Genomic DNA, 109170 nt, shown 5'->3' on the forward strand with positions numbered 1-109170 from the left:
GTCAAACGTGTGATCGACTACAACGTGAAGGTTCGCGTGAAGGCGGACGGGTCCGGTGTCGATCTGGCGAACGTGAAGATGTCGATGAACCCCTTCGACGAGATCGCCGTCGAGGAAGCTATCCGCTTGAAAGAAAAGGGGATTGCGACGGAAGTGATCGTCGTCTCCATCGGCGTGAAGCAGTCTCAGGAAACGCTGCGCACCGCCCTGGCGATGGGGGCCGACCGCGCCATCCTGATCGAGGCGACCGCTGACGTCCAAACCGACATCGAGCCCTTGGCCGTTGCCAAACTGCTGGCCGCAGTTGTGGCTGCCGAAGGCCCGGGTCTGGTGCTGTGCGGCAAGCAAGCCATTGATAACGATATGAATGCCACCGGCCAGATGCTCTCGGCCCTTCTGGGTTGGGCGCAAGGCACCTTCATTTCTGAACTGGCGATTGCCGATGGCAAGGCCACGGTGACGCGCGAAGTGGATGGCGGCCTGCAAACCCTTGCCGTCAGCCTGCCGGCGGTTCTGACCGTCGACCTGCGCCTGAACGAGCCGCGCTACGCCTCGCTGCCCAACATCATGAAAGCAAAGGCAAAACCACTGGCCGCCAAGACCCCGGCGGACTACGGCGTTGACGTCTCCCCGCGCCTGACCGTGCTGAAAACGGTGGAGCCGGTTGGTCGCAAGGCCGGTGTCAAGGTCGGCTCGGTGGCCGAACTGATCACCAAACTCAAAGACGAAGCGGGGGTTCTGTGATGGCCGTTCTTCTGATTGCTGACGTGAACGAAGGCCATCTGGCCACCGATCAGGTCGCCAAGGCGCTGGCCGCCGTGGCAGGCCTGGGCGAGGTGCATGTGCTGGTGGCCGGTCAAGGCGGTGACACCGCTGCGGCAGAGGCCGCCACGCTTGCGGGCGTCTCCAAGGTCCTCTTCGCCGATGACCACGCCTATTGCCACGGCCTGGCCGAAGCCACCGCAGCGCTGGTGGTTGGGCTTGCGGGCGGCTACAGCCATATCTGTGGTGCCGCCACCGCGGCCAACAAGAACATCCTGCCCCGCGTCGCCGCCCTGCTGGACGTGATGGTGCTCTCCGACGTCACCGCCGTGATCGACGCCGAGACCTTCGAACGCCCGATCTACGCCGGCAACGCCGTGCAGACCGTCAAGTCCTCGGACGGCAAAAAGGTCTTCTCGATCCGCACCGCAGGCTTCACCGCCGTGGGCACCGGCAACGCCGCGTCGGTTGAGAAAATCGGCGGCCCCGGCGCCAACGCGCTGTCGGCTTGGGTCGAAGACCGCGTCGCCACCTCTGACCGCCCCGAACTGACCTCGGCCGGGATCGTCGTCTCCGGCGGTCGTGGCGTCGGCTCCAAGGAAAGCTTTGACCTGATCGAAAAGCTGGCCGACAAGCTGAACGGTGCCGTCGGCGCCAGCCGTGCCGCCGTTGACAGCGGCTACGCCCCGAACGACTGGCAAGTCGGCCAGACAGGCAAGGTCGTGGCCCCGAACCTCTATGTCGCTGTGGGGATTTCTGGCGCAATTCAACACCTTGCCGGCATGAAGGACTCCAAGGTCATCGTCGCCATCAACAAGGACGAAGAGGCCCCGATCTTCCAGGTCGCCGATTACGGCCTTGTCGCGGACCTGTTCTCCGCTGTCCCCGAGCTGATCGAAAAGCTGTAAGACAGGCAATCTGTCGATCTTCAAAGGGCGGCCCACACGGGCCGCCCTTTTCATTTGCCCCCTTCCCTCAGGTTTGGCATAAGCCCCCAAACCGAAGGAGAGCCTGATGACCTTCCGCGCCCGCCACCTGCTTGGGATCGAGCAGCTTTCTCCGCAGGAAATTGTCGAAGTCCTTGATCTGGCTGACCGTTATGTCGACCTGAACCGCCGGACCGTGAAGTCGGCGGATGTGTTGGGGGGCATGACGCAGATCAACATGTTCTTTGAAAACTCCACCCGCACCCAAGCCAGCTTCGAACTGGCAGGCAAGCGGCTGGGGGCGGATGTGATGAACATGTCGGTCGCGCAATCCTCGGTCAAGAAGGGTGAGACGCTGATCGACACCGCCTTGACCCTGAACGCCATGCGCCCCGACCTGCTGGTGGTGCGGCATCCCTCTTCCGGGGCGGTCAATCTGCTGGCTTCCAAGGTCAACTGCGCCGTCCTGAACGCAGGCGACGGGCGGCACGAACACCCGACACAGGCCCTGCTGGATGCCCTGACGATCCGCCGCGCCAAGGGCCGCATCCAGCGCCTGACCGTGGCGATCTGCGGCGACATCGCCCATTCGCGCGTCGCCCGCAGCAACCTGATTCTGCTGGGTAAAATGGAAAACCGCCTGCGCCTGATCGCCCCGCCGACCCTGATGCCCCCCGGCGTGCAGGACTTCGGGTGTGAGCTTTATGACGACATGAAGAAGGGCCTCGAAGGCGCCGATGTGGTGATGATGCTGCGCCTGCAAAAGGAACGGATGGACGGCGGCTTCATCCCCTCGGAACGCGAATACTACCACCGCTACGGTCTGGACGCCGAGAAGCTGTCCTACGCCAAACCCGACGCCATCGTGATGCACCCCGGCCCGATGAACCGCGGGGTCGAGATCGACGGCGAGATCGCCGACGACATCAACCGCTCGGTCATTCAAGAGCAAGTCGAGATGGGCGTCGCCGTCCGCATGGCCTGCATGGACCTTCTGGCGCGGAACCTGCGGGCAGAGCGGGGACGCGCAGCGGTCGGGGTGATGGTGTGAAAAAGCCGATGTCTGACGCGAGGATCGGTGGCATGGTCGCGACCGTGGCTTTGCTGGTGATCTTCGTGATCACCGGGCTGTTTGTGTGGTGGGGGAGTTGAGAAAATGACTTCGTTGAAGCAACTCCACCAGGATTATGGGCAAGCCTATCATGCGTTTCAGAAGAATTTGGACCCGAGCCTTCGGTTGCCAAACCTCTCAAACAGCTACCTAATCTTTCCGATCGGCGTTTCGGGAACCCATTTTGCAGCGGGCCTTCTCGTGAAAGATCAGAGGCTTCAGTTCTATCTTCTGTTGCAAGGCAAGCACTGTGAAACCTGGTTTAAGGCGCTCCTAAACGACAAGACGGAGATAGAAAGTGTGCTCGAGGAAAAACCGGTTTGGTCGCCTCGCAAGAAGTCAATTCGCACAAGAGTCACTATGTATTTGACGGTGAATGATTTCGACGACCGCAACGATTGGCAGCGGCAGCACAACTGGATCTTCCAACAATCGACTCGCTTTAAAGAGGCCTTCTGCCAGCGATTGCACGATCTGAAAGGCACCCTATGACCCTCCACCTCACCAATGCCCGCCTGATCGACCCTGAGGCGGGGACGGACTCCATAGGCTCCCTGACCGTGCAGGATGGGGTGATCGTGGGGCGTGGGCCTGCGCCGAAGGGGGCGGAGGTGCTTGATTGCGCGGGCATGTGTCTGGCCCCCGGCATCGTCGATTGGGGAGTCAAGATTGGCGAACCCGGCGAGCGGCACAAGGAGTCGTTCCGCTCGGCTGGCCTTGCGGCGGCGGCGGGCGGTGTGACGACGATCATCGCCCGGCCCGACACCCAGCCCGCGATTGATACGCCCGAGACGCTGGAGTTTGTGACCCGCCGGGCGGCGGAATCGGTGGTGCGGATCCGGCACATGGCGGCCCTGACCAAGCACCGCGACGGCGCTGAGATGACCGAGATCGGCTTCCTTCTGGATGCCGGGGCGGTTGCCTTTACCGATGTGTTCAAAGTCTCCACCAATACCAAGGCCTTGGCGCGGGCCTTCACCTATGCCCGCAGTCTGGGCGCTTTGGTTGTGGGCCATCCGCAGGAGCCGGAGTTGTCGGCGGGGGCGGCGGCGACGAACTCGAAGTTCGCCTCCCTGCGCGGCCTGCCCGGCGTGCATCCGATGGCAGAGCGGCTGGGGCTGGACCGTGACCTTGGCCTGATTGAGATGACCGGGGTGCGTTATCACGCCGACCAGATCACCACGGCGGGGGCTTTGCCCTCGGTCGTCCGCGCCAAAGAGCGGGGCCTGGATGTGACAGCGGGGGTGTCGATCCACCACCTGACGCTGAATGACTTTGACGTGGGCGACTACCGGACCTTCTTCAAGCTGACGCCGCCGTTGCGCAGTGAAGATGACCGCGTTGCCATGGTGCAGGCTGTGGCCGAGGGGATCATTGACGTGGTCGCCTCTTTCCACACCCCGGCGGATGAGGAATCCAAGCGGCTGCCCTTCGAAGAGGCGGCCAGCGGTGCGGTGGGCTTGCAAACGCTGCTGCCGGCCGCCATGCGTCTGGTGCATTCGGGCGACATGGATTTGCCCACGCTGTGGCGCGCCATTTCGCTGAACCCGGCCAACCGTCTGGGCCTGCCGCAGGGACGGCTGTCTGATGGTGCGCCGGCCGATCTGGTCCTGTTCGACCCCGATGCGCCCTTCCTGCTCGATCGGTCCAAGCTTCTGTCCAAGTCGAAGAACACGCCCTTTGACCTGATGCGGATGGAGGGTAAAGTGCTGGCCACCTGGGTGGCGGGCGTTCAGGTGTTCAAGGTCTGATCCATGCCGAATATTGAAACGTCTCCGATGCTTCTGGTGCTGGTTGCAGTGGCAGCCTACCTTTTGGGCTCGGTTCCCTTCGGCATCGTGATCACGCAGGCCCTGGGTCTGGGCGATCTGCGCAAGATCGGCTCTGGCAACATCGGCGCGACCAATGTTCTGCGGACCGGCAACAAGGGGGCGGCCCTGGCGACCTTGCTTCTGGACGCGGGCAAGGGCGGCATCGCGGTGGTGCTGGCACGGCTGGTCGCCGGAGAGGACGCGGCGCAACTGGCGGCTTTGTGCAGCTTCATGGGCCATCTGTTCCCGGTCTGGCTGGGCTTCAAGGGCGGCAAGGGGGTCGCGACCTTTCTGGGCACGATGCTGGTGCTGGACTGGCGCGTGGGGGCTGCGGCCTGCGCCACCTGGGCGGTCACGGCAGCACTGTCGCGGATTTCGTCGCTGTCGGCCCTTGTGGCGGCGGCACTGTCCACCCTGTGGCTGCTGGTCTTCCACGATGGCCAGCTTCTGCTGCTGACCGTGGCGCTGACGATCCTGATCTACTGGAAACACTGGCCCAACCTGGAGCGGATCAAGGCCGGGACGGAACCGAAGATCGGGCAGAAGAAAGCGTAATCTGCCCGACCCGGCGCGACAGGACTACTTGTTGGCCAACTTTTCGACCATCTCGGCGGTCTTCTTGGTGTTCTGGTAGACGCCAAGCCCAAGGAACATCGCGCCGCCGATCAAAACCAGATACAGCGACCCGCCCACCAGAATGGCGATGAACTGCAGGAATGCGCCCTGAAACAGCGCAACAATACTGGCACCCAACACGGCCACCCCAGCGACCACGATGATCACCGAAATCAACCGTTCAAACCACATTATGAAGAAATCGCGCATTTGCCTTATTCCCTTCCACCTTGTTGCGGCGGGCTCAAACGGAGAGGTTCCGGTCAAATGATCCGCCGGACCGCGAGTCTGCGGCAGAACCCTGATTTCGTCAAGAAATCGCGGCCTAAAGGCTCGCCGCTTCGTAGATCGGGGTAAGCGTCTTGCCCCAAACGCCGTTGTAAAGATCAAGCCAGCGGTCGGCTTGCGTCTTTTCGGTGTTCAGGCTGTGGACAAGCGGGGCAAGCAGACGCTGTTCGTCAAGCCCCCGGGCCGCAAGACCGGCATGCGACAGGCCAAGGGCTGCGCGGGCAAGGTCCAGCAGCTTGACGCCATTCGCCTCGCCCTGCAGGGCCGAGACCGAGGCGGCAACCCGCAGACCCTCGCGGGTTTCGGCGTCAAAGCCCTTCACAAGATCCCATGCGGCATCAAGGGCCGCGTCGTCATACATCAACCCGACCCAGAAGGCGGGCAGGGCATTGACATGGGCCTGATCGCCACAATCGGCGCCCCGCATCTCGATGAATTTCTTGACGCGCGCTTCGGGGAAGACCGTCGTCATATGGTCGGCCCAATCCGAAAGCGTCGGCTTTTCGCCCGGCAAGGCAGGCAGCTGGCCCTTCAGGAAATCGCGGAAGGATTGGCCCAAGGCGTTGATATACTTGCCGTTGCGGTAGACAAAATACATCGGCACATCCAGAACCCAATCGACATAGGCCTGAAACCCGAAATCCCCTTCGAAGGCAAAGGGCAGCATGCCGGTGCGGGAATTGTCCAGGCCGCGCCAGATGCGCGAACGCCACGACTTGTGACCGTTCAGCGTGCCGTCAAAGAAGGGCGAGGAGGCGAACAGGGCGGTGGCCACCGGTTGCAACGCCAACGCCACGCGCAGTTTCTTCACCATGTCCGCCTCTGACGCGTAGTCGAGGTTCACCTGCACGGTGCAGGTGCGGTACATCATCTGTGTGCCATGGGTGCCGACGCGGCCCATGTAATCGGTCATCAGGCGATAGCGGCCCTTCGGCATGACCGGCATGTCGGGCCCGCTCCACTCCGGGGCGGCACCGATGCCCATGAAACCGATGCCAAGCGGGTCGGCGATGGAACGAACCTCATCCAGATGGTTCTGCAACTCCGCCGCGGTTTCGTGCAGGGTACTGACCATGCCGCCCGAGAGTTCGAACTGCCCACCCGGTTCCAGCGAGATATTGGCCCCATCGCGGGTCAGACCGATGACATTCTCGCCCTCGCGCAGCGGGGTCCAGCCGTAGCGCGCCTCCAGCCCAGCAAACAGCGCGGAAATCGAGCGCTCTCCGGCATAGGGCAAGGGGGCGTGGCTGTCCTTCAGGAAACCGAACTTTTCATGCTCGGTCCCGATGCGCCATTCGGATTTGGGCTTGTTGCCAGACGCCATGAGTTCGGCCAGCTGGTCGAAGCTTTCGATGGTCCCGCCACCGGATTGAGGAATCGACATGAGAGCAGGACCTTTCGCGTCAGGCACATTCAGCAGGCCAAGAGGTGTCGCGGCCAGCGGGGCAAGTCAAGGGTGTGGGGGGCAGGATCGGCATCGCATCAAGAAACGTCATGGAATGACATGTCATGGTCGGGCCAGTCTGGAACCACTTTGTTTCCGCCATATGACACGGGTTTCGGCGGCAAGCGAGAGGTTGCCTTCCGTGGCAGGGGATGGTTGCAAGGCGGCCACAAGATTGGCGGTATCCATCCCGGGCAGGTTGGCGAAGGCGTCAAACAACCGCTCCGCCCCCGAGGCATCGACCGGGATCAGCAGCGCCTGCCCGTCGGCCTGCTTCAGCCGCCACATCCGCTTGCCGCGCAGAACCAGCAGACGGATCTCGACCAATTCGTCCAGCGACAGAAAACCGCCGATTTCGGGGGCAAGATAGCCCACCTGCGCCTCGTCCAGTTCGACAAGGCCCGGGGCCGCGACGTTTTGCACGAAGCGGGCCTTGCGCAGGGCGGTGATCGTCAGGGCAAGCCCGACAGCCCCGATGCAAGCGCCAAGCGGAACCAGGACAAAACCCCCCAGCACCACCAGCCACGCGCCCACCAGCACAATGACCCCAGCCGCCAGCGCCTCGCGGTAGCGGTGCAGCAGGGCCCGCACCTCGGGGCGGATCGCCCAGCGGTCGGGTGGGCTGGTCACAGCCAATCCCCCAGCGTGGTTTGCCAGATCGTCAGGGCCGCCACCGCCGCCGTGTCGGCCCGCAGGATGCGCGGGCCAAGGCTGATCGGGGTCACGAAGGGCAGGGCCCGCAGCTTGGTGCGCTCTTCGGGCGAAAAGCCACCCTCGGGGCCGATCAGGATCGCCCATGGTCCCGGTTGCACGCCCCCGGGGGCGGCCTGCATCAGCGCGGCACGGCCCTGAAGCCCTTCATCCGCCCACAGGATGCGGCGGTCCGGGCGCCAGCCCGCCAGCAGCTTGTCGAAGGTGATCAGATCCTCGACCGGGGGCACATAGGTGGCCTCGCACTGCTCCGCCGCCTCGATAGCATGGGCGCGCAGCTTGTCCTCGCGCAGCTTTTCGTTGGTAAAGCGGGTCTGCACCGGCAGAATGCGTGCGGCCCCCAGTTCCACCGCCTTTTCCACGATGAAATCGGTGCGGGCCTTCTTGATCGGCGCAAACAGCAGCCACAGGTCGGGCGGGGCGATCAGCGGGGCCGATGGCGCGGTGCAGCGCAGGATGCCGGCCCGCTTGCCCGCATGCTCCACCACCGCCAGCCACTCGCCATCCACGCCATTGAACAGCTTGACGCGGGCCCCCACCACAAGGCGCATGACGTTGAACAGGTAATTTGCCTGTCCCTCGCCCAAGGCCACGGGTTGCCCCGCCGCCAGCGCCTGATCTACATAGAGCCTGATCTTTGCCTCTGTCATGAGCGTGAACCTATGTCCGAGACGTCCAGATTGCCAGAGGGGCAAACCGTTGCCGATGCACCCAAAGGCAATTGGGTGGATCTTTATGCCCCCACCGCAACGCGCCCCTATCTGCGCCTGTCCCGGGCTGACCGGCCGATCGGCACCTGGCTTTTGCTGATCCCGTGCTTTTGGGGCATCGCGCTGGCCGCGGCGGAAACCGGGTTCCGCCCTTGGGATATCTGGTTGGCGCTGTCCTGCGGCATCGGCGCTTTCCTGATGCGCGGGGCAGGATGCACTTGGAATGACATCACCGACCGAAAGATCGACGCGGCGGTGGCACGAACCAGAAGCCGGCCGCTGCCCTCGGGCGCGGTGACGGTGAAAGGGGCGCTGGTCTGGATGGTGGTGCAGGCATTGCTCGCCGCCGTCATCCTGTTCACCTACAACTGGCTGACCGTGGCACTGGGCGTCGCCTCGCTGGCGCTGGTCGCGATCTATCCCTTTGCCAAGCGGTTCACCTGGTGGCCGCAGGTGTTTTTGGGGCTGGCCTTCAACTGGGGGGCCATTCTGGCCTTTGCGGCACATGGTGGGACGGTCGATGTCGCCTCGGTCGCGCTTTATGCGGCGGGGATCGTCTGGACCCTGTACTACGACACGATCTATGCCCATCAGGACAAAGAGGACGACGCCCTGATCGGCGTCAAATCCACCGCCCGCCTTTTTGGCACCCACAGCCGGACCTGGCTTTGGGGCTTCATCGCTGCAACCGTGGTTCTGCTGACCGTCGCGGTCGGGCTGGCCTTGCAGGGCGGGGCGAATCTGCCCGCGCTTGGCCTGTCGCTTCTGGGCATCTGGGCCTTCGGTTGGCACATGACCCTGCAGATGCGCCGCCTGCAGATCGACGATCCGGCCTCATGCCTGCGGGCGTTTCGCGCCAACCGGGACGCGGGGCTGTTGGTTGCGCTGTTTCTTGCCGTGGCGGCGGCTGTTTGATTGAAGGGCGACGCTCAAGTGTCTAAGCATCGCGCCTTGAGATAGGAGCCTGCCTTTGGTTGACTTGCCTGCCCCAGAAGAGTCTCCACCCCCCCCGGTTCCGGCGAAGCCACCGATGTCGGCGGGGCTTCTGGCAGCAGTGGCATTCGTCGCGGCGACCGGGTTGGCCTTGCTGTCGGGGTGGGGTCTGGCGCAACTGGTGGAAAGCCGCACGGCAGAGGTCATCAAGACCATGATGCTGACCTCGGGCTACGACTGGGCGCATGTCGACACCGATGGCCTGATTGTCGCCCTGTCGGGCACCGCCCCCACCGAAGCGCAGCGCTTTGCCGCCGTCAACGTGGCCAGCAGCGTGGTGGACCCCTCGCGCCTGCGCGACAATTTCGAGGTCCTGCCGTCCACCGTCGTCGCCCCGCCGCATTTCTCGGTCGAGATGTTGCGCAACGATGACGGGGTGCAGCTGATCGGCCTTCTGCCGGAGGGCGATGACCGGGGTGCCCTGACCGATGCGGCCGTGGCGCTCAAGGCCGCAGCCGCCCCGATGGATATGCTGGAGACGGCGAATTATCAGGCGCCGGAAGGCTGGAAAGATGCACTGGCCTTTGGCGTCACGGCGCTGAAACTTCTGCCGCGCTCCAAGATCTCGGTCGCGGCAGAGGGCGTCACCATCATTGCCATTGCCAGCTCTGATGTCGAAAAGCGCCAGTTCGAGGCGGCTTTGACGCAAGCGGCCCCGAAGGGACTGAAGGTTTCGGTCACCATCTCGGCGCCACGGCCCGTGCTGACCCCCTTCACCCTGCGCTTTGTGATCGACGCCCGCGGGGCCCGGTTTGATGCCTGCTCGGCCGACACCGAACAGGCACGCAGCGCCATTCTGGCCGCCGCGCAGGCCGCTGGCGCCAAGGGGGACCTGTCTTGCACCATCGGCATGGGTGTCCCCAGCCCCCACTGGGCCGAGGCGACGATTGACGCGATCAAGGCGCTCAAGGACCTTGGCGCGGGCACCGTCACCTTCTCGGACGCCGACATTACCCTTCTGGCCGGCGACAGCGTGGCGCAGGCCACGTTCGACCGCAGCGTGGGTGAGTTGCGCGCAGCCCTGCCCGATGTCTTTTCGCTGGATGCGAAGATGCCGGACAAGGCGCTGGTGGCAGCAGGCCCGGTAGAATTCACCGCAGCGCTGGACGCCAAGACCCACCGGGCCGAGTTGCGCGGGCGGCTGGGCGATGACCGCATGCAGGCCGCTGTTGCCAGCTTCGCCAAGGCGCGCTTCGGCGTGGACAAGGTCTATGTCGCCACCCTTCTGGACCCCACCGTGCCGGATGGCTGGACCGAGCGGGTTCTGGCGGGCCTGCAGGCCTTGGCGTCACTGGACAGTGGCAAGGTTCTGGTGCGGCCCGATACGGTGGAAGTCTCTGGTGTCTCTGGCCTGAAGACCGCCTCGGACACGATCTCGCAGGTGCTGTCCGAACGGCTGGGACAGGGCAAGACCTTCAAGGTGGATGTCACATATGACAAGGCGCTGGACCCGATGGCAGGCCTGCCCACGCCGCAGGAATGCCTGGAGCGGGTGCAAGCCGTGCAAACCGCGCAAAAGCTGACCTTCGACCCCGGCTCTGCCGAACTTGACGCGGCCTCGGGCGCCGTGATGGACAAGCTGGCGGTAGCCTTGAAGAACTGCGGGGCCATCAAGCTGGAAATCGGCGGCCACACCGATGCGCAAGGCTCTGCGCAAGGCAACCTCGCCCTCAGCCAGGCCCGGGCCGAAGCGGTGATGGTGGCGTTGCAGGGGCGTCAGATTGACGTGTCCGGCATGCGCGCCAAAGGCTATGGTGAGGGCGTGCCGATTGCCGACAATGGCACCGATACAGGGCGGGAACAAAACCGCCGGATCGTCTTCAGCCTGATCGACCAGCCCGCGGGCGAGGCCGGTGCACAGGGCCTTGCCGCCCTGCTGCCACCGATCAACACAGACCCTGCGGCGACCCAGGCCCCGGCCCCGCAATCGGGCCTGCCGCTGAGCTTTCCCCCCACCTCCGAAACCGCCGCCGACGGCACGCCCCTGGCCCCTGACAAGCCAACCGTGCGGCCAAAGGGTCGCCCGGCGAACTGAAGTCTTGCTGCCCCCCGTGATACGATCATACAGGCTGACGCCATGAACCGCTTGCAACTAACCATCGCCACCGCCGTGATCCTGCTTCTGGCTTTCGCCCTGGGCTGGTTCGCCCATTGGCTCTTGCACCGCTTCACCCGCGTCGCAGGCGGCGACGTCGCCGAGATGGACCGGCTCGCCCAGGCCCTGCACGAGGCCGAAGAAGCGCGCGATCAGGCGATCCTGTATCTGGAACAGCGCGAGGCGGAACTGATGGGCCAGATCGCCCAGTCCGAGGCTGAACTGAAAGCCACGATGGAAGGCCTGCGCGACGCCCGCACCGAGACCGAGGACATGCGCAGCTATATCGAACGGATGCACGCCAAAAGCTGACGGGCTTGATTGGGCCTGCGCGCGCGGCTAGGTTGGCCACATCGCATTTATCCGGAGATTGCCATGACCTGTCGCCTTGCGCTGTGCTCGCTTGCTGTCATTTCCCTCTGTGCCACACCACTCTTCGCGGACGCCGTATCAGATGCGCTTCAGGCTGCGCTGACGGCGTACAACGCCGGGGATCTGGCCAAGACCTCTGAACAGATGACACTGGCGAACCAAAGCCTTGGCGCACAGCAAAGTGCCTTGCTGACCGCCCTGCTGCCAGCCGCCCCGAACGGCTACACCCGCGAAGACACTGCCGATTTCACCAAAAGCTTCGGGATCGTCGGCGGCGGCTCGGGGGCAGAGGCAACCTATACTTCGGCCGATGGCAGCGTCAGCTTCAAATTGTCCTTCGTGGCCGACAACCCCATGGTCGCCTCGATGGGGGCGATGCTTGGGAATGCGCAGATGATGGCGATGATGGGCAAGGTGGTGAAGGTAGGCGATCAGGCGCTGCTCAGCCAGGACAACGCAATCTCTACGCTGGTCAACGCACGGGTGCTGTTTCAGGCGCAGGGTGCCACCGAGGACCTGATGCTGCCGCTGGTGCAGACGATCGACTTTGCCAAGGTCGGTGTGTTCGACAAGAAATAGCGCAAACGACGGGTCGCACGGCGGGGGATTTCACCCCGCCGCTTCGCGCTTCGGGCAGATGACTCGCATCTGTGGGATATTCGAGCCTGATTGACGCGGTCAGTCGTGCTGGCCCAGCTTGGGTGCCGTGTGGTCAAGTGCCAAGGTGGCCGCCGAGAAGGTCATCGGGCTGCGCACGCCGGGAATGCCCTGCGGGGCGATCTGCAGACCGCGCGCGATGACCTGCGGGTCAGCAAAGACCTCATCCAGGCTGTTGATCGGGCCCGCCGGAACGCCTTCGACCTCGCAGGCGGCCAGCAGGTCGGCCTTGCGAAAACGCAAGGTGGCTTCGGTCAGGCGGCGGGTCATCTCAACCCGGTTGGCGATGCGTTGGGCGTTGGTGGCATAGTCTGCCGCCTCGGCCATGTCAGGCAGACCAAGGAGCACGCAAAGCCGCCGATATTGCGCATCGTTGCCGGTGGCGAGGATGATCCAGCCATCGGCACAGTCAAACACGGCATAGGGGGCGAGGTTGGGGTGGGCATTGCCCATCTTGCCCGGCGCCACTCCGGTGGCCAGATAGTTCATCGCCTGATTGGCCATGACCGATGTGGCAACGTCCAGCAGCGCCATGTCGATGTGCTGACCCTCGCCGGTGCGGCCGCGCTGCACCAAAGCGGCAAGGATCGCCGTGGCCGAATAGACCCCGGTGAAGATATCCGTCACCGCGACGCCCACCTTTTGCGGTTGGCCATCGGGTTCGCCGGTGACCGACATCAGCCCGGCCATGCCTTGGATGATGAAGTCGTAACCGGCGCGGTGCGCATAGGGCCCGGTCTGGCCGAAACCGGTGATGGAACAGTAGATCAGCTTGGGGTTCACCTTGCGCAGGCTTTCATAATCCAGCCCGTATTTCGCAAGACCCCCGACCTTGAAATTCTCGATCAGCACATCGGCATCTGCCACCAGCTTGCGAACCATCTCTTGCCCTTCCGGCGTGCGGAAGTCGCAGGTGACCGAGCGCTTGCCCCGATTGGTCGCGTAGAAATAGGCCGCCGAGGTATCTTCGCCCTGCGTGATGAAGGGCGGCCCCCAGCGGCGGGTGTCATCACCTTCCGGAGCCTCGACCTTCACGACATCTGCACCCAGATCGGCAAGGGTCTGGCCAGCCCAGGGGCCGGCCAGAATCCGTGCCAGCTCGACAACCTTCACACCGTGCAGAGGCGTCATTTACTTGGCAAGCTCGGCGTCGATGATCTTCTTCATGTCTTCGTAGGCCATATTGGAATACTTGGCCCCGTTGATGATGAAAGACGGCGTGCCCTGGAAGCTGTCGTTCGGGTAGTCGGTGGCGATGTTGGACTGGTAATGCGCCACCAGCGCCTCGGCCATCGGCTGGTCGTGCAGGCAGGCGTCGACCGTCGCGTCATCCATGCCGGCGGTACGGGCGATCTTCTTCAGCGCATCCACCACGCCGGTGACATCGGCGGCGGCCGCCCAATCTCGCTGCTTGTCATAGAGCATGTCGGTGATGCCGAAATAGCGCATCTCGCCGCCACAGCGGGCGACCATGGCGCCGAACAGGCCGTACTGGTCGAAATAGACCTCGTGGTAAGTGATGTTGACCTTGCCGGTGTCGATGTAATCGGCCTTCAGCTTGGGGAAGACCTCGGCATGGAAGTGTTCGCAATGCGGGCAGGTGAAGGACAGGTATTCCACAATCTTCACCTTGGCATTCGGATCGCCCAAGGTGAAATCGGTGATCACCGGGGCGGGGCCTGCGGTCGTGGCGGCCGCCGGCGGGGTGGTGGCGGCGGGCGCGGGGGTCGTATCTGCCCAAACGCCGCTTGCAGCCATGGCGGCGAAGCTGGAGGTCAGGGTCAGCAGGCTGCGGCGGGTCAGGGTCATGTCTTGAAGCCTTCCGTGGATGTGCGACGAGTTAAAATGTTCTGCCCCAACTGTTCAAGGGCATGGCGCAGGGTTTCATCGTGAATGGGTTCGGCAAGAGTGGCGGCTTTGGCGGTCAGGGCCGGGTCGGCAGTCTTGACCTTGGGCGCGGCGCTGAAGGGCGTCTGCCCCTCGGCAAAACCGGTCGTGGCGGTCTGGGTCAGGGTGATGCGGGTGATGGCGGCATAGCCATAGGCGGCGTTCACCCTGTCGATCAGCTTGGGCAGATCCATCTGCACCATCGGCGCATGCGAGGACGAGACCAGCAGGGTCAGCGTGGCCCCAAGACCCTCGCGCCCATAGTTGACCTTGACCGGCCTTGTGATCTTGGCCGTCTCGACCCCGGCAATCTCATCCCAATGGGTCAGCAGGCGGGCGATGGCGAAGCCCCGACTTTCGCCCGCCGCCCGAATCCGCTGGGTCAACAGTTGCGCAGCCGGTTCAAACCCGCGCATCCGGCGGGTTGGGGTTGCCTCGGGCTCTGGCTTGGGCGTACGGGCCATCTGGTCCTGCTTTACTTCTGCACTAATGTAAGCGGTGGTGCGGGGTGGCTGCCAGCACATTGCGAAGGCCAAGGGGATAAAGATTGCGTGACGCCCAAGTGAATGCCCAAACCCTGCTGGACTGGTACGATGCCCATGGCCGAGATCTGCCGTGGCGGGTGCGGCCGCAGGCGCGGGCGGCCGGCGTCACGGCCGACCCCTACCGTGTCTGGCTGTCCGAGGTGATGCTGCAGCAAACCACGGTGGCCGCCGTCAAAGCCTATTACGCCCGTTTCACCAGCCTGTGGCCCGATGTGCGCGCCCTTGCCGCCGCCGAGGATGGCGCGGTGATGGCCGAATGGGCGGGCCTTGGCTATTATGCCCGCGCTCGGAACCTGCTGGCCTGCGCCCGGGCCGTGGTGGCGCGGCATGGTGGGGTCTTTCCGGCAGATCTGACCAGCTTGCGCGCCCTGCCCGGCATCGGCCCCTACACGGCGGGTGCGGTGGCGGCGATTGCCTATGACCTGCCCGAGGTCGTGGTGGACGGCAATGTCGAGCGTGTCATGTCCCGCGTCTTCGCCATCCAGGAGCCGCTGCCGGATGCCAAGCCTCTGCTGGTGGCTGCAGCATCCGGCATGACCCCAAAGGCGCGCGCGGGCGACTATGCGCAGGCGGTGATGGACCTTGGCGCCACGATCTGCACCCCGCGCGCTCCGGCCTGCGGCATCTGTCCGTGGATGGCGGGTTGCCTTGCCCGCGCCCAAGGCATCGCCGCCGATCTGCCCCGCAAACGCGCCAAAGCCGAGAAGCCCACCCGGCGGGGCGTGGTCTGGGTCGGCCTGCGCGTGGACGGCGCCATCCTGCTGGAGCGACGCGAGGGCCGGGGTCTGCTGGGCGGTACGCTGGGCTTTCCCGGGACAGGTTGGGATGGCACCGATGCGCCGGCTCCTGTGCAGGCGGATTGGGCCCCAAGGGGCGTGGTGCGTCACACCTTCACCCACTTCCACCTTGACCTCACGGTGCTGCACGCCACGCTGCCGCATGACATCGCCCCGCTGCGCGGCGAATTTCACGGCGCCAACGCATTTTCGCCGCAAGACCTGCCTACCCTGATGCGCAAGGCCCATGATGTCGCCCTGCTGCGGCATCAGGACAATTGAGCAGAAACTGCAAGGCGCTAGACTGGGCACAACCGAGGTTGCAATGACTTTGATCCCGCCGTCCCAAGTTCGCAAAGCGCAAAGCGCCTTGCCGTTCTGGCTGTCTTTGGGCACCGTGCCGGTGGCGCTGATCGGCATGGCACAGGGCGGGTGGACGGTCTTTCTGATGCCGCTCTACACATGGGGCCTTTACGCGCTGCTTGACGCCGTCCTTGGCCACAACAAGGACAACTCAGACCCCGAAACGCCAGAGGATGACCTGATCTGGTATCGCCTGATCACGCTGATCTGGTTCCCGGTGCAGTTCACAATGCTGGTGGTGATGCTGTGGTACGTGCCGCAGGCGGGCAACCTGAACTGGGCCGAAAAGCTGATGCTGTTTGCCGGTCAAGGCATCATGTCGGGCACCATCGGCATCGTCTACGCCCACGAACTGCTTCACCAGTCCGACCGGGTGGAGCGTTGGCTGGGCGACCTTTTATTGGCAAGCGTGCTTTACAGCCACTTCCGCTCGGAACACCTGCGCATTCACCACATCTATGTCGGCACGCCGCGCGACCCGGTCACGGCCCGCTATGGCGAAGGGTTTCACCGCTATTTCTTCCGCGTCCTGCGCGAATGCCCGGTGTCGGCGTGGAAGGCCGAAAAGGCCATGCTGGCCCGCAAAAGCCTTGGCCCCTTCACCCCGCAGAACCCGTTCTTCCGTTATGCCGTCCTGCAAGGCCTGATGCTGCTGCTGGCGCTTTGGCTTGGCGGCTGGCAGGGGCTGTTCCTGTTCTGCTGGCAGGCGTTTGTCGCAGTCTGGCAGCTGGAGCTGACCAACTATGTCGAACACTACGGCCTGACCCGCCGCCATCTGGGCGAGGGCAAGTACGAACATGTCCTGCCGCGCCATTCGTGGAACGCCGACCACAAGGCCTCCAACTGGCTGCTCATCAACCTGCAGCGCCATTCCGACCATCACTACAAGCCCGACCGCCGCTTCCCCCTGCTGCAAAATCACGCCGAACAAGACGCCCCGCAACTGCCCTATGGCTATCCGGTGATGGCCGCCGTGGCGCTGGTGCCAAAGCTCTGGCGCAAGATGATGAACCCGCGCGTCAAGGCATGGCGCAAGCAGTTCTATCCCGATATCGAAGACTGGCTGCCCTACAACAAGGGCAAGAATCCCATGCCCAAAGGCGCCCCGTGATATGAGCCACCTGCTGTCGTCCACCCAGATCCGCGACCTGACTTTGCGGAACCGTCTTGTCGTGTCCCCCATGTGCCAATACTCCGCCATTCACGGCGTGGCGAATGACTGGCACTTCGCCCACCTGTCGCGTTTCGCGCTCGGCGGTTTTGGCACCGTGATGGTGGAAGCCACCGGAGTGACCCGCGAAGGCCGCATCACCTATGGCTGCCTTGGCCTGTGGGAGGATGCCCAGATCGCCCCCTTGGCCCACATCGCCCGCTTCCTGAAATCGCAAGGTGCCGCTGCCGCGATCCAGATCGGCCATGCCGGGCGCAAAGCCTCCACCCCGCTCTGGTGGCGCGGCGCCTTCAATGAGACCGAGGCGGAAAAGCCCCTTGTCGGCTTTGAACACTGGCAACCCGTGGCGCCCTCGGCCCTGGCCCACATGGACCACCCCGACTACCAGACCCCCCGCGAACTGACCCTGGCCGAGGTGCAGGCCCTGCCCACCAAGTTTGCCGAGGCGCTGACCCGCGCCGACCGCGCCGGGTTCGACATCGTCGAGATTCACGGCGCGCATGGCTACCTGATCAACCAGTTCCTGTCGCCGGTGTCGAACCACCGCACTGATGCCTATGGCGGCAGCCGCGCCAACCGGATGCGCCTGTTATTGGAGATCATCGAGGCCTCGCGCGCCGTCTGGCCCGCCGGCAAGCCGCTGTTCCTGCGCTTGTCGGTGCAAGATGCCCTGCCCGGCGGGTGGAGCGTGGACGACACCAAAGTGCTTGTTGCCGAAGCAACCGCGCGTGGGGTGGATCTGATCGACTGTTCGTCCGGCGGCTTTGCCGGCGCTGCGATCAAGCCTGCCCCGGGTTATCAGGTGCCCTTGGCCAAGGCGGTCCGCGACACCGGCGCTGCCACGATGGCCGTCGGCCTGATCACGACGGCAGAACAGGCCGAGGCCGTGCTGACCAGCGGCGCGGCCGATCTGGTGGCCTTGGGGCGGACGGCGCTGGATGACCCGAACTTCCCGGTTCATGCCGCCAAGGCCTTGGGCGATGCGACCGATTTCTGGCCCCGGCAGGCTGGTTTCGCCGTCCGCCTGCGCGATGCGGCGCTGGCCAAGGCAGCGCAGGCCTAGATCATCCGGCGAATCGTGGTGCGGTCCTTCACCGCGCCGGCTATGTGCAGCACAATCAGCAGGGTCAGCGTCAAGGCGGTGGCCCCATGCCAGAAATGCCCGGTGATGGTCGACATATCCGCCGGCAGCGGCGCACCGTTGCGCGCAAAGACAATGTCGTTGAGCCGGGCCGAGAACTCCATGGTGAAGCCCGACACCGGCATCAGCACGACGCACAGATCCAGCGCCCGGTGCACCCACAGGGCCAGCCCGTTCACCTCGGGATGCGCCAGACCCAAGCGCAGGCCAAATCGGATCACCGTCAGCGCCACCAGAAAGACGCCAATCGCCATGTGGTACATCAAGGCGTCCAGCTTGACCGGATCGGTGCTGGCCATCGGCCGCAGCCAGAACCACCCCCCGCCAGCATCGGCACGAACATGATCGCCATGAACCAGTGGATCATGCGCATCACAGCCGGGTAACGCATGTCATCTCTCCCCCTCAACAGCGTCAGGGTGCCATCCACCCCGGCCCGATCCATCCTGTCAAACGAAAAGGCCCCGCCAGCACAGGGCTTGGCGGGGAAGTGGCCCTGCAGGCGGTCCGCAGGGCAGGCGTCCGTAGGATAGGCCATCGGCCCATCATGCTTTAGTGTTTGCGGCCGTCGTCCGCTTCCATCTCGGCGCGGATCTGCTGGCGCAGGATGTCGATCGGGATCATCTTGCCGTCGCGCTTGAAGTGCCAATAGGTCCAGCCGTTGCAGCTTGGCGCGCCTTCCAGATGCGCGCCGACCTGGTGGATCGAGCCCTTCACATCCAGCCCGACCAGCGTGCCATCCGGGCGCACCTTGGCAATGTGCCGCGACCCGACCGAGTACAACTCTTCCCCGGGCCGCAGCATCCCGCGTTCCACCACCTGCCCGAACGGCACCCGCGGCTCCGCCCGCTTCGATCCGGTCGTCTCCAAAGCCGAGGCATCCAGCCGCCGCACCCGGTCAATCCGGTCCTGCGCGGCCTTGCGATAGGGCTCTTCCCGCTCCAGCCCGATGTAGTCACGGCCCAGCATCTTGGCCACCGCGCCCGTCGTGCCCGTGCCGAAGAACGGGTCCAGAATCACATCCCCGGGATTGGTCGTCGCAATGATGATCCGGTGCAGCAGGCTTTCCGGCTTCTGCGTCGGATGGGCCTTGTCGCCGTTTTCGTCCTTCAGCCGCTCGTGCCCGGTGCAGATCGGCAGCACCCAGTCCGACCGCATCTGCACGCCGTCATTCAGGGCCTTCAGCGCTTCATAATTGAAGGTGTACTTGCTGGCCTCATCCCGGCCCGCCCAGATCAGCGTCTCATGCGCGTTGGTCAGGCGCTTGCCGCGGAAGTTCGGCATCGGGTTCGACTTGCGCCACACCACGTCGTTCAAAAGCCAGAACCCCTGGTTCTGCAGCTCTGCCCCGACCCGGAAGATGTTGTGATAGCTGCCGATCACCCAGATCGCCCCGTTCGGCTTCAGCAACCGCCGCGCGGCTGCCAGCCAGTCCTTGGTGAAGCTGTCATAGCTGGCAAAGCTGCTGAACTGGTCCCAGTGGTCATCCACCGCATCCACCAGGCTGTTGTCGGGCCGATGCAGATCGCCCTTCAACTGCAGGTTATACGGAGGATCCGCGAAGATCAGGTCAACCGACCCAGCCGGAAGCGACCGCATCAGCTCGATGCAGTCCCCGGCCAAAATTTGGTTGCGCGGAAGCGTCACCGCCTCCGGTGGTTTTGTTTTCACAGCCATATCTGCCCTCAATTCCTGTGGTGTTGTTCACCACTTGTTGACGACAGTGTGATTCATAGGTGATTCGCCGTCAAACCCTTTTTGAATCAATGGGTTAGAGAAATATCTTGATACAACCTATTGTGGACGGGCTTGAACGAACGCCTATGCCAAGGGGTGACCCCCAAATCTAGAAGCGCCTGCAAATGGGCCTGGGAAGGGTAACCCGCGTTCTTTTCCCACCCGTAGCCGGGAAATTGTTGCGCCAAATCCAGCATGATGCGATCGCGCGCCACTTTCGCCACGATCGAGGCCGCTGCAATCGACAAACAGCGCGCATCGCCCTTCACGATCGCCTCTGCCCTGCCGTGCAGACCCTTGGGGATCTTGTTGCCGTCAATCAGGCAAAAGCCCGGAGCGCGCCGCAGCCCCGCCACCGCCCGCTCCATCGCCAGCAGGCTGGCCTGCAGGATGTTGATCGCGTCGATCTCTTCAACCGTGGCATGGGCGACACAGACCTCCGCCACCTCTGCCAACTCCAGGGCCAGCGCCTCGCGCCGGGCCGCTGTCAGGACCTTGCTGTCGCGCAGACCCTGCGGAATGCGCAGCGGGTCCAGCACCACGGCGGCGGCGGTCACCGGACCGGCGAGGGGGCCACGCCCCACCTCGTCAATGCCGGCGATGTGGGTCAGGCCCCGGGCAAGGGCGGCGGATTCGAAGGTGTAATCGGGCACAATCATGCCGCAAGCAAAGCCGATAACCCAAGGCAGCGAAAGGGGTCAGATGGCGGCCGGCGCCAAGGGCTGCACCAGAATGCAAGACCCCTCGGCCGGGATCAGCCTTGGGTCGCAGGGTGCCGGCAGCGCCGCCCCCGGTGCCGCTGCGCCGTGGTCGGACGCACCTTGGGTCAGCAATGCGCCATGCTGACAAATCAACAGAACCACCAGCAGCAGCATCACCACGTCCAGAATGGTCTGGCCGATCGCCTCCAGATGCAACAGGACCTCCTCCACCAGATCCGCCAGCCCCGACCGCGCCGCCTCATCCTGCACCCAGTGTGCCATCGTCTTCTCCTGCCGTTCTTCGGGATATCCCCATCAGGCGCCCCAAACCTTACCAATCGGTTCCCATACGGAGGCGACACATGCGGCAAACCCTGCCGAAACGCGGGTGGAGAAGCCATGTCACGTGGCTGATATTGAATAGCAGCGCCATTCCCCGCAGGATGGTCGAAAGAAGCGGAGAACGCCTATGAGCAGAATCTACCCTCGTCATCTCCTGTTTGGGGGCCTTCTGGCCCTCGGCCTTGCCCTGCCCGCGCAGGCCGAATGTTACGTCGATTACAAGGCCAAGCAGGACAATCCCCTGCGTCTGGCCTATGGTGTCAGTCAGGTCAGCGACGGCGCCTGTGGCAACAAAGGCGCCGAACGGGCTGAACTGGAACCGCGTCTGGCGTCCGATGGCTGGACTTTGCTGAAAATACTCTCCAATTTTGGCCCGGAAGGCCTGAATGAAAGGAAAGCGAGTGCCGGAGACTTCTTCCTCCGTTACTGACAGCCTGCGCGCGGGCAACCGCGTGGTGGCCTTCGGAATTGCGGCAATCGTGATCATCCTTCTGGCGGCGGCAGTGTTTCTGTTCGCCAATCTGCCGGATGCAGATGCGTTCAACCAATCGGTCACCCGGCTGTTCGTGGACAACAACGACTTGACCTCCGGCGCCGAGATCAAACTGCTGGAGATTCTGGCCCAGTCCGGCACCTCTTTCGCCAATGTCCTCAGCAGTTACCGTTTCGTGATCTTCGTCCTTCTGGCGTTTTCCACCGCCCTCCTGATCGCCACGCTGGTCTTCTTGGTCACCATCATCACCCTGAACCGCCGCATCTCGGCCATTCAGAAATCCGGCATCCAGGTCGCCCGCATGGTGATTTCCCGTGAGGCGCGGGCCGTCTATATCAACGATCTCGAATTCCAGCTGACCGAGGCCGCACTTGAAACCATCGCCGTCCTCGCCGAAGCCCGCCTTGACGACGAAGTCCTGACCGGCGCGCAAATCGAGGCCGTCATCTCGGGCCGCAACGAGGCCGATTGTGATGAGGCCGCCGGCGCCACCCGCATCAAGCGCCTGCGCGACACCCTGGGCAACCAGTTGGTCAGCGAGCTGCTGGTCAAAACCGTGGCGCGGCGCGGCTATATGCTGGCCGTGGGAAAAGACGTGATCAAGATGGTATGAGGCGTGCTTGCGCCCGCGTCACCCGATCGCAGGCAACGGATCGCCCGACCGCACGACCTTGCTCTGCGTTTCGGGATAGGTGCAGCCCGAACAGGGCGCCCCATCCCGGCGCGTCTTCATCTCGGCGCGAAAGCGCTTGTGCTCGGGCGCGTTGTACAGCTCCAGCACGCTGCGATCCTTGACATTGCCCAGATCGACAACGCCCTTGGCATCCATGCAGCACAGCGCCAGCTTGCCGGTAGCCATGATCGATACGCCGAACCAGTGTATGCAGCCCAGCGGCATCACCATATCCCGCGTCCGGCTGGCCACATCGCCGATCCAGTTTCCCGCGCCCTTGATCACGACCCCGAATTTCGGGAAATTCTGCCGGGCCCAGGCCATGAAGGCGGCATCCTCCTGCGGCGTGCTGCTGACCCGACCGACAGAGACCGGCTGGGTAAATTCGCCCCGCTCGGCCAGATCGTGCAGGACGCGGACATTGGCCACGGTGCGCGCGAAATCAAGCCCCATGACCTGCTTGTAGGTGTCCGGGTCATATTCGTTGATCGAGATCGAAATCGGCACCGGCCGCTTTGCCACCGCTTCCAGCTTTCTGGCATTCTTCTCAGTCAGCGCCGAACCGTTGGTGGCCAGCACGATGCTGACATTCGGCATCCGCCCCTGCGCCTCTTCGATGATGGCTGGCAGGCGCTTTTCAAGGAAAGGGTCACTGATCTTGAACGGGTTCAGCACGAATTGCACATGCGGCGGAATTTCCGTCAGATCAGTCAGGACTTTCTGGATCAGCTCATCCGGCATTCTTGTGCCGATGCGGTCAAGATCGACATAGGGGCAGAAGGTGCAGGTCGCGTTGCAGATCGTGATGGTCTCAAGATGGACCACCCTTGGATAGTCCGCGTAATGAGACCGCCGCATCAACTCGATCGCCGATTGCTGCGAAATGAAATAGGCGCGTTCGGCTTCCGGCATGTCCTTGATCTTCTGAAGCGATTCCAGCCCTTTCAGGATCTCTGAATCCCCGCGTGACCCTTCGAACCGGCCAAGACGTGCATCAACCGTTGAAAGCAGTGTCAGGGCATCAGTGTTCTGCGGGTCTTCCGCCAGAACGGCCTCGTAAAGGGCCTGTGCCTTGGCGATTTGACCCTTGCGATGCAGAACGATCGCCTCTTTCAGAACGGGATTCTCCAGCATGTCCATGAATAGATCCCCTGCAAATAGCGCCCATCCCGGACCGCCGCACAATAACACCAAGATCATGCCTTTAGGTCCTCAGATCAAGCGTCGTCCGTCCAGAAGTCCTGCTTTCCTGTTCCGTCCTCGCCCCGCCTCGCCTACACTTCCCCCAAACTCAGCCAACATGGACGCGGCAATGACCCCTGAACTGATGGCCCATCACATGGGCCTCGACATCCCCGATTTCGACAATATCGGCTATTATGGCGCCGACTACGGCACGATGAAACCCTACCACAAGGTGGGAAACCTGCTGTTCCTTTCTGGCCACGTCGCCCAGATCGGGACCGAGATCACCCACAAGGGCCGCCTTGGCCAGAACCTGACCACGGAACAAGGCTACGCCGCTGCCCGCCAGACCGGCCTCAATGTGCTGGGCGGCATCAAGCAGGCAGTCGGTTCTCTGGACCGCGTCAAGTCCATCGTGCGCACCCTGAATTTCGTCGTCTGCACGCCCGACTACGAAGACGTCCACAAGGTGTCCTCCGGCCTCTCTGACCTGTTCGTCGAGGTCTTCGGCCGTGACATGGGCCTTGGCGGTCGCGCCACCATCGGCATCATGGCCCTTGCCGGTGGTGTCTGCTTCGAGACCTGGGCGACGGTGGAACTGAAGGACTGATCGCATCCGTCCAGCCAAGATCGCAACCTTCCTCACGCCAGAAAGAACCCGTCCTCTTTCTTCCAATAGGCCATCAGATCGGCGCACAGCCGGCACGGCAGCCCCATCTCCTGCATGATGTGCAAATCCACCCCGACCAGCGCCGACGTCCGCCAGGTGTCCAGCGCAATCGCCTCCGATTCCTGGCCGGAAAACACAGACTCCAACCCGGACGCGGCCGAGGCGAGGATGAACACCAGTTCCAGCGCCGGAAGGTTGGGCTTCTGCTCGGCCACGCGCGCGGCAAGTCGCCGGGCGTCCCCCTGCCCCGACAACAGGAAGTTCAGCGAAAACTCGCACAGGCCGTCAATATCACTGATACCACGCAACATCCGCCAAGCTTGGCAGAGAGCTTCCCCCACGTCACGCCCGTTTTTCCCAACGGGCCGCGCTCCGCCGATGCCCGCCCTCAGGCCTTGTCCCGCACCTTCAGGGCCGAGCCGACCGGAAACACCTCGAACCGCCCGATCTTCCGCAACAGATCCGACAGCCGCGCCGAGCCATAGGTCCGCGGGTCAAAGTCGGGATGCAACTGCGTGATCACCTGCCCCAGATGGCCCAGACTGTAGTCGTCCTGATCCGGATCGATCTTCTTCATCGCATCCAGAATGAACGGGATCGCCTTGACCGGCGCCTCCTTGACCACCTGCGGCTCGGGTGCTGGTTCCGCGCGGCCCGGCTTGGGCGCAGCCACCGCCTCTCCGCCGACGATATTCTCGATCAAGACAAACCGGTTGCAGACCTTGCGCAGGCTCTCCGGCGTCTTGGCCTCGCCGATTCCGATCACTTGCAACCCATCTTCGCGGATGCGCGAGGCCAGCCGGGTAAAGTCGCTGTCCGATGACACCAGCACAAAGCCATCCACCTTGCCCGCGTGCAGAATGTCCATCGCGTCAATCACCAACCCGATGTCTGACGCATTCTTGCCCTTGGTGTTGGCCGATTGCTGATGCATCACCAGCCCCAGATCGCGCGCCTGTTCCTTCCACTGGCCCAAGGCCTGGCTGGACCAGTCCCCATAAACCCGGCGCAACGACGGCTCGCCAAAACTGGCGATCTCATCCAGAATGGCAGAGGCATGCCGCGCCGGGATATTGTCGGCATCGATCAGCACGGCCAGAAACGGGGCACTGCGGGGGGAAAGCATGGCGACCTCCTGTCGGTTGCACCAGCCTTACTGGCAGGGGGTCGTCACCTCAACCGTATAAGTGGTCTTGCCCACCCCGACCGGGGGATGCCCCACAACCCGCACCACCAGATCACACGCCTGCACCATCACCGTCCACAGATCCGCGCCATCCTTGTCCGTCCCCGTATTGCTGACCGACCCGATCGGCGCCTGATGCACCGCGTCTGCCACCGCATCGCTGTGCAGGATCGCCGCAATCTTCTCGGCGCTGTCATAAAACCCCGACAACGCCGCCGCAGCAGGCGAGGCCACCAGCGCCAACACCAAACCCCATTTCATGCCACCACCCCCACAGCCTTCGCCCCCAACACCCGCAAAGCCTCGCCCGGAGCAATCCCCAACAACAGCCCCCGCTGCCCCGCATTGATCCAGACCCGCTCCGCCCCGCAGACACGCGCCTCAATCACGGTGGGCACCATCTTCTTCTGCCCAAACGGAGAAATCCCCCCCACCTTATACCCCGTGACCTTCTCCGCCTTGGCCGGAGGCATCATGGCAGCCGCCTTCCCCCCAAACGCCGCCGCCACCTTCTTCATCGACAAAGTCCGGTCCGAGGGAATGACACAACACGCCGCCTTCCCATCCACCTCCACCATCAAGGTCTTGAGCGTCACCCCCGCCTCCAACCCCAAAGCCCGCGCCGCCGCCATCCCCACCGCATCGGCATTGGGATCATAGTCATAAGGATGCAGCGAGACCAAAACCCCCGCCGCCTCCAGCATTTTCAACCCTTGAGTTGACCCCATGCTTGCCTCCGTAGGTCGGGGTCCACCCCGACTCTCCCAAACCCTGCCCCGCCGAACGCGCCCAAGCAACCCCGTAGGTCGCGGTGCACCCCGATTCCGCGACGACGGCAAAGGTTCGCGAAATCACGCACGCTGCGCATTCTAGCTCTGAACGCATTTTGCCAAAACGTGAGCCGCCAAGAAATCTGAACCCAATATAGCAATAGAAATTGCCACATATCGAGGATGTCCTTTCCAAAGCTTATTTCCAAACGGGTCTTGCCAAGTCATGTAATCGAATAAGTCACGCCTGAACTGCGCTCGCCTCATTTCGAAAAGGAAATATAGGAAATATAGCGCCAGAAAGAAGATATCTGCGTGCCATGGCCTGATTTTGCACAACTGATCCACTCGTGTTCATTCCCGCAAGTGTTGCCTTGAACGCCTTTATGCTCATAGTTACATCTAACAGCCAGCGTAGGGTGCGTGCTCGCACGCACCACCTCTGTAGGGCGGGGTTAACCCCGCCGCCCCCACCGCCCGGCCCGCGAAAGCTTTCGCGGGCGTTCGCCCCTCAAAACGGTCCACTGGACCGTTTTGCCCCCCGGCAAGCCGGGGGTCGGGGCTCACCCCACAACCATCCCCGAACAATCCCGCGTCTTCAACACCTCCGCCAGCCGTTCCGCCTTGGCCTTGCCATCCCCCTGAATGGCAAAGACCCCGTCCAGCACCGGAGCCCACAGCGTCGGGCGGCTGACGATCTGGCCGCAGACCTTCAGCACCACCTCTTCCTTCACATGCGCCATCGTGAAACTGGCCAGCGGCGTGATGCGGTTTTCCTTCAGCGTCACAACAACACGGGGCCGGTTGTAATCCATCTCGACCGAGACGCCCAGAATGTCCCCCGGCGCAATCTCCACCACATCGCCGCCCTGTTCCACGGTGACAATCGCCACCTCCCCGGCGCGGGCGGCGGCCCCGGTCAGGATCAGAAGCGCCAAAGCCAGCCCAACCCGCATCCCGTGCAATCCCCAGTTAACAGACCCCTAACAAAATTCGCAAATCACAACCAAAACAAAGCCTTACCCCACATTGCACGCGTGCAATACCCCCATTTCATCTGTTCCCAAATATCCACGGGGATTTCTCAAAGGGGGGCGTGCCCCCCTTTGAGGCGGGGGTGCGGGGGCGGCAGCCCCCGCCGCCTCCCCTCAATACACCACCACCGCCCGGATCGACTTGCCCGCATGCATCAGATCGAACCCTTCATTGATCCGCTCTAAAGGCAGCACATGGGTGATCATCGGGTCGATCTCGATCTTGCCATCCATGTACCAGTCGACAATCTTCGGCACATCCGTCCGGCCACGCGCGCCACCAAACGCCGTCCCCTTCCAGACCCGCCCCGTCACCAGCTGGAACGGCCGCGTCTCGATCACCGCCCCGGCCGGAGCCACGCCGATGATGATCGACTGCCCCCAGCCCCGGTGGGTGCACTCCAAAGCGTCCCGCATGACCTTCACGTTGCCCGTGCAGTCAAACGAGTAATCCGCCCCGCCGATCTTGTCGAACGGGGTCTTGGTCAGGTCAACGATCGCCTGCACGACCGAGCCGGTCAGCTTCTTGGGGTTCACGAAATGGGTCATCCCGAACCGCCGCCCCCACTCCTCCTTGTCGTCATTCAGATCGACGCCGATGATCATGTCGGCCCCGGCCATCTTCAGGCCTTGAATGACATTCAGCCCGATCCCGCCAAGCCCGAAGACCACCGCCTTGGCCCCCGCCTCGACATTGGCCGTGTTCAGCACCGCGCCAATCCCGGTGGTCACGCCGCAGCCAATGTAGCAGATCTTGTCGAACGGCGCGTCATCCCGCACCTTGGCCAGCGCGATTTCCGGCACCACCGTGTGGTTCGCGAAGGTTGAACACCCCATGTAGTGATAGATCGGCGTGCCATCCAGCATCGAGAACCGCGTGGTCCCGTCCGGCATCAGCCCCTGCCCCTGCGTCGCGCGGATCGCGGTGCACAGGTTGGTCTTGCGGGAAAGGCACGACGGGCACTCCCGGCACTCCGGCGTGTACAGCGGGATGACGTGGTCGCCCGGTTTCAGCGTCTTCACCCCCGGCCCCACAGCAATCACCACGCCCGCGCCCTCATGGCCCAGAATGGCCGGAAACAGGCCTTCCGGGTCAGCGCCCGACAGGGTGAATTCGTCGGTGTGGCAGATGCCGGTGGCCTTGATCTCGACCAGAACCTCGCCCTCTTTCGGGTCCGCCAGGTTCACTTCCATCACTTGCAGGGGTTGGCCAGCGGCCAAGGCTACGGCGGCGCGCGTACGCATCAGGGTTCTCCCAGAATTATTCAGGTTCATGACTTTGGCGCGCAGGCTGGGGCAGCGAGGCGCAAATTGCAACGTCGTTTTGCGGCATCGCCCGCCGGTTTTTCGACCATCCTATCCGGGTTTATGGACGCCTGCGGCACCGCTTGCCAAACTGCCCCGGATATGACCTGCACCGATTGGAGACTGTCATGCACCCCCGGATCATGCTGCCGTTGCTGTGTTTGTCGCTGTCCGCCTGTATCCCGCCTGAAACCGGTCCGGCCCCGGCCCCGATGCCGGATCTGGCCCAATGCGGCGGCGATGCCCTCTACGCCCTGATCGGCCAACCGGCCACAGCCCTGCCGGACAAGGGCGGCTGGGCGGCCCTGCGCATCATCAAACCCGGGATGATGGTGACGATGGATTACGCGGCCACCCGTCTCAACGTCCATGTCGATGGGTCGGACCGCATCCTCGCGCTGGCCTGTGGCTAAGCAAAAGGCCCCGGAGCGATCCGGGGCCTTCGATTTCAACCAGACGTCTGGCTTACGAGGCCTTGTACGCGGTGTGGCAGGCGCCGCAGGCCCCGCCGACATCCTTCAGACCGGCCTTGACCGTATCAAGGCTGGTGGTGTCCAAAGCAGTGGCGGCTTTGCCAAGATCGCCGGCCTTGGCGGTAAAATCGTCCCACGCGCTCCAGATAGCCGGCTTGGCATGCGAGGCGGGGTCGGTGGTCTGGTTCTTGAACTTGACCAGAATGTCGGCGGCATTTGCAACCAGCGTGGCCTTGGCGGCAGCGGCGGCGGTGGCGTCAAACGCCGCCTTGCCTGCGGCCATGTCACCCAAAACCTTCATGGCGCCGCCGTTCGCGTCCATCAGATCTTGCCGCGCCTTGGCGTCCGGATCGGTCGCAGAGCCGGCATAGGCAAGGCCCCCAACCAGAATAAGGCCGAGGATAAGGGTCTTTGTGGTCAATTTCATGTTTCCGGGCTCCCTGCAGGACATGTCAGGCGACTATAGGTGGGGCTTCGTGAACAAGAATACGGACTTTAGTCTGAAAGACTGAAGCTCACGCGATTGTCATTGGGAAAATCAGGGGGTTGCTTGCCCAAGCGGCGCTCTTTTCAGCGCTCCGCTGCGGCAGGCGGCTTGGAATGGCAGGAACAATATGAGAACATATCGCCATGTCCTACCGCCGAATCCTCTCGCTTTGGTTTCCCCGCCTCGCGGCTGAACGCGCCCTGCGGCTGCGGCGCGATGTGCTGCCGATGCCCTTCGCCATCGTGGCTGACCGGAACGGCGCACAGGTCCTGACCTCGCTGAATATCGAGGCCGAGGCGGCGGGTCTGCGGCTGGACCAACCCCTGCGCGACGCCTCCGCCATGTGCCCGAACCTCTTGACCCAGGCGGCAGACCCACTGGCCGAGGCCGCCTTCCTGACCATCCTGCGCCGCTGGGCCGGCAAGTTCAGCCCCTGGGTGGCCGAGGAGCCCCCCGCCGCCTTGGTCATCGACCTGACCGGCTGCGCGCATCTGTTCGGCGGCGAAGCGGCCCTGCTCGCCCAGCTGGAGGAAGACTGCGCCGACCTTGGCCTGACGCTCCGCGCCGGGGTGGCCGACACCCGTGGCGCCGCCTGGGCTCTCGCCCGCTATGCCGGGCGGCAGGCGCAACCCACCCGCAACGGCGACGCGATTGACCAGGAGGCGCGGGCCACCCGCTCCCGCGCCGTCAAGCGACCCGGCTGGGAAAGGGGCGGCATGGCCCCTGTCGTCGGCGCCGCCCCCCTGCCGCAGGGCATGATCGCCACCCCCGGCCACATGCGGCAGGCTTTGGGTGACCTGCCCCTGCCCGCCCTGCGCCTGTCTGTTGAGGCGATCGAGGGCCTCAACCGCCTCGGCCTGCGTCGGGTGCGTGACATCATGGACCTGCCGCGCGCGGCCCTCGCCCGCCGCTTCGGCGCCGACACCCTGCGCCGTCTGGATCAGGCCCTGGGGCTGGAGCCTGAACCCGTGGCCCCCGCCCGCGTGCCCCTGCACTTCGCCACCCGCCTGACCTTCCCCGACCCGATCGGCCTGACCGAAGACATCACCGCCGGCCTCGACCGCATCCTTGCGCCTTTGTGTGACAAACTCCGCGCCGCCGCCCGGGGTGCGCGCCGCATCCGGCTGGAGGCCTACCGCACCGACAACAAGGTCGAGCGCCTCGACATCGGCCTCGCCCGCCCCGCCGACCGGCCCGACACGATCCGCCCCCTGATCCTGCTGAAGCTTGACAGCATCGACCCCGGCTTCGGCATCGACTGCCTCCGGCTGGAGGCGCTGGAGACCGAACCCCTGCATGCCGTCCAGCACAGCGGCCATGGCGAGGCGTCGGCCGCCGCCGCCGCCCGCCAGACCTCCGATCACGCGCTGGCCGACCTGATCAGCAAACTGGGCACACGCCTGGGCACCGAAAACGTCACCCGCCTGCACCCCGGCGAAAGCCATATCCCGGAGAAGGCCGCCCAAACCCTCGCCGCCGCCTGGTCGGCCCCGCACCCCGCGCCTTGGCCCGCGCCCCGCGCGCCGCGTCCCCTGACCCTGTTCCGCCCGGAATCCGTCACCGCCCCCGAAGACCCCACCCCGCCCGCCCGCTTTCGCTGGCGCCGCCGCGACCTTGTCACCCGCGTCGCCTCGGGGCCTGAACGCATCAGCCCGGAATGGTGGCTCGACGATCCCGACTGGCGCTCCGGCCCGCGCGACTACTGGCGGGTGGAGGTGGAAGGCGGCGAGCGCCTCTGGCTGTTCTACGCCCATGGCGGAGAGATGTCGGGCGGCTGGTTCTGTCAGGGCCTTTTCGCCTGACACCAGCGCAGGCGGCACCGGCAGAGCCTCCGGCGGGGATATTTGGACAAGTATGAAAGAGCAAGCGCGGCTCTTTCCCCTTTCATACTTGTGAAAATATCCCCGGGTGGGTCCGGGAGGGCAGGCGGCCCTCCCGGCGCTGATGGAGCAGACACAAGCCTCAAGGCAGGCGGTTCAGCAGATCCAAAGACGCATATCCATCCGGCACCACCCCGATCGAGCCTTGAAACGCCCGGATCGCACTTTGCGTCAAAGGCCCGATCCGGCCATCCGCCCCGCCCGCGTTGAACCCGGCCAGCGTCAGGCGGTGTTGCAAGGCGATGCGCTCCTCCAACGTCAGGGCGCGCAGATCGCGGGGCCACGCGGCCTGAATCGGCCCGCCACCCAGAATGCGGTCGCCCAGATGCCCGACGGCGATGACATAGGCGTCGGCGGGGTTGTAATGCTCGATGACATGGAAGTTGGGGCAGATCAGAAACGCCGCCCCCCGCGCCCCGCCCGGCAGCAGAACCGAGGACGGCCCGCAATCCGGCAAGTCGCCACCACCCGCCCGCACCACGCCCATCGCCTGCCATTCGGCCGCCGTATGGTGCACCTTCTCCCCCGACAGCCGGTAATCGAAGCCCGCGGGCAGCGTGATCTCTACCCCCCAAGGCTCGCCTTTCCGCCAGCCATACCGCGCCAGAAACGCGGCGGTAGAGGCCAGCGCGTCGCCCGGGTCCTCGCCCCAGATATCCCGCCGTCCGTCGCCGTCAAAATCCACCGCCAGCGCCAGATAGCTTGACGGCATGAACTGCGTATGTCCCATCGCCCCGGCCCAGCTGCCCCGCATCGCCGAAGGCGCAACATCGCCCTCTTGCAGGATGCGCAAAGCCGCCAGCACCTCGCGTTCGAAATAAGCCCCGCGCCGCGTGGACGAGGCCAGCGTCACCAAAGCCGCCACCGTCGGAATATCGCCCCGCACCACCCCGTAGCTGCTTTCCAGCCCCCAGATCGCCAGCAGCACCTGCCGGTCAACGCCATACCGCGCCTCGATCCGGTCCAGAAGATGATCGCGCGTCTTCAGCGCCGCCTGCCCCGCCGCAATCCGGTCTGCCGACACGGCCTTGTCAAGGTAATCCCAGATCGTGCGGGTGAATTCGGTCTGGTTGCGGTCTTTCTCGACCACATCCGGGCGCAGCATCACGCCCGCCAGCGCCGCATCCAGCGTCGCAGCCCCAATCCCCGCCGCCGTGGCCCTTGGCCGAAAGGCCGCGATCCAAGCCCCCACATCCCCTGTCGTCACCGAAATCTCCTGCCCCGCCCGCAGCGCCTGCCGGGTCGGCGGCTCGGCCAGCGCCTGACGTCCCCCGCACAGAAGGACACCCAGCAGCAAACCTGACCCGATTGCACGACCCATGCGCCTTTCTCGCAAAGGCACGCCGCCGCCACAAGCCAGACATAAGCGAGCCACAACTCGAAGTTAACGAATCCTTCCAAGGGGCCAAGTCCGCTTCCGATGGCGCAAGCCAGCCAAGAAAACATCGCCGCCTGAGAGCAGTCCAGGCCAAGGCGTCAGATTTGAGATGGGGTAGAAGATGAGCAGTTATGTGGTCAAAGGCATAAAGCAGACCCTCGCGGGACAGACGATCACCGACACGCAGGCCGCCTCCCTGACACTTGAGAGCACGGGCGCCAGCGGCGGCTTCAGCTTCACCTACAAATCCGGCGGCCCCTCGGACACCCAGATGGCGGCTGTCACGCTCAACCCGCTCGACACGACCTTCACCTTGAACGGCAAGGATGTCGCCACCTCGTTCGACGTCCTGATGGGGGCGGCAAACTGGCACGGCACCCGCGTGCAGATGATGGAGATCGTCGATCCCACCAACGGGGTCCGGTATTTCTTTCAGCTTCAAGGCTCCGCCGACGCCGTCCTGACCACGACAAACTGGAAGAACCTGTTTGCCAACACCAACGTCTTCCACCCCAGCCTGTATCAAGAGGGCAGCCTCGTCACGCTCAACAAGTTTTCCAATGAAACGCAATCCGGCTCGGGGGGCGGTTCGGGCGGCGGTTCGGGCGGCGGCGGCGGCACGGGGGGCGGCGGTGGCAGCGGCGGCGGCACCGGGCCCACCGGCGCCGACATCCTGCACGGCACCGACGGCAATGACACCCTGACCTCGGCCACCGGGCATGACAAGATCTACGCGGGCGCCGGGGATGACACCATCATCCTCGACACGTCGGACCCTTTGACCGCCAAGGCCTTTCTGGACGGCAGCGCAATCTCTGGCGGCGCCGGAACCGATACGCTGTCCTTCGATCTGTCGCCCATCACCTCGCATGTCCTGATCAACATCGACCTGAAACTGGGAACCGCCGGGCTGGCTGGCACCGGCCACACGCCCACTACCCTGCAATCGGTCGAGAATATCCGGATTTCCGGTGCCGGCGCCCTGCATGACATTGCCATCATCGGCAGCGACGGCGGCAATCTGATCGACCTGACCGGCAGCCATTTCGGCACGGTCAAGATTGACGGCGGTGGCGGCGCCGACACCCTGCGGGGCATCAGCGGCATCACCAAGATCGACGCCGGGGCAGGCAATGACGTGGTCGAGGTCACCGACGGCTCGCACCATATCCTCGGCAACACCGGCAACGATTTCATCACCAATTTCGGCGCGGGGGACATGTATGCCGACGGCGGCGCCGGCAATGACATTCTTCAGGGCGGCAGCGGCAGCGACAAGCTGTTCGGCTTTACCGGCGCAGACATCCTGCTGGGCGGCGGCGGCCAAGACAGCCTGTACGGCGGCCTTGGCGATGACAAGGTCTTCGGCGGCACCGGGGATGACATGCTCTTCGGCTCCGACGGCAACGACACGCTGGACGGCGTGTCGGGCCAGGACACCATCTCGGGCGGGATCGGCAACGACGTGATCTATGGCGGCACCGGCAACATGGTGGCGATCTATGGCGGCGACGGCAATGACGCCATCACCTCGGGTGGCCTGTCCGGCCCCTCCGGCGCGGGCGGCGTTCAAAGCGAGGCGCTGCATGGCGACAAGGGCAATGACACCCTGACCGGAGACTGGGGCCAGAACATCTTCGACGGCGGCGCCGACTACGATCTGATGCAGGGCTTCGTGTTCGACGGCACCAACAAGGTCGGCGATGGCGCGCAGGACACCTTCATCCTCAGCGGCCCGTCCAGCCATGGCGCCGTCGGGATCTCTGACGTGGTCACCTATTTCGAGGTCGGGATCGACAAGCTGGATCTGTCAGAGCTGGGCATTGCCATGCACCTGACCACCGGCCCCTTCCTCCACAACAAGCTGGCGCAACTGCACTATGACGCCGCCACCGGCCTGCTGGAGGCCGATCTTGACGGCAAGGGCAAGGTCAGCTGGATGGCCGAGGTGTTTACCATCGGCCATGCCGATCTGACCAACGCCGATTTCATCTTCTGACCCCCCCGCGCTGCCATCTGCCACGCGGGGGCATCACGTCAGGCGACCCGGCGCAGGTCGGGCCGGTCCTGCAGCAGGCGCAGGATTTCGGCATTCTGCCGCTCCAGCCGGTGCAGGTGGTCCTGCAGTTCGGCAATCGTGCGGTTGCCGGTGTTTTGCAGCAGGAAGACCATCAGGAAGGTGCTGATCGTGGTTCCGGTGTTGATCACCAGTTGCCAGGTGTCGGAATAGCCGAACACCGGCCCGCTGACGGCCCACAGCAGCACAATGGCCACCGCTGCCAGAAACGCCGAAGGCCGGCCAAGCGCCGCAGAAATCCACTCCGCCAGCACTTCAAAGCGGCTTTTGATGAAAGCTTTCATAGTCATCTCCTTGCGACCGGCCATCTTGGGCGGCGCGGCAAGGAGGAACCCTCGTTAGCGCTGCCCTGACGGCACGGTCAATCGACTGAGGGTTGGCATTTGGATCAGGTCCATGGTGAAGTGGAATCACGTTCCACAGGGGCCGGATACACCACGCCGCTCAACCGGGCAAGTCACGAAGTCCTGATGGGTCAGCGTGGCTTGCGGGTGACCTTGCGCTTGATCGCATCCCGCTTGGCCTTGAAGCCCGCCGGTTTGCGCGCCGCATAACGCCCACCTTTCGACGATGGCGCCCGCAGTGCCCCCCCCTCGATCGACAGCAGTTCCAGCGTCAGCCCCCCCGTCACCGGCGTCGCCTCCACCAGCCGCACCAGCACCCTTTGCCCCAGCCCGATCACCACCCCAGTATCCGACCCGGTCAAGGTCTGGCTTTGCTCGTCATAATGATAGAACTCGCGCCCGATAGACCGGATCGGCACCAGCCCATCCGCCTGCGTCTCGTCCAGCTTCACGAACAGCCCGAACTTCTGCACGCCCGAAATCCGCCCCGGAAACTCCGCGCCAACCCGGTCCGACAGGTAAGCCGCCAGATACCGGTCGGTGGTATCCCGCTCCGCCGCCATCGACCTGCGCTCGGTGTCCGAGATCAGCTTCCCCGTCTCGGCCAGATTCTCGACATCCCACGGAGAAAGCCCATCCTTGCCCCAGCCATGCGCCGAAATCAGCGCCCGGTGCACAATCAGGTCCGAATACCGGCGAATGGGCGAGGTAAAATGCGCATAGTTCCGCAAAGCCAACCCGAAATGCCCAAAGTTATCCGGGCTATAGTAAGCCTGCGTCATCGACCGCAAAGTCGAGATGTTCAGCAACTCATCAAACTCGGTATCCTGCGCCTGTGACAGCAACCGGTTCAAATGCGCCGTCTTCAACACCTGCCCCTTGGCCAGCGTGAAGCCCGAAGCCTCCGCCACTTCCCGCAAGCTGTCCAATTTCTGCGGCGAAGGCTCCTCATGTACCCGGAACAGCAACGGCCGCTTCAGCCGAATGAGTTCCTCCGCCGCCGCCACATTGGCCAGCACCATGAACTCTTCGATCAGCTTGTGCGCGTCATACCGTTCCGCAAAAGAAACCGAGGACACCTTGCCATCCTCCCCCAGCACAATCTTGCGCTCCGGCAGTTCCAGCTCCAACGGCTGCCGCGCCTCGCGCGCCCGCTTCAACGCCTCATAAGCCCCATAAAGCGGATTGATGAAGTCCAGCAGCGGCTCCGTCACCGCATCCGCAAACCCCTCCCGCGCCGCCTGCACCTGCGCGTAAGACAAGGCCCCCTTCGACCGCATCAGCCCCCGGCTGAACGCATGCCGCAGCTTCTGCCCCTGCGCATCAATCACCATGCGAACGGCCAGACAGGCCCGGTCCACATGCTGGTGCAGGGAACACAGGTCGCCAGACAGAATATCCGGCAACATCGGCACAACACGGTCGGGGAAGTAGCTGGAATTCCCCCGCCGCCGCGCCTCGCGGTCCAGCGCAGAATTCGGCGTCACATAATGCGCCACATCCGCAATCGCGACCCACAGCACAAACCCGCCCGGATTCGCCGGATCGCTATCCACCTCCGCACAGACCGCATCATCCCGATCCCGTGCATCCGGCGGGTCAATGGTCAGGAGATTAAGGTCCCGCAAATCCTCGCGCTGCCCCATCGGTGCTGCCACACACGCGTCAGCTTCCGCAATCACCGCATCCGGAAACGCATCCGGTATCCCATGCTGATGAATGGCAATCAGCGACACGGCGCGAGGCCCATTCGGGTCCCCCAACCGCGCCACCACCCGCGCCTGCGGCAAGCCCATAGACCGCTTGCCCACCAACTCCGCCTCAACCAGTTCCCCATCCCGGGCGTCAAAGGTCGCATCCCTTGCGACACGCCATTCCTTGTCAGCGCCCTTGTCGATCGGAACAATCCGCCCGCCTTCCGCGCCAGACCGGAAGATCCCCAGCACCTTCAAAGGATTGCCGCCCAAAGCCCGGATCAGCCGCGCTTCATAGCCATGATCATCCGCCTCGACCTTGGTCAACCGCGCCAGAATCTTGTTCCCCGCCCCCAGCGCCGGATCGCCCTTCTGCGGGACAATCAGAATTCTGGGCCCATCCGTCGGCACCCCCGCCTCCAGCGGCCTTGCAAACAGATCGCCATTCGAATCCGGCGCCAGCACCTCCAGCACCGCAACCGGCGGCAAGGCATCCGCCTCGATATACCGCCGCGCCACCCGCGTGACGGCACCCTCCGCCTCCAGCTCCTTCAGCATGCGCTTCAGGTCAATGCGGGCATCCCCCTTGATCCCGAAAGCCTTGGCGATATCGCGCTTGGCCAACAGGGTGGGGTTGTCAAGGATCCACTGCCGGATCTGGTCTTTTGTGGGAAGAGTATTCATCCCCCGCCCCTAGCACGACAGCCCCCGCCCGAAAAGCCAGAACCCGAAGGCCCGTGCCAAAGCCGAGGCCCCCGGCGGCGGTATTTGACCAAAGTGCAAACCCGAGAGCCCCTTTCCCTTGCTCTTTGCCCAAATACTCTCCGGGGGCCCGGGGGTGGAAAACCCCCGGCGCGGGGCGAAGCGCGGCATTCTCTGCAGAATCGCAACCCTTCCTTAACCATTCCCCATCAATCTCCCACCATGTCCAACTACATCCGCCCCCACATCCCCGGCGCCACGATCTTCTTCACGGTCGCCCTCGCCCAGCCCGGCTCCGACCTCCTGATCCAGGAGATCGAGCCCCTCCGCCAAGCCGTCCGCCTGACGCGCCTGGACCGCCCATTCGAGATCAACGCCTGGGTCGTGCTGCCCGACCACATGCACTGCATCTGGACCCTGCCGCCCGATGACGCCGACTTCTCCACCCGCATGGGCGCCATAAAGTCCCGCTTCTCGCGCGCTGTTTCCAGTAGGGTGGGGTTAAACCCCACCCTACGCAGCGCCTCCATGATCAAGAAGGGCGAGTCCGGCATCTGGCAACGCCGCTTCTGGGATCACCACATCCGCGATGCCGCCGATTTCACGGCCCACTTGCACGCCTGCTGGAACGACCCCGTCCGCCATGGCCTCGTCACACGTCCGCAGGATTGGCCCTTCTCCTCCTGGCACCGCGACCACGCGCTGGCGCAGGCGGCGTAGGGTGGGGTTATAACCCCACCCTACCTCCTCCCCGCGGCCCGCGTAGGGTGGGGATATATCCCCACCTTCCTGCCTGACAGACCAAGCGACTCACTGGCCACCTCACCCCCGCCACGCTACAGTGTTCCCCTAATGTTCACGGTATCCCACCAACCCCATGCCCTTCACCGAACTCAGCGCCACCTCCAACTTCACCTTCCTCACCGGGGCCTCCCACCCTGAGGAGTACATCCTGCGTGCCGCTGAACTCTCCCAATCCGCCATCGCCATAGCCGACCTCAACTCCGTCGCAGGCATCGTGCGCGCCCACACCAAGGCCCGCGAACTCGCCCGTGACGGCGGGCCCCAACTCCGCCTGATCCCCGCCGCCCGCCTCCAGCTGCAATCCGGCTTCACCCTGACCGCGCTGCCCCAACACCGCGCCGGCTGGGGCAACCTCTGCCGCCTCCTCACCAAAGGCCGCACCTGCGCCCCAAAGGGCGAATGCCACCTCACCCCGCATGACCTGCTGGAGTGGGGAGAGGGTCTGGCCCTGCTGATCCATCCGAAAAGCATGGCGCAGGCGCACCCCTCCCCGAATGACCCGCCAAGGTCGCAGACCGAACCCTCAGGCCAGCCGGACGGCTGGACGCATGTGGTGCAGCGCCTGACCCACCGCTTTCCCGGCCAGTGCCACCTGATGCTGTCGCCCGGCTATGACGGTCAGGACAGCGCGCGCTTTGCCCGCCTGTCCGCCTTGGCCCAGCGCCTCAATCTCCCCACCGTGGCCTCGGCCCAGCCGATGATGCACCACGGACAGCGCCGCAAACTGGCCGATGTGCTGACGGCCATCCGTCTTGGCTGCCGGATCGAGGATCTGGGGCAAAACGCCGCCCGCCATGCCGAACAACGCCTGCGGTCCGAAACTGAAATGCTCCGCCTCTTCAAAGGCTTCGAACCCGCCGTCCACCGCGCGGGCGCCCTCGCGGACTCTCTCAAATTCTCCCTCGATGAACTCCGCTACGAATATCCCTCCGAGGTGACGGGGGGCGAAACCGCCGCTGGCCGTCTGGCCCGTCTGGCGCAAGAGGGCCTCAAATGGCGCTACCCCGCCGGCATCCCCGACAAGGCGCAGGCCCAGATGGCGCACGAACTCACCCTCATCGGAAAACTCAAATACGAGCCCTATTTCCTCACCGTCCACGACATCGTCAAATTCGCCCGCGAACGCGGCATCCTCTGCCAAGGCCGTGGCTCCGCCGCCAATTCCATCACCTGCTACGCCTTGGGCGTCACCTCCGTGAGCCCGGAAATCGGCACCATGGTCTTCGAACGCTTCGTCTCCGAAGCCCGCAACGAACCGCCCGACATCGACGTCGACTTCGAACACGAACGCCGCGAAGAGGTCATCCAGCACATCTACCAACGCTACGGCCGCCACCGCGCCGGCCTCTGCGCCACCGTCATCCACTACCGCGGCAAACGCGCCGTCCGCGAGGTCGGCCGCGCCATGGGCCTGACCGAGGATACCCTCTCGGCCATGTCCTCACAAATCTGGGGTTTCGGCTCCTCCAAAACCATGAACGAACAACGCCTGACCGAAATCGGCCTAGACCCCACCGACCGCCGCCTCCAACTCACCCTCCAACTCATCGAAGAAATCCAAGGCTTCCCCCGTCACCTCTCCCAACACGTCGGCGGCTTCATCATCACCGAAGGGAGGCTCGACGAACTCGTCCCCATCGAAAACGCCACGATGGAGGACCGCACCGTCATCTGCTGGGACAAAGACGATATCGACACCCTCGGCATCCTGAAAGTCGACATCCTCGCCCTCGGCATGCTGAGTTGCATCCGCAAAGCCTTCGACCTGCTGCAAAAACACCACCACACGGCCTACTCGCTCGCCACCCTCCCCCCCGAAGACCCGCAAGTCTACGAAATGCTCTGCCAGGCGGACTCCCTCGGCGTCTTCCAGGTCGAAAGCCGCGCCCAGATGAACTTCCTGCCGCGCATGCGCCCCCGCAACTTCTACGACCTCGTCATCCAGGTCGCCATCATCCGCCCCGGCCCGATTCAAGGCGACATGGTCCACCCCTACCTGCGCCGCCGCAACGGCCAGGAAATCGTCACCTTCCCCTCCGACGCCCTCGGTCGCGTCCTCGGCAAAACCCTCGGCGTCCCGCTGTTCCAGGAACAAGCCATGCAAATCGCCATCATCGGCGCCGGCTTCACCCCGACCGAGGCCGACCGGCTGAGACGCTCCCTCGCCACCTTCAAGAAACACGGCAGCGTTTCAGAATTCCACGACCGCTTCCTGACCGGCATGGCCGCCAACGGCTACGACGCCGACTTCGCCGCCCGCTGCTTTGCCCAGATCGAAGGCTTCGGCTCCTACGGCTTCCCCGAAAGCCACGCCGCCAGCTTCGCCCTGCTGGTCTACGCCAGCGCCTGGATCAAACACCATCACCCCGGCATCTTCGCCTGCGCGCTGCTGAATTCCCAACCCATGGGCTTCTACGCCCCCGCCCAGATCGTCCGTGACGCCCGCGAGCACGGCGTGGTGGTCCTGCCCCCCTCGATCAACGCCAGCCAATGGGACAACGTGATGGAGGATACCGACGAAGGCTTGGCCCTCCGCTTGGGCTTCCGCCAGATCAACGGCATGTCGGAAGACGAATCCCTCTGGATCACCGCCGCCCGCCGCAACGGCTATACCGCCGTCGAAGACGTCTGGCGCCGCGCCGGCGTCTCCCCCGCCACAGTGACCCGCCTCGCCGAAGCCGACTGCTTCGCCCCCCTGGGCCTGTCACGCCGAGACGCCCTCTGGGCCGCCCGCGCCCTGTCCGGTGACAAACCCCTCCCCCTTTTCGCCAACGACATCGACGGCGAAGGCATCGTGGAACCCGCCGTCCACTTCCGCACGATGACCGAAGGCGAGGCGGTGGTCGAAGACTACATCGCCATGCGCCTCACATTGCGCCAGCACCCCATGGCCCTCCTCCGCCCCTTCTTCACCCCGCAACAAGCCGGCCTCGGGGCCATCGAGGCCCCTCGCCCGGCGCTGTCGCGGAGAGCGGACACGTCAGCACACCCCTCCACCCGCAGCGCCCGTGACAAGGTCGGCATGGATATTTGACCCTGGATGAAACGGCAAAAGCCACGCCCTTGCCCTTGCTCCTGGCCAAATACTCCCGCCGGAGGCTCTTGACCCGAGCCGGTTGGCCGCAGGCCAGAGGCGAGATAAAGGCAATGCGCGGCACGCGCTCCTTCACATGACGCCTGCGACAGGCTCAGCCCTCGTCCTTCAGCAGCAACCCCAGCGCCACCAGGATCAGCACCACCCCCACCAGAACGGTCACCGGCGGTGCGCCATGGCCCAGCGCCAGTTCCCACAGGATGACCCAGACCGGCACCAGATAGGTATAGGCCATCACCTTGGCCGAGGGCAGCCGCAGGCTGGCATATTGCAGCAGAACAAACGTCATCGACGAGGCCGCGACTGACACATAGGCCAGACAGATCCACACGATCGCCGGCAGCGCCAGCCAATCGGTTGCCAGCACCGCCGAACCGCCCCACAGGCACAGCAGCCCAAACCCCGCCAGCATCGTGCCGAAGGTGAAGACCAAGGCGCTCTCGCCCCGGTTCAGCTTCCTGACCATCGGCGCATAGATCGCATGGGCAATGCAGCCGAAGAAATAGATCACCTCGCCCCGCCCGACATGCAGGCCCAGCATCGCGCCGACATCACCGCGAAAGATCACCCACAGCGCGCCCAGCGCCCCCAGGGTCAGCGCCAGCACCATCCGCCCGGTCGTCACCTGGCGCATCAGCAGCCAGCCAAACCCCGCCGCCATCACCGGCGTCAGCGTGAACACCGCCGCCGTCGGCACCGCGGCCGCCGTCCGCAAGCCCTCGAACATCAGCACGAAGTAGCAGGCCAACAGCCCGCCCAGCACCACAAACCGCCACGGCGCGGCCCAGGTTGCCCTTGGCACCCCCGTCGTCGCAAAGGCTGCCAGCCCCACCAGGGCCCCCGCCAGCCCGAACCGCGCCACCGTCAGCGCGGCGGGCGAGATCAAGGGCGCCGCCAACGCCCCAAGAGAGAACGACCCCGCCACCAGCGCCGAAAACGCCAGCATCGCCAGATGGCCAAGCTGCGGTCGCGTCAGGCTCACGCGCAGACCCAGCCCGCTGCCGCCTTCTTCAACACGGCCAGAAAGCTTTGCACCTTCAGCGTGCGATGCAGATCGACATGGGTCACGATCCACAGCGTCGAATCCCATTCAGCCGAGGGCGGCAGGATCTGCACCAGATCGGGATAACGCTCCGCCTCGCGCACCGGCAGGAAGCCAAGGCCCAGACCGGCCCGCACCGCCTCGCTGTTCGCCTCGGGCTCGCTGATCCGGTAGGTCACCGCATCGGCCGGCACCTGTTCGCGCAGCCAGCGGTAGAACGGTGCCCGCGCCTCAGGCTCGACATGGCCGATGAAGCGATGCCGGCCGAAATCCTGCGGTCCGGCCGGCGCGCCATGCGCCGCGACATAGGCCTTTGACCCGTACAGGGCCGCCGCCATCTTGACCAAGGGCTGCACCACATAATCGGGGTCTTCCGGCGCCGCCCCGGCCCGAATGGCCACATGCGCTTCGCCATAATCCAGCCGGAACAGCCGCATGTCGGAATAAAACCGGATCATCACATCCGCATGCGCCGCCTGAAACTCGGCAAAGACCGGCGTCAGGATATGGGCAATCCCGGAAATCGAGGTGACGACCAGTTCCCCCGTCACCGTCTCGCCCTGCCCCTTGATCCGGCTGACCAGTTGGCCGAACTGCTCTTCGGTGCGCTGCGCGGTGTTCAGCAGATCGCGCCCGGCCTCGGTCGGGGTATAGCCCCGGGCATGGCGCTGGAACAGCTTGGTGCCCAGCCGCTTCTCCAACGCGTCGATGTGGCGGATCACCGTGGCGTGGTGCACGCCCAGCACATCCGCCGCCCCCGACACCGTGCCCAGCCGGGCCACCTGATAGGCGGTGCGGATTTCATCCCAGGTATCGACCAGCATTTCTGTGCATCCCTGAACAAGACGTAGCTGATTTGGCTCAATTGCGCGCCAATCTGCAAGTGGCAATATGCCGCAACAGACACCGCCGAGGACGGCACATCAAGGATTTCGCCATGAACAAATGGATTTTTCTCGCCATCCGCGCCCTGCTGACCTTGGCCTTCGCCGCTGCCGGCATCGCCAAGCTGATGGGGGCAGAGATGATGGTCCACACCTTTGACGCCATCGGTGTCGGCCAATGGTTCCGCTATGTCACCGGCGCCATCGAGCTTGGCTCGGCCATTGCCCTCTGGGTTCCCGGCCTGACCGCCTATGCCGCAGGCCTTCTGGTCTGCACCATGATCGGCGCGCTGGCCGCCCACGCAATCTTCCTCGGCCTTGCCACCGCCCTGCCCGCCGTTGTCCTTGGCCTGCTGGCGGCAGCCACCCTTTACGCCAACCGCGCGCAACTGACGCGCTGAAGCTTGCGAACCCGCCCTCGCCCGCTTTAGATGGCGGGCGGAGGCCCCATGCACTTACCCCGCTTTTTCACCCTGCTGCGAGCCGCCCTCGCCCTGATCATGCTGGCCGCTGGCCTGGCCGTTCTGGCAAACTTCGACCGCATGGGCCACCGCTTTGCCGTGCTTGGGGCGGCGTCTTGGATGCATATCCCCGCCGGCCTGTTCCAGATCCTCGCCGCCGTGATGCTGATGGTGCCGGGCCGCATCGGCTATGGCGCAGCCCTGACCCTGATCGCTGGCCTTGCCGCCACCGTGGCCCATGCCGCGGCCCTGGGCTGGGATTCCGCCCCGCCTGCCATGGCGATTGCCGCCGTCGCCGCACTGATCCTTCACCGCAACACGGCCGACCTCAAGCGGTGACGCTTGACTCTTGCCCCTTCACCGCATATCCGACCCTGAATTCCCCGGAGGCCCAAGCTTCCGGTCCCTTGGCTTTTGCCGGGATCGCCATCCGTCAGCGCGTTGCGCCCACGGGTGTCGCACCCTATTTCGCCAAGATCGCCGCAACCGTAGGAGAGCGCCATGTTTGAAAGCCTGTCAGAACGCCTTGGCGGCGTATTCGACCGTCTGACCAAGGCCGGCGCGCTGTCCGAAGCTGACGTTGACGCCGCCCTGCGCGAAGTCCGCACCGCGCTGTTGGAGGCTGACGTTTCGCTGCCGGTCGCCCGCGACTTCATCAAGGCGGTGAAAACCCGCGCCACAGGGCAAGCCGTCACCAAGTCCGTCACCCCCGGCCAGCAAGTCGTCAAGATCGTCCATGATGAACTGATCGCCGTTCTGGCCGGCGACGGCCCGGCAGATGCGCTGAAGATCGACAACCCGCCTTCGACGATCCTGATGGTCGGCCTGCAAGGCTCGGGCAAGACCACCACCACGGCCAAGCTGGCCAAGCGGCTGAAGGAAAAGAACGGCAAGCGCGTGCTGCTGGCCTCCCTCGACACCAACCGCCCGGCCGCGATGGAGCAGCTGGCCATCCTCGCCGGACAGATCGGCGTCGACAGCCTCCCCATCGTCAAAGGCGAATCGGCGGTGCAGATCGCCAAGCGCGCCAAGACCCAGGCCTCACTTGGCGGCTATGACGTGCTGTTCCTCGACACCGCCGGCCGTCTGCACATCGACGAAGTCCTGATGGATGAAATCCAGTCCGTCCGTGACATCGCAAGCCCGCGCGAAACCCTGCTGGTGGTGGACGGCCTCACCGGCCAGGACGCCGTCAACGTCGCGACCGAGTTCAACGACAAGGTCGGCATCTCGGGCGTCGTCCTGACCCGGATGGACGGTGACGGTCGCGGCGGTGCGGCCCTGTCGATGCGCGCCGTCACCGGCAAACCCATCCGCTTCGTCGGCATGGGCGAGAAGATGGACGCCCTTGAAACCTTCGACCCCGACCGCGTCGCCGGCCGCATCCTCGGCATGGGCGACATCGTGGCGCTGGTCGAAAAAGCGCGTGAGACGTTTGAGGCCGAACAATCCGAACGCATGGCCCGCCGCTTCGCCAAGGGCCTGTTCAACATGAACGACCTGCGCAGCCAGCTGGAACAGATGCTCAAGATGGGCGGCATGCAGTCGATCATGGGCATGCTGCCCGGCATGGGCGGCATGGCCAAGGCTGCCGAAAAGGCCGGCTTTGACGACAAGATGCTGAAACGCCAGATCGCCCTCATCCAGTCGATGACCAAGAAGGAACGCGCCAACCCCGCCCTTCTGCAAGCCTCGCGCAAGCGCCGCATCGCGGCCGGCGCCGGACTAGAGGTCTCCGAACTCAACCGCCTGCTGAAACAGCACCAGCAGATGGCAGAGATGATGAAGAAAATGGGCAAGGGCGGCATGATGAAGCAAGCCATTTCCCAGATGCTCGGCAAAGGCGGCGGCCCGACCGGCGGCATGCCCGACCTCAAGAACATGGACCCCGCCCAGCTGGAGGAAGCCGCCAAGGCGATGAAATCCGGCTTGGGTGGCATGGGCGGCCTGCCGCGTTCCCTTGGCGGGACTTCAGGCCTGCCCTCGGGTCTGTCGGGGATGTTCAAGAAGAAATGACCGCCCCCGCCCCCGACGCATTTTCTGCGAAAATTCCCGGCTCCAGCCGCCGGGGGTCCGCGCATGCGCAAAACCCGACGCTGCAAACCAAGCGCCTTGTCCTGCGCCTGCCCGTCCTCACCGATTTCCCGGCCTACCGCGATTTCGTCACCAGCCCCCGCGCGCTCTACATGGGCGGCCCGCATGATGCCGCCAAGGCCTGGGACTGGTTCTGCAATGACGTGGCGCAATGGGCGCTTCTGGGCCTCGGCGGCCTGACCATCACCTTGAACGGCAAGCCCATCGGCCAGACCGCTGTCTGCCACGGCCCCGTCTTCCCCGAACCCGAACTCGGCTGGTTCCTGTTTGACGCCGCGCACGAAGGCCAGGGCTACGCGACCGAGGCCGCCACCGCCCTGCGCGACTGGGCGCTTGGCCCGCGCGGCCTGCCCACCGTCGTCTCCTATATCGACCCCGCCAATCCCGCCTCGCAGCGCGTCGCCGAACGCCTCGGCGGCACGCTGGACCTGCAAGCCGCCACACCGGGCGGCCTGCCCTGCCTGACCTACCGTTTCATCGCCCCGCAGGACCCGAAATGACCGATACCGCCGACGCCACCACCCGCGCCGCTTCGGTGCTCAAGGACCACCGCGCCTCGATCGACCGGCTGGATGCGATCCTTGTCTATACGCTCGCCGAACGCTTCAAGCACACCCAAGCCGTGGGCAAGCTGAAAGCCGAACACGACCTGCCGCCCTCTGACCCGGCCCGCGAAGCGCGCCAGATCGAACGGCTGGAACGTCTGGCCGCCGACGCCGCCCTCGACCCCGAATTCGCCAAGAAATTCCTGACCTTCATCATCTCTGAAGTCATCAGGCATCACGAACAACTGCAGAAATAACCCACCCCGCAGTTTGGGCAATCCGCCCACCCTGCCCCCAAGACATGTCAGGAGAAACACCATGTCCCTCAAAATCCGTCTCGCCCGTGGCGGCTCCAAGAAGCGTCCGCACTATTCCATCGTCGCCACCGACAGCCGCATGCCGCGCGATGGCCGCTTCCTCGAAAAGCTGGGCACCTATGACCCGATGCTGGCCAAGGACGACGAAAAGCGCGTCGTGATGAACATCGACCGCATCAAGGCCCTCTTGGCCACCGGCGCCCAGCCGACCGACCGCGTCGCACGCTTCCTGGAATCGGCTGGCGTTCTGGCCAAGAAGGCCCGCTCCAACCCGAAGTCGGCCATCCCCGGCAAAGCCATGGCCGAACGCGCCAAAAAGAAGGCCGCCGCCGCTGAATCCGCTGCCGCGGCTGAATAATCAGTCGCCATGCAGGGCACCTACACCGCCGAGTTTCGTGCGGAGTTGCAGGACCTGATGCGGTGGCGGCGCGACGTGCGCCGCTTCCGCAAGGATCCGATCGAGGCAGCGGTCCTGGACCGCTGCCTTGCTGCATTTTGCCTGGCCCCCTCGGTGGGGCTCTCAGAACCCTGGCGCGTGCTGCGTGTGGAAAGCCCGCAGGCCCGCGCCTTGGCCATCGCCAATTTCGAGGCCGCCAACGCGGCCGCCCTCACCGGCTATGTCGGCGAAAAGGCCCGGCTTTACGCCGGCCTCAAACTGTCGGGCATGCGCGAAGCCCCGGTGCATCTGGCCGTGTTTTCCGATGACGCCTCGCCCAAAGGCGCCAATCTCGGGGCGCAGACCATGCCCGAAACCCGCGCCTATTCCGTCGTCGGCGCCATCACCCTCCTGTGGCTCGCCGCCCGGGCCGAAGGCCTTGGCCTGGGCTGGGTCTCCATCCTCGACCCCGTCCGCCTGCGCGCCGATCTTGACGTGCCCGCCGGATGGACCCTGGTCGGCTACCTCTGCCTCGGCTGGCCCGAAACCGCCGAGACGACGCCGGAACTGGAAACCCTCGGCTGGGAACGCCGCGCCCCCAACCTGATCATAGGAAGCCGCTGATGACCGCCCAAGCCCCTGACCGTATCTGTGTCGGCGCCATCTCCGGCGCCTTCGGCGTGCAAGGCGAGGTGCGCCTGAAATCCTTCTGCACCACGCCCGAAGATATCGCCACCTACGGCCCCCTGTGGTCCGAAGACGGCACCCGCCAGTTCAAGCTCAAACTGACCCGCCCGGTCGCCGGCGGCCTCGGCGCCCGCCTGACCGGGGTTGAAACCAAAGAACAGGCCGATGCCCTCAAGGGCGTCACCCTCCACGTTGACCGCAAGCGCCTGCCGCGCCTGCCCGATGACGAATTCTACCACGCCGACCTGATCGGGCTTGAGGTCCGCGACCCCGGCGGCAAGCTTCTGGGCACCGTCCGCGCCGTCCACAACCACGGCGCCGGCGACCTCCTCGAAATCAGCGGCGCCGGCACCGATCTCCTCCTCCCCTTCACGATGGCCGTCATCCCCACCGTCGACCTCACCGCCGGCCGCATCATCGCCGACCCGCCCGAGGGTCTTGAATAGGCTCGGCCCCCCAGCCAACCTGCTGGCCGGTGCCATCCCAGTCTTCAGGTCCCGAATATCCCAAGCGCGCGATGCGCACCCGCCCGTCTGATGGGTCCGGGGGCGTGCGCCCCCCCGGCCCGCCAAAGGCGCCGCGCTGGACACAACGCCCGAAATCCGCCACTCCATCCCAAACGGGAGTGTTCCATGCGCAAAGTCCTCATCACCGGCACCGCTGGCTTCATCGGCTTCCACCTCGCCCGCCTGCTGCTGGCAGAGGGCTTCCGCGTCCACGGCTACGACGGCATGTCAGACTACTACGACGTCCGCCTGAAACAGCGCCGCCACCAGATCCTCCTGCAATCCCCCCACTTCACCGCGACCGAGGCGCTTCTCGAAGACCGCGCCACCCTCGACACCTCCTTCGACGCCTTCGAACCTCAGGTCATCGTCCACCTCGCCGCCCAAGCCGGCGTCCGCTACTCCATCGAAAACCCCCGCGCCTATCTTGACGCCAACGTGATCGGCTCCTTCAACGTCATGGAAGCCGCCCGCCGCCTCAAGGTGGACCACCTCCTCATGGCCTCCACCTCCTCCGTCTACGGCGCCAACGACTCCATGCCCTTCGCCGAGACGGACAAGGCCGACACCCAACTCACCATCTACGCCGCCACCAAAAAGGCCACCGAGTCCATGGGCCACGCCTACGCCCACCTCTGGTCCCTTCCCACCACGATGTTCCGCTTCTTCACCGTCTACGGCCCCTGGGGCCGCCCCGACATGGCGCTCTACAAATTCGTCGAGGCCATCCTGAACGACCGCCCCATCGACATCTACAACCACGGCGAGATGTACCGCGACTTCACCTACGTCGGCGACCTCGTCCGCGCCATCCGCCTGTTAATCGACACCCCGCCCCCCCTGCCCGGCACAGCCGAGCCGATCCCCAACGACAGCCTCTCCCCCGCCGCCCCTTGGCGCGTGGTCAACATCGGCAACTCCGACAAGGTCAAACTCCTCGATTTCGTCGACGCCATCGAAGAGGCAACAGGCCGCAAAGCGAAGCGCAACTACATGGACATGCAACCCGGCGACGTCCCCGCCACCTGGGCCGACGCGAGCCTGCTGCGCAGCCTCACCGGCTACGCCCCCCAGACGGACGTGAAAGACGGTATCGCGGCCTTCGTGTCGTGGTATCGGGAGTATTATGGGGTTTGAGGGGGACAGTAAGATTCATCTCTTGTCACAACTACCCCTCCACTAACTTCAATCCGAATTAATCAACACAGAGCTTAAAGGAACTCATAATTCGATCGATGTCGTCTTTAGTGGCATTAATATCAAGGTGCATCAGGCCGCCGTCGGCGTGTGGATAGAGCACAGCAGCGCTCACCCGCCCCCTCGAAATTAGTTCCACAAATCTTCTATCAACCCCTATTTCTGCCAACTGATTTCCTGCACGCAACTCCACTGCGTTTGCTGGATATGTGTAGGAAATATCGCTCGAATCCCGAAGCCAGATTGAAAAACCTGAGACATCAGGCTGAACTCGCTGCGCAAAGTCAGCATACAGCTCTGATGAGTCAGGCCGTCCAGAAAGAAGGACAAAAGGCCGGCCTTTCTTGCAGTAAGTTGTGATCTGATAGACTAGATTGTCACCTTGGGCATTCTCTGGGAATACCGAAGATGCAACAATACCATTTCGATAGGGTTCGAGAGTAAACCCTGTGAATGCGTCTTTTGATATAATTGAGTAGCTTAGGAGTTCCTCCTTGCTCGGAATGAAAACATCATTTGGGAGCACCTGAGACATTCTACTGAAAAGCGACGGGGCGACACCCATATCTGAAATATATTCGAGTATTTTGCCTGACACGATCTGCGTATCAATTTGAGTTTCTTCGGCACCGCCAAGACCGCCGCTGAATTGGTGAAATCCAATTATAGCGCCATCTGAAAGCTTACGCTCCTTGCCGCCCAAAAAAGCCAAAGCGCAGGCGGAATAGCACTGACCCGGTCCTTGCTCATCATACCCTGGATCATAGAAGTCTTGCCCGACTGGCCTCGGCGCGTACCAACGAACGTCAGTTCCCAACCCTGCAGCACGAATCATTTGACCCAGTTTTATTCCACCAAACAAATTCCCACCGATACTGTTTAGATGTATTAAGAGGCTGAATCCATCAAAAGGCTTAGAGTCTAGAAACGTCTGAAAGACCGCTGGCGTATCTGCAGTTATTTCACCGTCTGCAACCACAACATTCGTCTGGTTCATGTAAATAATATCAAAGGTCATATCCTTAGCGACTGCATCGCCCACGGCAAATGTGAAGATAGAAATCAGCGCCATAGACTGAATTTTTTGGTGAATCACAGAACACTCCCGCATTTTCGATTTTTGCACCTTTACGTGCACTTCAGTTCAGAGCACGCGTTAGAGTAGCGTGATATTTCGATTTACTCCAGTCTGCCTGCACCCCTACTCCTCCCGTCCCTCCCCCAACCGATCCCGCTCATACCCCTTCACGCCCGGAAACTCCGGCAACCACCCCTCGCGCCGGATCGTCCAAAGCAACCGTAGGGTGCGCATTCATTGCGCACACCCCCCACCCCTTAGGTCGGGGTGCACCCCGACTCTCCACCTTCCGTAGGGTGCGTGATCTCACGCACCGCGCCGCCGCCCCCGGTAAATTAACCCTGACCCCACCGCCCTGCGTGTAGCTACAAATGCACTCCGGAAAAACGACGGACATCCGACGCAAATCCGACACCCGAATCGCCGTTAACCAGCCCGCAGAAACTCTGCCAACCGCGCCTTCATCGCCTCCGGCCAAGCCCGCGGCGCAATCGCCCCCGCCACCTCTTTCACCCAAACCAGCGTGATCAAAACCACCAACCGCACCTCTTCACAGGCCCCGATGATCTCGAACGTGACCGAAGACCCGCCCAACCGCACCACCTCCAGCGTCACGTCCAGCACATCGCCCAACCGCGACGGCGCACGAAAATCCGTTTCGATTCTGACAGTTGGCACCCCGGCGCCCTGTTTCATCATCTCCGCATAAGACACCCCCACCGCCTCGCGGAAGAAGTTTTCGCAGACATGGTTGGTCATCTCGAAGTAGCGCGGATAGAAGACAATCCCCGCCGGATCGCAGTGGTTGAACTCGATGGCATAGGGGCGGCGGTAGAGCATGACGATCCTTTCAAACTCAAAACAAATCGCGTATCTTCCAGATAGCACATGCGGCAGGCAACACGAGGCGAAAAATGTCGGGCGAGACCTATTTCCTCTACCACTCCATCGGCCAATACCCCAGCAAAACCAAAGACTTGGGCCAAGCGATGGCCGAATTCGCCGCAAGCTGGGGCGCCACGAATGACAGCCAATGGGGCTACGCGCTTGGCAAAAGACAAGCCTTCATCGACCGCTGGAGCGCCATCATCAAGGCCCCGCAAGGCGCCCTGACCACCACCGAAAGCGTCACCCAGTCGTTCCACATGCTGCTGACCTCGCTTCCACCCGCCCACCTGAAAGGCCGCAAAGTCCTGGTCGGCGCCGACTGCTTCCCCTCCAACCATTTCCTCCTGCAGGGCATGGCTCAGAAATATGGCTTTGAACTCAAGACCGTAGCGCTCCGCCAAGGCGCAGCACATGTCGAGGATGAAGATTTCCTGAAAGACTGGACCCCGGACGTAGGCCTTGCCCTCCTGACCTGGGTCTCCTCCACCACCTCCCACCGCATCGCGCTCCGCCAGATGGTCGCCCACGGCCGCCGCATGGGCAGCCTGATCGGCGTCGACATCACCCAAGCCGCGGGCCTGATCCCCTTCGACGTGAACGCGCCCGAAATCGACTTCGCCGTCTCCACCTCCCTCAAATGGATGTGCGGCACCCCCGGCGCGGGCATCCTCTACCTAAGCCCCCGCCTGATCCCCCATTGCCACCCCGAACTGCGCGGCTGGTTCTCTCAAGAGAACCCTTTCAACTGGGATATCAACACCTTCGCCTACGCGAACGACATCCGCCGCTTCGACAATGGCACCCCCGGAACCATGGCGGCGCTGGCCTCGCTGCCCGCGCTGGACTGGCACGCCACCCAAAACCAGGCGGAGATCCTCGCCCACAACCGCAAGATCACCGCCCGCCTGATCGAGGCCGCCGACGACCTGAACCTCCCCCTCGTCACCCCGCGCGACGAAGGCAAACGCGGCGGCTCCATCATGCTGCGCTTGCCCGATCACCTCAGGGCGGCAGAGGTCGTCAGCACCCTGCGCGCCCAGTCGATCACCACCGACGCACGTGGTCAGACCCTGCGCCTCTCCCCCGGCATCATGACGACGGACGCTGGCACTGACAGCCTCATCGCGGCACTCAAAGCCCTGATCTGATTGCTCTTTACCCAAATACTCCCGCCGGAGGCCACGCCGAGCCGGTTGGCCGCAGGCCAGAGGCGAGATACAGGAAATGCGGCGCAAGCCGCGCCTTTTACTTCTTCTTGGGATAGCCGCGCCGTCCGGCCGCCCGCGCGGCCGAGGTCTCCATCGTCGCGGTATTGGTATCATCCTCGGCCAGCAGCTTCTGCCAGCGCAAAAGCCGGGCCTTGTCCAACTCACCTGAGGCGATCGCGGCCTGCACCGCACAGCCCGGCTCGCCCTCATGCCGGCAGTTGCGGAATTTGCAGGTGAGGGATAGCTGGGTCAGGTCATCAAAGAACAGCCCGATCCCGTCGTACGCATCCGTCAACTGAACTTCCCGCATCCCGGGCGTGTCGATCAGCCAGCCACCGCCACTCATCGCGACCAGATAACGCCCCGTCGTCGTGTGACGCCCCTTGGCATCGTCGTCCCGAATGTCCTGCACAGCGGCAGCGCCACCGGTCAAAGCATTGGCAATGGTGGTTTTTCCAACACCCGAGGACCCCAGCAAGGCCACCGTCTGCCCCGGCCCGATCCACGGCCCCAAGGCCAGACGCACGTCGTCGCGCTTGGCGTCCATCAGCACGACGGGCAGGCCTTTCTTCAACGCCTTGGCCTCCCGCACGAAGGACTGAGGGTCGGTTGCCGTATCCGCCTTGGTCAGCACCACCACAGGCTCAACTCCCGCGCTGGCGGCCAGGACCAGAAACCGCTCCATCCGGCCCGCGTTGAAATCGGCGTTGCACGAGGACACGATGAACAGCGCATCCAGATTGGCGGCAATCACCTGCCGCGCCACGCTGCTGCCCGCCGCCTTGCGCGACACCAGCGAGGTCCGCTCCAGCACCCGCAGCGCCAGCGCGCCGCGCACCTCAAGCCAATCCCCGACCGCCACGGTTGCGGTTGACAGCGTCGAAGCCGGGATCAGTTCCAACGCCCCCGCCTCTCCCAAGGCCTGAATCCGGGCGCGATGCACAGCGGTTACACGGGCGGGAAAGGTATCAGTCTCAGTGACTTGCGCGCTGAAATGCGGCGTCCAGCCCAGTTCGGCCAGAACCTCGCTCAGTTGCGGGCCATACGGAGGGTTTCATCTGACATGAACATTCCTCCGCCAATGAGGGTATAAGGGTGAGAGGCTGACAACGACCCAAGTGGGGCTCGTTACGGCTGCTTCCTTCCGGACCTGACCGGGTTGGCGAGGCACCTGCCCGCGCCAACCTCTCACCGCTGCATATAGGGGAGATTCGTCCGAGGTGCAAGAAGCGCCGGACAGGCTGCGGTCAGATCAGCCCGGCCAGCCGCGCCCCCGCCATCAGGTCGGCTGCAACATGGTGCGCCCAACGGCGGCTGGAGGGGATCAGGTCGGGCACCTGCACCACCACGCATCCGGCGCGATGGGCGGCTTCGGCCCCCACCTCGCTGTCCTCGAACACCAGACAGCGCGCGGGCGCCACACCCAGCATCCGGGCCGCCAGCAGATAGGGTTCCGGGTCGGGCTTGGGGCGGGTGACGTCATCCACCGTCACGACGGCAGAGAAGGACGGCGCCAGCCCGGCGATGCCAATCTTGCGATGTGCCTCGACCCGACCCGAGGAGGTGACGATGGCGCGCTGGATATGGCCGGGCACCAGCGCCAGCAACTCGGTCGTGCCGGGTTTCAGCGGCAGGCCCCTGTCCACCCCGGCGCGGAAGCTTTCACCCCAATGGGCGTTCAGCGCCTCAAGATCGATTCCGGGCACATGGTTGCGGATCAACAGCCCGCCCGAGTGCTGATCCTTGCCGATCAGGCTGTGCATGAAGGTTTCTTCGACCGGATGGCCCAAAGCCGCAAACGCCGCCAGACCCGAGGCCATGGCGATGCTTTCGGTGTCAATCAGCGTCCCGTCGAGGTCGAACAGCAGGGCTTCATACATGGCAGGCTCCGGTTCCTGCCCCTGCCTTAGCGCATCACAGGTGCAGGCGAAAGCGGCGGAATCCCTTTGGTGTCAGGCCAAGCGGTTCGGCCTGCAGCGGGGCAAGGTCCTGCAGATGGTCGGCGGCGGCCGGGGCGCTGTCAAACAGCACCGTCGTGCCGGGCATCGGGTGAAAGCGCCAGTTGGGCGGGCCAGACGGGTCAACATGGCCAGCCTCGGCGATGAAGGACCGCAGGATATCCCGGCTGGCCTGCGGCCCATTCAGCACCAGATGCTCGGCCCCCGATCCCGCAAAGCCGCCGCTGCCCGTGCCGCGATAGCTGTTGGTGGCCAGAACAAAGCGCTGCGCGGGAAGCAGGTGCTGCCCCTCATGGGCCAAGTCCAGGATGCGGGTGGCTTGGGGATGCACCAGTTCGCCCCTTGTGTCATAGCGCGCCGGGCTGGTCAGATCGACGGTCCAGGTCAGGCCCTCGATCAGATCGAAGTTGAAACTGGGGAAGCCGGTGTCCACAAGCTCCACCTCCTGTGCGCCGGGGGCGATCTGGCAGAACTGGCTGAAGGCGCGCTCCAGCCATTCCTGCAGGCTTGCCCCGGTCACAAGCAGGGCGGCGATGGTGTTGGGATGCGGGTAAAGGTCGAAGATATGCCGCAGGGTCAGACGGCCGGGGGCGATGTGGGTATAATTCTCCGGCCCGCCACGCCCGCCCGCATGGAAGGGTGCCGCAGCGGACAGCACGGGCAAGTCAGCGTAAAGCCCGCCCTGCAGGGCGCGCCGGACATGCGCCGCCTGCGCCCGGGCGATCAGACGCACCGTGGGGCTGGCCGAAATCATGGCGAAATAACTGTGCAGCGGAGTGCTGTTCACACCCACGGGACGCCGCGCCCACAGGCGGGTGGCCCGATCGGCAGGCTTTGCCAGCGCCATGATCGCGGGGGCGCTGCGGGTCAGGCTGCGCAGCCGGCCCGAGGCCAGACGGCGGGCGATGGGCCAAAGTGCGCTTTGCCCGCCCGTCAGGTGCCAGCGCGCCCCGTCCCAGTGCAGATCCAGATCAATCACCCCAAGATGCGAGCCATAAAGCCCCGGCATCACCGCGGGTTTGCCCCAAAGCCGCCCCGCCATCGGCTCGATGCCAGGGGCAGGGGCGTGATCGCTTGACGGAAAGGTCTGATGGGTGTGGCCCGCGACCAAGGCATCAATCCCTGGCAAGGCAGCCAGCGCGGCACTGGCATTCTCCATCCAGGGCACAGCCACGCTGCCGCCGATACCAGAATGTGACAGCGCCAGCACAACATCGACGCCTTGGGCACGCAACGCGGGCACATGCGCGGCGGCGGCCTGCAGGATATCGCGGGCGCGCAGGGCATGGCCCAGCTTGGCCTGATCCCATTGCGGTGTCTGCGGCGGCAGCAGCCCGATGATCCCGATGCGGACAGGATGTTCCGCCCCATCGGCCGCCCGCAGCCTCCGCTGCAGGATCAGCGTGGGCGGCACCAGCGTTTCATCCTGCAGCGGCAGGTCCGCCAAGCGCCGCGCGATATTGGCCGAGACGACGGGAAACTGCGCGCCGCCGAGGGTTTCCAGCAGAAACGCCAGCCCATGCGAGAATTCGTGGTTGCCCAAGGTTGCCGCGTCATAGCCAAGCGCGTTCATCGCCGCGATCATCGGATGCAGCGCCGCGCCAAGGCCATGGGCCCGCAACGCCTCGACGTCCCCCAGCGGGCTGCCCTGCAGAAAGTCGCCGTTGTCAACCAGAAGGCAACACTCCACCTCGGCCCGGGCCTTGGCAATCAGGCTTGCCGTGCGGGCGAGGCCAATGGCCGGGCTGGCCCGGTTGGCGTGATAGTCCCACGGCGTGATATGGGCATGCAGGTCCGAGGTCGCCAGAATGCGCAGCCGCGACCCGGCGGTGCGGGCTGAAGAAACACCTGGCGGCGAAGCAGACGATTGGTCCGGCATCCCAGTTCCGTTCGGCCCGAAGGCGGGGGGTTCAGCTTGAATAAAGCGACACAGGTCTTACCAACTGATTGCAAACTGCGACCACCTGCCTGCATTTTGCAATTCTTTACGCTGCAGAATGGCAAGGTTTGCAACCCTAGGTGGCAAAACTGTCGCAGGCGGGATTTGCCTCTGCCTCTTGCGCATGGCATCAAGGGCCAAACGGGGGGCAACATGCGGCTTGCAGAGACGGTAGCCTTTGGCGGATCGGGACTGGACCGGGCTGCGGCGCTGCGCGGCGATGCCGACCAGCAGGCGGCGTTGTGGCAAAAGGGCCGCGTGCTGGCCGTCTGGAAGGGCCGCCCCTTGGTGGCGAACGGACAGGCGATTGCCTGGCTGACACCGGATGCGCCCTTGGCCGGGCAGCCGCAGACCGCGATATTCCTGGGCCTGTCGGATGATATCCCGGTCTTTGCGCAAGACGTCTCGGCCTGGGCGCCAGAGGCCTCCATCGCGCCCTCGACCGGGTTTTTCGACACACAGGTGCAACAGCATCCCGATCTGCCGCCCGATCAGGGCTTTCACGAGTTGCGTGCGGTCATGGCGCAACTGTCACCGCGCGATGCCGAACTGGCCGCCACCGCCCGCGCCTTGATGGAATGGCACCGCTCCCACGGGTTCTGCGCCAGTTGCGGCGCCAAGTCCGACATGACGATGGCGGGCTGGCAGCGCAATTGCCGGGCCTGCAACACCTCGCATTTCCCAAGGACCGATCCGGTGGTCATCATGCTGATCACCCATGGCAACCGCCTGCTGCTGGGCAGGGGGCCAACCTGGCCCGAGGGGATGTATTCCCTGCTGGCAGGCTTCATCGAACCCGGCGAGACGATCGAGGCCGCCGTGCGGCGTGAAGTGTTTGAGGAATCCGGCATCCGCGTCGGCAAGGTGGACTACGTCGCCAGCCAGCCCTGGCCCTTCCCCGCCTCGCTGATGCTGGGCTGCCGGGGCGAAGCGACCTCCGACACCATCACGATTGACCCGGCCGAATTGCAGGACGCCCGCTGGGTGACGCGCGAAGAGCTTCTGTCAGCCTTCGCTGGCACACATCCGCAGATCAAGCCCTCTCGCAAGGGGGCGATTGCGCAATTCATCATGTCGCATTGGCTGGCAGATACGCTGGACTGAAAGCTAGCTGAGCGTGAAATCCGTCAGGTCCAGACTGGCAAGCAGGAAATGCTTCAGCAGGATATGATCGGTGCCCCCAAAGGACAGGTCAAGGTCGGCACCCTGCTGCACGGCCACCAGGTGCGCATAGGCGTCCTGGGTGATCCCGATATGATCGCGCAGCGCCTTCGGGCCGGTGTCATGGAAATCGGTGATGACATCCTTGCCGTCACCTGCGGAAAAGACGAACGTGTCCGCCCCTGCGCCGCCGGTCAGCGTATCCGAGCCAAGTCCGCCAAGAAACTGATCATTGCCTTTGCCGCCGGCCAGAAAGTCATTGCCAGTCCCGCCCAGCATGTAATCTGCCTTGTCAGATCCGAAAATGTGGTCGTTCCGGGCAATCAGGTTCAGCTCGACCCCAAAAAGACCGGATTGCTTGAACTCTGCCCACAGATGCGCCGCGCCGACATGGGCGTTTGACACCGTCGTCAGCGTATCTCCGGCGGCGGACAGCAGCGTGATATCGGTGATCGTCCCCCCGATCGGATGCCCGTTCTTGAAGGTCAAATCCACCCCCGTGAACAAGACCTTCGCACCCGGCGTGTCTTGCATCGTCGCCGTCGTTGTCGTGTGGCTGACGAATTTGAGGGTTGGTCCATCGTAGAAGCTGAAGGCAAATCCCAGGTCGCCCAAAGCATTGAAAAAGGTAATCTTCGGCATCACAACTCCTTTCCGCTTTGCAATGCCAGGATCATAGCCACGACACCCCGCCCTGTCATTTGATTTCCAGACGCGCCGCAGCTGCGCTGAAGTCTTCCGGCTTGCGGTTCACCCGGTTTGCGGCGACAGTTCCGCACGAAGACGGGTTAAAGGACGGCTGCATGAAATTGGCGGCAAAATATGACATCGAAGCACCGGTTGACTTTGTGTACCGCGAATTGACCGATTTCGATGCGTGGGAGCGCATGGCCATGCGGCGCGGCGCGGAAGTGACGCGGGCGGACAATCTGCGCCATCCCGGTCCGGGCATGGAATGGCTGGTGGCCTTTGCCCTGCGCGGCAAGATGCGGAACGCCCGTCTGCATCTGCTGACGGCGACGCCCAACAGCCAGATGACGATCACCGGCGTCTCTGCCTTGGTGGATGGCGCATTGACCTTCGACCTGATGGACCTTGCCACGACCCGCACCCGGATCGAGGTGCGCATGGAAGCCAAGCCCAAGACACTGGCCGCGCGGATCTATGTGCAGACCCTGCGATTGGCCCGCAAGAAGCTGGAGGGCAATTTCGCCCAACGTGTGGCGCAGTTGGCGGTCGATCTGGAAGACCGTTACCGCCGCCCGCTGGCCAAGAAGGTTTAGCCCCGGCGACGGTCCGCCGGATAAACGCCCAGAATCTGCAGGTGGCTGGTGAAATATTCCAGCTCCTCCAATGCCAGCTTCACGTTCGGGTCCTCGGGGTGGCCTTCGATGTCGGCGTAAAACTCGGTCGCGGTGAAGGTGCCGCCGATCATGTAGCTTTCCAGCTTGGTCATGTTGACCCCGTTGGTCGCAAAGCCGCCCATCGCCTTGTACAGCGCCGCCGGAATGTTGCGGACGCGGAAGATGAAAGTGGTGATCATGTGATCGGCCCGGCGCGTCAGATCAGGCTCACGCGCCATGACAAGGAAGCGCGTGGTGTTGTTGGCCTGATCCTCGATATGACGGGCCAGCACGTCCAGCCCGTAAATCTCTGCCGCCAGTTCCGAGGCCAGCGCGCCTTCTGCCTTATCCCCCAAAGCCGCCACTTCCCGCGCCGCAGCGGCGTTGTCATGCCAGTTCAGCGTCGCCAGCTTGTGGTCCTTGATGAAAGTCCGCGCCTGACCGTGCAGGATCGACATGGCCCGCACGCGTTTGACGTCCTCCAGCTTGGCGCCCTTCACGGCCAGCAGGTTCACATGCACCCGCACGAAGCTTTCATCGACGATGAACAGCCCGCTTTGCGGCAGCAGCGTGTGCACGTCGGCGATCCGCCCGTAGGTGGAGTTTTCCACCGCCAGCATGCCAAGTTCGGAATCACCCCGGCGCACCGTCTCGATCACTTCTTCGAAGGTGGCGCAGGGCAGCGCCTCCATCTCGGGGCGGGACTGACGGCAGGCCTGGTGCATATAGGCGCCCGGCTCGCCCTGAAAGGCGATGCGGCCCGGTTTGGCGGCATTCTGCGGCATCTGGGGGTCTCCGGCAAAAAAACGCGCCCTCGGGGGCGCTTCGCGGCGCTAGTACACCTTGCACCCATCGGGGGGAAGCGGTTAGACACGCGCCAAAGTCAAGCCCAGCGGAAGGTGCTGCATGTTGGACACGATGACCACGACCAAGATTGTTGGCGGCGTTTGCGGAACGTTGCTGTTCTTCCTGTTCGGGAATTGGGCCGCCGAGACGATCTACGGCTTTGGCGAACAGCCCAAGGACGCCGACCGGACCTTTGCTTACGCGATTGCAGTCGAAGGGGCGGCAACCGCTGCCACCACGGACACCACCGCTGCGGCTGCTGATCCTGCCTATGCCGATGTCGCCAAGACCGCTGACGCGGCAGCCGGGGAAAAGACCTTCGGCAAGTGCAAATCCTGCCACAGCGCCGAAGGCAAGAACATGACCGGCCCGCACCTGAACGGTGTGGTTGGCCGCAACCGCGCCTCGGTGGACGGGTTCGTTTATTCTGACGCCATGGCCTCCAAGCATGATCCGTGGACCCCGGACCTGATCTACACGTTCATCAAAGAGCCGAAAGCCTATGTCCCCGGCACCAAGATGGGTTTCGCCGGTCTGGCCTCGCCGCAGGACCGCGCCAACGTGATCGCCTATCTCTCGACGCTGAAGTAAGTCAGGCGCCTCGAATTTCAGGGCCGCTCCAACCGGGGCGGCCTTTTTCTTTGCCCGCGCGGCGCCTCACGCATTCGCAACTTGTGAAGCGCGGGATTTCCGATTTAGCTAGCACAAGATAGCAGGTGCCATGCAGGCAAAGAGGGGATCGGACATGGTCAGTAGGTCAGCCATCAAAGCCAAAGCGCTCGACATCGGTGCGCCGCTGCGCTGGGGGTCTGTCAGTATGGCCGTCCTTGCCCTCGCCGCCTTCGTCCATGCCGCGCGGGCCGAGGATCAGAAGGTCATCACCAGCCACGGCATCTCGACCTTCGGCGACCTGAAATACGGGCCGGATTTCACGCCCGACTATGTCAACCCCAACGCCCCAAAGGGCGGCGAGATTTCCGAATGGGCCTTCGGCAGCTTTGATTCAATGAACCCTTATTCCGTCAAGGGCACTGCCGCCGCCGGGGCCACCTTCCCCTACGAATCCATCCTGACCGGCACGGCGGACGAAATCGGCGCCAGCTACTGCCTGATGTGCACCACGATGGACTATCCTGCCGACCGCTCCTGGGTCACCTTCCACCTGCGCAAGGACGTGACATTCTCGGACGGATCGCCAATGACCGCCGATGACGTGGTGTTTTCCTACAACATCTTTTCGACCAAGGGCCTGTCTGACTTCCGCACCGTCTTCAACAAAGAGGTCGACAAGGTCGAAGCGCCCGATCCCTACACCGTCAAGTTCACCTTCAAACCCGGTATCCCCTACCGCGATCTGCCCGCCTCGGTCGGTGGGTTGCCGATCATCTCAAAGGCCGATTACGAGGCCAAGAAGCTGGATCTTGAAGAAAGCAGCCTGACGCCGTTTCTTGGCACTGGCCCCTACCTGCTGGACCATCTGACCCCCGGCCAGACCATCGTCTACAAGCGCAACCCGAAGTACTGGGGCGAGGCGCTTCCGATCAACAAGGGCCAGAACAACTTCGACACCATCCGCTACGAATACTTCGCCGACCCCAACGCGGCGTTTGAAGGCTTCAAGGGCGGCACCTATACTTTCCGGCTGGAAAACTCCTCCAAATCCTGGGCCACGCAGTATGATTTCCCGCTGGTCAAGTCGGGCCAGGTCCAGAAGGTCGAACTGCCCAACGGCAACAAGGCCTCCGGTCAGGCCTATATCTTCAATTTGCGCCGCGACAAGTTCAAGGACCCCCGCGTGCGTGAGGCGATCGGCCTGATGTTCAACTTTGAATGGTCGAACAAGACGCTGTTCTACGGCCTTTACACCCGGATCAATTCGATCTGGGAAAACTCCTATCTGGCCGCGTCTGGCGCGCCGACGCCCGGCGAAGTGGCCCTTCTTCAGCCGCTGGTCGACAAGGGGCTGGAACCCGCCTCCATCCTGACAGACCCGCCGATTGCCGCCCCCACTTCGGGTGACGTGCAGCTGGATCGCAAGAACCTGCGCAAGGCCTCGGCCCTTCTGGACGCCGCCGGCTGGAAACCCGGTGCCGACGGCATCCGCGTCAATGACAAGGGCGACAAGCTGACGGTCGATATCCTCAACGACGACCCCGCATTCGACCGCGTTCACACGCCCTTCATCGAAAACCTGAAAGCCTTGGGCATCGACGCCAATCTCAAGGATGTGGACAGCGCGCAGTTTGACCAGCGCACCAGCCAGCCGCCCTTCGACTTCGACATCATCACCGGCAACGCCCGCGCCGGGATGGAGCCGGGCGACGACATCGAACAGTTCTACGGCTCCGCCACCGCTGACAATTCCAGCTACAACGTCATGGGTCTGAAATCCCCCGCCGTCGATGCGCTGGCCGAGGTGGTGAAAGCCGCCAAAACCAAGGACGACCTGATCGTGGCGACCAAGGCGCTGGATCGGGTTCTGCTGGCCGAAAAGTTCTGGGTGCCGCAATGGTACAAGAACGTCTACACGCTGGCCTACTATGACATCTTCGCCCACCCGGACCCCCTGCCCCCCTACGCTTTGGGAGAGTTGAGCTTCTGGTGGTATGACGCGGACAAGGCGGCCAAGCTCAAGGCCGCAGGCGTTCTGCACTGAAAGGCGCGTGGCCCCGATGGGAGCCTATATTCTACGACGACTCCTGCTGGTGATCCCGACCCTTCTGGGCATCATGATCATCAACTTCACCCTCACCCAATTCGTGCCCGGCGGACCCATCGAACAGGTGGCCGCGCGGGTCGAAGGGGATGGCAACTCCATCGAGAAGATCTCGGGCACCGGGTCGGATGCCGGCCAAAGTGCGGCCGGGGCTGACAAGGGCAACAGCTATATCGGCGCCCGCGGCCTGCCGCCCGAGTTCGTGGCGCAACTGGAGGTGGAGTTCGGTTTTTCCCGCATCGTCTGCGATCCGTCCTTTACCGGCACGCCCAGCCTGAAAGACCCCGCCTGCCACAAAGAGCCCATCCCCGGCTGGAAGCGATTCTTCATCATGCTGGGCAATTATTGCCGGTTCGATTTCGGACAAAGCTACTTCCGCTCGACCTCGGTCGTCGGCCTGATCCTGGAAAAGATGCCGGTCTCCATCACCCTGGGCCTGTGGAGCACGCTGATCGCCTACCTGATCTCGATCCCCCTTGGCATCCGCAAGGCCGTCTCGGATGGCTCGCGCTTTGACGTCTGGACCTCTGGCATCATCATCGGGGCCTACGCCATCCCCGGCTTCCTCTTCGCGATCCTGCTTTTGGTGCTGTTCGCCGGCGGCAGCTATTTCCGTGTCTTTCCCTTGCGCGGCCTGACCTCGGAAAACTGGGCCGATCTGGGCGTCTTTGCCCAAATCAAGGACTACTTCTGGCACATCACCCTGCCGATCATCGCGTCCACCATCTCCTCATTCGCCACCCTGACTCTGCTGACGAAAAACTCCTTCCTTGATGAAATCCGCAAGCAATACGTGATGACCGCCCGCGCCAAGGGCCTGTCGGAACGCAAGGTCCTTTATGGCCACGTCTTCCGCAACGCCATGCTGATCCCGATCTCGGGCTTTCCCGGCCTGTTCATCAGCGTGTTCTTCGGCGGCTCCCTCATCATCGAAACCATCTTCTCCCTCGATGGCCTTGGCCAGCTTGGCTACAAATCCGCCGTGGAACGGGACTACCCCGTCGTCTTCGGCACGCTCTTCGCCTTTGGCCTTCTGGGCCTTGTCGTCGGCATCCTGTCAGACCTGATGTATGTCTGGACCGACCCGCGCATTGACTTCGAAAGGCGCGAGTGATGGCCATGTCCCCCCTCAACCAACGCCGCTGGCGCATCTTCCGCGCCAACAAGCGCAGCTACTGGTCGCTGATCCTGTTCAGTCTGCTGTACCTGATCTCCCTCTTCTCCGAGGTCCTCTCGAACGACCACCCCCTCTTGGTCAGCTACCAAGGCCACCTCCGCGCGCCCTTCCTGCAATTCTACTCCGAAGCCGATTACGGCGGCGATTTCCGCACGGAAGCCAACTACCGCGACCCCGTCGTGCAATGCCTGATCCGCACCGGCGGCGTTCAGGATTGCTTTGACACCCCCGAAGACATCCTGAAAACGGTGGACGCAGGCACCTACAAGGCTGACGGCTACCAGCCCGGCTGGATCCTCTGGCCCCCCATCCCCTACAGCTACAACACGGTCAACGACGTTCACGGTGCCGCGCCCTCCCCCCCCGACCGTGACCACTGGCTGGGCACCGACGACACCGCCCGCGATGTCCTTGCCCGCGTCCTCTACGGTTTCCGCCTGTCGGTCAGCTTCGGCTTGATCGTCACCTTCCTGACCTCCGTCATCGGCATCCTTGCGGGCGCGATCCAGGGCTATTTCGGCGGCCTGACAGACCTGATCTTCCAACGCGTGATAGAGATCTGGTCCTCCACCCCTACCCTCTACGTCATCATCATCATCTCCGCCGTCTGGACGATGAACTTCTGGCTCCTCACCTTCCTCATGGTCCTGTTCGGCTGGATGGGGCTTGTCGGCCTCGTCCGGGCCGAATTCCTGAGGGCCCGCAACTTCGAATACGTCCGCGCCGCCAAGGCGTTAGGCGTCAGCGACTTCTCCATCATCCTGCGCCACGTCCTGCCCAACGCCACCGTGGCCACTATGACCATGATGCCCTTCATCCTCTCCGGCACCATCGGCTCCCTGACTGCGCTCGACTTCCTCGGCTTCGGCCTCCCCCCCAGCGCCCCAAGCCTCGGCGAACTCACCCAGCAGGCCAAGCAAAACCTGCAAGCCCCTTGGCTCGCCTTCACCGCCTTCATCACCTTCTCCCTGATGCTCAGCCTGTTGGTCTTCATCTCCGAAGGCGTCCGCTCTGCCTTCGACCCGCGAAAGACCTTCAAATGAGCCTTCTGTCCGTCGAGAACCTCAACGTCCGTTTCCGCCAGGACGGCCAACTGATCCACGCCGTCAAAGGCGTCTCCTTCACGCTGGAAAAGGGCGAAACACTGGCCTTGGTTGGCGAAAGCGGCTCCGGCAAATCCGTCACCGCCCTAAGCACCGTCTCCCTCTTAGCTGACAATGCCGAGGTCACCGGGTCCATCCTCTACGCCGGTCAGCAGATGCTGAAGGCCCCCGACGCCCAACTGCAAAAGGTCCGCGGCAACGACATCAGCTTCATCTTCCAAGAGCCGATGACCTCCCTCAACCCCCTGCACACCATCGAAGCGCAGATCACCGAAAGCCTCGCCCTCCATCAGGGTCTGTCAGGCGAACCTGCCCGCGCCCGCGTCCTTGAACTCCTGCAAAAAGTCGGCATCCGCGACGCCGAAAGCCGCCTGACCGCCTACCCCCACCAGCTCTCCGGCGGCCAACGCCAGCGCATCATGATCGCCATGGCCCTCGCCAACGGCCCCGACCTCCTCATCGCCGACGAACCCACCACGGCCCTCGACGTCACCATCCAGGCTCAAATCCTCGACCTGCTCGCCGACCTCAAGCGCAGCGAAGGCCTCAGCCTCCTGTTCATCACTCACGACCTGACCATCGTCCAACGCATCGCCGACCGCGTCTGCGTCATGCAGGGCGGCGAGATCGTCGAACAAAACACCACCGCCGCCCTCTTCGCCAACCCCCAACACCCCTACACCAAGAAACTCCTCGCCGCCCACGCCACCGGCGCCCCTGACCCGGTCCCGGCCAACGCCGCAGAGGTCCTCAAAACCGAAAACCTCCGCGTCTGGTTCCCCATCACCTCCGGCTTCCTGCGCCGCACCACGGGCCACGTCAAAGCCGTCAACGACGCCAACCTGACCGTCCGCGCAGGGGAAACCCTCGGCGTGGTGGGCGAAAGCGGCTCCGGCAAAACCACTCTGGCCCTCGCCATCCTCCGCCTCATCGCCTCCGAGGGCAAAGTCCTCCTCGACGGCAAGAACATCTCCACCATCTCCAAATCCGAACTCCGCCCGCTGCGCCGTGACATGCAGGTGGTCTTTCAGGACCCCTTCGGCTCCCTCTCCCCCCGCATGACGGCCGAGGCGATCATCTCCGAAGGCCTCGGCGTCCACGGCGTCGAAAAAGGCCGCAACCCCCGCGACATGGTCTCCGAGATCATGGCCGAAGTCGGCCTGGACCCCGCCACGATGCACCGCTACCCGCACGAATTCTCCGGCGGTCAGAAGCAGCGCATCGCCATCGCCCGCGCCATGATCTTGCGCCCCCGTCTGGTCGTCCTCGACGAACCCACCTCAGCCCTCGACATGACCGTTCAGGTGCAAATCGTCGACCTGCTGCGCGACCTGCAACGCAAACACGGCCTCGCCTACGTCTTCATTTCCCATGACCTGCGCGTCGTCCGCGCCCTGTCCCACAAGGTGATGGTCATGCGAAACGGCGACGTCATCGAATCCGGCCCCGCCGAAACCCTGTTTGCCAATCCGCAAGAAGACTATACCAAGGCCTTGCTGAACGCCGCTTTTGGGCCCCCTTCATGAAAATCCTCTTCGTCCATCAGAATTTCCCCGGCCAATTCCTTTACCTTGCCCCCGAATTGAAAAAGCGCGGCCACGACTGCCTTGCCCTGACGGACATCGTCAACAACCGCGACAGCGCCGTCCCCGTCCTGAAATACAAGCACGAAGCGCAGGCCCCCGACCCCGCAGCCACCCGCCTCGGCCGCAACTACATCCAGATGAGCGACCGCGGCGTCACCGTCGCCCGCGCCGCCCTGCACCTGCGTCAGCAGCGCGGCTACATCCCGGACGTGATCTTCGGCCATTCCGGCTGGGGCGAGACCCTGTTCCTGAAAGAGGTCTGGCCCGAAGCCAAGCTGCTGATCTACGCCGAGTTCTACTACCGTGGCCGTGGCGCCGATGTCGGCTTCGATCCTGAATTCTCCAAGCCCAATTTCGATCAGGTCATCATCGCGCAAGGCCGCGCCTGCCACCTCGGCCAAGCCCTCTTGCACGCCGATGCCGGCCTTTCCCCCACCGAATGGCAAGCCTCCACCTACCCGCCCGCGCTGCGCCGGATGATCGAGGTGATCCATGATGGCGTCAACACCACCACAATGGCCCCGCAACCCCTCGCCCGCTTCACCCTGCCCACCGGCCAGATCCTGACCCCGCAGGACGAGGTGCTGACCTTCGTCAACCGCAACCTCGAACCCTATCGCGGCTACCACATCTTCATGCGCGCCCTGCCCGAAGTCCTCAAGGCGCGCCCCAACGCGCAAGTGGTGATCGTCGGCGGTGACGAGGTCAGCTATGGCGCCGCCCCGAAAGATGCCAAAGGCTGGAAAGACACCATCCTGAACGAGGTGAAAGACCGCCTCGACCTCTCCCGCGTCCATTTCATGGGCAAGGTCCCCTACGACCAGTTCACCGCCCTGATGCAGGTCTCCACCGCCCACGCCTACCTGACCTACCCCTTCGTTCTCAGCTGGTCGATGATCGAAGCGATGAGTGCGGGCGCCCATGTCATAGGCTCCGCCACGCCCCCGGTCCAAGAGGTCATCCAGAACGGCGTCAACGGCACCCTCGTCGATTTCTTCGATGTCAAAGGCTGGAGCGCCAAATTGACCGAGGCCCTCGCCGACCCGGCCAAATTCCAGCCCCTCCGCCAAGCCGCCCGCCAAACCGCCCTGGACCGCTACGACCAGACGATCCTCCTGCCCAAAATGGTCGAGTTCGTCGAGCGCCACGGCCCCAAACTCTAACTGCCCCCCATTTGCTCTTTTCCCAAATACTCCCCCCGGAGGGCCTTGACCCAAGCCGGTTGGCGCTTGCGCCAGAGGCGAGATAAAAACAGCGCGCGGAACGCGCTCCTTTCGGCAACCGATGCCAAAGGCGCCACCCGTGCAAGGGTGTGAAATTCCTAACAAATGCTTAACGCAAACCCGTGAAACTTCACGAATTCAACAACTTACCAAACATTGCACGCGTGCAATCCCCGTATAAATCCCGCCTCAGATCGCCGCCGAATGCTTGGCCTTGCCCTGATCATAGGCATCAAACCCCCGCGCAATCATCCGCGCCAAGGGCCGCCCCTGCGGCAGAATGGTCAGCGCCGTCGCATCCAGCGTCACCACGCCCGGGAAAGCCTCCGCCACCGCGACCAGCATCGCATCAACCTTTTCGGCCTCTATCCCGAACTCGGCCAATTCCGCCCGCTGAACCCGGAAGTCGCACATCAAGGCCTCGATGATCCGCCCGCGCAAGCGATCCTCGCCGACGAACGCATGCCCCCGATGGGTCGAGAAATGCCCGTCCCGGATCGCATGGGTATGCTCTGACGTGCCCGAAGCATTCTGGGCAAACCCCTGCGGGAACTTCGAGATCGACGAGGCCCCCAGCCCCACCAAAGTCTGCGCCGTATCGTCGGTGTAGCCTTGAAAATTCCGCCGCAGATGCCCGGTCTTGGCCGCGATCGCCATGCCATCGGTTGGCTTGGCAAAGTGGTCGATGCCGATTTCATCGTAGCCATCCGCCACGAACAGTTCCTTGGCGACCTCGTACAGGTCCAGCCGCTCTTCCGGCGTCGGCATCGCGTCCGAGGGGATCATCTGCTGCCGCCGGCTCATCCACGGCACGTGGGCGTAGCCGTACAAGGCCACCCGGTCCGGCGAGAAGGACAACAGTTTCTGCACCGAATCCGCAATCCGCGCCTTGGTCTGATGCGGCAGGCCGAACAGGATGTCGGCGTTCAGGCTGGTGACGCCCCGCGCGCGGATCATCTCCACCACATCTCGCGTCAGTTCAAAGCTTTGCTCGCGCCCGATGATCTTCTGAATCTCAGGATCAAAGTCCTGCACACCGATCGAGGCGCGGTTCATCCCCGCCCCCGTCAAGGCATCCAGACGCGCGGCGTCCACCTCGTTCGGGTCAATCTCGACCGAGAACTCCGCCCCCTGCGCCAGGGGCGCCACCTCCAGAATCGCCCCCGCCAGATCGCGAATCAGCCCCGGTTGCAGCAAGGTCGGCGTCCCGCCCCCCCAGTGCAGGCGCGACAGGGTCACGCCTTTGGGCAGATGCCGCGCCAAAAGTGCAATCTCGCTGTGCAGCATCTTGGCATAGGCAATCACCGGATCGTCCGAACTCGTCCCCTGCGTGCGGCACGCGCAGAACCAGCACAAGCGGCGGCAAAACGGCACGTGTAGGTATAAAGATATGGAGGAATGGGCCGGAATGGCCTCGATCCACGATGTGAAGGTCACCGGCCCGACCCCTCCGGCGAACTGCGGAGCGGTGGGGTAGGACGTGTACCGAGGCACGCGTGCGTCGAAAAGCCCGAAGGCGGCGAGTTGCGAATGAGTGTTCATGGGGTTACGCTGACCCACGCTTCATGCGATTGCCTTGATCAGGATCAAATGAAAGGCCCGGCATGTCACTTCATGCGCTGAAACTTGCTCCTCAGGATTGCGGCGATTGCCCGATCCGCCACCGTGCCGTTTGCGCGCGCTGTGACGGTCCGGAATTGGCCAAGCTGGAAGAGATGAAATACTACCGCAGCTTCGAAGCGGGCCAGAATGTGGTCTGGTCCGGCGACCGGATGGATTTCGTGGCTTCGGTCGTGTCTGGGATCGCCTCGCTGACCCAGACGATGGAGGATGGCCGCCGCCAGATGGTGGGTCTGTTGCTGCCGTCCGATTTCGTCGGCCGTCCGGGCCGGGCCGTGGCACCCTATGACGTGACGGCCACCACCGATCTGGTCATGTGCTGCTTTCGCCGCAAACCATTCGAAGAGATGATGGCCGTCACCCCCCATGTCGCCCAACGTCTGCTGGAGATGACGCTGGACGAGTTGGATGCCGCCCGGGAATGGATGCTGCTTCTGGGCCGCAAGACCGCGCGTGAGAAGATCGCCTCCCTGCTGTCGATCCTCGCCCGCCGCGATGTGGGTCTCAAGCAGAAGGCCGCCAAGGGTCCGATCAGCTTTGACTTGCCGCTGACGCGCGAAGAGATGGCCGATTATCTAGGCCTGACCCTGGAAACCGTCAGCCGCCAGATGAACGCGCTGAAGCGCGACGGCGTGGTGGAGCTGGAGGAAAAGCGCCGCATCGTGGTGCCGAACTTCGACCGCCTGACCGAGGAAACCGGCGACGACGCCGATGGCGGCTTCCTGTCGTAAGGCTTTCCCGCTAAACGGGGGCCATGCAAGACGACGATACGCCAGCCCGCTTCCCCCTCCGCTCGCACGGGCGTCTGTCCGCACAGGCCAGCACGAAACCGCGTGACCTAATGGAAGAGGTGCGGGTCAAAGGCGCCTTCACCGTCAAGATCATCACCCTCTTCCCCGAGGCCTTCCCCGGCACCCTCGGCCTCTCTCTCACCGGCAAGGCGCTGGACCTTGGCCTGTGGCGGATCGTCCCCATCGCGCTCCGCCCCTTCGGCGAGGGCAAGCACCGCAACGTCGACGACACCCCCGCCGGCGGCGGCGCCGGCATGGTCCTGCGCGCCGATGTCCTCGACAAGGCCCTGACCGAGGCCGCGCACGGCGCCAACCCCGACCGCCTGAAATGGCCGCTCATCTACCTGTCGCCGCGTGGCAAACCCTTCGATCAGGGGATGGCCCGCCGCTTCGCCGCCTGCGAAGGGATTACCATGATCTGCGGCCGCTTCGAAGGCATCGACCAGCGCGTCATCGACCACCACCAGATCGAAGAGGTCAGCTTGGGTGACTTCGTCCTGACCGGGGGCGAAATCGCTGCCCAAGCCATGCTGGACGCCACCGTGCGCCTGCTGCCCAACGTGCTGGGCAATCAGGCTTCCACCGAGGAAGAAAGCTTCTCCGACGGCCTCCTCGAACACCCGCAATACACCAAACCCGCCGAGTGGAACGGCCTGCCGATCCCCGAGGTCCTGCAATCCGGCCACCACGCCGAAATCGCCAAATGGCGCAAGGCACAGGCCGAGGAGTTGACGAAGGTCCGCAGGCCGGACCTGTGGCAAGCCTATATGCGGCGCAAGGGGTAGGGTGCGTGATCTCACGCACCTGACACAGCCCGCTACCGCCCGTCGGGTTTTGGCGACCCCCAAACACTTGACCGCAGCGCTACCCTCCCCTATACGCCCGCTGTCCGGGGCAGTCTGCCCATCGGGCGCGATTCCTTTTGGCCTTCTCGCGGACCTTCTTCGATCCGCGTGGCTGACGGGAGCCGACAGATAAAGCAGGCCCCATCTCTGGCGGGGTTACCGCAAGGTAGCGACCCGGTTGAAGACCAAGAGCTCTGGTGCGGCATCACCTCTGCGGAACACCGCAGGTAAACGGAGACAGGCATGAACCTGATCGCAATCCTCGAAGCCGAGCAGATCGCTGCGCTTGGCAAGAATATCCCGGACTTCAAAGCCGGCGATACCGTGAAAGTCGGCTACAAAGTGACCGAAGGTACGCGTTCGCGCGTGCAGAACTACGAAGGCGTCGTGATCGGCCGCAAGGGCGGCGCGACCATCTCGGCCTCGTTCACGGTCCGCAAGATTTCGTTCGGCGAAGGCGTTGAACGCGTTTTCCCGCTGTATTCCACCAACGTCGACTCGATCGAGGTTGTGCGCCGTGGCCGCGTCCGTCGCGCCAAGCTGTACTACCTGCGTGACCGTCGCGGCAAATCCGCCCGGATCGTGGAAGACACCAACTACAAAGCCAAGTCGGAATAAGGAGAGAGAGCATGAAAAAAGGCATTCACCCCGACTACCACCTGATCACCGTCAAGATGACCGATGGTTCGCTGTTCACCACCAAGTCCACCTGGGGCAAAGAGGGCGACCAAATGGCGCTCGACATCGACCCGCTGGCGCACCCGGCCTGGACCGGCCAGTCGGCCCGTCTGATGGACACCGGCGGCCGCGTGTCGAAGTTCAAGAACAAGTACGCCGGGCTGACCCTGTGATCTTGAAAAGGCGCTCCCTCGGGGGCGCCTTTTGTTTTCTGGCGCTGGCGCTGGTGTTGGGCCTCGCCCTGACGCAGCCCGCGCAGGCGGACATCTTCGCGCGCCTCAGCGGCACCTTTGGCGTGCCGGACCTTGCGGATGAGGCCTGTGCGGTCAACCCGGTCTTTTCAACCTTCTCGCCAGACCGAAAGCGCGTGACCTTTGCTTGGGAAAAGCCGGTTGCGAGCTATATGGGTGCCATGATCACCTCGTTCGGCGGCAAAGTGGTGGCAGTCGGCCCGGACAGCGTCACCATGCTTCGCAACGATGAGACCCGCCTTGGGCCCGATGGCCGGAAGGTCCTGTGGATCATGCGCTTCGTGCCAAACCCCGAGGGATACTGCTGGACGCGCGCGGACTGGACGGATGGCCAATGCCTGCCGCAAGTGCGCTGCGGTGCGCAACCCAACAGCTGACCCTCACGCCTTTGTGAGTGCGTTGCCGGGACCTTTCAGGCATCATCGCGCCATGATCCGCCTCAGCACCCTGTTCCTCCTCGCCAGCCTGACCGCCGCTTCGGCGCAGGATATTCTGGACACCCTGCGCGGCCAGTACGGCAGCGCCACCGATCCAGCCACCTCGTGCGCCGCCGATCCGCATAACCTTGATTTCATGGCACAGCCGCCGCATGCTCTGTTCAGCTGGGCGCAGCCTTGGACCGACACAGACGGCAATACGATCAGCGATGAACGCTATGACATGCTCAGCGTCACCGACAACAGCCTGATCTTGCGGCTGGAGGGTGACACCCGCACCACCGCCACCGGCGACCATCCGATCTGGATCCTGCGCCCGACGACCCAGCCCGAGGGCTATTGCTGGGGCCGCACCGACTGGCCCTCGGTGCATTGCGAAAACCAGCAGGTGCGTTGCGACAAGGCGACCTCCTGACGCTCCGATCTTTCTGCGAAAAATCCACTGTGCAACACCTGCCCGGCAAGGTGATCCCGGTCCGCCATGCAGCCTTCCCTATCGGCCATCCGCCGCTTATAGGAGGCAAAAAGCTTGGGAGTGCTGGAATGGCGCATATCATCGTTGTCGGCAACGAAAAGGGCGGCTCGGGCAAATCAACCACGTCAATGCATGTGGCGACAGCGCTGTGCCGCATGGGCTTTCGTGTCGGCGCCCTTGACCTTGACCTGCGCCAGAAAAGCTTCGGCCGCTATATCGAAAACCGTCTGGCCTACCTGGAACGCGCCGGCCTGAAGCTGCCCTCGCCCGATTACCACGACCTGCCCGAGATTGATGCGGCTTTGCTGCAGCCCGGGGAAAACGCCTTCGACCGCCGGTTGTCAGAGGCGGTTTCGGCGCTGGAACCGGTGTCCGATTTCATCATCATCGACTGCCCCGGCAGCCACACCCGCCTAAGCCAGGTGGCGCATTCGCTGGCAGACACGCTGATCACGCCGATGAACGACAGTTTTGTGGACTTCGACCTGCTGGCCCACATCGACGCCGAGACGGGCAAGGTCAAAGGCCCCTCGATCTATTCCGAAATGGTGTGGAACGCGCGTCAGCTGCGGGCGCAGGCGGGCCTCAAGCCGATCGACTGGATTGTGCTGCGCAACCGTCTTGGGGCACAGCAGATGATCAACAAGAAGAAGGTTGGCACGGCGCTGGAAGAATTGTCGCGTCGCATCGGGTTTCGGGTGGTCCCCGGCTTTTCCGAGCGCGTGATCTTCCGCGAACTCTTCCCGCGCGGGTTGACGGTCATGGACCTCAAGGACACCGGCGTGGATCAGTTGAACCTGTCCAACATCGCCGCCCGTCAGGAGGTCCGCGACCTGATCCGCGCGCTCAAGCTTCCAGCGATTGAGCAAAGCCCCGAAACAATGCTTGCCTGACCTGACGGCGGCTTTCGCGCATGTTGATCCGCTCAAGCCGCATCGAGAAGGCGTCGGCGATTTCTGACTTGGGGGTGTACAACCCGAACTTGGCAAGAAGCGATTTCCCGATCTTCATGGCAGCCTCCTGAGTGACGCGATAGGGTTAATTTCCGCGCCAAGCGCGGCAGGAAAGTGGCCAAGGCAGGGTGGATTGGCGGATTGTGGCGGCAGGCTGGAAACGGTCGGTTTCCAGTTTGGCGCCAATCACAGGCGCTTGATCCGCGGTCGCGCCCATGGCACCCCTTTGCCCAGAGGTGCCCCATGCCAAACCCGCTTTACGACGCGCTGTTCGCCCCGCTTGCAACCCGTGACAGCCGGCTTCTGATCCTGCCCGATGGGTCCGAGGTCACCGGCAGCGCCTTCCACGGCCTGATCGCCCGCGCGGCCAACGCCTTGCGCGCCCATGGTGTGCAGCCCGGTGACCGCGTTGCCGTGCAAATCGCCAAATCGCCGGAAGCTTTGGCCATCTATGCCGCCACTGTCGCGATCGGGGCGGTCTTCCTGCCACTGAACACGGCCTATACGCCGCCTGAAGTCGCCTATTTCCTCGACAACGCAACCCCGCGCCTGTTCCTGTGCGAACCTGCCAAGGCCGCCTCGCTTGCCGCCGTGGCCAGCCAGACCACGTTGAAAACGCTCGACGCCAAGGCCGGAGGCAGCTTCGGCGCAGATCTATCCGCCGCCGCTGCCGGGTTTGCGCCGGAAGACCGCGCGCCATCCGACCTTGCCGCGATCCTTTACACATCGGGCACCACGGGCCGTTCCAAGGGCGCGATGCTGACCCATGCCAACCTGTTGTCGAACGCCCGCACCCTCGCCGACCTGTGGCGCTTTACCGCGTCGGATGTGCTGCTGCATGCCCTGCCGATCTTCCACACGCACGGCCTGTTCGTCGCCTCCAACGTCAGCCTGCTGACCGGTGGGCAGATGATCTTCCTGCCCGGCTTTGAACTTGAAACCATGCTGCGCCTGTTGCCCAAGGCCACCGCCCTGATGGGCGTTCCGACCTTCTACACCCGGCTGCTGGACGATGCGCGCTTTGACCGCGCCCTGACCGCTCACATGCGCCTGTTCGTATCAGGCTCTGCCCCCTTGCTGGCCGAAACCCACCGCCAGTTCGAAGACCGCACCGGCCACCGCATTCTGGAACGCTACGGGATGACGGAAACCAACATGAACACGTCCAACCCCTATGACGGCGAACGCCGCGCAGGAACCGTGGGCTTCCCCCTGCCCGGGGTCGAGTTGCGCATCATGGCCGAGGGACATGAGGTTGCGCAGGGCGAGGTGGGCGTCATCGAAGTGCGCGGCCCGAACGTCTTTGCCGGCTACTGGCAAATGCCCGAAAAGACCCGGGAGGAATTGCGCGACGATGGCTGGTTCATCACCGGCGATCTGGGCCAGCGGGATGCCGGCGGCTATGTGCAGATCGTGGGGCGGGCGAAGGATCTGGTCATCTCGGGCGGCTTCAACATCTATCCGATCGAAATCGAGATGGTGCTGGACGAAGCGCCCGGCGTCCTGGAAAGCGCGGTCATCGGCCTGCCCCATCCGGACTTCGGCGAGGCGGTATTTGCCGTGCTGGTGGCGCAGAAGGGTGAGACAGTGGACACGTCCGCCGTTCTGGAAGGGTTGCGCGATAAGCTGGCCCGCTTCAAGCAACCAAAAGCGGCCGTCGTCCTGCCGGAACTGCCACGCAACACCATGGGCAAGGTGCAGAAGGCAGAGTTGCGCAAGACCTATGCCGATTGGTTCAGGATCTGACCAAAGCGGGGGCCAGCCCCCGCACCCCCGGGATATTTGGACCTGAATGAAGAGGGTCAGTCGGTGTCGTCATCCTTGAGTTCACCCTCGAGGAAGCGTTCAAAATCGTCGAGATCCACCGGATCAAACTGCCCGAAGCCCTGCATCCAGACCGACGCGGCGCGCAGGGCGTCAGGTTCCAGCTTGCACCATTTCACCCTTCCCCGCTTTTCCTGGCTGATCAGCCCGGCATCGGCGAGGATCGACAGGTGCTTGGAAATCGCGGCCAGCGACATCTGGAAGGGTTCGGCCACATCCGTCACCGCCATGTCATCCTCCAGCAGCATTGACAGGATCGCCCGGCGGGTCGGGTCGGCGAGGGCGGCAAAGGCAAGGTCCAGATCGGTGGTCATGTGCGCAGTATCGGGGCGGCCCGGAGCAAGGTCAACCGGTTGGTTGAATATGTCCGGCGGCCAAAATCGCCCGGCGGCCACAAACACAGTCGGACTTGGCGATTTGCAAAGACATTTAAAATCAACACATTAAACCGGATTAACCGCCAATTATCCTTGCTTGACTCGGAAGCCCCCTCTCCCTAGAGATGCGGCGACTGTGCAGAGGTGTGATGAAGCAGGATTCTGACCCCGAACGTTTGGCTGCGCTGGAGAAGCGCATCGAAAAGCTGAGGGGCAAGGATCCGGTCAAGCGCGCTGACACAGGCGTGGTTTTCTCGCAAGGCGAGGTGGCCTGGAGGATGGTGGTCGAGCTGGTGACGGGCATGGTCCTGGGGCTGGCGATTGGCTACGGGCTGGATGTTCTGTTCGGAACGCGCCCGCTCCTTCTGATCATCTTTGCCTTGCTGGGCTTCGGCGCTGGCATCCGGGTGATGCTGGGCACGGCGAAGCAGATGGCAAAAGACGCGGCAAAGTCCGCGACAGACGAGAGGGATTGAACGTGGCAGAACAAGGGCTTGTGATCGACCCGATGCACCAGTTCCAGATTGTCCCGCTGTTTGGCGGCGACAAACTGACGTGGTACACCCCCACCAACCAGACCCTCTGGCTGGGGATCGCCGTTCTGGTGATTTCGCTCTTGATGATCGTGGGCTCCTCGCGGCGCGCCGTCATTCCGGGCCGCACCCAATCGATCACCGAGCTTCTTTACACCTTCATCCACAACATGGTGGAAGAAGTAACCGGCCATGAAGGGGCAAAGTTCTTCCCCTATCTGATGGTGATCTTCACCTTCATCGTGACCTCGAACCTGCTGGGGCTGATCCCGGGCGCGTTCGCCCCGACGTCGCACATAGCCGTTACCGCCGTTCTGGCGCTGATGGTGTTCCTGACCGTCACGCTGGTCGGGTTCTACAAAAAGGGCATCGGCTTTCTGGGCATGTTCTGGGTCTCCTCGGCACCTCTAGTTCTGCGTCCGATCCTCGCCCTGATCGAGATGATCTCGTACTTCGTTCGTCCCCTGTCGCACTCCATTCGTCTGGGCGGCAACATCATGGCCGGTCACGCCGTGATGAAAGTGTTCGCGGGTTTCGCGGGCGTCATGGGGATTGCCTCCATCGTTCCGATTGCGGCAATTGCCGCGATCTACGGTCTCGAACTGCTGGTTGCTGTCGTGCAGGCTTACGTCTTCACGATCCTGACCTGCGTCTATCTGCGCGACGCCGTTGGCGAAGCCCACCACTAATCAACCTTATAACCTGAACTCTGAAGGAGCTTTCCAATGACTGGCGATCTCGTACAATTCGCGCTCATGGGCAAATACATCGGCGCTGGCCTGGCCACCATCGGTCTCGGCGGCGCTGGCATCGGCGTGGGCACCATTGCGGGCAACTTCCTGTCCGGCGCCCTGCGCAACCCCTCGGCCGCTCCGGGTCAGATGGCCAACCTGTTCGTCGGCATCGCCTTCGCAGAAGCTCTGGGGATCTTCTCGTTCCTCATCGCCCTGCTGCTGATGTTCGCAGTCTGATCCTTTCCGGGTTAGTTCTCTGGCCGGATAGGGTAAACCCTGTCCGGCCCAGTTCCATCCACGGAGGCAGAAATGGCAACGACGGATACCGTGGCTGGTGCTGCGGGTGAGGCTTCCCAAAAGGGCATGCCGCAACTGAATTTCGCCACCTGGCCGAACCAGATCTTCTGGCTCGTGGTGGCACTGGTCATCCTCTATATCGTGCTGACCAAGATCGCGATGCCGCGCATCGCAGCCGTTCTGGCCGAGCGCAAAGGCACGATTGGCAACGATCTTGCCGCTGCGGAAGAGCTGAAATCCAAGGCCAAGGCGGCCGAGAAGGCCTATAACCTTGCACTGGAACAGGCGCGGGTTGAAGCGGCCAAGATCATCGCCGCCACCAAGGCCGAGATCCAGAAGGACCTCGACGCCGCGATGGCCGCTGCCGATGTGCAGATCGGCGCAAAGGCCGCCGAAAGCGAAAAGCGCATCGCCGAGATTCGTGCCGGTGCGGTGCAAGCCGTGGGCGAAGTGGCCCGCGACACGGCCGGCGCGTTGGTGCAGGCTTTGGGCGGAAACGCGGATGCCGGTGCCATCGAGGCGGCCGTGGCCGCCCGGTTGAAAGGGTAAGCTCATGAAGACCTTCATGCAAAAGCTGTCGACGTCAGCCGCCCTGATCCTGACCGCAGCCCCGGCTTTCGCCGCCGAGGAAGGCCCGTTCTTCTCGCTGCGCAACAACGAGTTCGTTGTGGGCATCGCCTTCATCGCCTTCATCGGCCTGTTGATCTACATGGGCGTGCCCAAAAAGGTCGGCAACCTGCTGGATGATCGCGCTCAGGGCATCAAGAACACGCTCGACGAAGCCCGCATGCTGCGCGAAGAGGCCAAGGCTCTGCTGGCATCCTACGAAGCCAAGCAGCGCGAGGTGCAGGAACAATCCGCCCGCATCGTCGCGACGGCCAAGACCGAAGCGCAAGCCGCAGCATCTCAGGCCAAGCTTGACCTGCAGGCCTCCATTGCACGCCGTCTGGCTGCGGCTGAGGAGCAGTTGGAATCAACGGTGAAAGCCGCCGAACGTGCCGTGCGCGATCAGGCGATTTCGGTGTCCGTGGCCGTGGCTGCGGACGTGCTGAAGCGTCAGATGACGGCAGACCAAGCCGCTGCCGCCATCGACGCGTCGATTGCGCAAGTGGCCGCCAAGCTGCACTGATCCACCCTACATTGACAAAAGGCCCGGAGGTTTCCTCCGGGCCTTTTGCATTTCGGGATCACAAACCTCAGCGGTTCGGACGCACCAGAATTTCGACCCGACGGTTCTGCGCACGGCCCGCATCGGTCAGGTTCGAGGCGATCGGCGCGTCCTCGCCCTTGCCATAGGTGCTGATCCGACCGGCCGGCACGCCAGAGCTGATCAGGATGCCCGCCACCGAAGAGGCACGGCGTTGCGACAGGTCCATGTTCATCGCGGCAGCGCCGACGTTGTCAGTATGACCCACGACTTCGATGGTGCTGTCCGAATAGGTGACAAGGTTCGCCGCAATCGAGCTGATCTCGCCCTGCAGATCCGGCCGCAGGGTGGCGCTGCCACTGGCGAACAGCACGTCATCGGGCAGATTGACCAGAAGGTAATCGCCCATATTGGTCACGGTCACATTGGGGTTGCCCAAGCGCGCCCGCATATCCGCCGCCTGCGCGTCAAGGCCTGCACCAATACCGCCGCCCAACAGCCCGCCGACCAGCGCGCCGCGCAGCATCGCCTGCCCATGGTTGTGATTCGAGAAGAGCCCGCTCAGCAGCGCGCCACCCACAGCGCCGGTCACGGCACCGTTTCTGGCGCGAGAGTTGGGATCCTGAAGCCGCGCCGTGCCGCTTTCACAGCCTGCAAGGCCAAGGGTCGCGATCACCGAAAGGGTTACAAAGGGTTTGAAGTTCATGTTTGTGCTGCCTCGATATGATTGGGCCGTCGTTCCGACCCTGACGCCTGTTATACCACTGCAGCGGGCGTGGTCACAGACAGCCCCGGCGCTGCGCGGCTTTCAGCCCATCACAACACCGTCAAGCGGCGGCATCCTTCCGCGCTGCCTCCCAGGCCAGGATCGCCCGCTTGACCGGCAAGCCCCAGTGATAACCGCCCAAGCCCCCCGATTTCCGCAAAGCCCGGTGGCAGGGAATCAGCAGGCTGATCGGATTGCGTCCTACGGCCGTGCCCACCGCCCGCACCGCCTTGGGCAGACCAACGGCTCCGGCCAGTTCCGAATAGGTCGTGACTTGACCCGAAGGGATGCGCAGCAAAGCCTCCCACACCTTGATCTGGAACGGGGCGCCGATCAGATACAGCGGCGCCGCAGCGCCCCCCAGCGCGGACAGAACCCAAGGCCGCAGCATCATCGGGTCCTCGACAAAACGGGCACGCGGCCAGCGTCTTACCAAGTCTTCCAGCGCCGCGGCTTCCCCCATATCCGCGGCAAATCCCATGCCACACAGGCCACGCTCGGTTCCCATGACAATCGCCGGACCAAAGGGGCTGTCAAACCACCCCCAATAGATCGTCAGCCCCTCCCCCCCCTTGGCATAATCCCCCGGCGACATCGCCTCCCAGGTCAGGAACAGATCATGCAGGCGCGACGGCCCCGAAAGCCCGGTGGCCAGCGCCGTCTCCAGCACGGTGAACCGCTCGGCCAGCAGCCCCTTGGCATGGTCCAGCGTCAGATACTGCTGATACCGCTTGGGCGACACACCGACCCAGGCCGAGAAGACCCGCTGAAAATGCGCCGCACTCATCCCCATCCGGCGCGCCAAAGCCTCCAACGTCAGGCCCGGCCCCGCCTCGTCAATCTCGCGCAATGCCCGCGCAATCACCGCATAGTGGTAAGATTCTTCGCTCATGCTCGCCTCCCTATGCCCAACCTAAGGTCGAATGCCCCCCGAAAACACCCGAAACCTGCGCAAATGCTTGCCCCAAGGCCCGCGCCAAGGCATATCGCCCCCATGACCGCACAACTGCCCTATGCCACGCTGCAGCGCATCTTTCAGACCTTTCAGGCCGTGAACCCCACGCCCGAGGGCGAGCTTCACCACACCAACGCCTTCACCCTTCTGGTGGCCGTAGCACTTTCCGCCCAGGCCACCGATGTGGGCGTGAACAAGGCCACCAAGGCGCTGTTCCAGATCGCCGATACGCCGCAAAAGATGCTGGCCTTGGGCGAAGAGGCCCTGATCGACCATATCAAGACCATCGGGCTTTATCGCAACAAGGCGAAAAACGTCATTCGCCTGTCCCAGATGCTGCTGGACGACTACGACGGCCAGGTCCCGTCCTCTCGCGCCGCCCTGCAGCGCCTGCCGGGCGTGGGCCGCAAGACGGCCAATGTGGTGCTGAACATGTGGTTCCACCACCCCGCCCAGGCCGTTGACACCCATCTTTACCGCGTCGGAAACCGCACCGGCATCGCCCCGGGAAAAGACGAACTGGCGGTCGAACGCGCCATCGAAGACAACATTCCCGTCGAATTCCAGAAACACGCCCACCATTGGCTGATCCTGCACGGCCGCTACATCTGCACCGCCCGCTCCCCCAAATGCGGCATCTGCCTGATCCGCGACTTCTGTCTGTTTGAGGATAAATCATGAAGAAATTCCACGTCGTCGGCATCGGCAATGCCATCGTCGATGTCTTCTCCGCCGCTGACGATACCTTCCTTGAACTGATGGGCATCCAGAAGGGCATCATGCAACTGGTCGAGAAAGACCGGGGCGAGATGCTCTACGGTTCCATGAAAGACCGCGTGCAAGCGCCCGGAGGCTCCGTCGCCAACACCCTCGCAGGCTTGGGCAATCTCGGCCTCACCACCGCCTTCATCGGCCGCGTCCATGACGACGCGCTGGGGCGGTTCTACGCGGCCCATATGGCCGAAAACGGCACTGATTTCGTGAACCCGCCGGTGCCAGGCGGTGAACTTCCCACCTCCCGCTCGATGATCTTCGTGGCGCCGGATGGCGAGCGGAGCATGAACACCTATCTTGGCATCTCCTCCGAACTCGGGCCGCAAGACGTCTCGGATGACGTTGCCGGTGCCACTCAATTGCTCTTCCTCGAAGGCTATCTCTACGACAAGCCCAAGGGCAAACAAGCGTTCGAACGCGCCGCCAAGCTCTGCCAGGCCTCGGGCGGCAAGGCCGGCATCGCCCTGTCCGACCCTTTCTGCGTCGACCGCCACCGCGATGACTTCCGCCGTCTGGTCAAAGACCTCGACTACGTGATCGGCAACGAACACGAATGGTCTTCGCTCTACCAGACCGACCTCTCCTCCGCCTTGGAGCAAGCCTCCCGGGACGCTGGCATGATCGCCTGCACCCGTTCGGGCCACGAGGTCATCATCTGTCGCGGTGACGAACAGGCCGTGGTCTCCGTTCACCGCATCGTCCCGGTCGATGCCACCGGCGCCGGCGACCAGTTCGCCGCAGGTTTTCTCTACGGCATCGCCACCGGCCAAAGCCTGTTCACTTGCGGCCGCATGGGATGCGTTGCCGCCGCCGAGGTCATCTCGCACTACGGTGCCCGCCCCGAAGCCGACCTCAAAGCCCTGTTCCGCAAGGAAGGCCTCATCTGACGCCGCCCCGGCCCGGCCCATGGCCGGGCCGGGGGCCGGACAAGCGCCCTATTCGCCCAGTTTGGCGTGCACTTCGTCCAGATCGACCTCTGCCAGCGGCATCTTGTTGGCCGGGTTATCGAAGTCATATCGGAACAGCTGGAAATCCCGCTTGTAGATTTCCCACATCAGGTGGCGCGACAGGTCGTCGAAATAGTTTTCGACCGGATGCGCCCGCTTCGGCCCGTGACCCTCGCTCTCGTTGAAGCGCGGGATGGTTTTCAGGTCGATGGCATGGCGCGGCTTCATCTTCGCCACCACTTCGGCCATGCCTTGGTCAAACTTTTCGGTGAAGATGATCCGGTTGTACCGCCCGCCATTCACGATGAAGGTCGAGATATGGCCCGCCATCGCGGACCAGTGAATGTCCGGCTCCATCGGCTTCTTGAAGCGAATGGTATCCCGGGCGAACAGCAGAAAGCGGCGGAAGGCGGCGATCTGGTCGAACTCTTGCTTGCCATCGTCACCGCCCACCTCGACGCCGTATTTCTGCACCAGCATCGGCACCATGTTGCCGCGATAGCGCTTGCCGTTGCGTTGGATGCCGCAGACCTTGTCAAAGAAGCTGGACAGAATCCGGGTGTAGGGGTTGCGGACACAGGTGAAAGCATAGGTCTTGCGCGCCTTCACGACCCTTTCAATCACCGGCTGGCTCGCCTCCAGCGCCCATTTGTGCAGGCCCGTGGTCGCATCATGGATGTCGCCATCGAAGAACCTGCCATGATCGGCGTAGAACATGATCTGGCCGATGGTCGAGCAGGCGCATTTCGGCACCACGCGGTACACGACGCTTTCACTTTCGGTCATCCAGGTGCCGGGAAAACCCATATGGTGCAGCCTCCTTGGCGGTTTGCCACCTTTTGGCGCAGAACCATGGAAATTCTAGGGCGAAAAGAGCAAAGAAACCCTGTCATTTCAATCCACGATAAAGGTATTTAGGGCAACACAGGCAAAGACGACCGCACGGCCCGACCTCCGGATTGTTTCCCATATGGCAAAGATCGCCTACATCCTGCTGTGTCACAAGGATCCCGAAGGGATCATCGCCCAGGCCGAGCGGCTGACGGCGGCGGGGGACTACATTGCGATCCACTTTGACGCCCGCGCCCGCCGTGACGATTATGACCGCATCCGCGCCGCCCTGGTCGCCAATCCTGCGGTGACCTTCGCCGCCAAACGGGCCAAATGCGGCTGGGGAGAGTGGAGCCTTGTGCAAGCCACCCTCAACGCCGTCGCCTCGGCAGTCGAGGCATTCCCCCGCGCCACGCATTTCTACATGCTGTCAGGCGATTGCATGCCAATCAAGACGGCGGAATATGCCCATGATTTTCTGGATGCCACCGACTGCGACTATATCGAAAGCTTCGATTTCCTGACCTCGGACTGGATCAAGACCGGCATCCGCGAAGAACGTCTGATCTATCGCCACTGGTTCAACGAACGCACCCAGAAGCGGCTGTTCTACACCGCGCTGGACTGGCAGAAGCGGCTGAAGCTGTCGCGCAAGGTGCCGCATGATCTGCAGATGATGATCGGCAGCCAGTGGTGGTGCCTGCGCCGCCGCACGGTCGAGATGGTCTTGACCTTCTGCAAGGCGCGGGGCGACGTGATGCGCTTTTTCCGCACCACCTGGATTCCCGACGAGACCTTCTTTCAGACCCTTGTCCGCCATCTTGTCCCTGAACATCAGATCAAGACCCGCACCCTGACCTTCCTGATGTTCACCGACTATGGCCTGCCGGTGTCGTTCTACAACGATCATTATGACCTGCTGCTCAGCCAGGATTACCTTTTTGCCCGCAAGATCAGCCCCGACGCCAAGGTCCTGAAAGAACGGTTGGGCAAACTTTACGCCGCCAGGGGCGTCAGGTTCGGCATCTCGAACGAGGGGCGCACGCTGTTCAACTTCCTCGTGGGGCGGGGCCGCATCGGCCGCCGCTTCGCCCCCCGTTTCTGGGAGACGGAAAGCTCGATCGGGCGCGACCGCACCCTGCTGATCGTCACCTGCAAGAAATGGCACGTCGCCAAGCGTCTGGTTGACCGGATCCGTCAGGTCACCAACCTGCCGGCGGTGGACTATGTCTTCAACGAGGCGTCTACACCGCTGCCTGATCTGGGCGGCATCCAAACCACGCTGGAAAAACGCACCCGCCACCGACGGGCGCTGGTGCGGATGCTGTTCGATTACTGGCAAAGCGATGTGCTGGTGATCTGCATCGACCCGGCCAACACCGACCTGATGCAGGATTTCTACAATGACAAGGCCACGGTCCGCCTGCTGGAAATCGAATGCGAGTTCACGGATGACTATCTGATCGGCCATGCCAAGCGCGTCGGCCTTGCCGCCGACCACACCCCGCGTGAGGTGATCGACCGCCTGCTGCCGACCATCCGCTTTGACGTGCGCTTTGAATCCGATCGAATCCGCGACGCTGCCTTCAGCGGCTTTCACCAGTTGCGCCAAAGCGCCTCGGTTGATGAAAATGCCATGCCTCTGGCGGAATTCCTTGATATTGCTCCGCAACAGGCGCGCGAGATTGCGGCAACCCATTACCTATTCGTGGACTGATCCGATGGCTTACACCTACGACCCGACCAACATCTTTGCCCGCATCCTGCGCGGCGAGATTCCCAACAAGACCGTGCTGGAAACCGCCCACACGCTGGCCTTCCACGACATCCATCCGCAGGCGCCGATCCATGTGCTGGTGATCCCCAAGGGCCCCTACGTCACCTTTGACCATTTCGCCGCCGAGGCAAGTTCCGAGGAGCTGACCGATTTTCACCGGACCGCAGCCTCGGTCTGCGCCATGGTGGGCGCCACCGAAGGCGGCTACCGCGCCATCACCAACGCCGGCGCCAATGGCCTGCAGGAAGTACCGCACTACCACCTGCACATTCTGGGAGGCAAGGTCATGGGCCGGATGCTGGGCCACTAGGCCGCCCAGCTGGCTGACCTGACAGCATCGGCAGACAACCGCCTTATTCTGCAAGCCCGCCCTCAGACCAGCGCAATTTTTCGTGCGCACTGCTCTGTGCAACGAATCGAACGCGATAATCCGGCTACGCCCCGGTCAGCGCACCCGTGTCGGGTCGCGCCGAGGAGTACTCAACCATGAAACTGATTCTCGCAGCCGTCTTCGCCCTGCTCGCCGCCCCCGTGTTTGCCGCCGATCCGGCCACCGTGACCTGCAAGGACATGATGGCCATGGATGCCAAGGGCATGGCAGACACGGGCACCGCGCTCAAAGGTGCCATGAAGGACGATGCCAAAGTCGCCGCGATGGCCGACGTTGATGTCACAACCGCCGCTGGCGCGGCCTGCACCGCCCATCCGGAAGGCACCGTGATGGAAGCCATGAAGACCTCGATGATGGCCACCGATCCGGGCACCCTGACCTGCAAGGACATGCTGGCGATGGGACCCGACGCGATGCTGGCAGCCGGCATCTCGATGAAGATCGTTCTGAAGGATGATGCTTCCATCATGGCCATGTCGGATGCTGATGTGTCCAAGGCCGCTGGCGTTTCCTGCACCGCCCACCCGGATGTGCTGGTCGTTGACGCCCTGAAGATGAAATAAGCTGCGAAGGCGCCCGGCCTCCCGGGCGCGTTCAGACTGGATGGCGTTGCCGTGCAACGCCATCCCTTCGGTCCGCTGCGATCAGGGCGCCGGATTGCCCTCTGCCGCCAGAATGGCGCTCAGACCCTCGCGGTAGGTCGGATACAGCAGCGATACGCCCAGCACCGACTTGATCCGATCATTCCGCACACGTTTGTTTTCCGCATAGAACGACCGCGCCATCGGCGACATCTCGGCCTCTTCGTAGGGCACCATCGGTGGTTCGGGCAGGTTCAGCAGGGTCGCGGCCAAGCCCAGAATATCCTCGGGGCTGGCCGGATCGTCATCGCAGACGTTGTAAATGCCCGGATGCGGGCGCGCGATCGCCGCCTGCAGCACATTGGCGATATCCTCGACATGGATGCGGGAAAACACCTGACCCGGCTTGTGAATACGCCGGGCTGATCCGTCGCGCACCTTCTCGAACGGGCCGCGCCCCGGCCCGTAGATGCCCGCCAACCGGAAGATGTGCAAAGGCAGGCCAAGCGCCGCCCAATCCGCCTCGGCCCGGGCGCGCGCAGCACCCCGCGCCGTGGTGGGGGCCAATGGTGTCGTCTCATCCACCCAGTCGCCATTGTGGTGGCCATAGACGGCCGTGGTGGAGAGATACCCCACCCAGTCCAGCGACGCGGCCGCAATCTCGGCTCCCATGGCAGCCAGCACCGGATCCGCCTCACCCGGCGCGACCGAGGTCAGCAGATGCGTCGCCTGCGCCAGCGCCGGGCGAAGATCTGCCCCGGGCCAGACCAGCGCCTCCACCCCCGTGGCGCGCAGGGCGGCGGCCCCGGCTTCGCTGCGCGTGGTGCCGATGATCCGCCAACCCAAAGGCAGAAGCCTGCGGGCCAGCGCCTGCGCCGAATAGCCATGGCCGATGGAAAGAAGCGTTTTCATGGCCCTTTTATCCCCTTGCCCGCGCAGACCTGCAAGCCGTTGCAGCGTCTTCATAAGAAGTTCACTTGCTTATGGCCGTCCAAGCCTCTTACATGCCCGATCAAATTGAGGGGACGCCCGTGATGCATGATGACCTTTTCCTGACCCCGCCCGCCGTCGAGCCTGTGCTCTTCACCGATGCCGCCGCCGCCGTGGCCCAGCTTGAGGCGCTTTATACGCAGGCGACCGTGTTTCTGGGTCAGGCCTTTTCCCATGCTGTCACCCATGGCAAACCCCAGGCCCGCGTCCGCGCCTACTACCCGGAAATCCGCCTGACCGTCACCAGCCATGACAAGATCGACAGCCGCCTGTCCTTCGGCCATGTCTCGCACCCCGGCACCTATGCCACCACCGTGACCCGACCCGACCTGTTCCGCAACTACCTGATCCAGCAGATCAGCCTGTTGATGGAAAACCACGGTGTGTCGGTTCAGATAGGCCTGTCGGATACGCCGATCCCGCTGCACTTTGCCGTCGCAGGCAACCCCGACATGACCGTGCCGCACCAAGGCGTGCTGGACTTCACCCTGCGCAACGTGTTCGACGTGCCGGACCTGTCGACCACCAACGATGACATCGTCAATGGCCAGCGCACCCGCAATTCCGATGGCTCTTACCCCCTCGCCCCCTTCACCGCGCAGCGGGTGGACTATTCTCTGGCCCGCCTCAGCCACTACACCGCGACCGATGCGATCCACTTCCAGAACTATGTCCTGTTCACCAACTACCAGTTCTACGTCGACGAATTCGAATTCATGGCCCGCGCCGCGCTGTCAAATCCGGCGCTTGGCTATACCGAGTTCGTGGCGGGCGGCAATTCCTCCATCACCACCGGCGATGGCGTTCTGACGCCCTCGTCCAAAACGCCCCAGATGCCGACCTATCACCTGAAGCGGGCGGACGGGAACGGCATCACCCTCGTCAACATCGGCGTCGGCCCGTCAAACGCCAAGACCGCCACCGACCACATCGCCGTCCTGCGCCCGCATGCCTGGCTGATGCTGGGCCACTGCGCCGGCCTGCGCAATTCACAGTCACTGGGCGATTTCTGCCTCGCCCACGCCTATCTGCGCGAGGATCACGTGCTGGACGACGACCTGCCGATCTGGGTGCCGATCCCCGCCCTGGCCGAGATTCAGATCGCCCTGCAAGACGCCGTGGCCGAGGTCACGCAGCTCGACGGCTATGAACTCAAACGCATCATGCGCACCGGCACCGTCGCCACCATCGACAACCGCAATTGGGAACTGCGCGACCAGTCCGGCCCGGTCCGCCGCCTGTCGCAATCCCGCGCTATTGCGCTGGACATGGAATCCGCCACCATTGCCGCCAACGGCTTTCGGTTCCGCGTGCCATACGGCACGCTTCTTTGCGTCAGTGACAAGCCGCTGCATGGCGAGTTGAAACTGCCGGGCATGGCGTCAGACTTCTACAAGACCCAAGTCTCCCGCCACCTGCAGGTCGGCATCCGCGCGATGGAGCGTTTGCGGGAAATGCCGCTTGGCCGCATTCACAGCCGCAAACTGCGCAGTTTTGACGAAACAGCCTTTCTTTAGGGGTAGTTTTCGCTCACCGATTGCAAAAATGCTTGCCTTGACGGTCAAAAACCTGTGTAGCCAGCGCCACAGCCGTTGACGGCGTTTGAACCAATACCCGGAACCGGGATCAGACCAAGGGACACTCAAGATGACCAAACCGATGACCAAGACGCAACTGCTGGCCGCTCTGGCCGACGCCATGGGCTCTGACAAGAAGACCGCTGGCACAGCCCTCGACGCGATCGCCGCCGTCGTGGCCCGCGAAGTCGCCGCCGGTGGCGCCGTGACCCTTCCCGGCCTTGGCAAGATGGTCTGCAAGGCCCGCCCCGAGCGTCAGGTTCGCAACCCCGCCACGGGCGAACAAGTGACCAAGGCCGCCGATAAGCAAGTCAAATTCGCCATCGCCAAGTCGCTGAAAGACAGCGTCAACGCCTGAGTCTGACCGAACATCCGCAGGGGTCGCCCGCACCTGCCGGGCGACCCTTTGTTTTGGAGACTGCCATGGACCTGACCGCCCTGCTGATGGGCCTTGCCTTCTCGTTTATGTGGTCCTCGGCGTTCGCCACCGGCCGGATCATCGTCGCCGATGCCTCACCGCTTCTGGTGCTGGCCCTCCGCTTCCTGATCTCCGGCACCATCGCCGTCACCATCGCCCGCCTGCGCGGCCAAAGCTGGCGGCTGTCAAACCCCGTGGCGCGCAGCGTCGTGATCTTCGGCCTGTGCCAGAACGCGCTCTATCTCGGCCTGAATTTCGTGGCGCTGCAATGGGTCGAGGGCTCGCTGGCCTCGGTCATCGCCTCCGCCATGCCCCTCCTGGTTGCTGCAATCGGCTTTGCCTTGGGGGAACGTCTGCCCAAACTTGGTATCGCGGGCCTGTTGGCGGGCTTTGCCGGGGTGGCGCTGATCATGGGCAGCCGCATCACCCATGGCGCTGACCCGACCGGCGTCGCGCTGTGCGTGATCGGCGCCACAGCATTGGCCTTTGCCACCCGGCTGGTGAAGGCCGTCAGCGCCGGCGGCAACCTTCTGATGGTGGTGGGACTGCAAATGCTGGTGGGGTCCGCCATCCTCGCCGTGGCCGCCATGGCGCTGGAAACCCCGCGCCTGAACCTGACACCCCATCTCTTGATGGCGCTGTCCTACCAGATCGCCGTCCCGGGCCTGACCGCCACCCTTTTGTGGTTCACGCTGGTCGGTCGCATCGGGGCCATTCGCGCCTCGACCTTCCACTTCCTCAACCCCTTCTTCGGCGTCACCGTCGCCGCCCTCCTGCTTGGAGAGCACATCACCCCCACCGACATTCTGGGGGTGATGATCGCTATGGCCGGGATTCTGGCCGTGCAAATGGCCCGTCAGGCCGCCGCCAGAAGCGCCTGATCGAAGTCCTTGGCCTTCTGGACCGAAGGCCGCGCCTGACACCGCGCCACCCAATCCCTGATCGACGCATCCTCCGGCAGAAACTGCGGCAGAAAGCTGAAGACCGAGGCGCAGATCAGGTCCGCCGCCGTGAAGTCCTCGCCGCACAGATAGGGCCCCTTCTCCAGCGCCCCATGCAGCCGCGCCAAAGCCTCGTCCACGCCGCGGAAGTTGCGATGCAGGCCGGGGTGACCCGCGCCAAACATCTTCATCCACATCACGGGCTCCAAGACGCCCTGATACCAGAACAGCCAGGTCAGATACTCCCCCCGCTTGGCCGTCCCCGGCTTCGGCGCAAGCCCCGAGTCGGGGAACAAGGCCGTCAGATACAGCATGATCGCCCCGCTTTCCGTGATCAGCGTGCCGTCATGGATCAGCGCCGGAACCTTGCCCTCGGGATGCGGATTGGCCGGATCGGCATGGCCCGAGCCATCGCGCTGCACCATCCCAACCGTCTTGATCTCGATCTTGTCCCAGATCCCCATCTCGTCAATCAACGAGACAATCCGCCAAGACCGGCTGTTGGGGGCATGAATAAGGGTCAGCATGTTTCTCTCCTTGCGTTGCTGGATGCCCCCTTTATGCTCCCCTGATCCTGTCAAAAGCTGTCAGCATCATGCCGCGCCCCGACCGCCTGTTCCGTCTTCTGACCGCCCTGCGCACACTGCCGCAGCCGGTCACGGCCGCCCGTCTGGCCGAGGAAACCGAGGTCTCCCCCCGCACCCTCTACCGCGACATTGACACCCTGCGTGCCGGTGGCGCCCTGATCGACGGTGCCGCCGGCGTCGGCTACACCCTCACCGAAGACCCCGCCCTGCCGCCGCAGATGTTCACACGGCTGGAGGTCGAAGCTCTCGTCCTCGGCCTCGCCGAGGTCCGCCTTGCCGGCGACCCCGCCCTCGCGAAAGCGGCTGAGGCGGCGCAGGCCAAGATCATCGCCACCTTGCCCGAGCGTGTGCAGCGCCAAGCCATCCACGCCGTCCAGCAAACCTACCGCTTCGAACGCCGCGCCCCCGCCCCGGCCCACCTGTCGCTGATCCGCGAGGCCTGCTGGGACGAACGCGCGCTCGACATCACCTACCAAGACCGCGCCGACAGCCAAACCCGCCGCCGCATCTGGCCCCTGTCGGTCGTCTTCATGGACCGCACCCTGATGCTCTTGGCGTGGTGCACCCTGCGCCAAGGCTTCCGCCGCTTCCGGCTGGAGGCGATGACCGAGATCACGGCGACGGACGAAAGCTTCCGCCCCCGCCGCGTCCCCCTGTTGCGGGACTTCCTGTCAGAACTGAAAACGACGGGCGGGCGGACAAGGTAGGATGGGCAATATGCCCATCATCCAAGCAAGATGGGCGCATCGCCCATCCTACCCAATGATCCCGCGCACCCCACCCGTCTGCCCGCGATCCAGCAGCAGATGATCCGCCAGCACCAGCGCCATCATTGCCTCGCCCACCGGAACAGCCCTGATCCCCACACAAGGGTCATGCCGCCCCTTGGTGATCAGATCGATCTGCTCGCCCCGCGCATTGATCGTCCGCCGGGGGGTCAGGATGCTTGAGGTCGGCTTCACCGCAAACCGGCACACCACCGGCTGACCCGAGCTGATCCCGCCCAGAATCCCGCCGGCATGGTTGCTCAGAAACACCGGCCCGTCGTTGCCCATGCGGATCTCATCCGCATTCTCCACCCCGGTCAGGCTCGCCGCAGCCATCCCGTCGCCAATCTCCACCGCCTTGACCGCGTTGATCGACATCATCGCACTCGCAAGATCGCTGTCCAGCTTGCCATACAAAGGCGCCCCCAGTCCCGCCGGAACCCCTTCTGCCACAACCTCGATCACCGCCCCAACCGAGTTGTGCGACAGCCGCAACCCGTCCAGATACTCCGCCCATTCCGCCACCGCGACCGGGTCCGGGCACCAGAACGGGTTCTCGCCAATCTGCGCCCAGTCAAACCGGCTGCGCTCGATCCCCTTCGCACCCATCTGCACCATGTACCCGGTGATCTTCAGCCCCGGCACCAAAGCCGCCAGCACCGCCCGCGCCACCCCGCCAGCCGCCACGCGGCTCGCCGTCTCCCGCGCCGAACTCCGCCCGCCGCCGCGATAATCCCGCACGCCGTATTTCTGGTGATAGGTAATGTCCGCATGCCCCGGCCGGAACGCCTGCGCGATGTCGCCATAATCCTTAGACCGCTGATCCGTATTCTCGATCAACAGCGAAATCGGCGTCCCCGTCGTCCGCCCTTCAAACACCCCCGACAGAATGCGAACCGCATCCGCTTCCTGCCGTTGCGTGGTGAACTTCGAGGTGCCGGGCTTGCGCTTGTCCAGCCAAGGCTGCAAATCCGCTTCCGTCAGGGCAATCCCCGGCGGACAGCCATCCACCACAGCCCCAATCGCCGGCCCATGGCTCTCCCCCCAGGTGGTGAAGCGGAACAAATGACCAAAGGTGTTAAGGCTCATGGGCGATCTCCTGTCTGCCGCCCCCCATAGTCCAATCGCGCCTTCAGCAACAGATTTTTCGTAGAAAAATCGTGCCCTAGTCCGCCGTCATCGACACCACGGCCGATTTCTTCACCGTATCCGCCGGATAGGTGATCTTGGTCTGGATGCCAAAGCGCAGGTCGGGGAAATAGGTGAAATGCTGCACGGTCGGATAGGGCCCGCCGATATGGCCAATATCCACCCCCAGCGCGGCATAGCGGCAGGCCCCCACCTTCAGCGCCTGCACCATCCCGGCCGTCACATGCACCTTCTCGCGCCAGTCATCGGCTTGGGTGTCGCCGATCTTCGTCGTCGTGGCCTTCACGTTCGAGGTCCAGTCCATCCCCGCCACCGGCTCGGGCGGCGTGCGGATGTAATGATATTCCGACGCCGTCGCACTGCCGTTGCGCGTGCTTTCGGTCTGATAGACGCCGTAGGGCCCCACGACATATTTGGCATAATTGCCCGTCGTCTTGCTCTCCTCGATCCGCAGCACATCATGCGCATCGCGGTGCACTGCCCAGGATGACCCATCCGCCAGCTTCACGGTCACCCCCTTGGCAAAGCTCAGATAGTTCACACACTCCGCCGAGGCCGGCAAAGCCATCGCCGCAAGAAAAGCCAGACGCAGAAACATGCCCCACCTCCTGTTTTGCGCCATCGTAGGGTGCACTTTGAAGGCGCACCACCCCTGATTCGCACGCCACGGTTAACGCATCGGCATCTCTGCGCGCGTAGAGACGGAAGGAAGACACAAGGAAGACCGGTTCAAGACCGTACCTTCCGCCGAAATCCTCCGGTTAATCCAGCGTTCCCAACCCTTTGCGCTTTCCCCTTGCACCCGGGGACCATTCCCCTATTTTCACCCCCACCTCGGGGTGCCTGTCCTACAGGCTGAGATGCGCAAGCGGACCCGTTGAACCTGACCCGGATCATACCGGCGGAGGGAAGGTGCTGGCTGAAGGCCCGTCTCCATTCCCGCCCGTCGCAACATGGAGAGACCTATGAAAGCCATCCATCTTGCACTGGCATTCCTGTCCCTGGCCCCAATGGCCATGGCCGAGACCCCCGTGCTCAACGTCCTGACCTATGACAGTTTCGCCGCCGACTACGGCCCCGGCCCCGCCATCGCCAAGGGGTTTGAGGCGACTTGTGCCTGCAAAATCAACTACATCACCGCAGGCGATGGCGCAGCCGTCCTCTCCCGGCTGAAAATGGAAGGTGCCAAGTCTGAAGCGGATGTGGTGGTTGGCCTTGACACCACCCTGACCGAAAGCGCCCGGTCCACCGGCCTCTTCGCCCCCCTCGCCACCAAGGCGCCGAACGACCTGCCCGTTCCCTACGATGACGCCAACTTTGAACCCTTCGACTGGGGCTGGTTCGCCTTCGTCTACGACAACACCAAACTGAAGACCCCGCCGAAATCCTTCAAGGAATTGGCGGCCTCCAACCTCAAGATCGTGATCGAAGACCCCCGCTCCTCTACCCCGGGCCTCGGCCTCGTTATGTGGGTCAAAGACGCTTATGGTGCAGATTCTGCCAATATCTGGAAGGACTTGGCCGATAACATCGTCACCGTGACCCCCTCCTGGGACGAGGCTTATGGCCTGTTCCTCAAGGGTGAGGCGGACATGGTCCTGTCCTACACCACCTCCCCCGCTTACCACCTGATCGCCGAGAAGGACGCCACCAAATCTGCCGCTTCCTTCGACGAAGGCCACTACATGCAGGTCGAAGTCGCCGGAAAACTGGCCTCCTCCAAACAACAGCCGCTCGCCGACCAGTTCCTCGCCTACCTGGCCAGCGATGCCGCGCAATCCATCATTCCCACCACAAACTGGATGTACCCCGCAAAAACCCCCGCCGAGGGCTTGCCCAAAGGCTACGAAACCCTGATCAAGCCGCTGAAATCCCTCCTTTATTCTCCCGCCGAGGCCGAAGGCCAAAGGCAAGCTGCGGTCGAGGAATGGCAGACCGCCCTCTCCAAATAAGCGCAGGGGCAATCGCCCTGCTGATCGCCGCGCTGGTGCTGGGAACGGCACTGGCCTTGGCAAGCCAGTCCGGCGGGGCCTCCCTACGCCCCGCCGACTGGTCCGCCATCCGCTTCACCATCACCCAAGCTGTTCTGTCTACAGCCTTTTCCTGCGCACTCGCCGTGCCCACCGCCCGCGCCCTGATGCGCCGCCGCTTTCCCGGTCGCGGCGTGCTGATCCTCGTGCTGGGCGCCCCCTTTCTCCTGCCCGTCATCGTCGCCGTGCTCGGACTGCTGACGATCTACGGTCGCAGCGGTATCCTGAACACCGCGCTACAGGCGGTAGGCATCGCGCCAATCTCCATCTACGGCTTGTGGGGCGTCGTGCTCGCCCATGTCTTCTTCAACCTCCCCCTCGCAACCCGCATCCTTCTGAACGCCTGGCACGCCATCCCGGCCGAGCGGTTCCGCCTTGCCGAAACCCTGAACCTCCCCTCCCCCTTCCGCCACATCGAACGCCCCATGCTTCGCGCCACTCTGCCGGGTGCGGCACTGGCGATCTTCCTCGTCTGCCTGACCTCCTTCGTCGTGGCCCTCACCTTAGGCGGAGGCCCCAAGGCCACCACCCTTGAACTTGCGATATATCAAGCCCTTAGGTTCGACTTTGATCCGGGTAAAGCCGCCCTCCTCGCCGCCATTCAGTTCACCATCTGCGCCGCCGCAGTGACCCTGTCGGCCCGATTCACGCTGGCGTCCGGCCTCGGCGCCGGGCTTGACCGCAGCCTGATCCTGCGTCCCCCCAAAGGCCGCGCCGTGCTGGATGCCCTGACGATCATCGTCGTCGCATTGTTCCTCGTCCTGCCCCTGTTGGCTGTGGTGGTTGAGGGGCTTCCCGCCCTTCCCCGACTAGGGATAGCGGTCTGGCAAGCAGCCCTCCGCTCGATCTGGATGGCGCTGGCCTCTGCCGCGCTGGCCACCGGAACGGCCCTGACTCTCGCCCAAGCTGTGGCCCGGCGTGGCAGTCGTCTGTTGGAGCTTTCGGCCATGCTGCCGCTTTCTGCTTCGGGCCTCGTGCTTGGCACCGGGCTTTTCCTGCTCGTGCGCCCGTATCTTCGCCCAGAGGATATCGCCCTTCCGGTGACGATCACGGTCAACGCCCTGATGTCCTTGCCCTTTCTGTACCGCCTGCTCCTGCCGGAGACGCAAGCGCTGCACAGATCCTACGATCGGCTGGCCAAGGCCATGGCGCTGACCGGCCCTGCCCGCCTGCGGTACCTGACCTTGCCCCGCCTTGCCCGCCCTCTGGGGCTGGGCGCGGGGCTGGCCGCTGCTCTTTCAATGGGGGATCTTGGCGTGATTGCCCTGTTTGCGGGTGATGGGCAGGCAACGCTACCCCTTGTGGTGCAACGCCTTTCCGGCGCCTACCGGATGGATGAGGCAGCGGCCGCTGCTCTCCTTCTGGTCACCCAGTCCTTCGCCCTTTTCGCCCTGTGCGACCTAGGAGGCCGCCGTGCTGCACCTTGATCACCTGACCCTGACGGTTGATGGCTTTCATCTGACGGCGGATTGGGCGATCCCGCCGGGCACCAAACTTGCAATGCTGGGCGGTTCGGGCGAAGGGAAATCCACCCTTCTCATGGGTTTGGCGGGCTTTCTGACGCCGACGTCAGGCCGCATCCTTTGGCAGGGTCGCGACCTTGCTCCGCTTTCCCCGGCTGAGCGTCCAATGGCGATGCTGTTTCAGGACCAGAACCTGTTTCCCCACCTGACGTTGGGCCAGAACCTTGGCCTCGCGCTCAACCCGCGCCTGAAACTTGACACCCGCGATCACGCCAGGATCGCGCAAGTACTTGAGCGGCTTGGCCTTTCCGGCATGCAGACCCGCAAACCCGCTGACCTGTCAGGCGGTCAGCAAGGCCGCGCCGCCTTGGGCCGGGTCTTGCTGCAAGCCCGCCCGGTTCTGCTGCTGGATGAACCCTTTGCGGCCCTCGGCCCTGCCTTGAAGGCCGATCTGTTGACCCTTGTCGCAGACCTTGCTGCCGATGTCGGAACCACGGTGGTCATGGTCACCCACGACCCCGCCGACGCCCGACGCTTTGCCGATCAGGTGGTGCTGGTGCATGACGGGGTGGCCGAAGCCCCGGTTGAAACCAAGGCGATCTTCGCCGATCCGCCCGCCGCTTTGCGCGCCTACCTCGGCCCATAGAAAAAGGCCCCGCACGATGGCGGGGCCTTTTCATTCAATGCCTTAAGGGCTCAGTGCGCCAGCTTCTTGCCCTTGACCTTCGCCCAGAGACGCTTGTTGGTCAGGTACAGCAGAACCGACAGCAGACCCAGCAGAAGCACGGCCTTGAAGCCGGATTCCTTGCGGTCCATCATCTTCGGCTCGGCGGCCCAGGTCAGGAATGCCGCGACGTCCTTGCCTTCCTGGTCCAGCGTCGCCGGCGTACCGTCCGCGTAGGTCACCTGATCCGCTGCGATGGCCGTGTTGGGCATGCCCATCCAGCCGCCGGGGAAGGCCTTGTTTTCATAGAAGGTCACGCCAGCGATATCCTTCGACTGGCCGGTAAAGCCATTGATGATCGAGTAGATATGCTCAGGTCCGCCCATGCCGAAGAACAGCTGATTGGTGCCCAGACCATAGGGACCTTCAAAGCCTTTGCGCGCCTTGGCCATGACCGACAGGTCAGGAGCCTTCATCGCGTTGTTGGCCGGGAAATGGTCCGACGGCAGCAGGGTACGGGCAGTGCCCGACTCCGGGTCAATGAACTGCGGATTGGATGCCGCGTCGTTGATCGGGAACGCCTTAGCATAAGCCTTGACCTGATCTTCCGGCAGGTGCGGCCCGCCCAGATCGGCCAGCTGGCCGATGCGGACGAACTTCAACCCGTGGCAGGTCGAGCAGACCTCGGTATAGACTTGCAGGCCGCGCTGCAGCTGATGCTCGTCGAAGGTGCCGAACGGGCCTTCGAACGAGAAGGCGACATCCGTCGTCTCCCCTTCGCCAGCAGCCCAGGCAGCGCCTGTCATCAGGGTGAGTGCAGAGACGGCACTGATTGCGATTTTGCGAAACATCTCAGTCAGTTCCTTTCTCACTCGGCCGGGCCGGAAACGGGATCGGCGTAGTGCGACTTGAAGTCTTCCTCGATCGAGGCCGGTTGCAGCAGCGGCTTTTCAAGCACACCCAGCAGCGGCAGGATCACGAGGAAATAGGCGAACCAGTAGGTCGCGGCGATCAGCCCCACCCAGCCGGTGAAGGTCGACGGCACTTGGCTGCCGCACCACATCAGCACGACGAAGTCGATCACCAGAACCGCAAACCACGCCTTGAACATTGGGCGATAGCGGCCAGAGCGAACTGACGAGGTGTCCAGCCACGGCGCCAGCGCCATGCACAGGATCGCCCCACCCATCGCCAGCACGCCGAACAGTTTGGAGTCGACGATGCCGAAGGTGATGAAGTGCACGAACTGCACGGCCCAGACGGTGTTATCGAACGAACGCAGGATGGCGTAGAACGGCAGCAGGTACCATTCCGGCACGATATGCGCCGGGGTCGCCAGCGGGTTGGCCTGGATATAGTTGTCCGGGTCGCCCAGATAGTTCGGCATGAAACCGACCACGGCGAAGAACAGCATCAGGATGACCGACAGCGCGAACAGATCCTTGATCACATAGTAGGGCCAGAACGGAACCGTATCCGCCTCAACCTCGGCCTTGGAGCCGCGGCGCACTTCAACGCCCGTGGGGTTGTTGTTGCCGGTGGTGTGGAAGGCCCAGATGTGAACGGCCACCAGCGCGGCAATCACGAAGGGCAGCAGGTAGTGCAGGCTGAAGAAGCGGTTCAGTGTCGGGTTGCCGATCGAGAAGCCCCCCAGCAGCCACTGTTGCAGCGAGACGCCAACACCCGGGATCGCGCCGAACAGGCCGGTGATCACGGTCGCACCCCAGAAGGACATCTGGCCCCAAGGCAGCACGTAACCCATGAACGCGGTCGCGATCATCAGGAAATAGATGATCATGCCGATCACCCAGGTCACTTCGCGCGGCGCCTTGTAGCTGCCGTAGAACAGGCCCCGGAAGATGTGGCAGTAAACGGCGAAGAAGAACAGCGAGGCACCGTTGGCATGCAGATAGCGCAACATCACGCCGCCGTTCACGTCGCGCATGATATGCTCGACCGATCCGAAGGCGAGGTCAACGTTGGGCGTGTAATGCATGGCCAGCACGATGCCGGTCACGATCTGCAGCGCCAGACAGAAGGTCAGGACAATGCCCCAGATCCACATCCAGTTGAGGTTTTTGGGCGTGGGCAGCATCAGCGTGTCATAGACAAGGCTGACAATCGGCAGACGGCTGTGGAGCCAGGTCTGAAAGCCCGGTTTGGGCTCGTAGTGGTCGTGCGGGATACCGGCCATCTGATGTGTTCCTTACCCGAGCTTGATCGTGGTGTCGTTGGAGAAGGCAGCGACCGGCACTTGCAGGTTGCGCGGGGCGGGCCCTTTGCGGATGCGGCCGGCTGTGTCGTATTGCGAACCGTGGCAGGGGCAGAACCAGCCGCCGAACTCACCGGCGCCATTGCCCAGCGGCACGCAGCCAAGGTGGGTGCAGACGCCCATCATCACCAGCCACTTGCCGTCCTTGTCGAGCGCGCGGTTGGCGTCGCTGGCATCGGTGCCGGCCGGCAGGTTGTCATTTTCGGCATTGGTATCGACCAGATCCGACAGCTTGACCTCTTGGCCAGCCTTGATCTCGTCCGCGGTCCGGTGACGGATGAACACCGGCTTGCCGCGCCACAGCACGGTCAGCTGGCTGCCCTCGGCAACGCCGCTGACATCAACCTCGATCGAGGCCAGTGCGCGCACGTCGGCAGAGGGGTTCATCTGGTTGACCAGCGGCCAGACCGCTGCACCAGTTGCCACGACGCCCGCCCCGGCGGTCGCGTAATACAGGAAATCCCGGCGGGACCCTGCGGTATCGTCAGCATGGGACACGAATACTTCTCCCTTCCGCTGGCCGCCCTTCGGGGAGGCCGGTAAATCTCATGGGGCCGCGTCCCTGACGCAGCCTTGCCGGGCGGGTTTTAGACAAGGATTGCGAAGAGGTCCAGCGGTCAAAGGCGCAGCGGGCCACGCAAAACCCGATTTCCTTGATGCTTTGCCTTGAACCCGTGCAAGCTGTCTCCAATATCGATCGGCTGCCGTGCAAGCTAGGCCGGAATCGTCGCTTGAACAGAGGGCCGCACGCCAAATTCGGCGGCCCACTTTGCAAGTTCCGGATGGCCCGCACGCCAATCCCGCGCGCCATGCCGGAAGTCCAGATACCCCAAGGCGCAGCCAAGTGCGATCTGCCCCATATTCAGCGGCCCCTGCAGATCTTCCAGCCTTTGGGTTTCCAATGCATCGAGCGCCCGGGCAATCTTGGCCCATTGCCCCTCGACCCAAGGCGCATATCGCATCGGCTCTGGGCGCAGGCGGGTTTCGTACACCATCAGAACCGCGGCTTCCATCATGCCATCCGCCGTGGCCTCCAGCGTCAGCACGTCCCAAAGTCGGGCCTGCGGGTAAAGGGTCGCGCCAGAAAGCTGGTCCAGATAGCGGCAGATCACCCGGCTGTCATACAGCACACGGCCATCGTCGCAGATCAGGGCGGGGATCTTGCCCAAGGGGTTCAATTCCACCGGCATGGTACCCGGCGCGGTCGGCGTGCCAGAAGCGGCCACCAATTCAACCTGGGGGCCAAGCCCCGCTTCCTCAATCAGGACCAAGACCTTGCGGACAAACGGAGAGGTGGGGGAGTGGTAAAGTTTCATCGCGGGCGGCCTTTGCTGTGCTGGGCCTATTGCTAGGGCCAGTCCAAAGCCCTGTCCATGGCCTGATCACGTGACCCGGCCACCCGCTGCGGGCGACAGACGGCACTGCTGGATCAGCGGGACCCAGACATGAAAAAGCCGCCGAGGTTTCCCTGGCGGCCCATCAACCGTGCTGATCCACGCTTCTCAACCCTGACGGGCCTTGTAGCGCTTTTGCGTCTTGTTGATCACATAGACGCGGCCTTTACGGCGCACGATCTGGCAATCGCGATGACGCGTCTTCAGCGAGCGGAGCGAGTTTGCAACCTTCATGGCTGTCTCCTTCTGTTCGCGGCGCGTCCTCGCGCCATTTGAAAACTGTGCCAGCCTTTCGGCCAGCGGTGAATGGTGGGCGGTACTGGGATCGAACCAGTGGCCACTACGATGTCAACGTAGTGCTCTACCGCTGAGCTAACCGCCCCCCTTGCCGTCTTCTTCCGCCGTGGCCGTCGAAGGCCGCAGGTGAAAGTGCGTCGGTGGGGGGTCTATAATCAGAGTCGCGGGGGTGTTCAAGGGCTTTCTCCGCGCCAGATTATGCCGCTATACCTAAGGCATGGAGGACCGCATGTCAGAACTTACCGAGGGCGAATCCTATCGACTGACCCGCCCCGTGCGGCAAATGACCTCTGTGATCTTTTCCTCTCCGCATTCCGGCCGCGAATATCCGGCAGATTTCCTTGCGGCAAGCCCGCTGAACGCCACCGCGCTGCGCTCGTCCGAGGATGCGTTTGTCGATCGGCTGTTCGCCCGCGCCCCGTTGTTCGGGGCCCCGCTGCTCTGCGCCCGCGCGCCCCGCGCCTATATCGACTTCAACCGGGGGTGTGATGAACTGGACCCCGCAGTGGTCGAGGGAATCGCCCGTACCGCCCACAACCCGCGAATCTCCTCTGGCCTCGGGGTGATTCCCCGGGTCGTGGCGGGCGGCAAGGCGATCTATTCCGGCAAGATCCCGCAAGCCGATGCCGAAGCACGCCTGGCCCGCCACTGGCGGCCATGGCATGCGGCCCTGCGCAGCCTGATCAACCAGACCCATGCCACCTTCGGCGAGGCGATCCTGATCGATTGCCACTCGATGCCGCACGAAGCCATCGAAACCCACGCACGCCCCGGTCAACCCCTGCCCGAGGTCGTGCTGGGAGACCGCTTCGGTGCCGCCGCCTCCCGCGAGGTGGTTGAACAGATCGAGGCGGTCTTCAGCGCCGCCGGCTTCCGCGTCGCCCGCAATTCGCCCTTCGCCGGGGCCTATATCGCGCAGGCTTACGGCCATCCCGTCTCGCGCCGCCATGTCGTGCAGGTCGAGATTGACCGGGCCCTGTACCTTGACGAACGCCGGGTGGAGCCTTTGCCGCAGTTCTCGGCCTTTTGCCAACGCATCAATCGCGTCGTGGCCGATCTGGCCCAGATTGGCCGCAGCAGCCTGCCGATCGCGGCAGAGTGACGGCGCCCGATACATCAGCCGAGTGAAAGAGGAGAGGAAGATGCGTCTGTTTGCTTCGATTGGACTGGCCCTGACCCTCGCGGCCACAACGCTGCCCGCCCGGGCGGAGGACCGCTGGGCCTCGATTCCGCCGCCGCCGCCGATGCCCACGGCAGTGGCCAGCGGTACGGCGGATGTGAACGGCATCAAGATGTATTATGCCACCTATGGCGCGGGCAATCCGGTGCTGCTGATCCATGGTGGGCTGGGCAATGCCGATGTCTGGTCCAATCAGGTGATCGACCTGATGAAGGACCATCTGGTCATCGTTGCCGACAGCCGCGGCCATGGCCGGTCCACCCGCACCGACGCGCCGTTCGGCTATGACCTGATGGCCTCGGACTATCTGGCGCTGCTGGATTATCTGAAGATCGACAAGGTGGATCTGGTGGGATGGTCGGATGGCGGCATCATTGGCCTCGACATCGCCATGCACCACCCGGACCGTCTGAAGCACCTTTTCGCGCAAGCCGCCAACATCACCACCGATGGCGTTGACCCGAACGTGATGACCGACAAGGTCTTTGGGGCCTATATCGACTGGATGGGCAAGGATTATGTGAAACTGTCCCCCACGCCCGATCAGTATGACGCCTTCGTCAAGCAAATCTCGGACATGTGGGCGACCCAGCCGAACTGGACCGATGCCGAGGTGGCCACGATCAGCGTCCCCACCGTCATCGCTGCCGGAGACCACGATCAGGCCATCCTGCGCGCCCATACCGAAAAGATCGCCAGCCTGATCAAGGGGTCAAAACTGGTGATCCTGCCTGACACCAGCCATTTCGCCATGATGCAGGACCCTGCCGGCTACAACGCCGCGGTCCGCGCGCTGATCGACAACTGAAGCAAGCGGGGGTTTTCCACCCCCGCACCCCCGGAGAATATTTGCACCTGAATGAAGGGGGCGTCAGGCGAAGCTTTTGATCGTCGCAATCGCCCCGTCGAGCGCCTTGCCCTCTTCATCCTTGAGTGCCGCGTCCCGCAGGCGACGAACCCAGTCGGCGGCATCCTCGCGGGCGGCGACCAGGGCGGCGGCGGCAAGGACCTTGTCGAACTTGGACAGACCCCGGGCATGGGTGTCGGAATAGCCCTTCACCAGACGGCGGCATTTCAGGACTTCGACCGCCAGATCATAGCGCGGCAGATAGCCGAGCGCGGTGGCAACCCACGCCTCCAGATGCGCCACCTCTTGTTTGTGGCGCAGGGTGCGGCGGCGGTACCACTTCAGGCCCCCCAGCATGTAAAGCGTGGCGTAAGACCAGAGCCCGTCCGTCCGTAGCCGCCGCCCCTTGGAAAACCAGCGGTCGAGCCGGGCCATCCACCTCGGGTCGTCCTGTACGCGCTGGCCCAGACCTGCGGGCAGCATCCCGGCAATCTCTTCGGCGCGGGGATGCATGAATTCGGTCAGGTGCATCAGGTTGCCCTCTTTGACCCGCATCTCTTTGGCGATCCTCTCAAAGCGCGGTCCGCGCGTCTTGAGGTCAGCCACCCGGATCACATCGTCATAGCACATCGCATTGGCGATATATTTCGCCGCCTCGACCGACAGGGCGTAACCCTGCGCCGGATCATCACGGGTCAGCACCTTGGCCAGCCGGTCCAGATACTGCGCACCGTAGGCCACGTCCTGAAACTCGACAACCTTCTTCAACCCCAGCACGGCCATCTCGGCCACCGGTGCCGGAAGCCCCTCTGCCAGCCCCAGAAGCCGATGCCACTCCGCGACCAGCCGCGCCGGGCCCTTGGCCATGACCGGGCCGGGCTTGCGCGCGGCAGGCGTTTTGGCAATCGGGCCAGAGGCCGCCTCGTAAGCGGCGGCAAAGGCGCGCAGGCTGCCGTCAATGCCCTTGCCACCCTTGCGGATGGCCGCCTCGAACGCGGCGCGCGGGAAGGGCAAGGCACCTGATCCCGCCAGCGCCCCGAACAGGCTGGCCGAGATGACCGAGCCATTGCGGATCGCCAGCGCCTCGAAATCCGCCGCGATGAAGCGCTTGGCCATCAGGCCCGCCGCCGCCATCACCTCATCTGAATTGGCAATGCCGTTGCCCGGCTCCATCTTCTCCGACACCGCCAGCGCGCGGTGGGTGGAGGCGATCAGGGTCGTCCGTTCCGGCGTCACAAAGCCGCGGATGATCGAACGGCCGGCTTCCATCATCTCCGCCGCGATCATGATGTCGACATCACCCGCCGCCGGCATCAGCGAGAAGATCGGGATACCGTCATCAGCCGGGGCCATCTCGACATAATACACCGTCGCCCCGGTGCGCTGCGACACGCCCGCCACGCTCGTCGCCTGCGCCGCATAGCCATTGGCCCGCGCCACATCCTCGATCCAGCCGGTCAGCACGCCGCCACCCTGACCGCCCACCGCCAGTACGGCCAGCTTGATGATTGAGGACAGTTTGGGGTCCATCGGCTGGGCTTTCAGTTGCACGTTCATGCCGCCACCTCAAACACCACCCGCCGCGCATCGCGCCGCTTTTGCAGCCAACCGATCACCCGGGCGCTGAACGCCGCCCACCGCACTTCCCAAGCCGAGGGGTTGTGCACCACATCCGCCCGGTAGAAGCTTGGGCACAGCACCGCCGCATCCGCCACCTCGCCGCAGTTCCCGCAGCCGACACAGCTTTGGTCGATCGAGGCCACCGGGTCATCGCGCAGCGGATCGTCCAGCGTCTTCAACCCCAGCGAGGGGCAGCCCGACAGCCGGATGCAGGCATGATCCCCCGTGCAGATATCCTCATCCACCCCGAACCGAGGTGCCTCGACCCGACGCCCCTCCTTGATCGCGGCCGCCTGCAATGGCTTCTCGCGCCGCTGCTTGTTCAGCATGCATTCCGAGGAGGCGACAATGACCTTCGGCCCCTTCTCCTTGGTCGTCAAAGCCTCCAGCAGCACATCGCGCATGTGGCCGACGTCATAGGTCCGGTCCACCTGCCGCACCCAGTCAATCCCCACGCCTTTCAGTGCCTTGGATATCGGATGCTGTGTCTTCTTCGTCGCATTCTCGGCGCGAGACGACAACACATCCTGCCCCCCCGTCGCCGCCGAATAGTAGTTGTCGACGATCACCGCCACCGAGTCCGACTTGTTGAACGCCATGTTCCCAAAGCTGGAACTCAGCCCGTTATGCCAGAACCCGCCATCCCCAATGATGCTGATCGGCCTGCGTTCGCCACCGCCATCAAAGGCCGCATTGGCCGCAGGCCCAAGGCCATAGCCCATCGTCGCGCCGCCAATCTCGAACGGCGGCAGGGAGCCGAACAGATGGCAGCCAATATCCGCCGTGATCTGCAACTTCCCCGTCTGCTTCTGCGCCAGTTTCATCGCCGCAAAGATCGGCCGCTCCGGACAGCCCGTGCAGAAGCCCGGAGGCCGGATCGGCACCGTCTTCGACAGATCCGGCACCTTGGGCTTGTCCTGATTGGGCGCCCGCACCAAGGCCGGCAGCAGATCCGGCGCGGCCTGTCGCAGGAAGGCCGTCAGCCCGTCCAGCATGACCTGGCCGGTATATTCCCCGGCCATAGGCAGCATGCCCTTGCCGTGCAACTTCACCGAGGACCCAGCCCGGTACAGGTAGGTCGTCAACTGCTGCTCAATGAACTCCGGCTGGCCTTCCTCGATCACCAGAACCTGCTCCTTGCCCTCGCAGAACGACAGGAACTCGGACGACACCAGCGGATAGGTCACATTCAGCACGTAAAGCGGCACTTGGCTTGCGCCGTAGATATCCGCCAGCCCCAGCCGCTGCAGCGCCCGGATGACGGTGTTGTACATGCCACCCTGAATGACCAACCCGATCGGAGCTTCCTTCGGCCCGAACACCTCGTTCAACCCGCGCTCGACAATGAACCGCTCCGCCGCTGGCCAGCGGTTCTTGATCTTGTCCTGCTCGTGAATATACGACATCGGCGGCAGCACGACGCGGGCGAAATCCGACTGCGGGGCGCTCAAGGCATCGCGCACCGACAGCTTCGGCCGCTGGTTGTCCCGCGTCTGGAAACTGCCCGTCACATGGCACGACCGGATACGGACCATCAGCATCACCGGGGAATTTGACGCCTCCGACAGTTCAAACCCATCCTTCACCGCCTTGGTAATGCTGGGCAAATTCGGCCGAGGGTCCAGCAGCCAGAACTGCGACTTCATCGCAAAGGCATGGCTCCGCTCCTGCATGATCGAGGAGCCTTCACCGTAATCCTCACCGACAATAATCAGCGCCCCGCCGTTCACCCCCGAGGACGCCAGGTTCGCCAAGGCATCCGAGGCCACATTGACCCCGACTGAGCCCTTGAACGTCACCGCCCCACGAATGGGATAATGCACCGAGGCTGCCAGCATCGCCGCCGCCGCCGCCTCGTTGGCGTTGGCCTCAAAGCGCACACCAAGTTCGCCCAGCAACTCCTGGGCATCCGCCAGCACATCCATCAGATGCGAAATCGGCGCCCCCTGATAGCCGCCGACATAGCCCACGCCATTCTCCAACAGCGCCTTGGTGATCGCCAGAATCCCCTCGCCGGTGAAGGTCTGACCCTCCCCCAGCCGCAAATGCTCCACTTCCGCCTTGAACGAGCGTTCTGCCATGTCAGACCTCCGATTTGCGGGTGTTGGCGTGTATCTTCTGCAACGTCGCCACGAAGGCGCGCTGTTCGTCCGGGTCGATGCCGGCGAACATCTCTTGATAGGTCTCGGCCATATGCGGCCACAACGTCTCAAACGCTGTGCGGCCGGCTTCGGTGATGAAGACGCGCACCGACCGGCTGTCGGCAGCATCCGCCGCCCGCCGCACCAGCCCCTCTGCCTCCAAAGCGTCAACCGCCCGAGACAAGGTCGACTGCTCCACAATCGCATGCACCGCCAGCTGCCCAATCAACTGCCCATCAATCACAGACAGCACCGCCAAGGCCCGCATCTTCGGCGTCGTCAGGCCCAGCTTGGCCATCTCGGCCCGGATCGCCGCATTGTAGCGCCCCATGATGCGGTTCATCAGGTACGGCGGATAGTTCGCCAACCCGATCTCCCCCAGTCTGGGCAGATTATCCCTCATGCCCCCAGCCTCTTTGCCGCGAGGAAACCCGACCCGCCACCCAGCCCCGGCCCCGGATGGGTCGAGGCACCGATATGCGTCAGACCCTTCACTGCCGGCGCAGCCGAAGGCCCATAGGGCCGCCAGATGAAGAACTGATCAATCGAGCAAAGCCCGCCATAGGGGTCGCCGCCGACAAGGTTGACGTTCATCCGCTCCAGATCCTTCGGCGAATAGGCCTTCCGGGCGAGCTTGATCGCCCCAAAGTCCTTGATATGCCGCGACAGAATCGCCTCCAGCCGATCCGCAAACGCCTCGCGCACGTCATCCCAGTCGCTGCCCGAAATCTCGCCGCCTGCATCGCCCTTGATGACACGCGGCGCATCCGGGATCTGCAACCACAAGATCGCCTTCCCGTCCGGACACCGCGACGGATCCAGCCGAGACGGCTGCCCCACGCAAATCGTGGGCACCGCAGGCAACATCCCCCGCTCCGCCTCATTGGCGGACTTGGACACACTATCAATCCCATCCGCCAGATGGATCAGCGCCACATCCTCCAGCCCCGGCGACAGCCATTCCGGCTCCCGATCCAGCGCATAATGCAGCTGGAAATTCCCCCGCCCATGCCGGAAGCCCTTGGCCGCAGCCTTCGCCTCCGGCAGGTTCACATCCCGCAGCAACCGCCCCGCCAACTGCCCCGGCGCAACCGAGGCCAGCACGGAACCGCAAGCAATCTCCTCCCCCGAGGCCAACTGAACGCCGGTGACCTTGCCGTCACGCACCAAAATCCGGTCCACATCGGCGTCAGTGCGAATCTCTCCGCCCTTTTCTTCAATCAGCTTGCGGAACGCCTCCGCCGCCTTCCCGGCACCACCCTTGGAGATCGGCGCGCCCGCCACCTCCAGAGCAAAGGCAATCACCTTCGCCATCTGCCCGGAATAGGTGCTGTCCGGCGTCAGACCGCAATGCAGCACCCACGGCGCGAACAAAGCCTGCACCGTGGGGCTTTGGAAATCCGTCTCCAACCATCCCCGCGCCGGCAGCAAAGCCTTGCCAAACCACGCGGCCAACCCCTTCAGCCCACGCTTGCGCGCCTGCCCAAAGAGCAGCTTGAACGTCGCCCAAGACCACAACTCCCCCCCGAGCAGCGAGAACAGAAACGGCGCGTCCGCCCCAATCCCGCCCACCACCGCTGCATGGGCATCGCCATCGCCCGGAGCCAGAGCGTTGAACGCGGCCACGTTCTTCGCCCCGTCCATCGTCAGAACCAAAGCCTCACCCGAGGGCCGCACGACGGCGGTCGGATGCGGCGTATGGCAGTATTCAAACCCATGCCGGGCCAGATGGGGGCCCAAAGCAGCCCCCGCCGGCCCGGTCATGAACAGAACAAACGTCGCGGCCATCACGTCATGCTGAAAGCCCGGCAAGGTGATCTCATCCGTCCGCAGGCAGCCGCCGATGCGGTCAGACCGCTCCAGCAGCAGCACACGGTCGCCTTTGAGGGCCAGCATCGCGCCAGCCACCAAAGCGTTGATCCCCGAACCGACGATGACGTGATCCGGCCGCATCTTAACCCCGCGGGACCAGTGCCAAGGCCCGGATCGGCGAGCCGGTCCCGTTCTTGATCTTCAACGGTGCCGCAATCAGGATCGCGCCCTTTGCGGGCAGCTTGTCCAGATTGGCGAGGCTCGCCAGACCAAAGCAGTTGTTCTTGTGCAGCAGGTTATGCGCCGGGAAGGGCGGTGTCATGCCACCCGCTTGCCCCGCATCCGTGCCGATGCACTGGCTGCCCCAGCCGACGATGCCTTTCGACAGCAGGTACTGGATGACCTCAGCGGTCGGCCCCGGCGTATGCGGCCCGGTGGCGTCGGCGTTCAGGAACAGGTTCTCGTCATGGCTGCGCTGGTCCCAATCGCTGCGCAGCACAACCCACTCGCCAGCGTTGATCGCGCCATGCTTGGCCTCCCACGCCTTCACGTGGTCGATGGTCAGCAGGAAATCCGGGTTCGCCCCGCATTCCGCCGCAAAGTCCAGCACGTTGACCGGGGCGACCAGCCGTTGCACGGCCAGCGTGTCGGTATACCCGTCGGCATAATCCTTGCCGGTGATCCAGTGATGCGGCGCGTCGAAGTGTGTCCCCGAATGCTCCCCCACCTTCAGCCAGTTCCACGCCCAGAACGGCCCGTTCTGGTCATAGTTGGAAATCGTGTGGATCTCGATCTTCGGGGTGTCCTTGGCGAAGTCCGGCGGCAGCTTCAACAGGGGCGTGTCCGGCCCCAGAACCCCGGTGCAATCCACCACCTCGACCCCGCCCGAGGCCAGCATTCCGGCCAGACTGGCCAGCACATTCGCAGATGTCATGATGTTCTCCCTGTCTTTTTGTCTTCACCAAAGGAAGACGGATGGAAGACGGAAAGAAGACACCGTCAACCCGCCGTCTTTGCCTTCATCAATGAGAATCATGCTAGACAGATTTAAATGCATTTGCAAATATCCTCTGCGAAATGACCGGAGGACGTGCGCTTGCCCGAGTTCGATCGAGTGTTCGACGCAGTGCTGATCGGGGCGGGCCACAACACGCTGGCCGCTGCGCTGCACCTGTCGGCCAAGGGCTGGCGAGTCGGGGTCTTTGAGCGGGCGAGTGTTGCGGGCGGTGCGGTGAAAACCGGCGAATATACCCTGCCCGGGTTCCGGCATGACTGGGCGGCAATGAACCTGTCCC

The 109170-nt window shown here is 63.7% G+C and carries 119 protein-coding genes, 1 tRNA gene, 1 other RNA gene and 1 riboswitch (1 of these 122 only partly in view); of the genes, 67 read left to right on the forward strand and 54 right to left on the reverse strand.

Going from position 1 to position 109170, the window contains the following annotated elements:
- The 6 genes from AC1Y2B_RS07670 to plsY all read left to right on the forward strand — a co-directional run.
- The coding region (locus AC1Y2B_RS07670) for an electron transfer flavoprotein subunit beta/FixA family protein (protein ID WP_482252484.1) at positions 1 to 744 on the forward strand (744 nt) is incomplete at its 5' end.
- Entirely contained in the window at positions 744 to 1670 is a 927-nt protein-coding gene (locus tag AC1Y2B_RS07675; protein ID WP_482252485.1) for an FAD-binding protein, read from the forward strand. The genes AC1Y2B_RS07670 and AC1Y2B_RS07675, both read left to right, overlap by 1 nt.
- Before the next feature lie 106 nt (positions 1671 to 1776).
- Positions 1777 to 2739: an aspartate carbamoyltransferase catalytic subunit gene (locus tag AC1Y2B_RS07680; protein WP_482252486.1), complete on the forward strand. Its 963-nt coding sequence runs from the start codon at positions 1777 to 1779 to the stop codon at positions 2737 to 2739.
- A 105-nt stretch (positions 2740 to 2844) separates the two neighbouring features.
- A complete protein-coding gene (locus AC1Y2B_RS07685) occupies positions 2845 to 3291 on the forward strand; it encodes a DUF4268 domain-containing protein (protein WP_482252487.1) in 447 nt (148 codons plus the stop codon).
- Complete coding sequence (gene pyrC / locus AC1Y2B_RS07690; RefSeq protein WP_482252488.1) at positions 3288 to 4550, forward strand: dihydroorotase; 1263 nt, start codon at positions 3288 to 3290, stop codon at positions 4548 to 4550. Before AC1Y2B_RS07685 ends, pyrC begins: the two co-directional genes overlap by 4 nt.
- 3 nt (positions 4551 to 4553) lie before the next feature.
- On the forward strand, positions 4554 to 5165 hold the full coding sequence (gene plsY / locus AC1Y2B_RS07695; RefSeq protein ID WP_482252489.1) for a glycerol-3-phosphate 1-O-acyltransferase PlsY: 612 nt from the start codon (positions 4554 to 4556) through the stop codon (positions 5163 to 5165).
- A gap of 24 nt (positions 5166 to 5189) precedes the next feature.
- Here the strand turns inward: plsY and AC1Y2B_RS07700 are convergent, their stop codons facing one another.
- The 4 genes from AC1Y2B_RS07700 to AC1Y2B_RS07715 form a co-directional block, all read right to left on the reverse strand.
- On the reverse strand, positions 5190 to 5435 hold the full coding sequence (locus AC1Y2B_RS07700) for a hypothetical protein (protein ID WP_482252490.1): 246 nt from the start codon (positions 5433 to 5435) through the stop codon (positions 5190 to 5192).
- Positions 5436 to 5550: 115 nt separating this feature from the next.
- On the reverse strand, positions 5551 to 6897 hold the full coding sequence (locus AC1Y2B_RS07705) for a glutamate--cysteine ligase (RefSeq protein WP_482252491.1): 1347 nt from the start codon (positions 6895 to 6897) through the stop codon (positions 5551 to 5553).
- A gap of 123 nt (positions 6898 to 7020) precedes the next feature.
- Positions 7021 to 7587 carry a hypothetical protein gene (locus tag AC1Y2B_RS07710; RefSeq protein ID WP_482252492.1) on the reverse strand — a complete coding sequence of 189 codons (567 nt, stop codon included), beginning with the start codon at positions 7585 to 7587 and terminating at the stop codon, positions 7021 to 7023.
- Entirely contained in the window at positions 7584 to 8318 is a 735-nt protein-coding gene (locus AC1Y2B_RS07715; protein WP_482252493.1) for a 16S rRNA (uracil(1498)-N(3))-methyltransferase, read from the reverse strand. Before AC1Y2B_RS07715 ends, AC1Y2B_RS07710 begins: the two co-directional genes overlap by 4 nt.
- A 12-nt stretch (positions 8319 to 8330) precedes the next feature.
- Between AC1Y2B_RS07715 and ubiA the strand changes: the two genes are divergently transcribed.
- The 4 genes from ubiA (at position 8331) to AC1Y2B_RS07735 (ending at position 12417) form a co-directional block, all read left to right on the forward strand.
- Complete coding sequence (ubiA, locus tag AC1Y2B_RS07720) at positions 8331 to 9293, forward strand: 4-hydroxybenzoate octaprenyltransferase (RefSeq protein ID WP_482252494.1); 963 nt, start codon at positions 8331 to 8333, stop codon at positions 9291 to 9293.
- A 115-nt stretch (positions 9294 to 9408) separates the two neighbouring features.
- Positions 9409 to 11406, forward strand: a complete 1998-nt coding sequence (locus AC1Y2B_RS07725; RefSeq protein ID WP_482252495.1) for an OmpA family protein — start codon at positions 9409 to 9411, stop codon at positions 11404 to 11406.
- A gap of 42 nt (positions 11407 to 11448) precedes the next feature.
- A complete protein-coding gene (locus AC1Y2B_RS07730) occupies positions 11449 to 11778 on the forward strand; it encodes a hypothetical protein (protein WP_482252496.1) in 330 nt (109 codons plus the stop codon).
- 63 nt (positions 11779 to 11841) lie between these two features.
- Positions 11842 to 12417 (forward strand): hypothetical protein, encoded by a 576-nt coding sequence (locus AC1Y2B_RS07735; protein WP_482252497.1) that lies wholly within the window; start codon positions 11842 to 11844, stop codon positions 12415 to 12417.
- Between the two features lie 99 nt (positions 12418 to 12516).
- Here the strand turns inward: AC1Y2B_RS07735 and AC1Y2B_RS07740 are convergent, their stop codons facing one another.
- From AC1Y2B_RS07740 to AC1Y2B_RS07750, 3 genes are read right to left on the reverse strand one after another with little or no spacing between them, the layout of a single operon-like run.
- Entirely contained in the window at positions 12517 to 13626 is a 1110-nt protein-coding gene (locus AC1Y2B_RS07740; RefSeq protein ID WP_482252498.1) for a CaiB/BaiF CoA transferase family protein, read from the reverse strand.
- Complete coding sequence (locus tag AC1Y2B_RS07745) at positions 13627 to 14304, reverse strand: DsbA family protein (RefSeq protein WP_482252499.1); 678 nt, start codon at positions 14302 to 14304, stop codon at positions 13627 to 13629.
- Positions 14301 to 14846 (reverse strand): DUF721 domain-containing protein, encoded by a 546-nt coding sequence (locus AC1Y2B_RS07750; protein ID WP_482252500.1) that lies wholly within the window; start codon positions 14844 to 14846, stop codon positions 14301 to 14303. Before AC1Y2B_RS07750 ends, AC1Y2B_RS07745 begins: the two co-directional genes overlap by 4 nt.
- A gap of 83 nt (positions 14847 to 14929) precedes the next feature.
- On the opposite strand from AC1Y2B_RS07750, the gene AC1Y2B_RS07755 reads away from it, so the two are divergent.
- The 3 genes from AC1Y2B_RS07755 to AC1Y2B_RS07765 are packed head-to-tail and all read left to right on the forward strand — an operon-like array spanning position 14930 to position 18300.
- Positions 14930 to 15985: an A/G-specific adenine glycosylase gene (locus AC1Y2B_RS07755; protein WP_482252501.1), complete on the forward strand. Its 1056-nt coding sequence runs from the start codon at positions 14930 to 14932 to the stop codon at positions 15983 to 15985.
- 43 nt (positions 15986 to 16028) lie between these two features.
- Positions 16029 to 17177, forward strand: a complete 1149-nt coding sequence (locus tag AC1Y2B_RS07760) for an alkane 1-monooxygenase (protein WP_482252502.1) — start codon at positions 16029 to 16031, stop codon at positions 17175 to 17177.
- Between the two features lies 1 nt (position 17178).
- Positions 17179 to 18300: an NADH:flavin oxidoreductase/NADH oxidase gene (locus AC1Y2B_RS07765; RefSeq protein ID WP_482252503.1), complete on the forward strand. Its 1122-nt coding sequence runs from the start codon at positions 17179 to 17181 to the stop codon at positions 18298 to 18300.
- Here AC1Y2B_RS07765 and AC1Y2B_RS07770 read toward each other — a convergent pair.
- From AC1Y2B_RS07770 to AC1Y2B_RS07790, 5 genes are all read right to left on the reverse strand, one after another.
- Positions 18297 to 18677 carry a cytochrome b gene (locus AC1Y2B_RS07770; RefSeq protein WP_482252504.1) on the reverse strand — a complete coding sequence of 127 codons (381 nt, stop codon included), beginning with the start codon at positions 18675 to 18677 and terminating at the stop codon, positions 18297 to 18299. The two genes, AC1Y2B_RS07765 and AC1Y2B_RS07770, sit on opposite strands and share 4 nt — an antisense overlap.
- The gene (locus AC1Y2B_RS07775; protein ID WP_482252505.1) at positions 18641 to 18916 is read right to left on the reverse strand and encodes a hypothetical protein; all 276 of its coding nucleotides are present in this window, start codon (positions 18914 to 18916) and stop codon (positions 18641 to 18643) included. Before AC1Y2B_RS07775 ends, AC1Y2B_RS07770 begins: the two co-directional genes overlap by 37 nt.
- Positions 18917 to 18930: 14 nt before the next feature.
- Positions 18931 to 20055, reverse strand: a complete 1125-nt coding sequence (locus tag AC1Y2B_RS07780; protein ID WP_482252506.1) for a DNA methyltransferase — start codon at positions 20053 to 20055, stop codon at positions 18931 to 18933.
- 86 nt (positions 20056 to 20141) lie between these two features.
- Positions 20142 to 20774, reverse strand: a complete 633-nt coding sequence (locus AC1Y2B_RS07785) for a ribonuclease HII (protein ID WP_482252507.1) — start codon at positions 20772 to 20774, stop codon at positions 20142 to 20144.
- Between the two features lie 39 nt (positions 20775 to 20813).
- Complete coding sequence (locus tag AC1Y2B_RS07790; RefSeq protein ID WP_482252508.1) at positions 20814 to 21098, reverse strand: hypothetical protein; 285 nt, start codon at positions 21096 to 21098, stop codon at positions 20814 to 20816.
- A 187-nt stretch (positions 21099 to 21285) separates the two neighbouring features.
- Here AC1Y2B_RS07790 and AC1Y2B_RS07795 point away from each other — a divergent pair, with 187 nt between their 5' ends.
- Positions 21286 to 21588, forward strand: a complete 303-nt coding sequence (locus AC1Y2B_RS07795; protein WP_482252509.1) for a hypothetical protein — start codon at positions 21286 to 21288, stop codon at positions 21586 to 21588.
- Positions 21560 to 22264 (forward strand): winged helix-turn-helix domain-containing protein, encoded by a 705-nt coding sequence (locus tag AC1Y2B_RS07800; RefSeq protein ID WP_482252510.1) that lies wholly within the window; start codon positions 21560 to 21562, stop codon positions 22262 to 22264. The genes AC1Y2B_RS07795 and AC1Y2B_RS07800 overlap by 29 nt, the downstream gene beginning before the upstream one ends.
- Positions 22265 to 22282: 18 nt before the next feature.
- On the opposite strand, the gene AC1Y2B_RS07805 is transcribed toward AC1Y2B_RS07800, so the two are convergent.
- Entirely contained in the window at positions 22283 to 23464 is a 1182-nt protein-coding gene (locus tag AC1Y2B_RS07805; RefSeq protein ID WP_482252511.1) for a radical SAM protein, read from the reverse strand.
- Between the two features lie 172 nt (positions 23465 to 23636).
- On the opposite strand from AC1Y2B_RS07805, the gene AC1Y2B_RS07810 reads away from it, so the two are divergent.
- Complete coding sequence (locus AC1Y2B_RS07810; RefSeq protein ID WP_482252512.1) at positions 23637 to 24119, forward strand: RidA family protein; 483 nt, start codon at positions 23637 to 23639, stop codon at positions 24117 to 24119.
- Positions 24120 to 24151: 32 nt separating this feature from the next.
- Here AC1Y2B_RS07810 and AC1Y2B_RS07815 read toward each other — a convergent pair whose 3' ends face one another.
- The 6 genes from AC1Y2B_RS07815 to AC1Y2B_RS07840 form a co-directional block, all read right to left on the reverse strand.
- Positions 24152 to 24490: a hypothetical protein gene (locus AC1Y2B_RS07815; RefSeq protein ID WP_482252513.1), complete on the reverse strand. Its 339-nt coding sequence runs from the start codon at positions 24488 to 24490 to the stop codon at positions 24152 to 24154.
- A 77-nt stretch (positions 24491 to 24567) separates the two neighbouring features.
- A complete protein-coding gene (locus tag AC1Y2B_RS07820) occupies positions 24568 to 25305 on the reverse strand; it encodes an NYN domain-containing protein (protein WP_482252514.1) in 738 nt (245 codons plus the stop codon).
- 27 nt (positions 25306 to 25332) lie between these two features.
- A complete protein-coding gene (locus AC1Y2B_RS07825) occupies positions 25333 to 25626 on the reverse strand; it encodes a hypothetical protein (protein WP_482252515.1) in 294 nt (97 codons plus the stop codon).
- A complete protein-coding gene (locus AC1Y2B_RS07830) occupies positions 25623 to 26093 on the reverse strand; it encodes a YbaK/EbsC family protein (RefSeq protein WP_482252516.1) in 471 nt (156 codons plus the stop codon). Before AC1Y2B_RS07830 ends, AC1Y2B_RS07825 begins: the two co-directional genes overlap by 4 nt.
- Positions 26094 to 26698: 605 nt before the next feature.
- A complete protein-coding gene (locus AC1Y2B_RS07835; protein WP_482252517.1) occupies positions 26699 to 27091 on the reverse strand; it encodes a hypothetical protein in 393 nt (130 codons plus the stop codon).
- Positions 27092 to 27283: 192 nt separating this feature from the next.
- Entirely contained in the window at positions 27284 to 28414 is a 1131-nt protein-coding gene (locus tag AC1Y2B_RS07840; protein ID WP_482252518.1) for an S-(hydroxymethyl)glutathione dehydrogenase/class III alcohol dehydrogenase, read from the reverse strand.
- A 188-nt stretch (positions 28415 to 28602) separates the two neighbouring features.
- Between AC1Y2B_RS07840 and AC1Y2B_RS07845 the strand changes: the two genes are divergently transcribed.
- Positions 28603 to 28887, forward strand: a complete 285-nt coding sequence (locus tag AC1Y2B_RS07845; RefSeq protein WP_482252519.1) for an I78 family peptidase inhibitor — start codon at positions 28603 to 28605, stop codon at positions 28885 to 28887.
- Positions 28888 to 28939: 52 nt separating this feature from the next.
- Here AC1Y2B_RS07845 and AC1Y2B_RS07850 read toward each other — a convergent pair whose 3' ends face one another.
- Positions 28940 to 29374: a c-type cytochrome gene (locus AC1Y2B_RS07850; protein WP_482252520.1), complete on the reverse strand. Its 435-nt coding sequence runs from the start codon at positions 29372 to 29374 to the stop codon at positions 28940 to 28942.
- Between the two features lie 203 nt (positions 29375 to 29577).
- Between AC1Y2B_RS07850 and AC1Y2B_RS07855 the strand changes: the two genes are divergently transcribed.
- Entirely contained in the window at positions 29578 to 31236 is a 1659-nt protein-coding gene (locus AC1Y2B_RS07855) for a Y-family DNA polymerase (RefSeq protein ID WP_482252521.1), read from the forward strand.
- A 160-nt stretch (positions 31237 to 31396) separates the two neighbouring features.
- Here the strand turns inward: AC1Y2B_RS07855 and AC1Y2B_RS07860 are convergent, their stop codons facing one another.
- Positions 31397 to 32635 (reverse strand): lytic murein transglycosylase, encoded by a 1239-nt coding sequence (locus tag AC1Y2B_RS07860; RefSeq protein WP_482252522.1) that lies wholly within the window; start codon positions 32633 to 32635, stop codon positions 31397 to 31399.
- 178 nt (positions 32636 to 32813) lie between these two features.
- Between AC1Y2B_RS07860 and AC1Y2B_RS07865 the strand changes: the two genes are divergently transcribed.
- Complete coding sequence (locus AC1Y2B_RS07865; protein ID WP_482252523.1) at positions 32814 to 34691, forward strand: calcium-binding protein; 1878 nt, start codon at positions 32814 to 32816, stop codon at positions 34689 to 34691.
- 38 nt (positions 34692 to 34729) lie between these two features.
- Here the strand turns inward: AC1Y2B_RS07865 and AC1Y2B_RS07870 are convergent, their stop codons facing one another.
- Positions 34730 to 35053: a low affinity iron permease family protein gene (locus AC1Y2B_RS07870; protein ID WP_482252524.1), complete on the reverse strand. Its 324-nt coding sequence runs from the start codon at positions 35051 to 35053 to the stop codon at positions 34730 to 34732.
- Positions 35054 to 35244: 191 nt separating this feature from the next.
- On the reverse strand, positions 35245 to 37491 hold the full coding sequence (gene rnr, locus AC1Y2B_RS07875; RefSeq protein WP_482252525.1) for a ribonuclease R: 2247 nt from the start codon (positions 37489 to 37491) through the stop codon (positions 35245 to 35247).
- A gap of 240 nt (positions 37492 to 37731) precedes the next feature.
- On the opposite strand from rnr, the gene AC1Y2B_RS07880 reads away from it, so the two are divergent.
- Both AC1Y2B_RS07880 and AC1Y2B_RS07885 read left to right on the forward strand, forming a co-directional pair.
- Complete coding sequence (locus tag AC1Y2B_RS07880; protein ID WP_482252526.1) at positions 37732 to 38229, forward strand: REP-associated tyrosine transposase; 498 nt, start codon at positions 37732 to 37734, stop codon at positions 38227 to 38229.
- A gap of 157 nt (positions 38230 to 38386) precedes the next feature.
- Positions 38387 to 41347 (forward strand): error-prone DNA polymerase, encoded by a 2961-nt coding sequence (locus AC1Y2B_RS07885; protein WP_482252527.1) that lies wholly within the window; start codon positions 38387 to 38389, stop codon positions 41345 to 41347.
- A 154-nt stretch (positions 41348 to 41501) separates the two neighbouring features.
- Here the strand turns inward: AC1Y2B_RS07885 and AC1Y2B_RS07890 are convergent, their stop codons facing one another.
- Together AC1Y2B_RS07890 and AC1Y2B_RS07895 are read right to left on the reverse strand one after the other, a co-directional pair.
- Positions 41502 to 42383 carry a DMT family transporter gene (locus AC1Y2B_RS07890; RefSeq protein ID WP_482252631.1) on the reverse strand — a complete coding sequence of 294 codons (882 nt, stop codon included), beginning with the start codon at positions 42381 to 42383 and terminating at the stop codon, positions 41502 to 41504.
- A gap of 2 nt (positions 42384 to 42385) precedes the next feature.
- On the reverse strand, positions 42386 to 43273 hold the full coding sequence (locus tag AC1Y2B_RS07895) for a LysR family transcriptional regulator (protein WP_482252528.1): 888 nt from the start codon (positions 43271 to 43273) through the stop codon (positions 42386 to 42388).
- A gap of 113 nt (positions 43274 to 43386) precedes the next feature.
- On the opposite strand from AC1Y2B_RS07895, the gene AC1Y2B_RS07900 reads away from it, so the two are divergent.
- From AC1Y2B_RS07900 to AC1Y2B_RS07940, 9 genes are all read left to right on the forward strand, one after another.
- The gene (locus AC1Y2B_RS07900) at positions 43387 to 43734 is read left to right on the forward strand and encodes a DoxX family protein (protein WP_482252529.1); all 348 of its coding nucleotides are present in this window, start codon (positions 43387 to 43389) and stop codon (positions 43732 to 43734) included.
- Between the two features lie 48 nt (positions 43735 to 43782).
- A complete protein-coding gene (locus AC1Y2B_RS07905) occupies positions 43783 to 44133 on the forward strand; it encodes a hypothetical protein (RefSeq protein WP_482252530.1) in 351 nt (116 codons plus the stop codon).
- Between the two features lie 162 nt (positions 44134 to 44295).
- Positions 44296 to 45810 carry a signal recognition particle protein gene (ffh, locus tag AC1Y2B_RS07910; RefSeq protein ID WP_482252531.1) on the forward strand — a complete coding sequence of 505 codons (1515 nt, stop codon included), beginning with the start codon at positions 44296 to 44298 and terminating at the stop codon, positions 45808 to 45810.
- The gene (locus AC1Y2B_RS07915; protein ID WP_482252532.1) at positions 45807 to 46388 is read left to right on the forward strand and encodes a GNAT family N-acetyltransferase; all 582 of its coding nucleotides are present in this window, start codon (positions 45807 to 45809) and stop codon (positions 46386 to 46388) included. The genes ffh and AC1Y2B_RS07915 overlap by 4 nt, the downstream gene beginning before the upstream one ends.
- Entirely contained in the window at positions 46385 to 46690 is a 306-nt protein-coding gene (locus tag AC1Y2B_RS07920) for a chorismate mutase (protein WP_482252533.1), read from the forward strand. Before AC1Y2B_RS07915 ends, AC1Y2B_RS07920 begins: the two co-directional genes overlap by 4 nt.
- 61 nt (positions 46691 to 46751) lie before the next feature.
- On the forward strand, positions 46752 to 47108 hold the full coding sequence (rpsP, locus tag AC1Y2B_RS07925) for a 30S ribosomal protein S16 (protein WP_482252534.1): 357 nt from the start codon (positions 46752 to 46754) through the stop codon (positions 47106 to 47108).
- Between the two features lie 9 nt (positions 47109 to 47117).
- Entirely contained in the window at positions 47118 to 47750 is a 633-nt protein-coding gene (gene bluB / locus AC1Y2B_RS07930; protein WP_482252535.1) for a 5,6-dimethylbenzimidazole synthase, read from the forward strand.
- Positions 47750 to 48259: a ribosome maturation factor RimM gene (gene rimM / locus AC1Y2B_RS07935; RefSeq protein ID WP_482252536.1), complete on the forward strand. Its 510-nt coding sequence runs from the start codon at positions 47750 to 47752 to the stop codon at positions 48257 to 48259. The genes bluB and rimM overlap by 1 nt, the downstream gene beginning before the upstream one ends.
- Before the next feature lie 186 nt (positions 48260 to 48445).
- Positions 48446 to 49456 carry an NAD-dependent epimerase/dehydratase family protein gene (locus AC1Y2B_RS07940; protein WP_482252537.1) on the forward strand — a complete coding sequence of 337 codons (1011 nt, stop codon included), beginning with the start codon at positions 48446 to 48448 and terminating at the stop codon, positions 49454 to 49456.
- Between the two features lie 58 nt (positions 49457 to 49514).
- Here AC1Y2B_RS07940 and AC1Y2B_RS07945 read toward each other — a convergent pair whose 3' ends face one another.
- Together AC1Y2B_RS07945 and AC1Y2B_RS07950 are read right to left on the reverse strand one after the other, a co-directional pair.
- Positions 49515 to 50588 carry a COG3904 family protein gene (locus tag AC1Y2B_RS07945; RefSeq protein WP_482252538.1) on the reverse strand — a complete coding sequence of 358 codons (1074 nt, stop codon included), beginning with the start codon at positions 50586 to 50588 and terminating at the stop codon, positions 49515 to 49517.
- Positions 50589 to 51020: 432 nt separating this feature from the next.
- Positions 51021 to 51434: an acyl-CoA thioesterase gene (locus AC1Y2B_RS07950; RefSeq protein WP_482252539.1), complete on the reverse strand. Its 414-nt coding sequence runs from the start codon at positions 51432 to 51434 to the stop codon at positions 51021 to 51023.
- A gap of 74 nt (positions 51435 to 51508) precedes the next feature.
- On the opposite strand from AC1Y2B_RS07950, the gene AC1Y2B_RS07955 reads away from it, so the two are divergent.
- Positions 51509 to 52630 carry an aminotransferase class V-fold PLP-dependent enzyme gene (locus AC1Y2B_RS07955; RefSeq protein WP_482252540.1) on the forward strand — a complete coding sequence of 374 codons (1122 nt, stop codon included), beginning with the start codon at positions 51509 to 51511 and terminating at the stop codon, positions 52628 to 52630.
- Positions 52631 to 52727: 97 nt separating this feature from the next.
- Here AC1Y2B_RS07955 and rsgA read toward each other — a convergent pair whose 3' ends face one another.
- The 4 genes from rsgA to AC1Y2B_RS07975 all read right to left on the reverse strand — a co-directional run bounded on the left by rsgA (position 52728) and on the right by AC1Y2B_RS07975 (position 56527).
- Positions 52728 to 53591: a ribosome small subunit-dependent GTPase A gene (rsgA, locus tag AC1Y2B_RS07960; protein WP_482252541.1), complete on the reverse strand. Its 864-nt coding sequence runs from the start codon at positions 53589 to 53591 to the stop codon at positions 52728 to 52730.
- Positions 53592 to 53783: 192 nt separating this feature from the next.
- Positions 53784 to 53881, reverse strand: an RNA gene (ffs, locus tag AC1Y2B_RS07965) — signal recognition particle sRNA small type.
- A gap of 56 nt (positions 53882 to 53937) precedes the next feature.
- The gene (locus AC1Y2B_RS07970) at positions 53938 to 54570 is read right to left on the reverse strand and encodes an HAD family hydrolase (protein ID WP_482252542.1); all 633 of its coding nucleotides are present in this window, start codon (positions 54568 to 54570) and stop codon (positions 53938 to 53940) included.
- Between the two features lie 34 nt (positions 54571 to 54604).
- Positions 54605 to 56527 carry a bifunctional 2',3'-cyclic-nucleotide 2'-phosphodiesterase/3'-nucleotidase gene (locus tag AC1Y2B_RS07975; RefSeq protein WP_482252543.1) on the reverse strand — a complete coding sequence of 641 codons (1923 nt, stop codon included), beginning with the start codon at positions 56525 to 56527 and terminating at the stop codon, positions 54605 to 54607.
- Between the two features lie 213 nt (positions 56528 to 56740).
- Between AC1Y2B_RS07975 and nudC the strand changes: the two genes are divergently transcribed.
- The gene (gene nudC / locus AC1Y2B_RS07980; protein WP_482252544.1) at positions 56741 to 57691 is read left to right on the forward strand and encodes an NAD(+) diphosphatase; all 951 of its coding nucleotides are present in this window, start codon (positions 56741 to 56743) and stop codon (positions 57689 to 57691) included.
- 3 nt (positions 57692 to 57694) lie between these two features.
- On the opposite strand, the gene AC1Y2B_RS07985 is transcribed toward nudC, so the two are convergent.
- Complete coding sequence (locus AC1Y2B_RS07985; protein WP_482252545.1) at positions 57695 to 58390, reverse strand: calcium-binding protein; 696 nt, start codon at positions 58388 to 58390, stop codon at positions 57695 to 57697.
- Positions 58391 to 58551: 161 nt separating this feature from the next.
- Here AC1Y2B_RS07985 and AC1Y2B_RS07990 point away from each other — a divergent pair, with 161 nt between their 5' ends.
- Complete coding sequence (locus AC1Y2B_RS07990) at positions 58552 to 59031, forward strand: SRPBCC family protein (protein ID WP_482252546.1); 480 nt, start codon at positions 58552 to 58554, stop codon at positions 59029 to 59031.
- On the opposite strand, the gene AC1Y2B_RS07995 is transcribed toward AC1Y2B_RS07990, so the two are convergent.
- Positions 59028 to 59876: a prephenate dehydratase gene (locus AC1Y2B_RS07995; RefSeq protein ID WP_482252547.1), complete on the reverse strand. Its 849-nt coding sequence runs from the start codon at positions 59874 to 59876 to the stop codon at positions 59028 to 59030. The genes AC1Y2B_RS07990 and AC1Y2B_RS07995 overlap by 4 nt on opposite strands.
- A 121-nt stretch (positions 59877 to 59997) precedes the next feature.
- On the opposite strand from AC1Y2B_RS07995, the gene AC1Y2B_RS08000 reads away from it, so the two are divergent.
- The 6 genes from AC1Y2B_RS08000 to AC1Y2B_RS08025 all read left to right on the forward strand — a co-directional run bounded on the left by AC1Y2B_RS08000 (position 59998) and on the right by AC1Y2B_RS08025 (position 67682).
- Positions 59998 to 60528: a c-type cytochrome gene (locus AC1Y2B_RS08000; protein WP_482252548.1), complete on the forward strand. Its 531-nt coding sequence runs from the start codon at positions 59998 to 60000 to the stop codon at positions 60526 to 60528.
- A gap of 154 nt (positions 60529 to 60682) precedes the next feature.
- Positions 60683 to 62593 carry an extracellular solute-binding protein gene (locus AC1Y2B_RS08005; RefSeq protein WP_482252549.1) on the forward strand — a complete coding sequence of 637 codons (1911 nt, stop codon included), beginning with the start codon at positions 60683 to 60685 and terminating at the stop codon, positions 62591 to 62593.
- A gap of 16 nt (positions 62594 to 62609) precedes the next feature.
- Entirely contained in the window at positions 62610 to 63767 is a 1158-nt protein-coding gene (locus tag AC1Y2B_RS08010) for a microcin C ABC transporter permease YejB (protein WP_482252632.1), read from the forward strand.
- Positions 63767 to 64873: an ABC transporter permease gene (locus AC1Y2B_RS08015; RefSeq protein WP_482252550.1), complete on the forward strand. Its 1107-nt coding sequence runs from the start codon at positions 63767 to 63769 to the stop codon at positions 64871 to 64873. The genes AC1Y2B_RS08010 and AC1Y2B_RS08015 overlap by 1 nt, the downstream gene beginning before the upstream one ends.
- On the forward strand, positions 64870 to 66459 hold the full coding sequence (locus AC1Y2B_RS08020; protein ID WP_482252551.1) for an ABC transporter ATP-binding protein: 1590 nt from the start codon (positions 64870 to 64872) through the stop codon (positions 66457 to 66459). The genes AC1Y2B_RS08015 and AC1Y2B_RS08020 overlap by 4 nt, the downstream gene beginning before the upstream one ends.
- A complete protein-coding gene (locus tag AC1Y2B_RS08025) occupies positions 66456 to 67682 on the forward strand; it encodes a glycosyltransferase (RefSeq protein ID WP_482252552.1) in 1227 nt (408 codons plus the stop codon). The genes AC1Y2B_RS08020 and AC1Y2B_RS08025 overlap by 4 nt, the downstream gene beginning before the upstream one ends.
- A 249-nt stretch (positions 67683 to 67931) precedes the next feature.
- Here the strand turns inward: AC1Y2B_RS08025 and hemN are convergent, their stop codons facing one another.
- Positions 67932 to 69284 carry an oxygen-independent coproporphyrinogen III oxidase gene (gene hemN, locus AC1Y2B_RS08030; protein WP_482252553.1) on the reverse strand — a complete coding sequence of 451 codons (1353 nt, stop codon included), beginning with the start codon at positions 69282 to 69284 and terminating at the stop codon, positions 67932 to 67934.
- A 62-nt stretch (positions 69285 to 69346) separates the two neighbouring features.
- Here hemN and fnrL point away from each other — a divergent pair, with 62 nt between their 5' ends.
- The 7 genes from fnrL to AC1Y2B_RS08065 all read left to right on the forward strand — a co-directional run bounded on the left by fnrL (position 69347) and on the right by AC1Y2B_RS08065 (position 73732).
- Positions 69347 to 70093 (forward strand): transcriptional regulator FnrL, encoded by a 747-nt coding sequence (gene fnrL, locus AC1Y2B_RS08035; protein ID WP_482252554.1) that lies wholly within the window; start codon positions 69347 to 69349, stop codon positions 70091 to 70093.
- Between the two features lie 23 nt (positions 70094 to 70116).
- Complete coding sequence (gene trmD, locus AC1Y2B_RS08040) at positions 70117 to 70938, forward strand: tRNA (guanosine(37)-N1)-methyltransferase TrmD (RefSeq protein ID WP_482252555.1); 822 nt, start codon at positions 70117 to 70119, stop codon at positions 70936 to 70938.
- 303 nt (positions 70939 to 71241) lie between these two features.
- On the forward strand, positions 71242 to 71616 hold the full coding sequence (gene rplS / locus AC1Y2B_RS08045; protein WP_482252556.1) for a 50S ribosomal protein L19: 375 nt from the start codon (positions 71242 to 71244) through the stop codon (positions 71614 to 71616).
- Positions 71617 to 71627: 11 nt separating this feature from the next.
- On the forward strand, positions 71628 to 71849 hold the full coding sequence (rpmE, locus tag AC1Y2B_RS08050; RefSeq protein ID WP_482252557.1) for a 50S ribosomal protein L31: 222 nt from the start codon (positions 71628 to 71630) through the stop codon (positions 71847 to 71849).
- Positions 71846 to 72304, forward strand: a complete 459-nt coding sequence (locus tag AC1Y2B_RS08055) for a hypothetical protein (protein WP_482252558.1) — start codon at positions 71846 to 71848, stop codon at positions 72302 to 72304. Before rpmE ends, AC1Y2B_RS08055 begins: the two co-directional genes overlap by 4 nt.
- A 52-nt stretch (positions 72305 to 72356) precedes the next feature.
- On the forward strand, positions 72357 to 72779 hold the full coding sequence (locus AC1Y2B_RS08060) for a hypothetical protein (protein ID WP_482252559.1): 423 nt from the start codon (positions 72357 to 72359) through the stop codon (positions 72777 to 72779).
- A 128-nt stretch (positions 72780 to 72907) separates the two neighbouring features.
- A complete protein-coding gene (locus AC1Y2B_RS08065) occupies positions 72908 to 73732 on the forward strand; it encodes a division plane positioning ATPase MipZ (RefSeq protein WP_482252560.1) in 825 nt (274 codons plus the stop codon).
- Here AC1Y2B_RS08065 and AC1Y2B_RS08070 read toward each other — a convergent pair.
- On the reverse strand, positions 73686 to 73850 hold the full coding sequence (locus tag AC1Y2B_RS08070; RefSeq protein WP_482252561.1) for a hypothetical protein: 165 nt from the start codon (positions 73848 to 73850) through the stop codon (positions 73686 to 73688). The genes AC1Y2B_RS08065 and AC1Y2B_RS08070 overlap by 47 nt on opposite strands.
- 185 nt (positions 73851 to 74035) lie before the next feature.
- On the opposite strand from AC1Y2B_RS08070, the gene AC1Y2B_RS08075 reads away from it, so the two are divergent.
- Complete coding sequence (locus AC1Y2B_RS08075; protein WP_482252562.1) at positions 74036 to 75538, forward strand: malonate--CoA ligase; 1503 nt, start codon at positions 74036 to 74038, stop codon at positions 75536 to 75538.
- Between the two features lie 56 nt (positions 75539 to 75594).
- On the opposite strand, the gene AC1Y2B_RS08080 is transcribed toward AC1Y2B_RS08075, so the two are convergent.
- Entirely contained in the window at positions 75595 to 75930 is a 336-nt protein-coding gene (locus AC1Y2B_RS08080; protein ID WP_482252563.1) for an ArsR/SmtB family transcription factor, read from the reverse strand.
- Positions 75931 to 76142: 212 nt separating this feature from the next.
- Between AC1Y2B_RS08080 and AC1Y2B_RS08085 the strand changes: the two genes are divergently transcribed.
- From AC1Y2B_RS08085 to AC1Y2B_RS08105, 5 genes are all read left to right on the forward strand, one after another.
- Positions 76143 to 76469 (forward strand): AtpZ/AtpI family protein, encoded by a 327-nt coding sequence (locus tag AC1Y2B_RS08085; protein WP_482252564.1) that lies wholly within the window; start codon positions 76143 to 76145, stop codon positions 76467 to 76469.
- A gap of 2 nt (positions 76470 to 76471) precedes the next feature.
- The gene (locus AC1Y2B_RS08090; RefSeq protein WP_482252565.1) at positions 76472 to 77215 is read left to right on the forward strand and encodes a F0F1 ATP synthase subunit A; all 744 of its coding nucleotides are present in this window, start codon (positions 76472 to 76474) and stop codon (positions 77213 to 77215) included.
- A gap of 36 nt (positions 77216 to 77251) precedes the next feature.
- A complete protein-coding gene (locus AC1Y2B_RS08095; protein WP_482252566.1) occupies positions 77252 to 77497 on the forward strand; it encodes a F0F1 ATP synthase subunit C in 246 nt (81 codons plus the stop codon).
- Positions 77498 to 77569: 72 nt separating this feature from the next.
- Entirely contained in the window at positions 77570 to 78106 is a 537-nt protein-coding gene (locus AC1Y2B_RS08100) for a F0F1 ATP synthase subunit B' (protein WP_482252567.1), read from the forward strand.
- Between the two features lie 16 nt (positions 78107 to 78122).
- On the forward strand, positions 78123 to 78686 hold the full coding sequence (locus tag AC1Y2B_RS08105) for a F0F1 ATP synthase subunit B family protein (protein WP_482252633.1): 564 nt from the start codon (positions 78123 to 78125) through the stop codon (positions 78684 to 78686).
- Positions 78687 to 78753: 67 nt separating this feature from the next.
- Here AC1Y2B_RS08105 and AC1Y2B_RS08110 read toward each other — a convergent pair whose 3' ends face one another.
- A complete protein-coding gene (locus tag AC1Y2B_RS08110; RefSeq protein WP_482252568.1) occupies positions 78754 to 79410 on the reverse strand; it encodes a YiaD family glycine zipper/OmpA-like lipoprotein in 657 nt (218 codons plus the stop codon).
- A 121-nt stretch (positions 79411 to 79531) separates the two neighbouring features.
- Positions 79532 to 80362, reverse strand: a complete 831-nt coding sequence (locus AC1Y2B_RS08115) for a methylated-DNA--[protein]-cysteine S-methyltransferase (protein ID WP_482252569.1) — start codon at positions 80360 to 80362, stop codon at positions 79532 to 79534.
- Between the two features lie 102 nt (positions 80363 to 80464).
- Here AC1Y2B_RS08115 and nth point away from each other — a divergent pair, with 102 nt between their 5' ends.
- Positions 80465 to 81106, forward strand: a complete 642-nt coding sequence (nth, locus tag AC1Y2B_RS08120) for an endonuclease III (RefSeq protein ID WP_482252570.1) — start codon at positions 80465 to 80467, stop codon at positions 81104 to 81106.
- Positions 81103 to 82086, forward strand: a complete 984-nt coding sequence (locus AC1Y2B_RS08125; protein WP_482252571.1) for an adenosine kinase — start codon at positions 81103 to 81105, stop codon at positions 82084 to 82086. Before nth ends, AC1Y2B_RS08125 begins: the two co-directional genes overlap by 4 nt.
- Before the next feature lie 48 nt (positions 82087 to 82134).
- Here AC1Y2B_RS08125 and AC1Y2B_RS08130 read toward each other — a convergent pair whose 3' ends face one another.
- Positions 82135 to 82953 carry a sulfotransferase family protein gene (locus AC1Y2B_RS08130; protein ID WP_482252572.1) on the reverse strand — a complete coding sequence of 273 codons (819 nt, stop codon included), beginning with the start codon at positions 82951 to 82953 and terminating at the stop codon, positions 82135 to 82137.
- Positions 82954 to 83116: 163 nt separating this feature from the next.
- On the opposite strand from AC1Y2B_RS08130, the gene AC1Y2B_RS08135 reads away from it, so the two are divergent.
- The 3 genes from AC1Y2B_RS08135 to AC1Y2B_RS08145 all read left to right on the forward strand — a co-directional run bounded on the left by AC1Y2B_RS08135 (position 83117) and on the right by AC1Y2B_RS08145 (position 85708).
- Entirely contained in the window at positions 83117 to 84694 is a 1578-nt protein-coding gene (locus tag AC1Y2B_RS08135) for a DUF5928 domain-containing protein (RefSeq protein WP_482252573.1), read from the forward strand.
- Positions 84695 to 84698: 4 nt separating this feature from the next.
- Positions 84699 to 85064 carry a histidine triad nucleotide-binding protein gene (locus AC1Y2B_RS08140; RefSeq protein WP_482252574.1) on the forward strand — a complete coding sequence of 122 codons (366 nt, stop codon included), beginning with the start codon at positions 84699 to 84701 and terminating at the stop codon, positions 85062 to 85064.
- A gap of 176 nt (positions 85065 to 85240) precedes the next feature.
- Positions 85241 to 85708: a hypothetical protein gene (locus AC1Y2B_RS08145; protein ID WP_482252575.1), complete on the forward strand. Its 468-nt coding sequence runs from the start codon at positions 85241 to 85243 to the stop codon at positions 85706 to 85708.
- An 81-nt stretch (positions 85709 to 85789) separates the two neighbouring features.
- Here AC1Y2B_RS08145 and AC1Y2B_RS08150 read toward each other — a convergent pair whose 3' ends face one another.
- Positions 85790 to 86638 (reverse strand): SDR family oxidoreductase, encoded by an 849-nt coding sequence (locus AC1Y2B_RS08150; protein ID WP_482252576.1) that lies wholly within the window; start codon positions 86636 to 86638, stop codon positions 85790 to 85792.
- A gap of 122 nt (positions 86639 to 86760) precedes the next feature.
- Here AC1Y2B_RS08150 and AC1Y2B_RS08155 point away from each other — a divergent pair, with 122 nt between their 5' ends.
- From AC1Y2B_RS08155 to AC1Y2B_RS08165, 3 genes are all read left to right on the forward strand, one after another.
- On the forward strand, positions 86761 to 88233 hold the full coding sequence (locus tag AC1Y2B_RS08155) for an AMP nucleosidase (RefSeq protein ID WP_482252577.1): 1473 nt from the start codon (positions 86761 to 86763) through the stop codon (positions 88231 to 88233).
- Positions 88234 to 88363: 130 nt separating this feature from the next.
- The gene (locus AC1Y2B_RS08160) at positions 88364 to 88651 is read left to right on the forward strand and encodes an HU family DNA-binding protein (protein ID WP_482252578.1); all 288 of its coding nucleotides are present in this window, start codon (positions 88364 to 88366) and stop codon (positions 88649 to 88651) included.
- Between the two features lie 65 nt (positions 88652 to 88716).
- Complete coding sequence (locus AC1Y2B_RS08165; protein ID WP_482252579.1) at positions 88717 to 89592, forward strand: DMT family transporter; 876 nt, start codon at positions 88717 to 88719, stop codon at positions 89590 to 89592.
- Here the strand turns inward: AC1Y2B_RS08165 and AC1Y2B_RS08170 are convergent.
- Positions 89568 to 90179, reverse strand: coding sequence for a glutathione S-transferase family protein (locus AC1Y2B_RS08170; RefSeq protein WP_482252580.1), 612 nt, complete (start codon positions 90177 to 90179; stop codon positions 89568 to 89570). The two genes, AC1Y2B_RS08165 and AC1Y2B_RS08170, sit on opposite strands and share 25 nt — an antisense overlap.
- 68 nt (positions 90180 to 90247) lie before the next feature.
- Here AC1Y2B_RS08170 and AC1Y2B_RS08175 point away from each other — a divergent pair, with 68 nt between their 5' ends.
- A complete protein-coding gene (locus AC1Y2B_RS08175; RefSeq protein ID WP_482252581.1) occupies positions 90248 to 90946 on the forward strand; it encodes a helix-turn-helix transcriptional regulator in 699 nt (232 codons plus the stop codon).
- A 48-nt stretch (positions 90947 to 90994) separates the two neighbouring features.
- Here AC1Y2B_RS08175 and aroC read toward each other — a convergent pair whose 3' ends face one another.
- Together aroC and AC1Y2B_RS08185 are read right to left on the reverse strand one after the other, a co-directional pair.
- Positions 90995 to 92095, reverse strand: coding sequence for a chorismate synthase (gene aroC / locus AC1Y2B_RS08180; protein ID WP_482252582.1), 1101 nt, complete (start codon positions 92093 to 92095; stop codon positions 90995 to 90997).
- Positions 92096 to 92171: 76 nt separating this feature from the next.
- The gene (locus AC1Y2B_RS08185; protein WP_482252583.1) at positions 92172 to 92753 is read right to left on the reverse strand and encodes a hypothetical protein; all 582 of its coding nucleotides are present in this window, start codon (positions 92751 to 92753) and stop codon (positions 92172 to 92174) included.
- Between the two features lie 227 nt (positions 92754 to 92980).
- Positions 92981 to 93082: riboswitch (TPP riboswitch) on the forward strand.
- Positions 93083 to 93120: 38 nt separating this feature from the next.
- On the opposite strand from AC1Y2B_RS08185, the gene thiB reads away from it, so the two are divergent.
- From thiB to AC1Y2B_RS08200, 3 genes are read left to right on the forward strand one after another with little or no spacing between them, the layout of a single operon-like run.
- Positions 93121 to 94107: a thiamine ABC transporter substrate binding subunit gene (thiB, locus tag AC1Y2B_RS08190; protein ID WP_482252584.1), complete on the forward strand. Its 987-nt coding sequence runs from the start codon at positions 93121 to 93123 to the stop codon at positions 94105 to 94107.
- Positions 94083 to 95612, forward strand: a complete 1530-nt coding sequence (locus AC1Y2B_RS08195; RefSeq protein ID WP_482252585.1) for an ABC transporter permease family protein — start codon at positions 94083 to 94085, stop codon at positions 95610 to 95612. The genes thiB and AC1Y2B_RS08195 overlap by 25 nt, the downstream gene beginning before the upstream one ends.
- A complete protein-coding gene (locus tag AC1Y2B_RS08200) occupies positions 95599 to 96294 on the forward strand; it encodes a thiamine ABC transporter ATP-binding protein (RefSeq protein ID WP_482252586.1) in 696 nt (231 codons plus the stop codon). The genes AC1Y2B_RS08195 and AC1Y2B_RS08200 overlap by 14 nt, the downstream gene beginning before the upstream one ends.
- A gap of 50 nt (positions 96295 to 96344) precedes the next feature.
- On the opposite strand, the gene AC1Y2B_RS08205 is transcribed toward AC1Y2B_RS08200, so the two are convergent.
- The 6 genes from AC1Y2B_RS08205 to AC1Y2B_RS08230 form a co-directional block, all read right to left on the reverse strand.
- On the reverse strand, positions 96345 to 97163 hold the full coding sequence (locus tag AC1Y2B_RS08205) for a cytochrome c1 (RefSeq protein ID WP_482252587.1): 819 nt from the start codon (positions 97161 to 97163) through the stop codon (positions 96345 to 96347).
- Positions 97164 to 97180: 17 nt separating this feature from the next.
- Positions 97181 to 98506, reverse strand: a complete 1326-nt coding sequence (locus tag AC1Y2B_RS08210) for a cytochrome b (protein WP_482252588.1) — start codon at positions 98504 to 98506, stop codon at positions 97181 to 97183.
- Positions 98507 to 98518: 12 nt separating this feature from the next.
- Positions 98519 to 99082 (reverse strand): ubiquinol-cytochrome c reductase iron-sulfur subunit, encoded by a 564-nt coding sequence (gene petA, locus AC1Y2B_RS08215; protein WP_482252589.1) that lies wholly within the window; start codon positions 99080 to 99082, stop codon positions 98519 to 98521.
- A gap of 215 nt (positions 99083 to 99297) precedes the next feature.
- Positions 99298 to 99900: a glutathione S-transferase gene (locus AC1Y2B_RS08220; protein WP_482252590.1), complete on the reverse strand. Its 603-nt coding sequence runs from the start codon at positions 99898 to 99900 to the stop codon at positions 99298 to 99300.
- A gap of 186 nt (positions 99901 to 100086) precedes the next feature.
- Positions 100087 to 100212: a type B 50S ribosomal protein L36 gene (ykgO, locus tag AC1Y2B_RS08225; RefSeq protein WP_100196728.1), complete on the reverse strand. Its 126-nt coding sequence runs from the start codon at positions 100210 to 100212 to the stop codon at positions 100087 to 100089.
- A gap of 73 nt (positions 100213 to 100285) precedes the next feature.
- Positions 100286 to 100360, reverse strand: a tRNA-Val gene (locus AC1Y2B_RS08230).
- Between the two features lie 144 nt (positions 100361 to 100504).
- Between AC1Y2B_RS08230 and AC1Y2B_RS08235 the strand changes: the two genes are divergently transcribed.
- Both AC1Y2B_RS08235 and AC1Y2B_RS08240 read left to right on the forward strand, forming a co-directional pair.
- Positions 100505 to 101377: an N-formylglutamate amidohydrolase gene (locus AC1Y2B_RS08235; RefSeq protein WP_482252591.1), complete on the forward strand. Its 873-nt coding sequence runs from the start codon at positions 100505 to 100507 to the stop codon at positions 101375 to 101377.
- A gap of 40 nt (positions 101378 to 101417) precedes the next feature.
- Positions 101418 to 102263, forward strand: coding sequence for an alpha/beta fold hydrolase (locus AC1Y2B_RS08240; RefSeq protein WP_482252592.1), 846 nt, complete (start codon positions 101418 to 101420; stop codon positions 102261 to 102263).
- Between the two features lie 63 nt (positions 102264 to 102326).
- On the opposite strand, the gene AC1Y2B_RS08245 is transcribed toward AC1Y2B_RS08240, so the two are convergent.
- From AC1Y2B_RS08245 to AC1Y2B_RS08265, 5 genes are read right to left on the reverse strand one after another with little or no spacing between them, the layout of a single operon-like run.
- Entirely contained in the window at positions 102327 to 103859 is a 1533-nt protein-coding gene (locus AC1Y2B_RS08245; protein WP_482252593.1) for an indolepyruvate oxidoreductase subunit beta family protein, read from the reverse strand.
- Positions 103856 to 106003: a thiamine pyrophosphate-dependent enzyme gene (locus AC1Y2B_RS08250; protein WP_482252594.1), complete on the reverse strand. Its 2148-nt coding sequence runs from the start codon at positions 106001 to 106003 to the stop codon at positions 103856 to 103858. The genes AC1Y2B_RS08245 and AC1Y2B_RS08250 overlap by 4 nt, the downstream gene beginning before the upstream one ends.
- A 1-nt stretch (position 106004) precedes the next feature.
- Entirely contained in the window at positions 106005 to 106466 is a 462-nt protein-coding gene (locus tag AC1Y2B_RS08255; protein ID WP_482252595.1) for a MarR family winged helix-turn-helix transcriptional regulator, read from the reverse strand.
- Positions 106463 to 108016, reverse strand: coding sequence for a phytoene desaturase family protein (locus AC1Y2B_RS08260; RefSeq protein WP_482252596.1), 1554 nt, complete (start codon positions 108014 to 108016; stop codon positions 106463 to 106465). Before AC1Y2B_RS08260 ends, AC1Y2B_RS08255 begins: the two co-directional genes overlap by 4 nt.
- A 1-nt stretch (position 108017) precedes the next feature.
- On the reverse strand, positions 108018 to 108809 hold the full coding sequence (locus AC1Y2B_RS08265) for a cyclase family protein (RefSeq protein WP_482252597.1): 792 nt from the start codon (positions 108807 to 108809) through the stop codon (positions 108018 to 108020).
- Positions 108810 to 108971: 162 nt separating this feature from the next.
- On the opposite strand from AC1Y2B_RS08265, the gene AC1Y2B_RS08270 reads away from it, so the two are divergent.
- Positions 108972 to 109170 carry the start of a phytoene desaturase family protein gene (locus tag AC1Y2B_RS08270; RefSeq protein WP_482252598.1) on the forward strand. Its footprint extends 1376 nt past the window's final position, so the window shows 199 of its 1575 coding nt (coding positions 1–199); it begins with the start codon at positions 108972 to 108974; its stop codon lies off the right edge, out of view.

It is taken from the genome of Stagnihabitans sp., assembly GCF_964946895.1.

Bases quoted from the DNA above. Each gene is read 5' to 3' on its own strand.
- AC1Y2B_RS07835 (WP_482252517.1), bottom strand. From the start codon at position 27,091: ATGCGGGTTGGGCTGGCTTTGGCGCTTCTGATCCTGACCGGGGCCGCC.
- AC1Y2B_RS08080 (WP_482252563.1), bottom strand. From the start codon at position 75,930: ATGACCACCGATCTGGACCTTGCCTTTGCCGCCCTCGCCGACCCGACC.
- AC1Y2B_RS07905 (WP_482252530.1), top strand. From the start codon at position 43,783: ATGCACTTACCCCGCTTTTTCACCCTGCTGCGAGCCGCCCTCGCCCTG.
- rimM (WP_482252536.1), top strand. From the start codon at position 47,750: ATGACCGCCCAAGCCCCTGACCGTATCTGTGTCGGCGCCATCTCCGGC.
- nudC (WP_482252544.1), top strand. From the start codon at position 56,741: ATGCGGCTTGCAGAGACGGTAGCCTTTGGCGGATCGGGACTGGACCGG.
- AC1Y2B_RS08140 (WP_482252574.1), top strand. From the start codon at position 84,699: ATGGCTTACACCTACGACCCGACCAACATCTTTGCCCGCATCCTGCGC.
- ffh (WP_482252531.1), top strand. From the start codon at position 44,296: ATGTTTGAAAGCCTGTCAGAACGCCTTGGCGGCGTATTCGACCGTCTG.
- rnr (WP_482252525.1), bottom strand. From the start codon at position 37,491: ATGAATACTCTTCCCACAAAAGACCAGATCCGGCAGTGGATCCTTGAC.
- AC1Y2B_RS08020 (WP_482252551.1), top strand. From the start codon at position 64,870: ATGAGCCTTCTGTCCGTCGAGAACCTCAACGTCCGTTTCCGCCAGGAC.
- AC1Y2B_RS07815 (WP_482252513.1), bottom strand. From the start codon at position 24,490: ATGTTGCGTGGTATCAGTGATATTGACGGCCTGTGCGAGTTTTCGCTG.
- AC1Y2B_RS08095 (WP_482252566.1), top strand. From the start codon at position 77,252: ATGACTGGCGATCTCGTACAATTCGCGCTCATGGGCAAATACATCGGC.
- plsY (WP_482252489.1), top strand. From the start codon at position 4,554: ATGCCGAATATTGAAACGTCTCCGATGCTTCTGGTGCTGGTTGCAGTG.
- AC1Y2B_RS08260 (WP_482252596.1), bottom strand. From the start codon at position 108,016: ATGCGGCCGGATCACGTCATCGTCGGTTCGGGGATCAACGCTTTGGTG.
- hemN (WP_482252553.1), bottom strand. From the start codon at position 69,284: ATGAACACTCATTCGCAACTCGCCGCCTTCGGGCTTTTCGACGCACGC.
- AC1Y2B_RS08210 (WP_482252588.1), bottom strand. From the start codon at position 98,506: ATGGCCGGTATCCCGCACGACCACTACGAGCCCAAACCGGGCTTTCAG.
- AC1Y2B_RS07680 (WP_482252486.1), top strand. From the start codon at position 1,777: ATGACCTTCCGCGCCCGCCACCTGCTTGGGATCGAGCAGCTTTCTCCG.
- AC1Y2B_RS07750 (WP_482252500.1), bottom strand. From the start codon at position 14,846: ATGGCCCGTACGCCCAAGCCAGAGCCCGAGGCAACCCCAACCCGCCGG.
- AC1Y2B_RS08115 (WP_482252569.1), bottom strand. From the start codon at position 80,362: ATGAGCGAAGAATCTTACCACTATGCGGTGATTGCGCGGGCATTGCGC.
- AC1Y2B_RS07915 (WP_482252532.1), top strand. From the start codon at position 45,807: ATGACCGCCCCCGCCCCCGACGCATTTTCTGCGAAAATTCCCGGCTCC.
- AC1Y2B_RS07805 (WP_482252511.1), bottom strand. From the start codon at position 23,464: ATGGACATGCTGGAGAATCCCGTTCTGAAAGAGGCGATCGTTCTGCAT.
- AC1Y2B_RS07990 (WP_482252546.1), top strand. From the start codon at position 58,552: ATGAAATTGGCGGCAAAATATGACATCGAAGCACCGGTTGACTTTGTG.
- AC1Y2B_RS07705 (WP_482252491.1), bottom strand. From the start codon at position 6,897: ATGTCGATTCCTCAATCCGGTGGCGGGACCATCGAAAGCTTCGACCAG.
- AC1Y2B_RS08165 (WP_482252579.1), top strand. From the start codon at position 88,717: ATGGACCTGACCGCCCTGCTGATGGGCCTTGCCTTCTCGTTTATGTGG.
- AC1Y2B_RS07985 (WP_482252545.1), bottom strand. From the start codon at position 58,390: ATGCCGAAGATTACCTTTTTCAATGCTTTGGGCGACCTGGGATTTGCC.
- AC1Y2B_RS08160 (WP_482252578.1), top strand. From the start codon at position 88,364: ATGACCAAACCGATGACCAAGACGCAACTGCTGGCCGCTCTGGCCGAC.
- AC1Y2B_RS08185 (WP_482252583.1), bottom strand. From the start codon at position 92,753: ATGTTTCTGCGTCTGGCTTTTCTTGCGGCGATGGCTTTGCCGGCCTCG.
- AC1Y2B_RS07945 (WP_482252538.1), bottom strand. From the start codon at position 50,588: ATGGCGCTGATTTCTATCTTCACATTTGCCGTGGGCGATGCAGTCGCT.
- AC1Y2B_RS08255 (WP_482252595.1), bottom strand. From the start codon at position 106,466: ATGAGGGATAATCTGCCCAGACTGGGGGAGATCGGGTTGGCGAACTAT.
- AC1Y2B_RS08010 (WP_482252632.1), top strand. From the start codon at position 62,610: ATGGGAGCCTATATTCTACGACGACTCCTGCTGGTGATCCCGACCCTT.
- AC1Y2B_RS07870 (WP_482252524.1), bottom strand. From the start codon at position 35,053: ATGAAAGCTTTCATCAAAAGCCGCTTTGAAGTGCTGGCGGAGTGGATT.
- AC1Y2B_RS08240 (WP_482252592.1), top strand. From the start codon at position 101,418: ATGCGTCTGTTTGCTTCGATTGGACTGGCCCTGACCCTCGCGGCCACA.
- AC1Y2B_RS07770 (WP_482252504.1), bottom strand. From the start codon at position 18,677: ATGGCCAGCACCGATCCGGTCAAGCTGGACGCCTTGATGTACCACATG.
- AC1Y2B_RS07970 (WP_482252542.1), bottom strand. From the start codon at position 54,570: ATGTATGAAGCCCTGCTGTTCGACCTCGACGGGACGCTGATTGACACC.
- AC1Y2B_RS08195 (WP_482252585.1), top strand. From the start codon at position 94,083: ATGGCAGACCGCCCTCTCCAAATAAGCGCAGGGGCAATCGCCCTGCTG.
- AC1Y2B_RS08005 (WP_482252549.1), top strand. From the start codon at position 60,683: ATGGTCAGTAGGTCAGCCATCAAAGCCAAAGCGCTCGACATCGGTGCG.
- AC1Y2B_RS07885 (WP_482252527.1), top strand. From the start codon at position 38,387: ATGCCCTTCACCGAACTCAGCGCCACCTCCAACTTCACCTTCCTCACC.
- AC1Y2B_RS08060 (WP_482252559.1), top strand. From the start codon at position 72,357: ATGATCCGCCTCAGCACCCTGTTCCTCCTCGCCAGCCTGACCGCCGCT.
- ykgO (WP_100196728.1), bottom strand. From the start codon at position 100,212: ATGAAGGTTGCAAACTCGCTCCGCTCGCTGAAGACGCGTCATCGCGAT.
- AC1Y2B_RS08155 (WP_482252577.1), top strand. From the start codon at position 86,761: ATGCATGATGACCTTTTCCTGACCCCGCCCGCCGTCGAGCCTGTGCTC.
- AC1Y2B_RS07740 (WP_482252498.1), bottom strand. From the start codon at position 13,626: ATGACGCCTCTGCACGGTGTGAAGGTTGTCGAGCTGGCACGGATTCTG.
- AC1Y2B_RS08245 (WP_482252593.1), bottom strand. From the start codon at position 103,859: ATGAACGTGCAACTGAAAGCCCAGCCGATGGACCCCAAACTGTCCTCA.
- rplS (WP_482252556.1), top strand. From the start codon at position 71,242: ATGAACCTGATCGCAATCCTCGAAGCCGAGCAGATCGCTGCGCTTGGC.
- AC1Y2B_RS07795 (WP_482252509.1), top strand. From the start codon at position 21,286: ATGAGCAGAATCTACCCTCGTCATCTCCTGTTTGGGGGCCTTCTGGCC.
- aroC (WP_482252582.1), bottom strand. From the start codon at position 92,095: ATGAGCCTTAACACCTTTGGTCATTTGTTCCGCTTCACCACCTGGGGG.
- bluB (WP_482252535.1), top strand. From the start codon at position 47,118: ATGCAGGGCACCTACACCGCCGAGTTTCGTGCGGAGTTGCAGGACCTG.
- AC1Y2B_RS07745 (WP_482252499.1), bottom strand. From the start codon at position 14,304: ATGACCCTGACCCGCCGCAGCCTGCTGACCCTGACCTCCAGCTTCGCC.
- AC1Y2B_RS07855 (WP_482252521.1), top strand. From the start codon at position 29,578: ATGTCCTACCGCCGAATCCTCTCGCTTTGGTTTCCCCGCCTCGCGGCT.
- AC1Y2B_RS07955 (WP_482252540.1), top strand. From the start codon at position 51,509: ATGTCGGGCGAGACCTATTTCCTCTACCACTCCATCGGCCAATACCCC.
- AC1Y2B_RS07880 (WP_482252526.1), top strand. From the start codon at position 37,732: ATGTCCAACTACATCCGCCCCCACATCCCCGGCGCCACGATCTTCTTC.
- AC1Y2B_RS07840 (WP_482252518.1), bottom strand. From the start codon at position 28,414: ATGCGTACGCGCGCCGCCGTAGCCTTGGCCGCTGGCCAACCCCTGCAA.
- AC1Y2B_RS08205 (WP_482252587.1), bottom strand. From the start codon at position 97,163: ATGTTTCGCAAAATCGCAATCAGTGCCGTCTCTGCACTCACCCTGATG.
- AC1Y2B_RS07845 (WP_482252519.1), top strand. From the start codon at position 28,603: ATGCACCCCCGGATCATGCTGCCGTTGCTGTGTTTGTCGCTGTCCGCC.
- AC1Y2B_RS07785 (WP_482252507.1), bottom strand. From the start codon at position 20,774: ATGATTGTGCCCGATTACACCTTCGAATCCGCCGCCCTTGCCCGGGGC.
- AC1Y2B_RS08000 (WP_482252548.1), top strand. From the start codon at position 59,998: ATGTTGGACACGATGACCACGACCAAGATTGTTGGCGGCGTTTGCGGA.
- AC1Y2B_RS07765 (WP_482252503.1), top strand. From the start codon at position 17,179: ATGAGCCACCTGCTGTCGTCCACCCAGATCCGCGACCTGACTTTGCGG.
- AC1Y2B_RS08265 (WP_482252597.1), bottom strand. From the start codon at position 108,809: ATGACATCTGCGAATGTGCTGGCCAGTCTGGCCGGAATGCTGGCCTCG.
- AC1Y2B_RS07830 (WP_482252516.1), bottom strand. From the start codon at position 26,093: ATGGGGTCAACTCAAGGGTTGAAAATGCTGGAGGCGGCGGGGGTTTTG.
- AC1Y2B_RS07825 (WP_482252515.1), bottom strand. From the start codon at position 25,626: ATGAAATGGGGTTTGGTGTTGGCGCTGGTGGCCTCGCCTGCTGCGGCG.
- AC1Y2B_RS07675 (WP_482252485.1), top strand. From the start codon at position 744: ATGGCCGTTCTTCTGATTGCTGACGTGAACGAAGGCCATCTGGCCACC.
- AC1Y2B_RS07995 (WP_482252547.1), bottom strand. From the start codon at position 59,876: ATGCCGCAGAATGCCGCCAAACCGGGCCGCATCGCCTTTCAGGGCGAG.
- AC1Y2B_RS07895 (WP_482252528.1), bottom strand. From the start codon at position 43,273: ATGCTGGTCGATACCTGGGATGAAATCCGCACCGCCTATCAGGTGGCC.
- AC1Y2B_RS08105 (WP_482252633.1), top strand. From the start codon at position 78,123: ATGCAAAAGCTGTCGACGTCAGCCGCCCTGATCCTGACCGCAGCCCCG.
- AC1Y2B_RS08100 (WP_482252567.1), top strand. From the start codon at position 77,570: ATGGCAACGACGGATACCGTGGCTGGTGCTGCGGGTGAGGCTTCCCAA.
- trmD (WP_482252555.1), top strand. From the start codon at position 70,117: ATGCAAGACGACGATACGCCAGCCCGCTTCCCCCTCCGCTCGCACGGG.
- AC1Y2B_RS07975 (WP_482252543.1), bottom strand. From the start codon at position 56,527: ATGCCGGACCAATCGTCTGCTTCGCCGCCAGGTGTTTCTTCAGCCCGC.
- AC1Y2B_RS08135 (WP_482252573.1), top strand. From the start codon at position 83,117: ATGGCAAAGATCGCCTACATCCTGCTGTGTCACAAGGATCCCGAAGGG.
- AC1Y2B_RS07920 (WP_482252533.1), top strand. From the start codon at position 46,385: ATGACCGATACCGCCGACGCCACCACCCGCGCCGCTTCGGTGCTCAAG.
- fnrL (WP_482252554.1), top strand. From the start codon at position 69,347: ATGTCACTTCATGCGCTGAAACTTGCTCCTCAGGATTGCGGCGATTGC.
- thiB (WP_482252584.1), top strand. From the start codon at position 93,121: ATGAAAGCCATCCATCTTGCACTGGCATTCCTGTCCCTGGCCCCAATG.
- AC1Y2B_RS08065 (WP_482252560.1), top strand. From the start codon at position 72,908: ATGGCGCATATCATCGTTGTCGGCAACGAAAAGGGCGGCTCGGGCAAA.
- rpmE (WP_482252557.1), top strand. From the start codon at position 71,628: ATGAAAAAAGGCATTCACCCCGACTACCACCTGATCACCGTCAAGATG.
- AC1Y2B_RS07860 (WP_482252522.1), bottom strand. From the start codon at position 32,635: ATGGGTCGTGCAATCGGGTCAGGTTTGCTGCTGGGTGTCCTTCTGTGC.
- AC1Y2B_RS08175 (WP_482252581.1), top strand. From the start codon at position 90,248: ATGCCGCGCCCCGACCGCCTGTTCCGTCTTCTGACCGCCCTGCGCACA.
- nth (WP_482252570.1), top strand. From the start codon at position 80,465: ATGACCGCACAACTGCCCTATGCCACGCTGCAGCGCATCTTTCAGACC.
- AC1Y2B_RS07760 (WP_482252502.1), top strand. From the start codon at position 16,029: ATGACTTTGATCCCGCCGTCCCAAGTTCGCAAAGCGCAAAGCGCCTTG.
- AC1Y2B_RS08170 (WP_482252580.1), bottom strand. From the start codon at position 90,179: ATGCTGACCCTTATTCATGCCCCCAACAGCCGGTCTTGGCGGATTGTC.
- AC1Y2B_RS08150 (WP_482252576.1), bottom strand. From the start codon at position 86,638: ATGAAAACGCTTCTTTCCATCGGCCATGGCTATTCGGCGCAGGCGCTG.
- AC1Y2B_RS08070 (WP_482252561.1), bottom strand. From the start codon at position 73,850: ATGAAGATCGGGAAATCGCTTCTTGCCAAGTTCGGGTTGTACACCCCC.
- AC1Y2B_RS07790 (WP_482252508.1), bottom strand. From the start codon at position 21,098: ATGGCACACTGGGTGCAGGATGAGGCGGCGCGGTCGGGGCTGGCGGAT.
- AC1Y2B_RS07725 (WP_482252495.1), top strand. From the start codon at position 9,409: ATGTCGGCGGGGCTTCTGGCAGCAGTGGCATTCGTCGCGGCGACCGGG.
- AC1Y2B_RS08085 (WP_482252564.1), top strand. From the start codon at position 76,143: ATGAAGCAGGATTCTGACCCCGAACGTTTGGCTGCGCTGGAGAAGCGC.
- AC1Y2B_RS07715 (WP_482252493.1), bottom strand. From the start codon at position 8,318: ATGACAGAGGCAAAGATCAGGCTCTATGTAGATCAGGCGCTGGCGGCG.
- AC1Y2B_RS08025 (WP_482252552.1), top strand. From the start codon at position 66,456: ATGAAAATCCTCTTCGTCCATCAGAATTTCCCCGGCCAATTCCTTTAC.
- AC1Y2B_RS07700 (WP_482252490.1), bottom strand. From the start codon at position 5,435: ATGCGCGATTTCTTCATAATGTGGTTTGAACGGTTGATTTCGGTGATC.
- ubiA (WP_482252494.1), top strand. From the start codon at position 8,331: ATGTCCGAGACGTCCAGATTGCCAGAGGGGCAAACCGTTGCCGATGCA.
- AC1Y2B_RS07950 (WP_482252539.1), bottom strand. From the start codon at position 51,434: ATGCTCTACCGCCGCCCCTATGCCATCGAGTTCAACCACTGCGATCCG.
- AC1Y2B_RS07780 (WP_482252506.1), bottom strand. From the start codon at position 20,055: ATGGCTGTGAAAACAAAACCACCGGAGGCGGTGACGCTTCCGCGCAAC.
- AC1Y2B_RS07865 (WP_482252523.1), top strand. From the start codon at position 32,814: ATGAGCAGTTATGTGGTCAAAGGCATAAAGCAGACCCTCGCGGGACAG.
- AC1Y2B_RS07685 (WP_482252487.1), top strand. From the start codon at position 2,845: ATGACTTCGTTGAAGCAACTCCACCAGGATTATGGGCAAGCCTATCAT.
- pyrC (WP_482252488.1), top strand. From the start codon at position 3,288: ATGACCCTCCACCTCACCAATGCCCGCCTGATCGACCCTGAGGCGGGG.
- AC1Y2B_RS07940 (WP_482252537.1), top strand. From the start codon at position 48,446: ATGCGCAAAGTCCTCATCACCGGCACCGCTGGCTTCATCGGCTTCCAC.
- AC1Y2B_RS07900 (WP_482252529.1), top strand. From the start codon at position 43,387: ATGAACAAATGGATTTTTCTCGCCATCCGCGCCCTGCTGACCTTGGCC.
- AC1Y2B_RS08015 (WP_482252550.1), top strand. From the start codon at position 63,767: ATGGCCATGTCCCCCCTCAACCAACGCCGCTGGCGCATCTTCCGCGCC.
- rpsP (WP_482252534.1), top strand. From the start codon at position 46,752: ATGTCCCTCAAAATCCGTCTCGCCCGTGGCGGCTCCAAGAAGCGTCCG.
- AC1Y2B_RS07820 (WP_482252514.1), bottom strand. From the start codon at position 25,305: ATGCTTTCCCCCCGCAGTGCCCCGTTTCTGGCCGTGCTGATCGATGCC.
- AC1Y2B_RS07735 (WP_482252497.1), top strand. From the start codon at position 11,842: ATGACCTGTCGCCTTGCGCTGTGCTCGCTTGCTGTCATTTCCCTCTGT.
- AC1Y2B_RS08110 (WP_482252568.1), bottom strand. From the start codon at position 79,410: ATGAACTTCAAACCCTTTGTAACCCTTTCGGTGATCGCGACCCTTGGC.
- AC1Y2B_RS07730 (WP_482252496.1), top strand. From the start codon at position 11,449: ATGAACCGCTTGCAACTAACCATCGCCACCGCCGTGATCCTGCTTCTG.
- AC1Y2B_RS08125 (WP_482252571.1), top strand. From the start codon at position 81,103: ATGAAGAAATTCCACGTCGTCGGCATCGGCAATGCCATCGTCGATGTC.
- AC1Y2B_RS08235 (WP_482252591.1), top strand. From the start codon at position 100,505: ATGTCAGAACTTACCGAGGGCGAATCCTATCGACTGACCCGCCCCGTG.
- AC1Y2B_RS07775 (WP_482252505.1), bottom strand. From the start codon at position 18,916: ATGGCCTATCCTACGGACGCCTGCCCTGCGGACCGCCTGCAGGGCCAC.
- AC1Y2B_RS08145 (WP_482252575.1), top strand. From the start codon at position 85,241: ATGAAACTGATTCTCGCAGCCGTCTTCGCCCTGCTCGCCGCCCCCGTG.
- AC1Y2B_RS08075 (WP_482252562.1), top strand. From the start codon at position 74,036: ATGCCAAACCCGCTTTACGACGCGCTGTTCGCCCCGCTTGCAACCCGT.
- AC1Y2B_RS08130 (WP_482252572.1), bottom strand. From the start codon at position 82,953: ATGGGTTTTCCCGGCACCTGGATGACCGAAAGTGAAAGCGTCGTGTAC.
- AC1Y2B_RS07850 (WP_482252520.1), bottom strand. From the start codon at position 29,374: ATGAAATTGACCACAAAGACCCTTATCCTCGGCCTTATTCTGGTTGGG.
- AC1Y2B_RS08250 (WP_482252594.1), bottom strand. From the start codon at position 106,003: ATGGCAGAACGCTCGTTCAAGGCGGAAGTGGAGCATTTGCGGCTGGGG.
- AC1Y2B_RS07810 (WP_482252512.1), top strand. From the start codon at position 23,637: ATGACCCCTGAACTGATGGCCCATCACATGGGCCTCGACATCCCCGAT.
- AC1Y2B_RS08220 (WP_482252590.1), bottom strand. From the start codon at position 99,900: ATGAAACTTTACCACTCCCCCACCTCTCCGTTTGTCCGCAAGGTCTTG.